The sequence below is a fragment of the Aquicoccus sp. SU-CL01552 genome, from assembly GCF_040365005.1.
In the GTDB taxonomy this organism is placed as follows: Bacteria; Pseudomonadota; Alphaproteobacteria; order Rhodobacterales; family Rhodobacteraceae; genus Antarcticimicrobium.
Genome location: NZ_BAABWV010000007.1, coordinates 1 through 111,197 on the forward strand (window position 1 = coordinate 1; position 111,197 = coordinate 111,197).

The following is a 111,197-nucleotide window of genomic DNA, read 5'->3' on the forward strand; positions in this document are numbered from 1 at the left end:
CTTCCACACCAGTTCCTTAGGTTTTTTGCCGGTTTTCGTTAATGTTATCCTCTATGGGGAATACAACTAGATTGGGATTCTCTAGTTGACTCCTCCCACCTAAAGTTGATTTGATTTCGGGATGAAAGAACGTTTGCTGCCTTCCATCCCGATACAAGATTTCTCCGTCTTTGCTGATGAAAGCGGCATCAGCAACGATCGCCACATGTTGGTTGGCGCTACAGTCGTTCGGAGACGCTTCGTTGAATCATTGTATCGAGCAATCCATAAGTTCCGGCTAGACAACGGGATGTTTGCGGAACTTAAGTGGAGCAAGGTGTCAAACCAAAAACTCGACGAGTACAAAGCTTTGGTTGATCTATATTTCGGCTTTTCCGAAAGAAGTGCTTTATCGTTTCACGCTACAACGTTCGACAACCATATGTGGGACCACACCAGATTCAATGATGGAGACCCCGACCTCGGGATTTCCAAGCTCTATTACCAGATGCTGTTGCATCAAGTTATCGGTCGATATGGAGATCTGGCATCTCTCTACATTTGCCTGGATCGCAGACTCAGTACTACCCCCCTTGAAAAGCTTCATAGGATTTTGAACGCCGGCGCGGCAAAAGAATACAAGCTTGACTTCGGACCAGTCAGAGTATTGACGGCAAAGGATTCGAAGAAAGATGACATATTACAAATTAATGATGTGATACTTGGTGCAGTTGCTTCGTATAAGAATAAGAGGCATCTCGAGACCGGAGCGCGACGAGCAAAGGTACTACTTTCGGAGTATGTACTAAGAAAGTCCAGGCTCCGTAGCTATGATCAAGATAGCCCGAAGAAAAATTCAAACTTCCAGATATGGAACAGAAAACCGAGAAGGTAAGCGGAGCCCCATACATCTAGGACTGTCTAGCAGTCTACGCGCTATGGCGTTCTCCTGACATCATCAGGATTTTCGACGCATGATGACTCCTCCCCCTCACTCTACACATAAGATTCTCTTGACACAATGGGTTATTATGTGCTGACCACGTGATTCCGAATTTTTTTGACAGTAGAAACGTTAGTCACTCACCCTTCACTAAGCTACACCGGCCATCCGGCCCGCAGCAGGGCTTCGCGGATCCTCTCCGGGGCCTCGGGGCGGCCGGCGTTGATCGCCATCTTCTGCCAGAACCAGTGCAGGTATCCGGCGTAGTCGGGCGCCATGTCCGGGGCCGCGCGCAGGGCCTCCTCTGCCCCCACCCGGGCGGCATCAGCAGCGATGTGGTGAAAATCGGAGCGGGCGAACAGCACGGCGGGCTTGCCGAAAAAGAACCCGTTGAAGGCGGCGCTGGAGTTCTCGGTGACGACGAGATCGCAGCCCTTCAGCCAGCGCTCCATCCCGCCCATGGTGACGCCCAGGCGGGGGTTATCGCGCTGCAACCGGTCGAGCGCGGCGCGTTCGTCGTCCGAATAGCGCTCCTTCGGGTGCAACCCCGCCATGACCGGGCCGGGGATGTGGGCGAGGGTCGCGCGCAGCATGTCGAGCGGTGAACAGCTTTGAAACGACCGATGCTGGAGCAGGCGACCTTGCAGCGGCACGTAAGTAAACCCCTCGCGCGCGGCGTGGTCCGGGGCCTCGCCGAACAGGCGCCGCTGCCAGAAGCGATAGAAACGATCGGCCTCCTTGCGCGGCACCGCATCGGCGGGAAAACCGGTTTTGGCAACGCGCCAGTCCCAGCGGCGGGCGGAGGGCTCGATCGCCCAGAACGGGTAGTGATAGACGCGGCGCAGGGTCAGCGCGCGGTCATGGGTCGGCTCGGCCATGTGGAACAGCGCATATTCCGCCCGCGTGGCCGAGGCGGCACGGTCCTCGGGTGAATCCGGGCGATAGGCTATGTCGAATCCGGCGTCGCGCAGCACCCCGGCGACCAGCGCAAGGAAATTGTGCTGCCCGGCCTCGGCGCTCTGGCGCAGGCCGTCCTCGAGATAGAAGGTGACGCGGTGATCGCTCATGGCGGCACGCTAGTCAGGGGGCGCCGGCAGGGCAAGCGGGACGCGCCGCCCTTGTCTGTTCGCATCGCCCCGTCCATATAGGCAGGCAATGAGCAGGAGACGCAGATGAGCGAGAATTCCTTTCCCGGCTGGCACGGCACCACCATCATCGGCGTCCGCAAGGGCGGACAGGTGGTGATCGCGGGCGATGGGCAGGTGTCGTTGGGCGACACGGTGATCAAGGGCACCGCGCGCAAGGTGCGCCGACTGTCGCCGGGCGGTTATGACGTGGTGGCCGGGTTCGCCGGATCGACGGCGGATGCCTTTACCCTGCTGGAGCGGCTGGAGGCCAAGCTGGAGGCGACCCCGGGCCAGTTGCAGCGCGCGGCGGTGGAGCTGGCCAAGGACTGGCGCACCGACAAGTACCTGCAAAAGCTCGAGGCAATGCTGATCGTCAGCGACGGGCGCGAGATCTACGTGATCACCGGCGCCGGTGACGTGCTGGAGCCGGAACATGACGTCGCCGCGATCGGCTCGGGCGGGAACTATGCGCTCGCCGCCGCGCGGGGAATGATGGACACAGATCTGACCGCCGAGGAGGTCGCCCGCAAGGCGATGGCGATCGCGTCGGACATCTGCGTTTACACCAATGGCAACGTGACGGTGGAGAGCATCGGGGGTTAGCCCGCATGCCATCGCAACCGATCCGCATTTGACCAGTGACACCCGAAGGACAGACATGACCGACCTCACCCCCCGCGAAATCGTTTCCGAGCTGGACCGGTTCATCATCGGACAGGCCGACGCCAAGCGCGCCGTGGCCGTGGCGCTGCGCAACCGTTGGCGGCGCAAGCAGTTGGCCGACGATCTGCGCGACGAGGTCTACCCAAAGAACATCCTGATGATCGGGCCCACCGGCGTCGGCAAGACCGAGATCTCGCGCCGGTTGGCACGGCTGGCCCGCGCCCCCTTCATCAAGGTCGAGGCGACCAAGTTCACCGAGGTCGGCTATGTCGGGCGCGACGTGGAACAGATCGTCCGCGACCTTGTCGACAGCGCCATCGCGCAGACCCGCGACCGGATGCGCGAAGAGGTCAAGGCCAAGGCGCATCATGCGGCCGAGGAGCGGGTGATCGACGCCATCGCCGGCGAGAGCGCGCGCGAGGGCACGCGCGAGATGTTCCGCAAGAAGCTCAAGGCCGGGGAACTGGACGATACCGAGATCGAGCTGGACCTGGCCGATACCTCGAACCCGATGCCGATGTTCGACATTCCCGGCCAGCCGGGCGGCCAGATGGGCATGATGAACCTGGGCGACCTGTTCGGAAAGGCCTTTGGCGGGCGCACCGTGCGCAAGAAGACCACGGTGGCCGAAAGCTATGATCTGCTGATCGGGGAAGAGGCCGACAAGCTGCTGGACGACGAGGCGGTGACGCGGGCCGCGTTGGAATCGGTGGAGGAGAACGGCATCGTCTTCCTCGACGAGATCGACAAGGTCTGCGCGCGCCAGGACGTGCGCGGCGGCGACGTGAGCCGCGAGGGCGTACAGCGCGACCTGCTGCCGCTGATCGAGGGCACCACGGTCAGCACCAAGCACGGGCCGGTCAAGACCGACCATATCCTGTTCATCGCCTCGGGCGCCTTTCACATCGCCAAGCCGTCGGACCTGTTGCCGGAACTGCAGGGCCGGCTGCCGATCCGGGTGGAGTTGCGGGCGCTGACCGAGAGCGACTTCGTGCGCATCCTGACCGAGACCGACAACGCGCTGACCCGGCAGTACACCGCGCTGATGGGCACCGAGGAGGTGGTGGTCGACTTTACCGAGGACGGCATCGCGGCGCTGGCCAAGATCGCGGCCGAGGTGAACCAGTCGGTCGAGAATATCGGCGCCCGGCGGCTGTACACGGTGATGGAGAGGGTGTTCGAGGAGCTGTCCTTTACCGCGCCCGACCGCGCCGGCGACCGGGTGACGGTGAATGCCGATTTCGTCGAAGAGAACCTGGGCGAACTGACCCGCTCGGCGGATATGAGTCGCTACGTTCTCTAGACCCCGCGTCATCGCCCGCTATCCTGATTTCGGAACAGGTTGAGACGAGTACGAGGATTCGCGGTGCAACGAAGACAGATGATCATGTTGATGGCGGCGACCGGGGTTTCGGCCTGTGCCGACCGCTTTCACGCCCCGCTTGTGCCGCAAGCGTCCGACGTCGGGACATTGTTGCCCGTGTTCACCGCCACCAACCGGATTCCCGAGCCGGGCGGGTGGTTCACCACCGGGCGGTCCGAGCAGATGAGCTACATGAACCTGGGGGTGTCGATCCCGCCGACCCATCAGGAGGGGCGGATCCGCAACGGATATGATCATCCGAACCCGCAGACCGATTTCACCATCGCCAGCCGGACCGACATGGACGGGCGGCAGGCGTTTCGCGCAGCGTTGGCACGGGCTCTTCGAGCCCGACCGCCCGACCAGCGCGAGATCGTTCTCTATGTCCACGGCTACAACAACAGCTTTTTCGACGGGGTGTTCCGGACCGCGCAGATCGTGCACGATTTCAACGTGCCGGCAGTGCCGGTGCATTTCTCGTGGCCGAGTGCGACGCATCCTCTGGGCTATACCTATGACCGCGACAGCGTTCTGGTATCGCGCGACGCGCTGGAGCAGCTGTTGCACGATCTGCGCGCGGCCGGACCCCGGCGCATCGTGGTGATCGCGCATTCGCTCGGGTCAATGCTGGTGATGGAAACGCTGCGCCAGATCGAGATCGGCACCCCCGGCTGGACCCGGCGGGCGCTGGGCGGCGTGGTCCTGATCTCGCCCGACCTGGACGTGGAGCTGTTCCGCATGCAGGCGGTGCGGTTCCGCGATCTGCCAAGGCCGTTTGCCATCATCACCTCGAAAAATGACCGGGCGCTGGCGCTGTCGGCGCGGATCAACGGGGCCACGGCGCGGCTGGGAAACCTGACCGACCCGGAGGCGTTGGGGGATTTTCCGGTGATGATCGTGGATGTTTCGGAGTTCAGCAAACGCGGCGTCAACCATTTCACCTTCGGCACCTCGCCGGCGCTGATCTCTCTGATCAACAACAGCGACACGATGAAGGATGCCTTCCAGACGGATCGCTCGGGGCGGTCGGGGCTGTTGCCGGGCACGGTTCTGACGGTGCGCAACGCGACGCAGATGATCCTGTCGCCCGACCTGCTTTTGACCAAGATGTAGCAGCTCAGCGCGGTTTGCGCAGATAGACGTAATAGGCCCCCTCACCGCCATGGCTGAGATGCGCCGGGGTGATCTGCAGCACCGCCTGCGCCAGTGGCGGCATCGACAGCCAATGCGGCACCTGGTGCCGCAACACGCCGCGCGGGGTGGGGATCGGGCCGGGATCGGCGCTGCGCTTGCCCTTGCCGGTGATCACCAGCACCAGCCGGCGCCCTGTGCCCTGCGACGACAGGATGAACTGGATCAGCGCCGGATGCGCGCGATCCAGCCGCATCCCGTGCAGGTCAAGCCGCGCCTCGGGCTTGAGCTTGCCGCGCTTCATACGGGTAAAGGCCTTGCGGTCCATCCGCACCGGGGCGGTGGACAGGTGTTCGACCATCGACGGTTTCAGATCATGGCGGGCGGCGGTGGACCTGGCCCCCTGGCCAAGGCGAAACGGCGGGATTTCGGGGGGCATTTCGGCGGACTCGGGCCGTTTCCCCGGATTTGACTTCGCCATCGGTTGCGGCGGGACGGCCTCGGGCCGGGCGGGATGCAACCGCTCGGCCTGGTTGGCGACCCTGTGCCAGAGCTCAAGCTCGTCCTTGCTGAGTTTGCGCCGCGCCATCACATCCCGTCCGGTAACAAGGCATAGGCCCGCTGGATCGGCAAAAGCACGATCATGCGGCCGGGGTCACGCAGCCGTCCGGCGGCCTGCCCGGCGGCCGCGCCGGTGCCGAAAAAGATATCGGCCCGTTGCGCACCCTTGATCGCCGACCCGGTGTCCTGGGCGATCATCAGCCGCCGCATCTTTCCCGCGCCGTCCTTTTCCAGCCAGACCGGCGCCCCCAGCGGCACGAAGGCCGGATCGACGGCGATGCTGCGCAACGGGGTCACCGGGCGGTTCATCGCGCCAAGCGGGCCGAGGTGATCGCCGACATGCCCGACCTCGCGAAAGAACACGTAGGACGGGTTGTGAAACAGGAGCTCCTGCCCGGCCTCGGGGTTGCGGCGCACCCAGTTCTTGATCACCTGCGCGCTGACCTGGTGTGCGTTGTAGACGCCGCGCCGCACCAGCTCGACCCCGATGGAGTTGTAATTGTGGCCATTCGAGCCGCCATAGCCCAGGCGCAGCGTTCGCCCGTCCGGAAGCCGGATCCGCCCCGAGCCCTGGATCTGCAGAAAGAACAGTTCGACCGGATCGTCGACCCAGGCGATCTCGAGCCCGCGGTTTTCCAGCACCCCGGTGGTCAACAGCTCGCGCCGGGACAGCCAGACGGAGGCGCGCCGCGCCTCGGGCGGCATCCTGTAAACCGGGTAGCGAAACCTCGCGCTGGGCTGGAGGGCGCCGTCAAGCTCGGGTTCGAAATACCCGGTGAACAACGGCTTTGACCCGTCGCGGATCATCACCGGGCGAAAAAAAAGCTCAAAAAAGGCGCGGGCGCTTTGCGGTGTCTGTTGCTGGGCCAGCGCGCAAAGGTTGCGCCAGTCGGGATCGTCCATGTCCGGGCAGGTTTCGAGAAACACCTCGAGCGCGGCGGCATGGTTGTCCTTTTCCCAGCCATCGAGACGGCCGAAATCCAGGATCTCGTAGGCGGGTTCCGCCCCGGCGCCGGGAACGGAGGCCATCAGGACGGCCCCCGCCACAACAGCTGAGCGGAGCGCGGCAATCATCCGTCCGTGGCGACGAGCCGCCAGTTGGGATCGGCAGCGCCCATTTCGCGGCCAAAGGTCCAGCTGTCTTTCTGGCGCTTGATCTCGGTCGGGCTGCCTTCGACGATATCACCGCCGCGGTCGCGCACGACCGAGGTCAGCTCGCCGACGAAACGCATGGTGATCTCGGCGAAATTGGTGTCCTTGTCAAAGTGCACATCGGTGATCGCGGTTTCGCGCACGCCGATGAACTCGGCCTCGATCTTGAGGCCCTGGTCCTCGCGCGCGGCAACGCCGGCGACGAAGGTTTCGAACACGTCCTCTGCCAGGAACGGCTGGATCTCGTCGAGATTGCCCAGCTCATAGCCCATCAGGATCATCTCGTAGGCGCCGCGTGCGCCTTGGACGAACTCCGACACCGAGAACCCCGGTTCCACGCGTTTCATTTCCGTCAGCGCCTGGGCTGCCGGGCTGTCCTCGGCCACGTGATCGGTGATGTCGCGGTCGGGGCCGCCCTCGATCACCTCGAGATCGGGCCGTGACCGACGGTCAACCGGCGTGGGAGCCTTGGGCTTTTCAAAGCCTTCGCGCGTTCCCAGAACGTTTTTCAGGCGCAGGATCAGAAAGATCGCGATGCCGGCCAGTACCAGAAGCTGGATCAAAGGTGAGTTCATTTGGTCCTCGTGTCAGGCGTCGGGCTTTGTAAGGCTGCCCAATGGCCCCTATGTAGGTGAGGGGCAGGGGTTAGTCCACTGTTCCGCACATGCGAAAGGAGCCGCGCGATGTATCTGTTTCTGGCCTTTCTGGCCGTGCCCTTGATCGAAATCGCCCTTTTCATCCAGGTGGGCGGTCTGATCGGGCTGTGGCCGACCCTTGCGGTGGTGATCCTGACCGCCGTTCTGGGAACCTGGCTGGTGCGCACACAAGGCCGTGTCGCAATGGGGCAGTTGCAGCGGGCGTTTTCCGAGCTTGACGATCCGACCGAGCCGCTGGCCCATGGCGCGATGATCCTGGTCTCGGGCGTGCTGTTGCTGACACCGGGATTCTTTACCGACGCGATGGGCTTTGCCCTGTTGATGCCGCCGGTGCGCTCGGCCGTGTTCCGCTATCTGCGTGGCCGCGTCACGATGACCCGGTTCGAGATGGGAAGCTCTGCCGGGTTCCGTCCTGGCGGACCCGGCGACGTCGTCGACGGGGAGTTCACCGAGGTCGATCCGGACCGGGCGCGCCGCCCCGGACAGCGCCCGTCGGGCTGGGTCGAGGGCCCCGACCGGCATTGAGCAATGCCGGGTGAGGTGATAAGCAGCCCCGAACGCGAGTTTTGGGAGATATCCGATGGCCGAAAAGCCCGAGAACGACAGCGCGCCAGCGCAACAGGCGCCGCAGGTCCAGATGAAGGTTCTGGGCCAATTCGTGCGCGACCTGTCCTTTGAGAACGTCATGGCGCAAAAGGGTGCCTCGGGCGAGGTGCAGCCCGATATCAGCGTGCAGGTGAACCTGGACGCGAAGAAGCGCAAGCCCGACAACCAGTACGAAGTGATGATCAAGCTGAACATCGAGTCCAAGGCCAAGGGCATGGACGATGTTCTGTTCCTGATGGAAATCGAGTATGTCGGCATCTTCCACGTCGCCGGAGTGCCGGACGATCAACTGCATCCCTTCCTGCTGATCGAATGCCCGCGGATGCTGTTCCCCTTCCTGCGGCGGATCGTCAGCGACGTGACCCGCGACGGCGGCTACCCACCGCTGAACCTGGACAACATCGACTTTGTCGCGCTTTACCGCAGCGAATTGGCGCGCCGCCAGGCCGCGCAGGGCGAGGCACCGGCCAACGCCTGAACATCGACGACCACGGAATGACCAAGGCCGCGATCCCCCGATCGCGGCCTTTCGCGTTTACGCTGTCTCTCGTGGTGCGCTACGGGTGGATCACCCCCGTCGCCAAAGCGCGTTTTCGCCCAGTTTCTCGACAAAGGCGGCATGGGCCGCCTGTTCCTCGGCGCTGATCCGGCCGGGAAGGGGGGTGGGGCGGGGTTTCGGGCGCCAGTTGTCCTGGGCGGCATCGACACCCCGCTGGTCCTGGTCGGCCTGCAGGCCGAAATCCGGCTGCCGGCCACCGATCAGTTCGAGATAGACCTCGGCCAGGATCTCGGAGTCGAGCAACGCGCCGTGCAGCGTCCGGGACGAGTTGTCGATGGAAAAGCGCCGGCACAGCGCATCCAGCGAGACCTGCGCGCCGGGAAACTTCTTGCGCGCGATGGCAAGCGTGTCGATCGCCTGTTCCCAGGGCAGCTGCGGCAGCCCCATCCACTGCAATTCCGCGTTGAGGAACTTCATGTCGAAGCTGGCGTTGTGGATGACCATCTTGGCATCGCCCACGAAATCGAGAAACGCCTGCCCGATCTCCTTGAACACCGGCTTGTCACTCAGGAAATCAATGCTCAGCCCGTGTACCTTGAAGGCCTCTTCGGGCATGTCGCGCTCGGGGTTGATGTACTGGTGATAGGTGTTGCCGGTGGCCATGTGATTATAGAGCTCGACCGCGCCGATCTCGACGATGCGATCGCCGGTTTTCGGGTCTAACCCGGTGGTTTCGGTGTCGAGTACGATTTCACGCATTCTGCATCCTTGCCCTGATGTCTGCCACGATCTCTTGCACCTGTTCGCGCGCGTGGTCCATCGTGTCGGTGACGATCACATAGTCGGCGCGCGCGTGTTTGTCTGCGTCTGGCATCTGTTTGCTGCGGATATGGTGAAAATGCTCGGATGTCATGGTGCCGCGTTCCATCACCCGCGCCTCCTGCACCTCGGGCGGGGCAGAGACGGTGGCAACGGCGTCAAACTGGGTCTCTCCTCCGCCTTCGAACAAGAGCGGGATGTCAAAGACCAGGATATCGGCGGTGGCCCGTGCGCGGAACTCTGCGCGATCCTCGGCCACGAGGGGGTGCACGATCTGTTCGATCCGTCCAAGCGCCGAAGGGTCGGCGACGATGATGCGTTTGAGCGCCTCGCGGCAGACCGCGCCGTCAATGACCGCCTCGGGAAAGGCGCTGCGCATTGGCTCGACCGCCGCGCCGCCGGGGGCGTAAAGGCGATGCACGGCGGCATCCGCATCCCAGACCGCGCAACCCGCTTCGGCAAAAAGCTTGGCGGTGGTGCTCTTGCCCATGCCGATCGACCCGGTCAGGCCCAGAGCAAAGCTCATGCCAGAACCGCCGCGCGGGTGGCTTCGTCAACCTCGGGGCGCTGGCCGAACCAGCGCTCGAACCCCGGCACCGCCTGGTAGATCAACATGCCGAGACCATCGACAGCGGTTGCACCGACCTCTTCCGCGACCTGAAGAAGGCGCGTTTTCAGGGGGTTATAAACAAGATCCGTGACCACCGTCTGCGGTCCGATCCCGTCCAGCGGCACCCTGAGATCGGGCTTGCCGAGCATCCCGAGAGAGGTCGTGTTCACCACCAGTGCGGCATCCTCGATGATGTTGCCGGCCTGAACCCAGTCGACCACGCGCAAGCGTTGACCGAAATCCTGTTTGAGCTTTTCCGCCCGCACCCGGGTGCGATTGGTCAACAGGATCTCCGGGACACCGGCGTCGAGCAGCGCCGAGATCACCGCCCGCGCCGCGCCGCCGGCCCCCAGAACCGCCGCGGGTCCGGCCTCGGGGATCCAGTCCGGCGCGCCACGGCGCAGGTTCTCCATGAAGCCATAGCCATCGGTGTTGTCGGCGTGTATGCCACCATCGGGCCGGAAGATCAGCGTATTCGCAGCCCCGATCAGCGTTGCCCGGTCGGTGACCTGATCGGCGATGCCAAGCACCTTTTCCTTGTGCGGAATGGTGACATTGATGCCGACGAAACCCATTTTCGGCATCGTTCGCAGCACCTGTTCGAGATCGTCGGAGCGAACCTCCATCGGGATGTAATGCCCGGCGATCCCGTAGGTCTGGAGCCAATGGCGGTGCAGTTGCGGCGATCTGGAATGCGCGATCGGGCTTCCGATCACCCCCGCCAGCGGAATTTTCGTATCTGTCATGAGTCTATCGCCCCCCGAAGCATCAGGAAATTGAGCAATTCCAACAATGGCATACCCAAAACGGTAAAGTAATCCCCGTCAATGGCAGTGAACAGGCGCACCCCCTCTTCCTCGAGCTTGTAGGCCCCGACGGAGTGGCGGATGCTGTCCCAGTTCCGTGCGACGTAGTCCTGTAGATAGCTATCGCTGACGTCGCGCATGGTCAGGCGGACCTGGCCGACATGGCGCCATTCCGGTCGCCCGTCACGGCAGATCACCGCCGCCGACAGGAGCTTGTGACGTTTGCCACGCATCTGGCGCAGTTGGTCAAGCGCGGCCTCGGGCGTTTCCGGCTTGGACAGCAGCGCGCCCTCGAAATCGAGTACCTGGTCACAGCCGATGACCAGCGCGCCAGGATGCTTTTCGCTGAGCTTGCGGGCCTTCAATTCGGCCAGCGCATCAGCGATGTCGCGCGGCGGGGCGCCCTCGGCGATCAGGGCCGCCTTGACCGCGTCCTCATCGACACGGGGCGGCATCGCCTCGACCTGCAACCCGGCATTGCGCAAGAGCGTCGCGCGGATCTCGGAGCCGGAAGCCAGGATGATCGGGACAGACATGTGGAAAACTCCGGTATCTTGGTGCGGACGAACCGTTATGGTTTCTAGGAAATCTGGCACAAGGTGCAAGACCCCCGGGTTTCAGGCCATCTTCACCCGATTCCCGCAGGATTCCTCCCGGCTGGATAAGGATAACCGCTGCCCTTGGGAGAAGACTGGTTATCCGGTTTTCTCCCGAAGTTATCCCCAATAGGCGTTTCGGGTTTTGACGTTTCAAGTCATTGAAAGTAAGCGAAAATATTTTCTCCGCATGAGTTGGCTCGGAAAACCGTCCCAAGCTGTCCCCAAGGTGGATAACTGGCGGGACAAGGCAATAATCCACCGATTTGAGGCACACTACCTCATCATCATCCTTTCTTCTTTTCTTTCTTATTATTAGGAAACAGGGGCCCACGAGAGGAACGAGATGTCCGACCTGCTGATCACGCTGTACCCCTGGACCAAGTCGATCCATATCATGGCCGTGTTGTCCTGGATGGCCGGGCTGTTCTACCTGCCCCGATTGTTCGTCTATCACATAGAAAAGGCCGAAACGGTTGCCGACGCACCGGCGATCTTCCTTGTGATGGAGGAAAAGCTGTTTCGCTACATCATGCATCCGGCGATGATCGCCACCTGGATCATGGGGCTGATGCTGGTGGCAACACCGGGGATCGTCGACTGGAGCTGGATCTGGCCTTGGACCAAGGGCGCCGCCGTGATCGCCATGACTTGGTTCCATTACTGGCTGGATTGGCGCCGCAAGGACTTTCTCGCCGGGCAAAACCGTCTGACCGGCCGCCAGTTCCGCATGATGAACGAGGTTCCGACGCTCTTGATGGTGGTGATCGTGATCTCGGTCGTGGTCAAGTTCTGATCCGGATTTGACTCGGCCAGACCGCTTGACTATGTAGGCCGTCAACGCGCCCGTCCGGGCGATGTGCCTTCCTGTCTATTTGAAAAGTGCCCCGTGACCGTTCGGGGACCAAGGGCCGTATCATCATGACCGTCGAATCCCTCACCCTGTCTGATCTCAAGGCGAAGAGCCCCAAGGACCTTTTGTCCATGGCCGAGGAACTTGAGATCGAGAACGCCTCGACCATGCGCAAGGGCGAGATGATGTTCCAGATCCTGCGCGAACGCGCGGACGAGGGATGGGAGATTTTCGGAGACGGCGTACTCGAGGTGCTGCAGGACGGGTTCGGGTTCCTGCGCTCGCCCGAGGCGAACTATCTTCCGGGTCCGGACGACATCTACGTGTCTCCCGACATGATCCGGCAATACAGCCTGCGTACCGGGGATACCGTTGACGGGCAGATGAAGGCGCCGCTGGACAACGAGCGGTACTTTGCGCTGACCAATGTCACCACGATCAACTTTGAAAACCCCGAAAAGGCCCGCCACAAGATCGCCTTTGACAACCTCACGCCGCTTTATCCCGACGAGCGTCTGAAGATGGAGGTCGAAGACCCCACCATCAAGGACAAGTCGGCGCGGGTGATCGACCTGGTGGCCCCGATCGGCAAGGGGCAGCGGTCGCTGATCGTGGCACCGCCGCGGACCGGTAAGACGGTGATCCTGCAGAACATTGCCAACTCGATCGAAAAGAACCACCCGGAATGCTATCTGATCGTGCTGCTGATCGACGAACGGCCCGAAGAGGTCACCGACATGCAACGCTCGGTCAAGGGCGAGGTCGTCTCCTCGACCTTTGACGAACCGGCGACGCGCCACGTTGCGGTGTCGGAGATGGTGATCGAAAAGGCCAAGCGCCTGGTCGAGCATAAACGAGATGTTGTTATTCTTCTCGACTCGATCACAAGACTTGGTAGGGCATTCAACACCGTGGTGCCCTCCTCGGGCAAGGTTTTGACTGGTGGTGTGGATGCCAACGCGCTGCAACGCCCAAAACGGTTCTTTGGTGCGGCCCGGAATATCGAAGAGGGCGGATCGCTCACCATCATCGCGACCGCGCTGATCGACACTGGCAGCCGGATGGACGAGGTGATTTTCGAGGAGTTCAAGGGCACCGGCAACTCCGAGCTCGTGCTCGATCGCAAGATTGCCGACAAGCGGGTGTTCCCGGCCATCGACATCCTCAAGTCGGGCACCCGGAAAGAGGATCTCCTGATCGACAAGGGCGATCTGCAGAAAACCTTTGTCCTGCGGCGTATCCTCAACCCGATGGGGACGACCGACGCCATCGAGTTCCTGCTGTCGAAGCTCAAGCAGACCAAGACCAATTCCGAGTTCTTCGACTCCATGAACACCTGAGCGCGGATTTTCCGCGCGGAGACGCGCCATGGATACGATTTTCGCACTGGCAACCGCGCGCGGCAAATCCGGCGTGGCGGTGATCCGCATTTCCGGCCCGTTGGCACATGCCGCGGCCGGGAAGCTTGGAGGTTGTACCCTGTCGGCACGGGGCATGACCCTGCGGACATTGCGTGACGATGCCGGCGAGGTGTTGGACGAGGGGCTGATCCTGAGTTTTGCCGCACCGTCCAGTTTCACCGGCGAGGATGTGGCGGAACTGCAGGTGCACGGTAGCGTGGCCGGGGTTGCGGGGATCCTGTCCGCGCTTGGTCGGATCGAGGGTTTGCGCCTTGCCGAACCGGGCGAGTTCACCCGCCGCGCACTGGAAAACGGCAAGCTGGACCTCGCGCAGGTCGAGGGGCTCGCCGATCTGATCGACGCAGAAACCGAAGCACAACGCAAACAGGCGCAAACCCTGTTCGCCGGGGCGCTAGGCCGATTGGCCGAAGCCTGGCGCGCGGATTTGATCCGCGCCGCGGCGCTGATCGAGGCGGTGATTGATTTCGCTGACGAAGAGGTGCCCACCGACGTGACGCCAGAGGTGACCGCGCTGCTCGACAAGGTCGAAGAGGACCTCAAGGCGCAAACCGCCGGGGTGCGCATGGCCGAACGGATCCGAGAAGGCTTCGAAGTGGCGATCATCGGTGCGCCGAACGCGGGAAAATCCACGCTTCTCAACGCATTGGCGGGACGAGAAGCGGCGATCACATCGGAACATGCCGGCACGACGCGGGACGTGATCGAGGTTCGGATGGACTTGGCCGGGCTGCCGGTGACCTTGCTGGATACCGCCGGTTTGCGCGAAACGCAGGATGCGGTCGAGGGCATGGGAATCGCCTTGGCCCGGAAGCGGGCTGAGGCGGCCGATCTTCGAGTGTTCCTGGCGGAGGACGCGGAAGATCTGGAGGTTCCCTTTCAGTCGGGCGATATCCGGGTGCGTCCAAAGGCGGATCAGAGGGCCGACACGTCGCGCGCGGTGTCCGGCCTGACCGGAGAGGGGTTGGATTGGTTGGTTTCCGAAATCGGGGATACCCTGTCACAAAGGTCTGCAAGCGCGGGGATGGCGACACGGGCGCGGCACAAGGCGGCGATGGAGCGGGCACTGAAATCGCTTTTCGCGGCAAGGTCGGTTCTGGCAAATGGACCAGATATGTATGATATCGCTGCGGAAGAGCTGCGCCACGCGATTCGGGCCCTTGAATCTCTGGTCGGGCGGATCGACGTGGAAAACCTGCTGGACGAGATCTTCGCCAGTTTCTGTCTGGGTAAGTGAGGAGTGTTTCACGTGAAACATTCGCGATTCGATGTGATTGTCGTCGGCGGCGGCCACGCAGGGGCCGAGGCGGCCCATGCGGCTGCGCGGCTGGGCGCGCAGGTGGCGCTGGTCACGCTGACCCGAGATGGAATCGGCGTCATGTCATGCAACCCGGCGATCGGGGGGCTGGGGAAAGGCCACCTTGTCCGCGAGATCGACGCGCTGGACGGGGTCATGGGCCGTGTCGCGGATCGGGCAGGTATCCAGTTTCGCCTGTTGAACCGCCGCAAGGGGCCGGCGGTGCAGGGGCCGCGGGCGCAGGCAGACCGGGCCATCTATCGTTCGGCGATGCTGGCCGAGACCGAGGCGCGTTCAGGCCTGACGATCATAGAGGGCGAAGCCACCGATTTCCTGATGGACGGGGATCGCGTTCGCGGGATCGTTCTGGCCGATGGGGCCGAGATCCCGGCCAAAGCGGTGGTCTTGACCTCGGGAACCTTCTTGCGCGGCGTGATTCACATTGGCGATGTTTCGCGCCCGGGCGGGCGCATGGGGGACAAGCCGTCGATCAAACTGGCAGAGAAAATCGATTCCTTCGGCTTGCCGCTGGGGCGGTTGAAAACCGGCACGCCGCCGCGACTGGATGGGCAGACCATTGCTTGGGATGGGCTGGACATGCAGCCGGGGGATGACGATCCGGTTCTGTTTTCCTTTCTCTCGCGCGGGGTCGAGGCGCCGCAGATTTCTTGCGGGATTACCCATACCAACCCGCGAACCCATGAGATCATCGAAAAGAACCTGTCCCGCTCGGCAATGTACGGCGGTCATATCGAGGGGGTCGGGCCACGCTATTGCCCGTCGATCGAGGACAAGATCGTGCGGTTTGGCGAAAAGGACTCGCACCAGATCTTTCTCGAACCCGAGGGGGTAAGGGATCACACGGTCTATCCCAACGGGATTTCGACCTCTCTTCCCGAAGATGTGCAAGAGGCTTACGTGCGCTCCATTGTCGGGTTGGAAAACGCGGTAATCCTGCAACCGGGGTATGCGATCGAGTATGACTATGTGGATCCGCGTGCGCTGACACAACATCTGGGGGTACGGGACGTGCCGGGCCTGTACCTTGCCGGGCAGATCAATGGAACCACGGGTTATGAAGAGGCGGCGGCGCAGGGGCTGGTCGCGGGGCTGAACGCGGCGTCTGACGCGTTGGGGAAACCCGCTGTCAGTTTTCACCGCTCGGAAAGCTATATCGGCGTGATGATCGACGACCTGACCACCCGTGGTGTCACCGAACCCTATCGCATGTTTACCTCGCGCGCCGAATTTCGTCTGTCGCTACGGGCCGACAACGCGGATCAGCGCTTGACGCCGATGGGGCTGAAGATTGGATGCGTCGGAGATGAACGGGCGGCGATTTTCGGGGACAAGATGGAGCGGTTGGAGGGTGCGCGTGCAAAACTGACCGATCGCCTCTACACGCCGAAAGAGGTGGCGGCCGCCGGTATTCGGGTCAACCAGGACGGATCGCGGCGGACGGCGATGGCCGTTCTGGCCTTTCCGGATGTGACATTCGATGACGTGGTTGGTCTGGACGCGGATCTGGAGGGCGTGGATGACGAGTCCCGTCGTCAGATGGAGCGTGAGGCGCTTTACGTCAATTACATTGAGCGTCAGAAAAAGGATATCGAGGCGCTTCGGCGGGATGAAACGCGGGAGATTCCGCAAGGATTCGATTACGATACCATCGAGGGGCTGTCGAATGAATTGAAGATGAAACTCTCGGGTGCGCGTCCTGGGAATCTGGCTCAAGCGGCGCGGGTGGACGGGATGACACCGGCGGCGCTGGCGCTGTTGCTGGCGCGGTTGCGGCGCGGAGACGAGGCACGCCGGGCATGAGGGGGCAGGGGACGCTTCCGCCGGAGCTTAATGTTTCACGTGAAACATCCGAGCGCCTGAACCTCTTTGCGGCTTTGCTCGAGAAATGGAATCCGCGTATCAACCTCGTGTCGCGCAACAGTATGGCCGACCTCTGGACGCGGCATATTGTTGATTCGGTTCAGGTTTTCCGCTGTGTCACACCCACGGGGCATTGGGTGGATCTTGGTAGCGGTGGCGGGTTTCCGGGCTTGATCGTCGGAATTCTTGCCTCCGACGCGGCCCCCGACCTTCGCGTGACATTGATCGAAAGCGACCAGCGCAAGGCGGCCTTTCTGCGCACAGCCGCGCGGGAAACGGGGGCAAGATGCAAGGTTATTTCCGAGAGAATCGAGGCGGTTGATCCGCAACAGGCGGATATTCTTTCGGCACGCGCGCTCGCCGATCTGGATAGATTGCTGGCGTTTTCTGAGCGGCATTTGAAGCCGACCGGCGTTGCGCTGTTTCCCAAAGGCGTCACCTGGAGAAAAGAAGTCGAAGCCGTGCGGCAAAAATGGAAATTCCGCGCCGAGGAGATTACCAGTATCACTGACCCCGAAGCGGTAATCTTGAAAATCGAAGGAGTGTCGCGTGGCTGACCTGTCCCGCCCGCAAGGACCGAGAATCATCGCCGTCACCAATCAAAAGGGCGGGGTGGGAAAGACCACGACCGCGATCAACCTGGCCGCCGCCCTGGTGGAATGCGGCAAGCGGGTACTGGTGGTGGATATCGATCCGCAGGGCAATGCCTCGACCGGGTTGGGAATCGAATCGGCTGACCGGGACATGACGACTTATGAATTGTTGGTCGAGGACGTTCCCCTTGGCGATGTGATCCGGCCGACCGGGATCGAAGGGTTGTCAATCGTGCCGGCGACCGTCGACCTGAGTTCGGCCGATATCGAATTGATGGCTAACGAGAAAAGAAGCTTTCTATTGCACGACGCGTTGCGGCAGCCGGCCATGGATGTGTTCGAGTTCGATTACGTGTTGATCGACTGCCCGCCATCGTTGAACCTGTTGACGGTCAACGCCATGGTGGCATCGCATTCGGTTCTGGTTCCGCTGCAAAGCGAGTTTTTCGCCCTCGAGGGGTTGTCGCAGCTGATGTTGACGATCCGAGAGGTGCGGCAGACCGCGAATCCGGACTTGAGGATCGAAGGGGTCGTGTTGACGATGTATGATCGGCGCAACAACCTGTCGCAGCAGGTCGAGAAGGACGCGCGCGACTACCTTGGTGACCTGGTTTTCAAGACGATGATCCCGCGCAACGTGCGGGTAAGCGAGGCCCCATCCTATGCCATGCCCGTGCTCAGCTATGATTCAGGCTCGCTAGGGGCGATTGCCTATCGGGCGCTAGCGCGGGAACTGATTGGAAAACACGAGAGGATCGCCGCCTGAGCGGCGCGGAGGGAAAACCGTGGCAGAGAAAAAGAACAAACCTCGCGGGTTGGGTCGTGGATTGTCGGCGCTGATGGCGGATGTTTCGACGGATCCCGCCCCGACGGCGGAGCAATCGCTGCGGCGCGCCGATACTCAGGTCCCGATCGAACAGGTCAAGCCGAACCCGAATCAGCCGCGGCGCACCTTTGATGCCGAGGATCTGGCGGATCTGGCGGCATCGGTGCGGGAAAAGGGCATTCTTCAACCCCTGATCGTGCGTCCGGCTGTAGGTGGCGGGTACGAGATCGTCGCCGGGGAACGTCGGTGGCGCGCGGCGCAAACGGCGCAATTGCACGAAGTGCCGGTCCTGATTCGCGATCTCGACGACACCGAGGTGCTGGAGATCGCGATCATCGAGAATATCCAGCGCGCCGATCTCAACGCGATGGAAGAGGCCTCGGGCTATCGGCAGTTGATGGATCGCTTTGGCCATACCCAGGAAAAGCTTGCCGAAGCGTTGGGAAAAAGCCGGAGCCATATCGCCAACCTGTTGCGGCTGCTGACGCTGCCCGAGGATGTGCAGGACCTGGTGAAGGATGGCGCCCTGTCGGCAGGGCATGCCCGGGCGCTGATCACCTCGGAAAACCCCTCGGCTCTTGCCAAGTCCGTGGTGCGGGACGGGCTTTCGGTGCGGGCGACCGAGGCGCTGGCCAAGAAACAGAACGGGGGCGAGGGCGATACCGAGGTGCCGAAGCCTGCGCCCAAACGGGCGATGGAAAAAGACGCCGACACCAAGGCGTTGGAGGGGGATCTTTCGGCGGTTCTCGGCATGAAGGTGGCAATCGACCACAAGCCGGGGGGCGAGGCGGGGATTGTCACTATCCGCTACGAGACGCTGGATCAACTCGACGATCTGTGCGGTCGCCTCAGCCGTTAGGTCGGGTCCAGATAAAGAGTAGCACGCAGCCGAGCACGATGGCTTGAATCGCCAGGATCAGAGGCGAGACGCCGGCGACCAGTGAAATCGCGAAAACGGCGACAATCGAAAGGGTTGCCAGCCGTTTCGCGCGCGGGCGGATGGCACCCGATCGTGTCCAATCCTCGATCATCGGGCCGAAATGCCGGTGCGAGACGATCCAGTTGTGCAAGCGGGGCGAGGAGTTCGCGAAGAGGAAAGTCGCGAGCAGCAGGAACGGCACGGTCGGGAGCAGCGGAAGAAAGGCACCGATGACGCCAAGGCCGACGCAGATCGTGCCCAGTCCTGCCCAGAGAAACCGCATGTGTCAGCCCGCCAGCAACTCGCGAATGATCGCGTTCAAAATCGGGCGCCCTTGATCGGTCACGGTCAGCCGGTCGCCCGACAGCGTGATCATGCCCAAGTCTTGTAGATAGGTGATCTGGCCTGCGGGCAAAGGGTGGCCGGCAATTTTTTCAAACCGGTCAATATCCAGCCCTTCGGTGAGGCGTATCCCCATCATCAGGTATTCACTGGCCTGATCTTGTGGGCTTAGAGCGGTTCTGACCGATTCAGCGCGGTCACGTTCCACCGCCTCAATCCATGCGGTGGGATTTCGGGGCGTTTCCGTGGCAAATCGTACGTTCCCTTGCGTGATGCGCCCATGTGCGCCGGGACCGATCCCGAGGTAGTCGCCGTATCGCCAGTAAATCAGGTTATGCCGCGATTCCGATCCGGGGCGGGCGTGGTTGGAGACCTCGTAGGCCGGAAGCCCGTGCCGCGCGCAGATATCCTGCGTGGCAAAATACATTTCCGCCGAGAGGTCGTCATCGGGCAGCCCGCGCAGTTTGCCGGCCTTGTAGCGATCGCCAAAGGCGGTGCCGGGTTCGATGGTGAGCTGGTAGAGCGAGAGGTGATCGACCGCCATCTCCAGCGCCTCGGCCAGCTCATCGCGCCAAGCCTGCAGGGTTTGCCCTTGGCGCGCATAGATCAGGTCAAAGCTCACCCGGTTGAAACAGCGCCGGGCGATGTCAAAGGCGGTGCGGGCCTCATCCACGGTATGGATGCGGCCGAGGCGCCGCAGGTCGTCGTCGTTGAGCGCCTGCACCCCGAGCGAGACGCGGTTGACCCCGGCATCGCGATAGCCGGCAAAGCGGCCGGCCTCGACCGAACCGGGGTTGGCCTCAAGCGTGATCTCGATGTCATTGGCAAAGGGCCAGTGGGCGCGGGCGGCCTCGATCACCGCCGCGACGGTCTCGGGTGCCATCAGGCTGGGGGTGCCGCCGCCAAAGAAGATTGAGTTCAGCACCCGGCCCGAGGTGCCCTGAGCAACCCGCGAGATTTCGCGAACATAGGCTCTAACCCAGGCGGATTGGTCTATTTCACGTGAAACATGGCTGTTGAAATCGCAATAGGGGCACTTGGCCTGGCAGAAGGGCCAATGCACGTAGAGGCCAAAGCCCCCGTTGCGCCAATCCTCATTCAAAACAGCCGGCAACGAACTTCTCGACCGCGCGGGCGCGGTGGCTGATCGTGTTCTTTTCCCAGCGGTCCATTTCACCAAAGGTGATGTCATATCCCTCCGGTACGAAGATTGGGTCATAGCCGTGGCCTTGCGCCCCACGCATCGGCCAGATGACTCGGCCGGGCATCACCCCTTCGAACACCTCGTCATGCCCGTCGGGCCAGGCCAGCACCAGCGTGCAGCGGAATTGCGCGGTTCGGGGGTGGGGGGCGTTTCTGGCCTCGAGCTCTTCATGGGTGCGGGTCATCGCCATGACGAAATCGCGGCCCTTGGGCGTTTCGGCCCAGTCGGCGGTATAAACCCCCGGTGCGCCGTCCAGCGCGTCGATGGTGATGCCGGAATCGTCGGACAGCGCCGGCAGGCCGGTGGCCCGCGCTGCCGCGTGGGCCTTGATCCGGGCATTGCCGACGAAGGTATCCTCGGTTTCCTCGGGTTCCGGCAGGTTCATTTCACCGGCGCCGACCACCGTTACGCCAAAGGGCGAGAGGAGATGGGTCATCTCCTCCAGCTTGCCGTTGTTGTGGGTTGCGACCAACAGCCGGTCGCCGGTGAACTTCCGGGTCATGCGCAGGCGGCCTTTTGTGCGGCGACCAGTTCACCCACGCCTTTTTCCGCCAGATCGAGCAGTTCGTTCATCTGTGCGCGGGTATAGGTGGAGCCTTCGGCCGACATCTGAACTTCGATGAGCCGGCCCGAGCCGGTCATGATGAAGTTGCCGTCAACGCCGGCCTCGGAATCCTCGGGGTAGTCCAGGTCCAGCACCGGCTGACCGGCATAGATGCCGCAGCTGACCGCCGCGACCGGGTCGATCAGCGGGTCGCTCAGCACATCGCCTGCTTTCATCAGCTTGTTCACCGCCAGCCGCAGGGCCACCCAGCCGCCGGTGATCGAGGCACAGCGGGTGCCGCCATCGGCCTGGATTACGTCGCAATCGACGGTGATCTGGCGTTCGCCCAGTGCGACCCGGTCGACGCCGGCGCGCAGGCTGCGACCGATCAGGCGCTGGATTTCCACGGTGCGCCCACCTTGCTTGCCGGCTGCGGCCTCGCGTCGCATGCGGGTGTTGGTGGCGCGCGGCAGCATGCCGTATTCGGCGGTGACCCAGCCGAGGCCGGAGCCCTTGATAAATGGCGGGACGCGGTCCTCGATGGTGGCGGTGCACAACACGTGGGTGTCGCCCATGCGGATCATGCAGGATCCTTCGGCGTGTTTCGTCACGCCCGTTTCGATTGAAACCGCGCGCAGGTCACTTAAATCTCGTCCAGAGGGTCGCATGTGAAATCCTTTGTTTTTCGGCGTGGGGATACCGCCGGGCGGGGCATCTGCGCAACCCCGATTGACCTTGCGCCCCTGTGGTCTTTAATGGCGCACCGCCAAGGGTGACGCGAATGAACGATGCAAGAAACATTCTGGACGAGCTGAACGACCGGTCGCGCGAGGTGTTTCGGCGCGTCGTGGAATCCTATCTCGACAGCGGCGATCCCGTCGGCAGCCGGACCCTGACCCGATCGCTGAGCGAAAAGGTCAGCGCCGCCACGATCCGCAACGTGATGCAGGATCTGGAGTTTCTGGGCCTGCTCGACAGCCCGCATGTCAGCGCCGGGCGGGTTCCGACCCAGATGGGTCTGCGCATGTTCGTCGACGGGTTTCTCGAGGTGAGCGATCCCGAGGTGGCCGACCGCGAAAAGATCGAGGCAACGGTCTCGGGCAGCAATTCGGCGGATGTCGGCGGGCTGCTCGACCGGGTCGGGGCCGCGTTGTCAGGGGTGACGCACGGGGCGTCGCTGGTCCTTGCGCCCAAGCAGGAGGCCGAGATCCGGCATATCGAGTTCGTGTCGCTGGCCCAGGACCGGGCGCTGGTGGTGCTGGTCTTTGCCGATGGTCACGTCGAGAACCGCCTGTTCAAGCCACCGCCAGGGCAGACCCCGAGTTCGATGCGCGAGGCGACGAATTTCCTCAACACGCTGATCGAGGGGCGCACGCTGCGCGATGCGCGGACGGTGATCCGAACCGAGATCGCGGCGCGGCGCCAGCAGATCGACAGCCTTGCGCGCGAGATGGTCGAGAGCGGGCTGGCGGTCTGGGACGAGGGCGAGGGCGATTCGGCCCGCCTGATCGTGCGCGGCCGCTCCAACCTGCTGGACGAGGACGGGTTCGGTGAAGAGCTGGACCGTATCCGGACCCTGTTCGATGACCTGGAGCGCAAGCGCGACATCGAGCAGTTCCTGGATCTGGCCGAGGACGGCGAGGGGGTGCGGATTTTTATCGGCTCCGAAAACAAACTTTTCTCACTTTCGGGTTCCTCTTTGGTGGTCTCTCCCTATATGAACGCGGACCGAAAGATCATCGGCGCGGTGGGTGTCATCGGCCCGACGCGCTTGAACTACGGACGTATCGTGCCGATCGTGGATTACACGGCACAGCTGGTCGGGAAACTGATTTCGGACCGGAGCTAGAGGTGGAACATGGCAGAGCCCAAGAACGACGATTTTCTGGATGACATCGAGGCCGCCGAGGCCGAGGAACTGGCCGAGGAACTGGCCGAGATCGAATCCGAGGCCGCCGAGCTCGATGCGCTGCGCGCCGAGCGGGATGCGCTGAAGGACAAGTTCATGCGCGCGCTGGCGGATGCCGAGAATTCGCGCAAGCGCGCCGACAAGCAACGCCGAGAGGCCGAGCAATATGGCGGCTCGAAACTGGCGCGCGACATCTTGCCGGTCTATGACAACATGAAGCGCGCACTCGAGGCCGCGACGGAAGAGCACAGAGATGTCGCCTCGGCCCTGATCGAGGGGATCGAGCTGACCCTGCGCGAGTTGCTCAACGTGCTTGCAAAGCACGGGATCGAGCCGGTGTCACCGCAGGTCGGCGACAGGTTCGATCCGCAGGTGCACCAGGCGATGTTCGAGGCCCCGGTGCCGGGCACCAAGGCAGGAGACATCATCCAGGTCGCCGCCGAGGGGTTCATGCTGCACGACCGGCTGCTGCGTCCGGCGCAGGTCGGGGTGTCATCGACCCCCGCATCCTGACGAGTGGCGAGAGCTGAAACGCGCCCCCGCGGCGCGCGTGCCTCCGGCGGGAGTATTTGCCAAAGAGAAGAAGGGGCGGTCAGCTTTTGGCCGCCTCTTTCAGTTTGTAGAGCAGGTCGAGCGCGTCGCGCGGGCTGAGCTCGTCGGGGTGGATGTTCTCGAGCATCTCGACCACGGGCGAGGTCGTCGGGGCGGGTGACGGCGGCGGCGTCGGCGTGGCCGCGAAGAGTGGCAGGTCGTCGATCAGCGCCTTTTGCGTGGCGCCGCCCTCGCGTTCGCCCTGTTCCAGCGCATCCAGCACCACCCGGGCGCGGGCCACCACCGAGGCCGGCAGGCCGGCCAGCTGGGCCACCTGCACGCCGTAGGAGCGATCGGCGGCGCCCTTGCGCACCTCGTGCAGGAAGATCACCTCGCCCTCCCATTCGCGGACGGCAACGGTGGCGTTCTCGACATGCTCGAGCTTGCCGGCGAGCGCGGTCAACTCGTGGTAATGGGTGGCGAACAGGGCGCGGGCGCGGTTGACGTCGTGCAGGTGCTCCAGCGTGGCCCAGGCGATGGAGAGCCCGTCATAGGTGGCGGTGCCGCGGCCGATCTCGTCGAGGATGACCAGCGCGCGGTCGTCGGCCTGGTTCAGGATCGCGGCGGTCTCGACCATTTCCACCATGAAGGTGGAGCGGCCGCGCGCGAGGTCGTCGGAGGCGCCGACGCGGCTGAAGATCTGGCTGACCATGCCGATGCGGGCGTGGTCCGCCGGGACATAGCTGCCGATCTGGGCCAGAAGTGCAATCAGTGCATTCTGCCGCAGGAAGGTCGATTTACCGGCCATGTTGGGGCCCGTGAGCAGCCAGACCGCCGCGCCGTCGCCGGCGGTCAGGTCACAGTCGTTGGCCACGAAGGGGGCGCCGCCCTGTTGCCGCAGCGCCTGTTCCACCACCGGATGCCGCCCGCCGGCAATGTCGAAGGCGCGGCTGGCGTCGACCTGGGGGCGGCACCAGTCCTCGGCGCGCGCCAGATCGGCCAGCGCGGTGGCGAGATCCAGTTCGGCCAGCCCCCGCGCGGCGGCATTGAGGCGGGGCGCGTTCTCCAGGATCGTCTCTGAAAGCGCTTGATAGAGCCGCTTTTCAATCTCGAGCGCCCGTCCACCGGCGTTCAGGATGCGGGTTTCGATCTCGGAGAGGTCGACGGTGGTAAAGCGGATCTGGTTGGCGGTGGTCTGACGGTGGATAAAGGTTTCGTTGAGCGGCGCGGCCTGCATCCTGGCCGCATGGGTGGCGGTGGTCTCGATGAAATAGCCCAGCACGTTGTTGTGCTTGATCTTCAGCGAGGCGATGCCGGTATGTTCGGCGTATTTCTTTTGCAGCGCCGCGATGACGGAGCGGCCCTCGTCGCGCAGGGTGCGCGCCTCATCGAGGTCGGGGTCGTAGCCGGGCGCGATGAACCCGCCGTCGCGCGCCAGCAGCGGCGGATCGGCGACCAGCGCGGCCTCGAGCAAGGCGGCGAGGTCGTCGAATCCGGTCAAGGCCGCCACCGCCTCGGCCAGGTGCGCGGGCAGGTCGCGCCCGGCGCAGGCCTCGGCCAGTGCGCTGGACTGGATGAGGGCGCCGCGGATCGCGGCCAAGTCGCGCGGGCCGCCGCGCTCCAGCGCCAGGCGCGAAAGGGCGCGATCCATGTCCGGGGTCTTGCGCAGGGTGTCGCGCAGAAGGTCGGAAAACCCGCTGTCCTCGGCACAGTAGCTGATGGCGTCCTGGCGGGCGTGGATCACCGCGAGATCCCGCGACGGGCTGGACAGTCGCTGTTCCAGAAGGCGGGCACCGCCCGGTGTGACGGTGCGGTCCATCACCGCCAGCAACGAACCGGCCCGGCCACCCGACAGCGCGCGGGTCAACTCCAGGTTGCGACGGGTGGCGGCGTCGATCTGGACGATCCGGTCCTGTGCCTCGCGCTGGGGCGGTTGCATCAGGGGCAGTTTGCCCTTTTGGGTGATGTCGAGGTAGTCGATCAGCGCCCCCATGGCCGAGACCTCGGCGCGGGAGAAACTGCCGAAGGCATCGAGCGCCGAGATCCGGAACAGTTCCAGGATCCGCTTTTCGGCGGCGGTGCTGTCGAAACTGGCGCGGGCCAGCGGGGTCAGGGCGATCCCCAGATCAGAGACTAACCCGTGCTTTTCGTTCTCGATCGTGTCGGGCACCACCAGTTCAGCCGGGGCCAACCGCGCCAATTCGGGCGACAGCCGCACCGGGGCGATCGGCATCACGTGGAAATCGCCGGTCGAGATATCGGCCCAGGCCAGCGCGGCCTGGTCGCGGATTTGCGTGTAAGCGGCGAGATAGTTGTGCCGCCGCGCCTCCAGGAGCGAATCCTCGGTCAGGGTGCCGGGGGTGACAAGGCGTACCACGTCGCGCCGCACCACCGATTTGGAGCCGCGTTTCTTGGCCTCGGCCGGGCTTTCCATCTGTTCGCAGACGGCGACGCGGAACCCCTTGCGGATCAGCGTCAGCAGGTAGTTCTCGGCGGCATGGACCGGCACGCCACACATCGGGATATCGGCGCCGGCATGTTTGCCGCGCTTGGTCAGGGCGATATCAAGCGCCTCGGAGGCGGCGACCGCGTCGTCGAAGAACATCTCGTAGAAATCGCCCATGCGATAGAACAGCAGCGCGTCGGCGTGCTGTTGCTTGATCTCGAGATATTGCGCCATCATCGGCGTGACGGTGGTGGTCAAGCCGGTGTCTCCCCATCCTGCGAACCGGTCGCGACCTTACAAATGACCCGGTGCCGGCGAAAGGCGAAAACGCAATGGCGTTGAGGTGCCTTGGCCCCTAGGCTATGAGGTCGGCGCCCAGCGGAGGAGTGACGCAGCCATGGCGAAGACGAAAATCACCGACGAAGAGGCGCTCGCCTTTCACCTGGAGCCCACGCCGGGCAAGTTCGAGGTGCGCGCGACGGTGCCGATGACCACGCAGCGCGACCTGTCGCTGGCCTATTCGCCCGGTGTCGCGGTGCCCTGCGAGGCGATCGCGGCAAACCCCGAGACCGCCTATGATTACACCAACAAGGGCAACCTCGTCGCGGTGATCTCGAACGGCACCGCGGTGCTGGGGCTGGGCAACCTGGGCGCGCTGGGCTCCAAGCCGGTGATGGAGGGCAAGGCGGTTCTGTTCAAGCGGTTCGCGGATGTGAACGCGGTCGATATCGAGCTGGATACCGAGGACCCCGACGAGATCATCCAGGCGGTCAAACTGATGGGGCCGACCTTTGGCGGCATCAACCTCGAGGATATCAAGGCGCCGGAATGTTTCATCATCGAGCAGCGGCTCAAGGAAGAGATGGACATCCCGGTGTTTCACGACGACCAGCACGGCACGGCGGTGATCTGTGCCGCCGGTCTGATCAACGCGCTGCACCTCTCGGACAAGAAGATCGAGGACGTGAAGATCGTGCTGAACGGCGCCGGCGCCGCTGGCATTGCCTGTATCGAGCTGCTGAAACGCATGGGCGCGCGGCATGACAACTGCATCGTCTGCGATACCAAGGGGGTGATCTTCCAAGGTCGGACCGAGGGGATGAACCAGTGGAAATCGGCCCATGCGGTCAAGACCGAGCTGCGCAGCCTCGAGGACGCGATGAAGGGGGCCGACGTGTTCCTCGGCGTTTCGGCCAAGGGCGCGGTGACGCAGGAGATGGTCGCTTCCATGGCCGACAACCCGGTGATCTTTGCCATGGCCAACCCCGATCCGGAGATCACCCCGGAAGAGGCGCACGAGGTGCGGATGGACGCCATCGTCGCGACGGGGCGCAGCGATTATCCCAACCAGGTCAACAACGTGCTGGGCTTTCCCTATCTGTTCCGGGGGGCGCTGGACATTCATGCGCGTGCGATCAACGACGAGATGAAGATCGCCTGTGCCCACGCGCTGGCCAAGATCGCGCGCGAGGATGTGCCGGACGAGGTGGCGCTGGCCTATGGCAAGGCGCTGAGCTTTGGTCGCGATTACATCATTCCCACGCCGTTCGATCCGCGGCTGATTCACCGGATTCCCACCGCCGTGGCGCGTGCCGGCATGGACACCGGGGCGGCGCGGCGTCCGATCATCGACATGGACGCCTATGAACTGACGTTGAAAAGCCGGATGGACCCGACCGCGAGCATCCTGCGCGGGCTGAACGCCCGGGCGCGGGCGGCGCAGGCGCGGATGATCTTTGCCGAGGGCGACGATCCGCGCGTTTTGCGGGCCGCGGTCACCTACCAGCGGTCGGGGTTCGGCAAGGCGCTGGTGGTCGGGCGCCCGGGCGACGTGAAGGCCAAGCTCGAGGCGGCGGGGCTGGAGGACGCGGTGCGCGAGATCGAGGTGGTGAACGCCGCCAACACCACGCATTTGGACAGTTACAAGGCGTTTTTGTACAAGCGGCTTCAGCGCAGGGGCTTTGACCAGAAGGACGTGCACCGGCTGGCCGCGCGCGACCGCCACGTGTTCTCGGCGCTGATGCTGGCGCATGGGCATGGCGATGCGCTGGTCTCCGGGGCGACGCGGAAATCGGCCCATGTGCTGGACCAGATCAACCACGTCTTTGACGCCGACGCGGAACATGGCGCGGCGGGGATCACCGCGCTGTTGCACAAGGGGCGGATCGTGCTGATCGGCGACACGCTGGTGCACGAATGGCCCGAGACCGAGGACCTGGCCAATATCGCCGAGCGGGGTGCCTCGGTGGCGCGCGGGCTGGGGTTGGAGCCTCGGGTGGCCTTCGTCTCGTTCTCGACCTTTGGTTACCCGGTGTCGGAGCGGGCGGAAAAGATGCACCTGGCCTGCGATGCGCTGGACGCGCGCGGGGTGGATTTCGAGTACGAGGGCGAGATGGCGGTCGACGTGGCGCTGAACGCCAAGGCGCAGATGTCCTATCCGTTCTCGCGCCTGACCGGTCCGGCGAACATGCTGGTGGTGCCGGCGCGGCATTCGGCCAGCATCTCGGTCAAGCTGATGCAGGAGATGGGCGAGGCGACGGTGATCGGGCCGATCCTGACCGGCGTGAACAAGCCGATCCAGATCTGTTCGACGGTCTCCACCGCCAACGACATCCTGAACATGGCGGTTCTGGCGGCCTGCGGGATCGGCTGACCCCATGGCGATCTGGAACCTCGGCTCGATCAACGCCGACATGGTCTATGCGGTGCCGCACCTGCCCGGGCCGGGAGAGACGCTGGCCGCCACCGGGCTGCAGCGGTTCTTGGGCGGCAAGGGCGCCAACATGTCCGTCGCGGCGGCGCGCGCGGCGGCCCATGTGCGCCATCTCGGCGCGGTGGGCGCCGACGGGGCCTGGGCGGTGGAGCGGTTGATGGAATACGGCGTGGACACGCGCCATATCCAGCAGGCCGCGGACCCCACCGGTCATGCCATCGTGACGGTCGACCCGGATGGCGAAAACCAGATCGTGATCTTTCCCGGTGCCAACCGCGCGATTCCCGAGGTGGCGGTTCAGGCCGCGCTCTCCGAGGCGGCGGCGGGTGACAGCCTGTTGATCCAGAACGAGACCAACGCGCAATTGCTGGCGGCGCGGATCGGGCGCGATCTGGGGCTGCGGGTGTGTTATGCCGCCGCCCCCTTCGATGCCGAGGCCGTGCGCGCGGTGCTGCCGTACCTCGATTTTCTGGTGCTCAACGCGGTCGAGGCCGAGCAGCTGGAACGGGCGACGGGCATGGGCCCCGGGGCCCTGCCGGTGCGCGACGTGATCGTGACGCTAGGGGCCGGGGGCGCGCGGTATTTCGACACTAAATCAGGGGAAAGCCGGGATTTCCCAGCGGTTCCGGTGATGCCGGTGGATACCACCGGTGCCGGCGATACCTTTACCGGTTATGTTCTGGCCGGGCTCGACCGGGGGCTGCCGATGGCGCAGGCGATTGCGCAAGCGATGCGCGCCGCCGCGATCATGGTGACACGCCACGGCACGGCGGACGTGATCCCCGATCTGAAGGACGTGCAGGCGGCGCGGCCCGGTTAAATACCGGCAAAGGGCGCGGCATCGCCCCAAAGCGCCCGCACCCGCGCATCGCGGCCGCAGCCCTCGCGGTAAAGCTTGTAGGCGACCGATTGTTTGCGTGGGCCATAGCGCGTGAGGATCAGCTTGGACCCCTTGTAATAATCCTGGTGATAGGCCTCGGCCTCGTAAAACCGTTTGGCGGGCAGGATGGGCGTGACGACCTGTTGCCCAAGATCCGCCTGCGCCTGGCTGATCGCGGCCTGCGCCAGCGCCTTTTCCCCCGTGTCAGAGACGAAAATCGCGGTGCGGTAGCTGTCGCCACGATCACAGAACTGGCCGCCCGCATCGGTGGGATCGACCGAGCGCAGGAACAGCGACAACAGGGTTTCGCGGCTGATCCGGGACGGGTCGAAGGTGATCTTCACCGCCTCGTAATGGCCGGTGCCGCCACGGCTGACCTGTTTGTACGTGGGGTTTTCGAGGGTGCCGCCGGTATAGCCAGAGACCGCCTCCTGCACGCCATCGAGCTTTTCGAAATCGGCCTCGACGCACCAGAAGCAACCGCCGGCGACAACCAGCGTTTCGCGCGGGCCGGCATGGGCGTGGGTGGAATGGATCAGGCTTGCCAGCACGATGAGGCCGGCAAGCAGGACGGGCTTGAGCGTTTTGAACCGTGACATGGCAACTCTCCTCGAACTTGCAATGGCTGGGTGTGAGAGTGCCGCGCGCGTCCGGCCCGGGCAATCGGCTGTCATCGAATGTCACGCGCAGGTGAGCAGGAGTGACCATGCGCGCGTGGTTTGTTTCGTCGCCTCGTGGTCGGTGCGAGAAACCGGTTCCCAAGGTTTCGGGCGCGCTCTAGCCTTTGCCAAAAGGAGAGCGCGATGACCGACAAGATCACCACCCACCAGGCGCAGGAGGATGCGCGCAACGAAGAGATCCTGATCTATCTGAACGGCAGGATCGTGCCCAAGGCCGAGGCATTGGTGAGTGTTTATGACAGCGGCTTCATGCTTGGCGACGGGGTGTGGGAGGGGCTGCGCCTGTACAACGGGACATGGGCCTTTCTCGACATGCATCTGGACCGGTTGTTCGAGGCCGCCAAGGCGATCGACCTGGAGATCGGGATGGATCGGGACGGGGTCAAAAGCGCCTTGTTAGAGACGCAAACGGCCAATGGTATGGTCACCGATGCCCATGCGCGGCTGATGGTGACGCGGGGGGTCAAGACCCGCCCGTTCCAGCATCCGGCGCTGTCGCAGCAGGGGCCGACCGTGACCATCATCATGGAGCATTCACGGCCCAGCCTGCCGCGACCGATCCGGCTGGCCACGGTGCCGCATATCCGCGGGCTGCCGATGACGCAGGATCCCAAGCTGAATTCGCATTCCAAGCTGAACTGCATCCTGGCCTGCATCGCGGCGGAAAAGGCGGGGGCCGACGAGGCGTTGATGCTGGATGTGAACGGCTTTGTGAACACTACCAACGCCTGCAACTTCTTCATCGTCCGCAAGGGCGAGGTTTGGACCAGCACCGGGGATTACTGCATGAACGGGATCACGCGGCAAAAGGTGATCGACGTCTGCCGCGCCGATGGCATCCCGGTGTTTGAGCGCAACTATTCGCTGGTCGACACCTATGGCGCGGATGAGGCGTTCCTGACCGGCACCTTCGGCGCGCAGACCCCGGTGGGTGAGGTTGACGGGCGCCGGATCGGTGCGGGCGATATGGGGCCGATGACGACCCGTATTCGCGGCCTCTATAAGGCGCTGGTCGAGCGGGAGTGCGCGTGATGCGGATTGCCATGTGGTCGGGGCCGCGCAACCTGTCGACGGCGATGATGTATGCCTTTGCGGCGCGGGGCGATTGCGCCGTGGTGGATGAGCCGTTCTATGCCGCCTACCTTGAAAAGACCGGGCTGGCCCACCCGATGCGCGATGACATCCTGGCGGCGCAATCACGGGATCCGGGGGCGGTGGTAGAGGAAATATGTGGCTCTATCCCGGGGGGGTTTCCGAATTTCTATCAGAAACACATGACACAGCACATGATCGAAGGGGTGCCGCGCGACTGGATGCGCGGGGTGCAGAACGTGTTCCTGATCCGCCATCCGGCGCGGGTGATCGCGAGCTATGCCGCCAAGCGCGAGAACCCGGTGTTGGACGATATCGGGTTCCGGCAACAGGCGGAGTTGTTCGATCTGGTCCGGGGCTGGGGCCAGCGCCCGGTGGTGATCGACAGCCATGACATCCGCGCCGATCCGCGCGCGGCGCTGGAGGGGCTCTGTGACGCGATCGGGCTGGAGTTCACCGCGCGCATGCTGACCTGGCCCAGCGGCGGGCATCCCGACGACGGTGTTTGGGCGCCGCATTGGTACGGGGCGGTGTGGCAATCCACCGGGTTCGCCGCGCCCGAGGGGCCGTTGCCGCAGGTGCCGACGGATTTGCAGCCGGTGCTGGAGACGGCGATGCCGTATTATGAGCGGATGATGGCGGAGAAGTTGTAGCAGGGGCGCCGGAAACGCAAACGGCCCGCCAGAGGGGCGGGCCGTGTATAGAAAATCGCTCGGGTCAGAGCCTATTTTCCGGCGTTGCGCCGATCGCGCATGGCCAACAGGCGCAGGCGCAGCGCGTTGAGCTTGATGAAGCCGGCGGCGTCTTTCTGATCGTAGGCGCCGGCGTCCTCTTCGAAGGTCACGTGCTCTTCGGAATAGAGCGACTGATCCGACCAGCGGCCGACGGTTGTGGCAAGCCCCTTGTACAGGCGCACGCGGACGGTGCCGGTGACGTGCTGCTGGCTCTTGTCGATGGCGGCCTGCAGCATCTCGCGCTCGGGGCTGTACCAGAAGCCGTTGTAGATCAGCTCGGCGTATTGCGGCATCAGCTGGTCCTTCAGGTGCATCGCGCCGCGGTCCATGGTGATCGATTCGATGCCGCGGTGCGCCTCGAGCAGGATGGTGCCGCCGGGGGTTTCATAGATGCCACGGGACTTCATGCCGACGAAGCGGCCCTCGACGAGGTCGAGACGGCCGATGCCGTGCTTGCGGCCATATTCGTTGAGCTGGGTCAGGATGGTGGCCGGGCTCATCGCCTCGCCGTTGATGCTGACCGCGTCGCCCTTTTCAAAGCCGATCTCGATATACTCGGCCTCGTTCGGGGCATCCTCGGGGTGCACGGTGCGCTGATAGACGTAATCGGGCGCCTGTTGCGCCGGATCCTCGAGCACCTTGCCCTCCGACGAGGTGTGCAGCAGGTTGGCGTCGACCGAGAAGGGGGCCTCGCCGCGCTTGTCCTTGGCGATCGGGATCTGGTGCGCCTCGGCGAATTCCAGCAGGCGGGTGCGGCTGGTCAGATCCCATTCGCGCCAGGGTGCGATCACCTTGATGTCGGGGTTCAGCGCATAGGCGGCCAGTTCGAAGCGGACCTGGTCGTTGCCCTTGCCGGTGGCGCCGTGGGCGACCGCGTCGGCGCCGGTCTGTTCGGCGATCTCGATCAGGCGCTTGGAGATCAGCGGGCGCGCGATCGAGGTGCCCAGCAGGTAGAGCCCCTCGTAAACCGCGTTGGCGCGGAACATCGGAAAGACGAAATCGCGGACGAATTCCTCGCGCACGTCCTCAATGAAGATGTTCTCGGGCTTGATGCCCAGCATCTCGGCCTTCTTGCGCGCCGGTTCCAGCTCCTCTCCCTGGCCGAGGTCGGCGGTAAAGGTCACCACCTCGCAGCCATATTCGGTTTGGAGCCATTTCAGGATGATCGAGGTGTCGAGGCCACCGGAATAGGCCAGGACGACTTTCTTGGGCGCGGACATGCGGATTTCCTTCTGCGTAGACCGCGACGGGGGTTAGCGGGTTTTCGACGCAGGGGCAAGGTGGCAGCGTCTGCGGGCTTGCATCCGAGGGCCAGTTTGGCCACAGAACCCTATGACCGATCTTGATGATGCCTTTCATAGCGGCGCCCGCGATGCCACCCGCGCGATGCGCGCGGTGTTTCCCGCCACCCCGTTGCAGCGCAACGCGCACCTCTCGGACAAGTACCAGGCTGACATCTGGCTCAAACGCGAGGATCTGAGCCCGGTGCGATCCTACAAGCTGCGCGGCGCGTTCAACGCCATGCGCAAGCAGGCGGGGCAGGACCTGTTCGTTTGCGCCAGTGCCGGCAACCACGCGCAGGGTGTCGCCTATATGTGCAAGCACATGGGCGTGAAGGGGGTGATCTTCATGCCGGTGACGACGCCGGCGCAGAAGATCCAGAAGACCCGGATCTTTGGCGGCGACCAGGTGCAGATCCACCTTGTGGGTGATTATTTCGACGACACCCTGGCGGCGGCGCAGGACTGGTGTGCGCGCGAGGGTGGGCATTTCCTGTCGCCGTTCGACGACATGGACGTGATCGAGGGGCAGGCCTCGATCGGGGTCGAGATCGAGGAACAGCTGGGCCGGATGCCCGATCACGTGATCCTGCCGGTGGGCGGCGGCGGCATGTCGTCCGGCGTGTCGACCTGGTTCGGCGACCGCACCCATTGCGTTTTCGTCGAGCCCTCTGGCGGGGCCTGCCTGCGCGCGGCGCTGGGCGCGCGGCACCCGGTGACGCTGGACCATGTCGATACCTTCGTCGACGGGGCCGCAGTGGGGCGGATCGGGGAAAAGACCTTTGATCTGCTGCGTGATACCCGGCTGTCCGACGTGATGGTGCTGGGCGAGGACCGGATCTGTACCACCATCATCGAGATGCTGAACCTGGAGGGGATCGTGTTGGAGCCCGCCGGGGCGATGTCGATCGAGGCGGTGGGCGATATCGCCAGTTTCGTGCGCGGCCGCACGGTGGTCTGCGTCACATCGGGCGGCAACTTCGATTTCGAGCGGCTGCCCGAGGTCAAGGAACGGGCGCAGCGTTTCGCCGGCGTGAAAAAATACTTCATCCTGCGCCTGCCGCAGCGGCCCGGCGCGCTGAAGGATTTCCTCGAAATCCTCGGCCCCGAGGACGACATCAGCCGGTTCGAGTACATGAAGAAATCGGCCCGCAACTTCGGCTCGGTCCTGATCGGGATCGAGACTCAGCGACCCGAGAACTTTGCGCATCTGTTCGCGCGGTTGGATGCGGCGGGCTATACCTATACCGACATCACCACCGACGAGACGCTGGCGCAGTTCGTGATCTGAGCGGTCCGGCCCTGCCGGCCGCAGTCACGCGGCGAGGTGTTCGCGCATCCCGTCGAGGAAACAGACCTTGGACCGGTCATAGGCATCAGTGATGGCGGCCAGGTCCACGTCGTCGGGTTTGCCCTGAGCCGCCAGCCGCTCTCCGTCCTGGCACAGGTCGGAGAAGGTGGAGAACCCCAGATTGAGCGCGCTGCCCTTGAGGAAATGAAGATCCTGTTCCAACTGGTCGCGGGGGCTGCCGGCGCGCAGCCGGTCGATCACCTCCTCCACCTCGTCGAGGAACAGCTCGACCACCTCCTTGAAGTCCTCGGCGCCGACTTCGTCGCGCAATTCGTTCACGCGTGACCATAAGATCATGATGAACCCCCATTCCTGAACCCCGACCCGGTGGCAAGGGTAGGGGCGGGGCGTAAACAGCGGGTTAAGCCGCGTTGGTCGATCCGGTTTCACCCCCTGTTAAGGGCTTGCGCCGATAGTCTTGTCACCCGGTGGGTCACGAGAGGGTTCGGTGAGCAAGGTGATGCCTCAGACAATGGCGGTAGCGCGTGAGATTCCCCCGGCCACGGGCGCGATCCGGCGCGTGCTGGTGGTGGATGACAGCCGGTTGCAGCGCCACATCCTGATGTCGTCGCTGACCAAGTCCGGATTCGAGGTGGTTGAGGCCGACAGCGGTGAGGCGGCGATGGAGATCTGCCGCGCGGCGCCGCCCGACCTGGTCCTGAGCGACTGGATGATGCCGGGGATGAGCGGGCTGGAGTTCTGCCGCGCGTTCCGCATGTTGCCGACCGATGGCTATGGCTATTTCATCCTGTTGACCTCGAAGAGCGACAAGCATGACATCGCCAAGGGGCTGGACGCCGGGGCCGATGATTTCCTGATCAAACCGGTGAATGGGGATGAGCTGCGGGCGCGGATTTCGGCCGGCGCCCGCATTCTGGACATGCAGCGCGAGCTGTCCAGGAAGAACCGCGTCATCTCGGAGACGCTGGACAAGCTGCGCAAGGCACATGACGCGATCGACCGCGACCTGATCCAGGCGCGCCGGATCCAGCAATCCCTGGTGCCGGAGCTGACGCGTGATTTCGGCGCATCGCGGGTGAGCCTCTTGCTCAAACCCTGCGGCCATATCGGCGGCGACCTGGTGGGCATGTTCTCGCCGGGGGGCACGCGGATCGGGTTTTATGCCATCGACGTATCGGGCCACGGCATCACCTCGGCGATGGTGACCGCGAAACTGGGCGGCTACCTGTCGAGCAGCTATTTCGACCAGAACGTCGGGTTGGAAAAGCGCCACGAAAGCTTTTACGCCCTGCGCCCGCCGGCCGAGGTGGCGCGGATTCTGAACGACCGCCTTATCGCGGATACCGGCGTGGATGAGTATTTCACCATGGTGTATGGCACCGCCGATCTGCGCAGCGGTCATGTGCAGATGGTGCAGGCCGGGCATCCCCATCCGCTGTTGCTGCGCCGCGACGGTAGTGCCGAGTTCCTGGGCGCGGGCGGTGTGCCGGTCGGGTTGCTGCCGGACCAGACCTATGGCCAGTTCGAAACCGTGATGGCGCCCGGTGACCGGTTGCTGTTCTACTCGGACGGGTTCACCGAATTCCGGCTGGCGGGCGGGGGCCTGCTGGAGAGCGAGGGGTTCCTCGACTTGGTGCGGGCCTGCGACACCGGGCAGGAGGGTCAGGACCTGTTGGAGGATCTGTTTCGGCGGCTGTCGGAGCGGATGGCGCCGGGGCAGAGCATGGAGGACGATATCTCTGCCACCCTGTTCGAGTTCAACGTGGCATAGGCCGCGCGGTTACAGGGTGCCCCGGGCCAGCTGGTCGGCGAAATGCCGGTCGCCGGCATTGCCGAGACGATGCGCGGCCTCGTCCGGGCGCAGCCAGAGGGCGCTGTGCCCCGGTTCGGTTGGCGGACCCATCGGGCGGACCGGCCGGGCGATGTAGATCAGGCAGATCTTTTCGGCCCAGAGATCGTATTCCGGCATATAGGCAAAGCGGCGAAAAGCGCCGACCCGGCGCGGTGCCGCGATCCGCCAGCCGGTTTCCTCGCGAACTTCGCGGTACAGCGCGGCCAGTGGCGATTCGCCCGGGTCGATGCCGCCGCCGGGCAGTTGCAAATCGGGGCCCGGATCGTCCTGCAGCGTGAGCAGGAGATGCCCGTCCAGCGGCAGCAGCGCATAGGCCCCGGCCCGGCGCCGATAGCTTTGCCGGGGGTCGGGTGAGGCTCCGAACCGTCTGATCATGCCGCCGCCCCCTTTCATCGCGATGCGTTCCGACTATATATTGCGCCTGATATGCCAACCCGTGGCGCATAAGGAAACCCCATGACCATCGGATCGAAACTCGCGTGGGACGATACCGTCCTGCCCTTTCAGCTTGATGTTTCGGACATGCGCGGGCGCGTTGCTCGGCTGGACGGCGTGTTGGAGGGCATTCTGAAACAGCATGATTACCCACCCCAGGTCGAGGCTCTGGTGGCCGAGATGGCGCTCTTGACCGCGCTGATCGGCCAGACCGTCAAGCTGCGTTGGAAGCTGTCGTTGCAGGTGCAGTCCAAGGGCGCGGTGCGGATGATCGCCACCGATTACCATGCCCCCACCAAGGACGGAGAGCCGGCCCGGATCCGGGCCTATGCCAGTTATGACGCGGACCGGCTGACCGGGGCTGACCCCTTTGCCCAGGTCGGCGAGGGATACTTCGCGATCCTGATCGACCAAGGCAAGGGCACCGCGCCCTACCAGGGGATCACGCCGCTGGCCGGCGAGTCGCTGCGGCGCAGCGCCGAGGCCTATTTCGCCCAGTCCGAGCAGTTGCCGACCCGGTTCAAGCTGAACTTCGGCAAGTCGACGGAAAAGGGTGGGGTCGAGCATTGGCGCGCCGGCGGGGTGATGTTGCAGCACATGCCCAAGGCCTCGCCCTTCGTGGCAGAGGGGGAGGGCGGCGGCGAGATCCTGCGCCCGGCCGACCTGATGGACGGGGAAGCGGGCGAGAACTGGAACCGGGTGAACATCCTGCTCGATTCGGTCGAGGAGATGGAACTTGTCGGTCCGGTCGTCACGCCGACCGACCTGTTGGTGCGCCTGTTCCACGAGGAACAACCGCGCGTGTTCGATGCACAGGCGGTGCGGTTCGGCTGCACCTGTTCCGAGGACCGGGTGCGCCAGAGCCTGTCGATCTATTCGGCCAAGGACATCAGCCGGATGACCACGGACGAGGGCCTTGTCACCGCCGATTGCCAGTTCTGCGGCGCCCATTACGAGCTGGACCCGAACAGCGTCGGTTTCGAGGCGGGGCAGGGCGACGATGGGTGACCCGGTCGCACGGTTGCAGTCCGCGCTGGACCGGCCCGGCGCGGATTCCTCGGATTTCGACCTGAACCCTGATTTCAGGTTGCCCGAGGAACGTCGGCTGCGCCCCGCCGGGGTGTTGGTGACGGTCACGCTCGCCACCGGCGCGCCACGGCTGATCCTGACCAAGCGGTCCTCGGCGCTGAAGCACCATCCCGGCCAGATCGCCTTTCCCGGCGGCAAGCAGGAGGAGACGGACGCGAACGTGACCGCCGCCGCCCTGCGCGAGGCCGAGGAAGAGATCGGCCTGCCGCGCGACATGCCGACGGTTCTGGGCACCCTTCCCGAGCACGAGACGGTGACCGGGTTCAAGGTGACGCCGGTGCTGGCGGTGCTGGAGCGCGCGTTCGACCCGGTGGCGGAACCCGGCGAGGTCGAAGAGGTGTTCTCGGTGCCGCTGGAGCATGTGCTGAACCCGGAGAACTACCTGATCGAGTCGCGTATTTGGCGGGGGATGCGGCGGCATTACTTCACGGTGCCCTTCGGCCCCTATTACATCTGGGGCGCGACCGCGCGGATGCTGCGCGGGCTGGCGGTACGGATGGAGGCATGACCCGGATCACCGAGGACTGGCTGACCGACCCGGCGACCCAGGCGGTTTGCGCCGCGCTGGAACTGGGCGGAGCGCAGGCGTTGTTCGTCGGTGGCTGTGTGCGCAACGCACTGATGGGCGTGCCGGTGCGCGATATCGACCTGTCGACCGACGCGGTGCCCGAGCGGGTGATCGCCCTGGCCGAGGCGGCGGGGATCAAGGCGGTGCCCACCGGGATCGACCACGGCACCGTGACGCTGGTCAAGGACGGCATTCCGCACGAGGTGACCACCTTTCGCAAGGACATTGAAACCGACGGGCGGCGGGCAGTGGTGGCCTATTCCACCCGGGTCGAGGAGGACGCGGCGCGGCGCGATTTCACCATGAACGCGCTTTACGCCCGATCCGATGGCACCGTGCTCGATCCGCTGGGCGGGTTGCCGGACCTGCGGGCGCGACGGGTGCGTTTCATCGGCAAGGCGGGCGACCGCATCCGCGAGGATTACCTGCGCAGCCTGCGCTATTTCCGCTTTCACGCCTGGTATGGCTGTGACGACCTGGGGTTCGATCCCGAGGCGCTGGCGGCGATTGCCGACAATCTCGACGGCTTGTCCCGGCTGTCGCGCGAACGGGTGGGGGGCGAGTTGCTGCGCCTGCTCGCGGCGCCCGACCCGGCGCCGGCAGTGGCGGCGATGCGCTCCACCGGGGCGCTGGGGCAGGTGCTGCCCGGGGCCGACGATCGTGCATTGGCGCCGCTGGTGCACCTGGAGGGCCAGACCGGCACGGCGCCGGACGGGGTGCGGCGGCTGGCGGCGCTGGGCGGGGTCGAGGCGGCAAAGACGCTGCGGCTGAGCCGGACTCAGGCGCGGGTGCTGGACCGGATGCGCGAGGCGGCGGCGGGTGTCATGACCCCGGCCGAGCTGGGCTATCGGCTGAAGGAAGCGGCGGCGCGCGATGCGCTGCTGTTGCGCTGTGCCTGGTCGGATCAGCCCTGGCCCGAGGGCGCGGAGGGGGACATCGCCAGGGGCGCGGCGGCGCAATTCCCGGTGACCGCGCGCGACCTGATGCCGGAATATAACGGCGCGGCGCTGGGCAAACGGCTGGCAGAGCTTGAAAACCGCTGGATCGCCTCCGGGTTTGCCGGTGACAAGGCGGCGTTGCTTTCGGGTGACAGCGCCGCCGGCTAAAGACATGTCAAATGCATGTAATGGGTGACAAATCCATCGTTTTTGGATAGCCAGCGCATCGAAACCTTGTTGGAGGATGCGCATGTATCACGGGATCTGGAACAGCTGACGCTGAACGACCGGGCCTCGTGTGGGTGGTGTTCAGCGCTGCCCTTATTGCATTTTCATCCTTTTCGCTCTGCCGGAGTGTTCCGACATGTTTCGTTTCTTTGAATCGCTGATCGACCCCTATTGCGACCATCCGCAAGAGGATCGCCCGCCAACCCGGCTGTGGCCGTTTCTGCGCGCCTATGCGCGCCCCTTTCGCCGCGTGTTCCTCTGGGCGGCGCTGCTCTCGGTATTGGTGGCCGGGATCGAGATCTGGCTGATCTATTACATGGGGCGGGTGGTCGACCTGCTGGGCGGCAGCCCGGCGCAGGTCTGGGCCGAGCACGGGCTGGAACTGGTGCTGGTGGCGCTGTTCATCCTCGTGCTGCGGCCGCTGATCCAGCTTCTCGATGTGCTGGTGCTGAACAACGCGATCCTGCCGAATTTCGGCACGTTGATCCGCTGGCGTGCGCACAAGCACGTGCTGCGCCAATCGGTGGGCTGGTTCGAGAACGATTTTGCCGGGCGGATCGCCAACCGGATCATGCAGACCCCGCCGGCGGCGGGCGAGGTGATCTTCCAGGTGTTCGACGCGATCTCCTTCTCCATCGCCTATATCATCGGTGCGGGTCTCTTGCTGATGACGGCCGATGCGCGGCTATTGCTGCCGCTTCTCGGTTGGCTGGTCCTCTACGGGCTGCTGATCCGGTGGACGATAAAGCGGGTGGAGCCGGCCTCCAAGGCAGCCTCGGACGCGCGGTCGGCGATCACCGGGCGGGTGGTCGACAGCTATTCCAACATCCATTCGGTCAAGATGTTCGCCCATCACGGCCGGGAACTCGATTACGCGAAAGAGGCGATCGAGGAGTCGCGCCGCACGTTCCAGGTGGAGATGCGGATCTTTACCATCATGGACGCGGTGCTGGTCATGCTGAACGGGCTGTTGATCGTCGGCGTGGTCGGCTGGGCGATCTGGCTGTGGATGGCGGGTGAGGCCAGCGTGGGCGTGGTGGCGGCGGCGACCGCGCTGACGCTGCGGCTGAACGCGATGACCGGCTGGATCATGTGGGCGCTGACCACCTTCTTTCGCCAACTGGGCGTGGTGGCCGAGGGGATGGAGACCATCGCCCAGCCCATCGACCTGGTGGATGCGCCGGACGCGAAACCGCTGGAGCTGGGCGCCGGCGGGATCGAGCTGCGCGGGGTGTCGCATCACTACGGGCGGGAATCCGGCGGGCTGGACCGGATCGACCTGGAGATTGCGCCGGGCGAAAAGCTGGGGCTGATCGGGCGCTCGGGCGCGGGAAAATCGACCCTGGTCAAGCTGTTGTTGCGGTTCTACGACAGTGAGACCGGGCAGATCCTGATCGACGGACAGGACATCCGTGCCGTCACCCAGGACAGCCTGCGCCGCCAGATCGGCATGGTCCAGCAGGACAGCACGCTGTTGCATCGCTCGGTGCGCGACAACATCCTGTACGGCCGCCCTGATGCCAGCGAGACGCAGATGATCGCCGCCGCCAAGCAGGCCGAGGCGCATGACTTCATCCTCGACCTTTCCGATCCGCAGGGGCGCCGCGGCTATGACGCGCATGTGGGCGAACGCGGCGTGAAACTGTCGGGCGGACAGCGGCAGCGGGTGACACTGGCGCGGGTGATCCTCAAGGATGCGCCGATCCTGCTTTTGGACGAGGCGACATCGGCGCTCGATTCCGAGGTCGAGGCGGCGATCCAGACCACGCTGTACGGCATGATGCAGGGCAAGACCGTCATTGCCATCGCGCACCGGCTGTCTACCATTGCGCAGATGGATCGTATTCTGGTGATGGATCAGGGCCGCATCGTGGAACAGGGCCGACATGAGGATCTGCTGGCGGCGGGCGGGCTTTACGCCCGGTTCTGGGCGCGGCAATCGGGCGGATTCCTGAACCCGGAGGCGGCGGAATGAGGATGGGCCACTGGATCGACCCGTTCCGCCCGGTCGAGGGGCCGCCGCCACAAACGCTGATGGCGTTTATCCTGTGGTGTCTCAGCGGCGCCTGGCCGGTGCTGATCTTTGCCACCACCGTCTCCTGCGCCGCCGGCGCGCTGGAGGCGGGCACCGCCTTTATCCTCGGGATGGTGGTCGATACCGCCGTCGGCAGCGGGCCGGACAACCTGTTTTCCCCCGCCAACCTGCTCAAGCTGGGCGCGGCGGTCGGGTTTTTCCTTGTGGTGCGGCCGGTCCTGTTCGGGTTGTCCTCGGCCGCCAACTCGATCGCCGTCGGGCCGAACGTCAACCCGATGGTGCTGGCGCGGTTGCATCGCTGGACCCTGGGCCAATCGGTGCAGTTCTTTGACGATGATTTCGCCGGTCGCATCGCGCAGAAACAGATGCAGGCGGCGAATGCCGTGACCAACGTGGCGGTGGAATCGATCAACGTGGTGGCCTTTGCGCTGGCCTCGATCGTCGGGTCTCTGGTGCTGATGACCTCGATCAGCTGGCATGTGACGCTGGTGTTCCTGGTCTGGTTCGCGGCCTATCTTCTGACCATCCGCTGGTTCCTGCCCCGGGTGCGCGAACGCGCCGCCGGCCGGGCCGGGGCGCGGGCGGTGGTCTCGGGGCAGATCGTCGATACCATCACCAACATCAAGACGGTCAAGCTGTTTGCCCATGCCGATCACGAGGATCGCGCGGCGCTGGGCGCGTTGCAGGGTTTTCGCGACCGGGCGCTGGGGTTCGGTCGGCTGGCGGCCCTGTTCCGGTTCTGCCTGATGTGCCTGGCCGGGCTTTTGCCGGTGTTGCTGATCGGCGCGACGCTGCTGTTGTGGCGGCAGGGGCTGGCGAGCGAGGGCAACATCGTTGCCGCCGGGGCGGTCGCGATCCGGCTGTCGCAGATGACCGGCTGGGTCAGTTTCGCGCTGATGGGGATCTATTCCGATATCGGCGAGGTCGAGGACGGGATGCAGACGCTGACCCCGCGCGTTCGGTTGCTGGATGCCCCGGATGCGCAACCGTTGCAGGTGCCGCAGGGCGAGATCGTCTTTGACCAAGTGACGTTCGCCTACGGGCGTGAAGTTGGTGGCGTATCGGAGATCGACCTGACCATTCGCGCCGGTGAGAAACTGGGCATCGTCGGCGCCTCGGGGGCGGGGAAATCGACGCTGGTTTCGCTGTTGTTAAGGCTCTACCAACCGGAATCGGGCCAGATCCGCATCGACGGGCAGCCGGTGGAGGATGTCACCCAGGAAAGCCTGCGCCGCCAGATCGGCATGGTCACGCAGGAAACCGCGATGTTCAACCGCTCGGCGATGGACAACATCCGCTATGGCAGCCCCGGGGCCAGCGACGACGCGGTGATGCGCGCCGCCGAACAGGCCGAGGCGCATGAGTTCACCCTTTCGTTGCAGGATCACATGGGCCGCAAGGGGTACGAGGCGTTTCTCGGCGAGCGTGGCGTCAAGCTCTCGGGCGGGCAGCGGCAGCGGATTGCGCTGGCGCGCGCGATCCTCAAGGATGCGCCGATCCTGGTGCTGGACGAGGCGACCTCGGCGCTGGATTCCGAGGTCGAGGCGGCGATCCAGACCGCGCTGGGCCGGGTGATGGAGGGCAAGACGGTGTTGGCCATCGCGCACCGGTTGTCGACGCTGTCGGAAATGGACCGGATCCTCGTGCTCGACCAGGGGCGCATCGTGGAAAGCGGCACCCATGACGCGCTGCTGGCCTCTGGCGGGCTGTACGCGCAGTTCTGGGCGCGGCAGTCGGGCGGGTTTCTGCAGACAGACGCGGCGGAATAGGCTTTTTCCGCATCCCTTGCGCAGGTATCACGCAGAAATGGCTGAACAGTTCATCATCGAGAGATTGGGGCACCAGGGCGACGGGATCGCGCCGGGGCCGACCTTTGTACCGCGCACCCTGCCGGGAGAGACCGCCGAGGGGGTGCGCGCCGGCGATCGCCTGGGCGAGGTGCGAATCGTGACACCCTCGGCCGACCGGGTAAAGGCGCCCTGTCGCCATTACCAGGGCTGCGGCGGCTGTGCCCTGCAGCACGCCAGCGACGATTTCGTCGCCGCGTGGAAGGTGGAGGTGGTGCGCAGCGCGCTGGCCGCTCAGGGAGTCGAGGCGGTGTTTCGTACAATCCGCACCTCGCCACCGCGATCCCGGCGGCGGGCCACATTCGCCGCGCGGCGGACCAAGAAGGGGGCGCTGGTCGGCTTTCACGGCCGTGCCTCGGAGACCATCGTCGAGATCCCCGACTGCCAGTTGCTCGATCCGGCGCTTTTGGCGGCGCTGCCGGTGGCCGAGGCTCTGGCCGTCACTGGCGGCAGCCGCAAGGGCGTGCTGTCGGTCACCGCCACCCTGTCCGAGGTCGGGCTCGACCTGGCGGTGAGCGGGGGCAAGCCGCTGGACGGGCCGCTGCAACTGGCGCTGGCGCAATTGACCGAGCGGAGCGGATTGGCGCGTCTGGCCTGGGACGGCGAGGTGATCGCCATGCGCGCCCCTCCGGTGCAGCGGTTCGGCGCCGCGTCGGTGGTGCCGCCGCCGGGGGCCTTTCTCCAGGCCACGCGGGCGGGCGAGGCAGCGCTGTTGGAGGCGGTGCGCGAGGCGGTGGGCGATGCGCGGCGCATCGTCGACCTGTTTGCCGGTTGCGGCACCTTCTCGCTGCCGCTGGCAGAGCGGGCCGAGGTGCACGCGGTCGAGGGCGACCGGGCGATGACCGCCGCCCTGGATGCCGGTTGGCGCAAGGCGCAGGGGTTGAAGGCCGTGACCACCGAGGCGCGCGATCTGTTCCGCCGTCCCCTGATGCCCGATGAACTGGCGCCGTTCACCGCCCCGTTCGAGGCCGCCGTCCTGGACCCGCCCCGCGCCGGTGCCGAGGCGCAGGTGGCAGAGCTGGCCAAGGCGCGGCTGCCGGTGGTGGCCTATGTGTCCTGCAACCCGGTCACGTTTGCGCGCGACGCGGCGCGGCTGGTTGCGGCCGGCTATCGCCGGAATTGGGTGCAGGTGGTCGACCAGTTCCGCTGGTCGGCGCATGTGGAGCTTGCGGCGGCGTTCACGCTGGCGGATACGACAGGCAACTAGGCAGGAGACAGGGATGTTTTTCAGGACCCGACTCGAACGCTTTCTCGAGAACCCGCGTTTCGGGCAGTTCATCACCGGGGTGATCGTGGTCAACGCGGTGCTTTTGGGGATGGAAACCTCGAACAACCTGATGATGCGGGCCGGGCCGGTGATTGAGGCGCTGGACAAGCTGTGCCTGGCGATTTTCGTCGTCGAGATCGCGATGAAGATGGCGGCGCAGAACTGGCGGTTCTTCACCTTTGGCTGGAACCTGTTCGATTTCTTCATCGTCGGCATCTCGCTGGTGCCGGGGGCGCAGGGGCTGTCGGTTCTGCGGGCGCTGAGGATCCTGCGGGTGTTGCGGGTGATCTCGGTGGCGCCGCGGCTGCGGCGCGTGGTCGAGGGGTTCATCACCGCATTGCCGGGCATGGGCAGCGTGTTCTTCCTGATGGCGATCATCTTTTACATCGGGTCGGTGATCGCCACCAAGCTGTTCGGGCCGGAGTTCCCGGACTGGTTCGGCACGCTGGGGCTGAGTGCCTATTCGCTGTTCCAGATCATGACGCTGGAGAGCTGGTCGATGGGGATCGTGCGGCCGGTGATGGAGGTGCATCCCCATGCCTGGGTCTTTTTCGTACCCTTCATCATGGTCACGACCTTTGCGGTGGTGAACCTCCTGGTGGGTCTGATCGTGAACTCGATGCAGGACGCGCACCAGCAAGAGGCCGGCGACCGCACCGACGCCTATCGCGACGAGGTGATGGCGCGGCTCGCGGCGATTGATGAGAAACTGGCCGATCTCTCGGGGTCATCCGACAAAAAGTGATTATGAAAAATCGCCCTCAAAGGGTAGTTTCGGGACATACAGGCAGAGACCGCAAGATGAAGAGACGTACATTTACAATCGGGGCCGCCGCATCCCTTGCCGTGGCCGGCTGTTCGAGCAGCAAGTTCCTGTCCTATCGCGGGCCCGAGGTGACCTCGGTCGTGGTGAACAAGGGCGCGCGCAGCATGTACCTGCTGCACCACACCGAGATTCTCGAAGCGTACAAGGTGGACCTGGGGTTTGCGCCCGAGGGCCACAAGGAAGTCGAGGGCGACGGCAAGACGCCCGAGGGGCCCTATCTGATCAACCGGCGCAACCCGAACAGCGAGTTCCACCTCTCGCTGGGGATCTCCTATCCGAACGCGCAGGACGTGGCCCGGGCCCGGGCGATGGGCAAATCGCCGGGCGGCGACATCTTCATTCACGGTGAGCCGGTGGCCTTTCGGCCCAAGGGGGCGGACTGGACCGCTGGCTGCATCGCGGTCAAGAACCGCGAGATCGAGCTCATTTACGCCATGGTCCGCGACGGCACGCCGATCACGCTCAGGGCGTGACCGGGCGGGCCGGTCAGCCGCCCATGATCAGCGTCCACCAGATCTTGCCGTTGGGTTCCTGGAACCAGGCAAACCCCATGTCGGTCGCGCGTTTCTCAAGGATCACGGCGCGCGTTCCCGGCTCTTCCATCCAGGCGGCGAGGGTTTCAAGCTCGGTCTCGTAGGTTTCCGAGATGTTTTCGCCCAGCATGTCGCGGTCGTATCCGGCGCGCTGCACCCGGTCGAGCGGCGAGGAGCCGTCGGAGCCGAAGTGCCAGGGGCGGTTCTGCACCGACATGTCGCGCGAATGCGTCGCCGAGGCGGCCGTCAGGCGCGCGTCCAGCTTGACCGGCGCGGCGCCGGCCGCCGTGCGCAACGCGTTGACGGAATCGAGCATCCGGTACTGCACCTTGGAGGTGTCGCCCTGACGGATGCGGTAGACCTTGGTCGAAAGGCCGCTGGCGCTGGCCCCTGTGCTTTGCGTGTCATAGCCCGAGTCACAGGCTGCAAGGACCAGGAATCCGGCAAGCAAAAGCGAGAAAAAACGCACGGTCGTCCACCCTGACAATTGTTGTTTCCCTAGCGCTTACCGCGCCGCCGTGGCCAGCGCAAACGGAGAAGGCGACCGATCAGGTGAATTTGAACGGTTTGATTTGCGACTGCGGCATTCACGCCATATCATGCCCGCCATTGGGGACAAATGAACAAGGGTTGATCTGTTATGTCGAAATCCTCATTCCTGACGCCCAGCCGAAGGGCGTTCCTGGCCGGAAGCGCGGCCCTGATCGGCACGCCGGCCCTGGCCACCACCGAAGAGGCGGCGGAATACGATCCGCTGCGCCCGCCGCCGGAGCCGGAACCGCCGGTACGCCGCAATATCTCGAGCTTTCGGTCGCTGAGCTGGAAGCCGTATTTCAGCAGCCTGCGCAACGGGGCGATCCTTGTCGACACGAGGTCGCGGGCGCTGCACTACTGGTCCGAGGACCATACGACCTACAAGCTGTATCCGTCGAGCGTGCCGCTTACCGACGAAATGACCCGCCGCGGGCGCACCAGCGTGATCCGCAAGGTGGTGGGGCCCAGCTGGGCACCGACCCCCTCGATGAAAAAGCGGAATCCCGAGTGGCCGGACTTTATCCCGCCGGGCCCGGACAATCCGCTTGGAACGCACGCATTGTATCTAAGTTGGAAATATTATCGCATCCACGGGACCCATGACACGCGCAAGATCGGGCGGCGGTCGTCCAACGGCTGCATCGGGCTGTACAACGAACATATTTCCGAACTGTTCGGCTTTGCGAAGGTGGGCACGCAAGTGTTGCTTATTTGACGACATAACGACGCTGCAAGCGCGAAAATCTCAAACAAGAGTTTGCATTCCGGGCGGTTAGCTGCTTAAAAAAATCCACGAGGTAAGACTTAGGTGCGCAAGCTCGCATTGGAGGTTTGCGCAAAATCTGGAGGTTAACATGAAGAAACTCGTTCTCGCTGCTGCCCTGGCCGCCGCCGCTTCGTCCGCTTCTGCCGGCACCCTGGCTGAGCCGATCGTTGAAGCACCTGTCATCGTCGAAGAAGCAAGCAGCTCTTCGTCGGGCATCCTGCTGCCGCTTCTGCTGCTGGTGCTCGTTGGCGCGGCTGTCGCAAGCAGCTAAGTCATAGCAATACGAATTCAAAGAAGGCGGTGGGGTTTCCCGCCGCCTTTTTTGTTGCGCAGGGCACGGTGGATGCGAACCGCCGGCGTCAGACCACCCAGCCTGACAGATTCTCGTCGATGACCGCGCAGAGCGCCTCGACGTGGGCGTCGTCGTCGTTGAGGCAGGGGATGTAGGTGAAGGCTTCGCCGCCGGCCTCTTCAAAGCTGTCCTTGATCTCTTCGTTGATCTCTTCCAGCGTCTCGATGCAATCCGCCGAGAACGCGGGCGCGATCACCGCGATGTTCTTTTTCCCCTGTTTCGCCAGCTCTGCCACGTGCTCGACGGTATAGGGTTTCAGCCAGTCCTCGGGGCCGAATTTCGACTGGAAGGTGGTGACAAGGTCGCTGTCGGCCCAGCCCAGCCGTTCCTTCAGCAGGCGCGTCGTTTTCTGGCACTGACAATGATAGGGGTCGCCCTGCATCAGGTAGCGCAGCGGCATGCCGTGGTAGGAGCAGACCAGGATGTCGGGTTTCCGCGCCATCCCGCCATAGGCCCGCTCGACCGACCGGGCCAGCGCGTCGATATAGCGGGGGTGGTCGAAATAGGCGGGCACCGTGCGGCTTGCGGGTTGCCAGGTCTCGTCCATCAGGGCGCGAAAGAACTGGTCGTTGGCGGTGGCCGAGGTGGCGCCGGCGTATTGCGGATAAAGCGGAAAAAACAGGATGCGCTGGCAGCCCGCCGCCACCATCTCGCGCACCTTGGACTGGGTCGAGGGGTTGCCGTAGCGCATGCAGAAATCGACCATCACCCCGTCGCCGTGCCGGGTCTTGAGCGCGGCGGCGATCTTGGCGGTCTGCGCCTTGGTGATCGTCATCAGCGGGCTTTCGTTCAGGGCTTCGTTCCAGATCGATTTATAGGCCGCGCCGCTGGAAAACGGCCGCTTGGTCAGGATGATGAGTTGCAGCAGCGGCTGCCATTTCCACGCGGGGTAGTCGATGACCCGCTTGTCCGAGAGAAATTCGCCTAGGTAGCGGCGCATCGGCCAGTAGGAATAATGATCCGGCGTGCCGAGGTTGGCCAGCAGGACGCCGGTTTTCGGCGCGGGGATCTGCGGGTGATCGGCGGGGCGGGCGGCGTCGGTCATGGGGCGATCCTGATTGCGGCGGTCAAGGGCTCAGATAACGGGAAACGGTCTTTCGTCAATCCGGGAGCGGGTTTTCGATGGTGTTGAGGGCATCGGCCAGCCGCGCCTGCGCCGATCCGGGGCGCAGCGGCTTTGGCTGGCTGTCCGAGGGCGCCCAGCCGGTCAGGCCGACCAGTTCGAAGGTGGCGCGCAACCGCCCCTGCGGCGTGCTGAAATGCTGGGCATACAGCGCGCCGGCACGGGCAAAGACGGCGCGCCGGGTGGGGCGGCGCAGCCGGCCGGTCAGCACGTTGGTCTCGGCCATGCCGCGCAGGTCGTGCATCAGTTGGGTCAGGTCGCGGTACTCGGCGGTGAGCGCCATGCTGTCGGCCACCGGCAGCGCCAGGCCGGCGCGTTGCAGCAGTGCGCCGAGGTCGCGGATCTCGCCCATCGGGGCGATCCGGGGCGACAGCCCGCCGGTGATCTCGGTTTCGGCCTGGCCGATCACCGCGCGCAGCTCGTTCAGGGTTTCACCACCGAGCAGGAAGACAAGCAGGAACCCGTCCTCCTTCAACGCCCGGCGGCACTGGATCAGCTGGCCGACCGGATCGTTGGCCATGTGCAGGCACATGGCGTGGATCACCAGGTCATGCGCGCCCGGGGCAAGGTCGAGTGTGTCGTCGTCGGCCACCATGCGTGCACCGGGAAAGGCGGGCTGCCACAGGGCCGGAAACGGGGTAACGATGGCAGGTGCCGTAAAGGTTCTCTTAACCAACGAGAGGCGATCCTGAGCTTCGTCCAGCGCGGCGCGGTGCAGGAACAGGCTGGCGTCGCTGGCGCGGGCGCGGCGGGCGGACAGGGTGGATCTGTCGAACAGGGGGGGCGCGGATGTCATGGGTCCAAACTAGGCTGTTGCGCGCGGGGATTCAAACCGCAGTCGCACTGATCTATCCGCCCCGGTGCCTTGGCTGCGGCGCCCAGGTCGAGAGCGATTTCGGCTTGTGTAGTGTCTGTTGGCGTGAAACCCCATTCATCGGCGGCACGGTGTGCGAGGGGTACGGCATTCCGCTGCTGGGGGCGGTGGATGGCCATCGAATCGAATGTGACGACTGCATGCAGACCCCGCGGCCCTGGCGCCAAGGGCGGGCGGCGATGCTTTATGCCGACCGGGCGCGGCAGCTTGTCCTGGCACTGAAACACGGGGACCGGCCCGATATCGCCCGCCCGGCGGGGGCCTGGCTGGCGCGGGCGGCACGGCCGATGATCGAGGCGCGAACCCTGATCGCGCCGGTGCCGCTGCATCGGACCCGGCTGTTGCGGCGACGCTGTAACCAGGCGGCGCTGCTGGCGGTGGCCTTGGCGCGGGAGGTCGGGGCGGATCATTGCCCCGATCTGCTGATTCGCACCCGCCGGACCCGCAAGCTCGAGGATGTGACCGCCGAGGAGCGGCTGGAGATCCTGAGCGGGGCGATCGCGGCGCATCCGAAACGGCGGCACCGGATGGCCGGGCGCCCGGTGCTTCTGGTCGATGACGTGATGACCTCGGGGGCGACGTTGGCGGCCTGCGCGGGGGCCTGTCACGACGCCGGAGCGGGGGCGGTCGATGTCGTGGTACTGGCGCGCGTTGCAAAGGATGACTAAATCCACCACAAGTGACGCCTATAGAGGATCAAATATGAAACCGGTCGAGATCTATACTTCTCCCATGTGCGGCTTTTGCCACGCGGCCAAACGCCTTCTGAACCAGAAGGGCGTGAGCTATTCCGAGATTGATGTCTGGGCCAGCCCGGACCGCAAGCCGGAGATGATTCAGCGCGCGGGCGGCCGTCGCACCGTTCCGCAGATCTTCATCGGGGAAACTCATGTGGGCGGCTGCGACGAGCTTTACGCGCTGGAGCAGGGCGGCAAGCTCGATCCGCTGCTGGCGGCGTCATGAGGACCGCGCTGGCGCAGATGACCTCGGGCGACGATCCGGGCGACAACCTGCGCCAGGTCCAGTGGATGCTGGCCGAGGCGGCGGCGGAGGGGGCAGAATTCGTCCTGACGCCGGAGGTGACCAACTGCCTGTCCGCCAGCCGCACGCACCAGAACGAGGTGCTGCGTCCCGAATCCGAGGACCCGACGCTCGCCGCGCTGCGCCAGCAGGCCGAGGAGTTGAACATCTGGCTGTTGATCGGGTCGCTGGCGCTGAAAACCGACGATCCCGACGGGCGGTTTGCCAACCGGTCGTTCCTGATCGGGCCGGATGGCGGCATCCGCGCGCGCTATGACAAGATCCACATGTTCGACGTGCAGGTCACGCCGGAAGAGACCTATCGCGAATCCGACGGGTTCCGGCCCGGTGATCGCGCGGTTCTGGCCCAGACCCCGTTCGGCGCGGTGGGAATGACGGTGTGCTATGACGTCCGCTTTCCGCACCTGCACCAGGCGCTGGCCCGCGCCGGCGCCGAGATCCTGACCGTTCCGGCGGCCTTTTCGCCGGTGACCGGTGCGGCGCATTGGGAGGCGCTGTTGCGCGCCCGTGCCATCGAGACCGGCTGTTTCGTGCTGGCCCCGGCCCAGACCGGAACCCATCCGACAACCCGGGGCAAGACCCGGCGCACCCATGGGCACAGCATGGCGATCTCGCCCTGGGGCGAGGTCCTGGTCGATGGCGGGACCGAGGCGGGCATTCACGTCTTTGACATGGACCGGACGCTGGTGGAGGATGCCCGTGCCAAGGTGCCCTCGCTGAGCCATATCCGGGACTTTCACGGTCCGTAACCGCAGAGCCGAATGACCGAAGACAGCAACACTCCCCTGGCGGTGGCCCTGTTCAGCGAGTTGCTGACCGCCGACCAGCTCTTGCGCAACCGGCTCAGCCGGGTGTTGCCCAAGGGGATGGAGATTTCGCATTTCTCGGTGCTCAACCACCTCATCTTCGTGCAGGACGAACGCAGCCCGGCGCAATTGGCCGATACTTTTCACGTGACCCGCGGGGCGATGACCAACACGCTGACCAAGCTGGAATGGGCGGGCTACGTGCACATCCGCCCCGATTGGGACGATGCGCGGCGCAAGATGGTGGCGATCAGCCCGGCGGGAAAGCAGGCGCGCGACCAAGCTGTCGCGGCGATTGCCCCGATGATCAACCAGGTGGTGGGCGAATTAGGCGGGGACAAGGTGCGCGCCGTGCTGCCGGTGTTGCGCGAATTGCGAGTCAAACTGGAGCAGGGCGAATAGCGGGGCGTCAGCCCCGTTTCACGCTTGCCGTGACATAGTTCACGCTGAGGTCGCGGTCCGAGATGCTCCAGCTCCAGCCGATCGGGTTGAACACGAATCCCTTGCGGTCCACCGGCTCCACGCCCGAGTTCTTCAGCAGCTCGAATAGTTCGTCCGGGGTGATGAATTTGGACCACTCATGGGTGCCGCGCGGAAGCCAGCGCATCACCACCTCGGCCCCGAGGATGGCGACGGCGAAGGATTTCGGATTGCGGTTGATGGTCGAGCAGATGTGAAGACCACCGGGTTTCAGCAGTTGCCGGCAGGCGGTGAGATAGGACAGCGGGTCGGCCACATGTTCGACCACCTCCATGTTCAACACCACGTCGAACTGTTCCCCGGCCGCGGCCAGCGCCTCGGCGGTGGTGTGGCGATAGTCGATCTTCAGCCCGGATTGCTCGGCGTGGATGCGCGCGACGGGCAGGTTGCCCTCGGCCGCGTCGGCGCCCACCACCGTCGCGCCCAGTCGCGCCATCGGTTCCGACAGCAGCCCGCCGCCACAGCCGATATCGAGGATCCGAAGCCCCTCAAAGGGATGCTGCGCCGAGATGTCGCGGCCGAATTCACCGGCGATCTGGCCGGTGATATAGTCCAGCCGGCAGGGGTTGAGCATGTGAAGGGGCTTGAACTTGCCCGCCGGATCCCACCATTCAGCGGCCATCGCCTCGAATTTCGCGATTTCAGACGGGTCCACCGTGGTTTGAGACGCTTGCATTCCGATCACCATTCGATCTTTTATTCTCAGAGGTTATATAGGGCTGTAATGGACAAATTCCCGGATCAAAAGCGCGCAGTTCAGTATCTTTATCCGCCGTTCGAGCCGTTCGATCAGCGGATGGTGGATGTCGGGCAGGGCCACAGCATCTATGTCGAGCAAAGCGGCAACCCGCGGGGCATTCCCGTCGTGGTGCTGCACGGCGGGCCGGGGGGCGGATGCAGCCCGGCGATGCGGCGGTATTTCGATCCGGCGGTCTACCGCGTGGTGATGTTCGATCAGCGCGGCTGCGGGCGGTCGCGGCCGCATGCCTCGGTCACCGACAACACCACCTGGCACCTGGTGGCGGATATCGAGCGGATCCGGGTGCTGCTGGGGATCGAGGCGTGGATCGTCTTTGGCGGCAGCTGGGGGGCGACGTTGGCGCTGATCTATGCCGAGACCCATCCCGAGCGGGTGACGCAGCTGGTGTTGCGCGGCGTGTTCCTGATGACGCAGGGCGAGCTGGACTGGTTCTATGGTGGCGGCGCCGGGCGATTCTGGCCCGAGACCTGGGCGCGCTTCGTGGCCCCTGTTCCCGAGAACGAGCGTGGCGACATGATCGCGGCGTACAATCGGAGGCTGTTTTCGGGCGATCTGGCGGAAGAGACCAGGTTCGCCCGCGCCTGGTCGGCCTGGGAAAACGCGCTGGCCTCGATCCATTCCAATGGCCGCTCGGGCGAAAGCCCCGGCCATTACGCGCGTGCCTTTGCCCGGCTGGAAAACCATTACTTCGTCAATGCCGGGTTCCTGGAGTTCGACGGCCAGATCCTGGCCAATGTCGGGCGCATCTCTCATATCCCCGGAACCATCGTTCAGGGCCGCTATGACATGATCTGTCCGCCAAGCGCGGCCTGGAAGCTGAACGAGCTGTGGCCGATGGCGGAGTTGAAGATGGTGCGCAATGCGGGGCATGCTCTGTCCGAGCCCGGAATCAGTTCCGAACTGGTGCGGGTGATGGATCGGATCTCGGAGTCGATGACATGACACGTCTGGACCGACGCGCGCTGTTCACCTCGGGTGCGGCGGCTGCCCTTCTGGCGGCGACCGGCGTGTCGCTGGAGGCCGCGCCGCGACCGGGCGGACGGCTGCGCCTTGCGGTGCCGCGCGACGGCAGCCTGGAGCAGGTGGCGCGCGGTGCGGTTTTTGACGGGCTGACCGAGATCGGCCCGGACGGGGTGCTGCGCCCAGAACTGGCCGAGATCTGGCACGGCGGCGCCGATGCGCGCGACTGGCGATTCGAGCTGCGCGGCGATGTCGCCTTTCACGACGGGCGGGCGCTGGGCGCGGCGGATGCCGTGGCCTCGGTGCAGGCCTGGGATGTGCCGGGCGTGGTGCGGGTCGAGGTCACCGGGCCGAAATCGCTGCGCATCGAACTGGCCGAGGGCAATCCGCACCTGCCCTATCACTTGGCGGCGCCGGGCCGGATCGTCGGCCCCGGGGGCGAGATTGACGTGCCGCTTGACCGGGTGGTGGGCACCGGCGCCTATCGCGTGGAACAGGCGCAGGCGGGCCGGCATTTCCGCGCCGCCCGCGTGGACGGGCATTACAAGGCCGGCCGCGCCGGCTGGGCCGACAGCATCGAGGTGCTGGTGATTCCCGACGAATCCGTGCGCGCCGAGGCGCTGCGCGACGGGTTTGTCGACGTGGCGGCGCTTCCGGCGCCCGCGGGGCTGCTGGGGCGGGGCGAGTTCCGCTATCACCCCTCGGTCGAGGAGATCGCGCTGGCCGCCCATCGCGGCGTCGGTGTTCCCCGGGTGATCGGCCGCCAGGCGCCGCTTGACGATGGCCGCATCGCCGAGCGGTGGTGGATCGGGTGACGGTCGCCGCGTGCTGAAATCCGGCCGGATCGCCGGGAATCCGCGCAGCCTGAAAGAGAAGGGTTGAAGACTCGGGGGATGCGGCGTATATGCCCCTCAACAGCGGCGCGTCAGGCTCTGGCCTGGGGCACCACCGGAATCTTGTGACGGGCCGCGCGCCCGTTTTTTTGTGCTTGGACGATATGAACAACGAGTTGATAGCAAAGGCCGCGATTGACCGGCGCCTGGCCGAGATCATCACCCCCGCGATCGAGGATCTGGGGTTCGAACTGGTGCGCGTGCGGTTAATGTCCGGCAAGTCCACCACGCTGCAGGTGATGGCCGATCGGCCCAACGGCGGCATCGAGGTGGACGAATGTGCCGAGATATCGAACGCGATCAGCGCGGTTCTGGATGTCGAGGATCCGATCCTCGACGCCTATGCGCTGGAGGTGTCCAGCCCCGGCATCGACCGGCCGCTGACGCGGCTGAAGGATTTCGAGGCCTTCGAGGGTTATGAGGCCAAGCTGGAAACCACCGAGCTGATCGACGGCCGCCGCCGCTTCAAGGGCGTGCTGGCCGGGGTCGAAGGCAACGAGGTTCTGGTCAACATCGACCAGAATGGCGAAGCGGTGACGATCGGGCTGGATTTCGATTGGCTGAGCGACGCCAAGCTGGTCCTGACCGACGAGCTGATCAAGGAAATGCTGCGTCAGCGCAAGGCCGCCGGCGACCTGGACGAAGACAAATTCGACGAAATCGAGACCGAAGGGTCCGTTGAGGAGGACATGTGATGGCAATCACTTCCGCAAACCAGCTTGAGCTTTTGCAGACCGCCGAAGCGGTGGCCCGTGAAAAGATGATCGACCCGGTCCTGGTGATCGAGGCGATGGAAGAGAGCCTCTCGCGCGCGGCCAAGAGCCGTTATGGCGCCGAGATGGACATTCGCGTCTCGATCGACCGCAAGACCGGCCGTGCCACCTTTACCCGCGTTCGCACCGTGGTCGAAGACGAAGAGCTGGAAAACTACCAGGCGGAAATGACCGTCGAGCAGGCCAAGCAGTACATGGCCGACCCCGCGGTCGGTGACGAGTTCGTCGAAGAGGTGCCGCCGGTCGAGATGGGGCGGATCGCCGCCCAGTCGGCCAAGCAGGTGATCCTGCAGAAGGTGCGCGAAGCCGAGCGGGACCGCCAGTACGAGGAATTCAAGGACCGCGCCGGCACCATCATCAACGGTGTCGTCAAGCGCGAGGAATACGGCAACGTCATCGTCGACGTGGGTGCCGGCGAGGGCATCCTGCGCCGCAACGAGAAGATCGGCCGCGAAAGCTATCGCCCGAACGACCGCATCCGCTGTTTCATCAAGGACGTGCGCCGCGAACCGCGCGGGCCGCAGATCTTCCTGTCGCGCACCGCGCCGGAGTTCATGGCCGAGCTGTTCAAGATGGAAGTGCCGGAGATCTACGACAACATCATCGAGATCAAGGCCGTGGCCCGCGATCCGGGCAGCCGCGCCAAGATCGCCGTGATCTCCTATGACAACTCGATCGACCCGGTCGGCGCATGCGTCGGGATGCGCGGCAGCCGCGTTCAGGCCGTGGTGAACGAGCTTCAGGGTGAAAAGATCGACATCATCCCGTGGTCCGAGGACATGCCGACCTTCCTAGTCAACGCGCTGCAGCCGGCCGAGGTGTCGAAGGTGGTGCTGGACGAGGAAGCCGGCAAGATCGAGGTCGTGGTTCCCGAGGAGCAGCTGAGCCTGGCCATCGGCCGGCGCGGCCAGAACGTGCGGCTGGCGTCGCAGCTCACCGGGCTGGACATCGACATCATGACCGAGGAAGAGGAAAGCGCGCGCCGCCAGAAGGAATTCGAGCAGCGCACCGGCCTCTTCATGGAAACGCTGGACCTGGACGAGTTCTTTGCCCAGTTGCTGGTCTCGGAAGGGTTCACCAACCTCGAAGAGGTGGCCTATGTCGAGCAGGACGAGCTGCTGGTGATCGACGGGGTCGACGAGGGCACCGCCGAGGAGCTTCAGGCCCGGGCGCGCGATTACCTCGAGGCACAGGCCAAGGCGGCACTGGAAAACGCCCGTGCCTTGGGTGTCGAGGACAGCCTGGTTGAATTCGACGGCCTGACACCCCAGATGATCGAGGCGCTTGCCAAGGACGACGTCAAGACGCTGGAAGATTTCGCAACCTGCGCGGACTGGGAGCTGGCCGGTGGCTGGACCACCGTCGATGGCGAGCGGATCAAGGATGACGGCATTCTCGAACCTTTCGACGTGTCGCTGGAAGAGGCTCAGAACCTGGTCATGACAGCACGTATCCAGCTTGGCTGGGTTGATCCCGAGGAGCTTGCGGCAGAGGACGCCGAAGCCGAGGTGGGTGACGACGAAATCGAAGCAAGCACGGAGGCCGGGGCCTGATCCCAGGCCCCGTGGGGTTCGACATGAGTCGCGGTGGCGCCTCGAAAGACCGGCAGGACGGTCCCGAACGGAAATGCATCGCCACCGGCGAGGTGCAGCCGAAGTACGGGTTGATCCGTTTCGTGGCCGGGCCCGACGATGTGATCGTGCCCGATATCCTGGGCAAGCTGCCGGGTCGTGGCGTCTATGTAGCGGCCGATCGGGACGCCCTGCAACGGGCGGCGGACAAGAACCTGTTCGCCCGTGGACTGAAGCACAAGGTCAGGGTGCCACCGGACCTGACCGATGCCGTGGAACGGCAACTGGCCCGCCGGGTGGTCGACCTGATCAGCCTGGCGCGCAAGTCCGGCGCGGCGGTGGCGGGCTATGAAAAGGTGAAAGCCTGGCTCGACAGAGAAGATGCCGAGGTCCTGATCCAGGCGATTGACGGATCAGGACGCGGGAAATCGAAGCTCAGCACGCCGCACTTCGGCCGATACATCGGCTGGCTGACGGCGGATGAGCTGGGAATGGCCTTTGGTCGTGAAACTGTGATACATGCAGCGCTGGCCTCTGGTGGACTCGGCAAACGTGTTGTAGAGGAAGCGCAACGCTTGCGTGGAATGCGCGAAACGGACGGCGGCACCGGCCGCCGGGAAGGAAAATAAGCTTTATGAGCGATAATGACGGCAAAAAGACTTTGGGTTTGCGTAGCGGGTCCCGTCCGGGGAACGTGAAGCAGAGTTTCAGCCACGGCCGGACCAAGAACGTCGTGGTGGAAACCAAGCGCAAGCGCGTCGTCGTGCCCAAACCGGGCCCGGCCAAAGCGGCTGGTGGCGGATCTGCCAAGGCCGGCAATCCGTCGCGTCGCCCCGCAGGCATTTCCGATGCCGAGATGGAACGCCGGCTGAAGGCGCTTCAGGCAGCCAAGGCGCGCGAGGTCGACGAGGCCCGTGAGCGCGCGGAAGCGGAGCGTAAGCGCGCCGAGGATCGTGAGCGCCGTCGGGCCGAAGCCGAGGCCAAGGAGCGCGAACAGCGCGAGGCCGAGGAACGCGCCCGCCAGAAAGCCGAGGACGAGGCTCGCAAGAAGCAGGAGGCCGAAGAGGCCGCCAAGAAGGCCGCCGCCGCGCCGGCAGAACCGGCGGCAGCGCCGGGACCGGCCCGTGGCAAGCCCGCGCCGCAACAGACCCCGCGCAAGACCGATCGCGAGCAGCCCAGCCGCACCCCGCGCAAGGGCCGCGACGATGGCGGTCGCCGGTCCGGCAAGCTGACGCTGAACCAGGCGCTTTCGGGCGGTGAGGGCGGTCGGCAGCGGTCGATGGCCGCGATGAAGCGCAAGCAGGAGCGCGCCCGGCAAAAGGCCATGGGTGGCGCCGTCGAGCGTGAAAAGGTCGTCCGCGACGTGCAACTGCCCGAGACCATCGTGGTCAGCGAGCTGGCCAACCGCATGGCCGAGCGTGTCGCCGACGTGGTCAAATCGCTGATGAACATGGGCATGATGGTCACGCAGAACCAGACCATCGACGCCGATACCGCCGAGCTGATCATCGAGGAATTCGGGCACAAGGTCGTGCGCGTTTCCGATGCCGATGTCGAGGACGTGATCAAGGAGGTCGAGGACAACCCCGAGGATCTCAAGTCGCGTCCGCCGGTCATCACGATCATGGGCCACGTCGACCACGGCAAGACATCGCTTCTCGACGCGATCCGCGATACCAGCGTGACCAGCGGCGAGGCCGGCGGGATTACCCAGCACATCGGCGCCTACCAGGTGAAGACCAAGGACGGCGCAAAGCTGACCTTCCTCGACACGCCGGGCCACGCGGCCTTTACCTCGATGCGTTCCCGCGGGGCGCAGGTGACGGATATCGTCATCCTGGTGGTGGCGGCCGATGATTCGGTCATGCCGCAGACCATCGAGGCGATCCACCACTCGAAAGCGGCCGGTGTGCCGATGATCGTGGCGATCAACAAGATCGACAAGCCCGCCGCCGATCCCGACAAGGTGCGCGCCGAGCTGCTGCAGCACGAGGTGATCGTCGAGAAGATGTCCGGCGAAGTGCAGGACGTCGAGGTTTCGGCCGTGACCGGCCAGGGCCTGGACGAGCTTCTGGAAGCGGTCGCGCTGCAAGCCGAGATTCTCGAGCTGAAGGCGAACCCGGATCGCGCCGCCCAGGGTGCGGTGATCGAGGCTCAGCTTGACGTGGGCCGTGGCCCCGTCGCCACGGTTCTGGTTCAGCAGGGCACGCTGCATCAGGGCGACATCTTTGTCGTCGGCGAACAGTACGGCAAGGTCCGTGCGATGGAGAACGACCGCAGCGAACGGGTCAAGGATGCCGGCCCGTCGGTTCCGGTCGAGGTTCTGGGCCTGCACGGCACGCCCGAGGCCGGCGACGTTTTGAACGTGGTCGAAACCGAGGCGCAGGCCCGCGAGATCGCCGAGTACCGCCACGAACAGGCCAAGGAAAAGCGTGCTGCGGCTGGTGCGGCGACCACTCTTGAACAGCTCATGCAGAAGGCCAAGGATGACGAGAACGTCGCCGAGCTGCCGGTTCTGGTGAAGGCCGACGTGCAGGGTTCTGCCGAGGCGATCGTCCAGGCGCTGGAAAAGGTCGGCAACGATGAGGTGCGCGTGCGCGTGCTGCACTCGGGTGTCGGTGCCATCACCGAGACCGATATCGGCCTGGCCGAAGCCTCGGGCGCGCCCGTGATCGGCTTCAACGTCCGCGCCAATGCTCCGGCCCGCAACGCGGCCAACCAGAAGGGCGTCGAGATCCGCTACTACTCGGTGATCTATGACTTGGTGGATGACGTGAAGGCGGCGGCCTCCGGCCTGCTGTCGGCCGAGGTGCGCGAGAAGTTCATCGGCTATGCCGAGATCAAGGAAGTGTTCAAGGTCACCGGTGTCGGCAAGGTTGCCGGTTGTCTGGTCACCGAGGGTGTCGCCCGCCGCAGTGCAGGTGTGCGTCTGCTGCGCGACAACGTGGTGATCCACGAGGGCACGCTGAAGACGCTGAAGCGCTTCAAGGACGAGGTGGCCGAGGTTCAGTCCGGGCAGGAATGCGGGATGGCCTTCGAGAACTACGACGATATCCGCCCCGCCGACGTGATCGAGATTTTCGAGCGCGAGGAAGTGACCCGCACGCTGGAGTGATTCGGGTTGCGGACCGGATCAGGAAAAAGAAAGGGGACCGCACGTCAGCGCGGTCCCCTTTTTCGTGACTGGAAGCGTATGCCGATTAGGCGGCGGTCTTGACTGGCTTGCCTTGGTAAACCTTCTGGCCAACTCGAACTGCGATCCGGCCACCCGGCAATGACCGAACGAAAACACCTTGTACCGAAACACAGCTTCCTACTGTGATGGTCCGAAGCATGTCAGTTCCTCCTCAAGCGATTGCGCTGCCCTCATGATACACCATAAATACCGAATGCACCTACTCACAAAACGATCATATATTGTGCAACAACCTGTCATAATCTACAAAATACATGCATTCAGGTCCCCCTGACGCAATTTTTGTCGTTGTGGTTGGGGGCCGCCCTGTTCGCACAGGCGCCTATAGCCAGTCGCGAAGAATCGGAATCAGAGGCAGATCCGCCGGTGGCATCGGGTAATCGCGCAGGTCGCGCGCCCGCACCCATTTGAGGGTTTGCCCCTCGCGCGCGCGCGGTTGGCCGTTCCATTTTCGGCAGGCGAACAGCGGCATCAGCAGGTGGAAATCCCCGTATCCGTGGCTGGCAAAGGTCAGCGGCGCCAGGCAGGAGGCCCATGTGTCGATGCCAAGTTCCTCCTCGAGTTCGCGAATCAGCGCCGCCTCGGGGGTTTCGCCGGGCTCGACCTTGCCGCCGGGAAACTCCCACAGGCCAGCCATCGACTTGCCCTTGGGCCGTTGCGCCAGCAGCACCCGACCGTCGACGTCGATCAGGGCAACGGCAGAGACCAGAAGTGTTTTCACGACCGGTAATCCGCGTTGATCTCGATATAGCCGTGGGTCAGATCACAGGTCCAGACGGTGGCCTGTCCCTTGCCCAAGCCGAGGTCGACCGCGATCACCAGCTCCTGCCTCTTCATGTAGGCCGCCGCATCGTCTTCCCGGTAGTCGGGAGAGACCCAGCCGTTTTCCGCCACCAGGATATCGCCGAACCGGATGGTCAGCAGGTCACGGTCGGCGGCGGCGCCGGATTTTCCAATAGCCATCACCACCCGGCCCCAGTTGGGATCCTCGCCGGCGATGGCGGTCTTGACCAGCGGCGAGTTCGCGATGGACAGGCCGTGAACCTTCGCATCGGCATCACTGGCGGCGCCCGTCACGCGGACCTCGACGAACTTGGTCGCCCCCTCGCCATCGCGAACGACCTGTTGCGCGAGATCCAGCATCACGCCGCGCAACGCGTTTTCGAACGCGGTGTTTCCGGTGGCGTCCACGCCCGCCGCGCCCGTTGCACAGAGCATCAGGCTGTCCGAGGTGGAGGTATCGCTGTCGACGGTGATGCAGTTGAACGTGGTATCGGTGTGTTTCGACAACAGTGCCTGAAGCGCGGCCTGCTCATAGGCGGCATCGGTGAAGATGTAGACCAGCATCGTTGCCATGTCCGGTGCAATCATGCCCGAGCCCTTGGCGATGCCGGCAATGTTCACCGGGGTGCCGTCGATCTCCAGCGTGGCGCAGGCGCCCTTGGCAAAGGTGTCGGTGGTCATGATCGCTCGCGCGGCGGGTTCGATGGCCTCGGCGCTGAGCGCCGCGTTCAGATCGTCCAGCTTGGCAAGGATTCGGTCATGCGGCAGCGGTTCTCCGATCACGCCGGTCGAGGCGGTAAAGACCCGCTCGGGTGCCACCCCGGTGGCCTTGGCCACGGCGGCGGTGATGGCAGAGACCGAGGCCTGACCGTAATGTCCTGTAAAGGCGTTGGAATTTCCGGAATTGACCAGGATCGCCGCCGGCCCGTCAGCGGCCCCGCCCAGCTTGGACTGGCAATCCAGAACCGGGGCCGAGCGGGTGGCCGAGCGGGTGAAGGCCCCGGCCACCGCGGTGCCCGGTTGCAGGACCGCCAACATGACGTCGTCACGCCCCTGATAGCGTACCCCGGCCGCCCCGGCGGCAAAACGTACGCCGCCGATCTGCGGCAAGGTCGGGAAGCCGGCGGGCGCGAGCGGTGAAACCTGGTCTATCTTGGCCAATGCTCAGTTCTCCAGAAGGTCCGGGTTTGCGATCACGCCGGGCTCCAGTCCCTCGATCTCGGGGCGCTCGACCGTGGCCGCGGCCACCAGCGAGTCAACGTGGTCCGCGACGGCCTTCTGGCGCAGCTCACCGGCCAGTTCCTCGCGCACGTCGTCGAATGCCGGCGGCTCCTTGAGGCGCGAGTCATTCAGCACGATCACATGCCAGCCGAACTGGGTCTGGACCGGGGCGGACACCTGGCCCGGTTCCAGCGCCATGACCGCTTCTTCGAAGGCGGGCACCATCATGCCCTTTTCGAACCAGCCCAGGTCGCCGCCGTTGGGGCCGGAGGGGCCGGTCGATTTCTCTTTGGCCAGCGCGGCGAAATCGGCGCCTCCGTCCAGTTCGGCCTTGATCGCCTTGGCCTCCTCCTCGGTTTCGACAAGGATATGGGCGGCATTGTACTCGCGCGCTTCGTAACCCTCGCCATAGGCGGCATCATAGGCGGCTTTGAGATCCGCGTCGCTGGCGGCCCCGGCCATGATCTTTTCGATCTCTTCGCCGGCCAGCAATTGGCGCCGTTCGTTCTCAAGCGACAGCGCGACCCGTTGCGGAACATCGTCGCCAAAGGCCTGTTGCAGCGCGCTTTGCTGGATCAGCTGTTCGACGATGGCGTCATAGAGGACCTCGGGCGGAAGCTGCTGGTACTGTTGCGGCAGCGTCGCGCGGGCAATGGCCACGTGGCCCAGCTTGATTTCCTGGCCGTTGACACGGGCGACAACCGTCTCGGCGGTGGGCTGTTCGGCATGGGCCGGGAGCGCCAACGCGGCGGCAAGCGCCAGTGCGGGCAGGAAAGTGAGACCTTTGGGCATTGATTCATCCTATCATTGAACCGCGACCGGGCGCGGCGTTGACACCGTTTCAACCGCCCCTTACATCGCCTTAAGGCCGATGTCAGGACCGTCTTTCCCCCCGTATCTATGGGTTGTGCGCAGGGCGGACAAGCCTGACAAAACCACGAAGAGTCAGAGCCGCTGGAGAAGACATGCTGGGTATCGGAACACTCGCCAAAAAGGTTTTCGGCACGCCGAATGACCGAAAGATCAAGGCGACACGCCCGCTGGTCGAGAAAATCAACGCACTGGAGCCCGAGTTCGAGGCCCTCAGCGACCAGGGGCTCAAGGATAAGACAGAGGAATTGCGCAAGCGCGCGCAGGAGGGCGAGAGCCTGGATGACCTGCTGCCCGAGGCCTTTGCCAACGTGCGCGAGGGCGCCCGGCGGGCGTTGGGCCTGCGCGCCTTTGACACCCAGTTGATGGGCGGAATCTTCCTGCACCAGGGCAATATCTCGGAGATGAAGACCGGCGAGGGCAAGACGCTGGTCGCCACCTTCCCTGCCTATCTCAACGCACTGGTGGGCAAGGGTGTGCATGTCGTCACGGTCAACGACTACCTGGCCAAGCGGGACTCCGAATGGATGGGCAAGGTCTATGAGGTCCTGGGCATGCGGGCCGACGTGATCTGGTCCGGCATGGGGGCGCAGGACAAGATCCGCGCCTATGAAGCCGACGTGACCTATGGCACCAACAACGAGTTCGGCTTTGACTATCTGCGCGACAACATGAAGTCGGAGCTCAAGGATCTGTTCCAGAAGCATCACTTCTACGCGATCGTGGACGAGGTCGACAGTATCCTGATCGACGAGGCGCGCACGCCGCTGATCATCTCGGGGCCCGCCGACGACCGGTCCGAATTGTACTCCACCATCGACGCGATCATCCCGCTGCTGTCGGACGAGCACTTCGAGCTGGATGAAAAGACCCGCGGCGTGACCTTTACCGAAGAGGGCAACGAGTTCCTGGAACAGCAGTTGCACGCTCGCGGTCTGCTGGAAGAGGGCCAGACCCTTTATGACCCGGAAAGCACCACCATCGTGCACCATGTCAACCAGGGCCTGCGCGCACACAAGGTGTTCCACAAGGACAAGGACTATATCGTGCGCGACGGCGACGTGGTCCTGATCGACGAGTTCACCGGCCGGATGATGGCGGGACGCCGCCTGTCCGAGGGGCTGCACCAGGCCATCGAGGCCAAGGAACACGTCGAGATCCAGCCCGAGAACGTGACGTTGGCCAGCGTGACCTTCCAGAACTTCTTCCGGCTGTACGACAAGCTTGCCGGGATGACCGGCACCGCCATCACCGAGGCCGAGGAATTCGCCGAGATCTATGGTCTTGGCGTGGTCGAGGTGCCCACCAACCGCCCGATCGCCCGGATCGACGAAGACGACCAAGTGTTCCGTACCACGGCCGAGAAATACAAGGCGATCATCGAAGCGATCGGCGAGGCCCACGAAAAAGGCCAGCCCGTTCTGGTCGGCACCACCTCGATCGAGAAATCCGAGGTGCTGTCGAAGATGCTCGAACAGGCCGGGATCAAGCACAATGTGCTGAACGCCCGCCAGCACGAGCGCGAGGCCGAGATCGTCGCCGACGCCGGTCGGCTGGGCGCGGTGACCATCGCCACCAACATGGCCGGACGCGGCACCGACATCCAGCTTGGCGGCAACATCGACATGAAGGTGATGGCCGCGCTGGAGCAGAACCCGGATGCCGACCCGGCCGAGCTGCGCGCCTCTGAAGAAGCCAAGCACGCCGCGGAAAAGCAAAAGGTGATCGAGGCCGGCGGGTTGTTCGTGATCGCCTCCGAGCGCCACGAAAGCCGCCGGATTGACAACCAGCTGCGCGGCCGTTCCGGCCGTCAGGGTGACCCGGGCCGCACGGTGTTCTATCTCAGCCTCGAAGATGACCTGATGCGCATCTTCGGCTCCGAGCGTCTGGACAAGGTGCTCAAGACGCTGGGCCTGAAAGAGGGCGAGGCCATCGTGCACCCCTGGGTCAACAAGTCGCTCGAACGGGCCCAGGCCAAGGTCGAGGGCCGCAACTTCGACATGCGCAAGAACATCCTCAAGTTCGACGACGTGATGAACGATCAGCGCAAGGTGATCTTTTCCCAGCGGCGCGAGATCATGGCCGCCGACGATCTGTCGGACATCGCGGGTGACATGCGCCACCAGGTGATCGACGACCTGATCGACGCCCACATGCCGCCGAAGACCTATGCCGACCAGTGGGACACCGAGGGGCTTTATGCCCAGGTGCTGGAAAAGCTGGGCCTCGACGTGCCGGTGATGGAATGGGCCGCCGAAGAGGGGGTCGACGACGAGGAGATCCGCGAACGCCTGATCAAGGCGAGCGACGAGATGATGGCGAAAAAGGCGGTCGACTTCGGCGCCGAGAACATGCGCCAGATCGAAAAGCAGGTCCTGTTGCAGACCATCGACACCAAGTGGCGCGAACATCTGGTGACGCTGGAACACCTGCGGTCGGTCATCGGGTTCCGGGGCTATGCCCAACGCGATCCGCTGAACGAATACAAGACCGAGAGCTTCCAGCTGTTCGAGGGGATGCTCGACGGGCTGCGTGAAACCGTGACCCAGCAGTTGGCCCACGTGCGTCCGCTGACCTCCGAGGAGCAGAACCAGATGCTGGCGCAGATGGCCGCGCAGGAGGCCCAGCTTCAGAAGCAGGCCGACGTCGCCGAGGCCGAGGTCACCGGCGAGGCCGCCGCCACCCCGGAGGGCGCCGCCCCCGGGTTCGTCGAGGATGACCCAAGCACCTGGGGCAATCCGGGCCGGAACGAGAAATGCCCCTGCGGCAGCGGCAAGAAATTCAAGCATTGTCACGGGCGCCTGAGCTGACCCGCGACACGAAGTTGCCAGAATGACTCCCACCCGCGGCCACATCATGGCCGCGTTTCAAGGGCACATCTGACGTGACCTGAATGGTGACGGAGGGTGTGATGTCCAGATTGCGTATGATTGGCCTGGCCGGCGGAACCGTGGCCTGTGCGCTGGGCATCGGCCACGTGATGCAGAGCACGCAGCCGGTCCCGGTCCCCGCGCCCGCCCCGGTCGCGGCCCAGGATACACCGGCCGCCCCGACGCCCGAGGGCGGACCCCAGCTGTCGCCGCGCCCCGGTGCCCTGCGCACCGCCGAGATCTCGCCACTGGACATCGAGAAGATCGCGCTGACCGCCGCGCCCGCAGTGCCGGACCCGGCGCCGGCTGCCGCGCTGCCGGCAACCCCGAAGGATCCCGAGGTGCCCAGCCTGGGCTGCGCCGTGACCGCCCTGGCAACGCCCGGCCCGATGGCGACGGTGGATCTCGCGGTTTCGGCGCCTTGCCTTGGAAATTCCCGGCTGGTGGTGCACCACAACGGCATGACCTTTACCGCCATCACCGATGAGGATGGCGCCCTTGACGTCACCGTGCCGGCACTGGCCGAGCGGGCGGTGTTCATTGCCGCCTTCGACAACGGAGAGGGCGCCGTCGCCACCACCCATGTGCCGGATATCGCGGATTTCGACCGGATCGTCCTGCAATGGCAGGGCAAGGCGGGGTTCCAGATCCACGCGCTCGAATTCGGGGCCAGCTATGGCGAGCCGGGCCACGTCTGGTCGGGGGCTGATCCGAAGGCGGCCGGCGATCGTACCACCGGAACCGTCGTGCGTTTGGGGACAGATGATGCCCTCTCGCCGCTTCTGGCCGAGGTTTATACCTTTCCGGCGGCCGCTGCCGACCGCAGCGGCGACATCGCCCTGAGCGTCGAGGCCGAGGTGAACGCCGACAATTGCGGACGCGACATTTCCGCCCAGTTGCTCGAGCGCAAGGGTACTGATCGCATGCAGACCCGCGCGCTTGACCTGACGGTGCCCGGATGCACCGCGGTTGGTGATTTTCTGGTGTTGAATAATCTGCTCGATGACCTGAAGATCGCTGCCAAGTAATTCGCGGTCAAATCAAGGTTTCACATGAGCTGGTTTCGTGCGGCGGCAATCGCCGCACTCATTCTTTTTTCGCATTGCCGTCCACTACTGGCCCAGGATGTCACGCTGACCTCGCCCGACGGCGCGGTCGAGATCTCCGGCACCCTGCTGGGGTTCGATGGCGAGTTTTATCGTGTCGATACCAAGTTCGGCGAACTCACGGTGGATGGTTCGGGCGTGTCCTGCGACGGGCCGGGATGCCCCAGCCTGACCGATTACGTGGCCGAGCTGTCGCTGTCGGGGTCATCGACCATGGCCGAGGTGCTGTTGCCGGCTTTGGTCGAGGGGTTTGCCCTGCGCAACGGATGGCGCGCGTCCCGCGAAACCCTGGACGGAACCCATTTCCGCTATGGCCTGCTGCGCCCGGAGAGCGGCAAGCCGATGGCCTATTTCACCTTTCGCGTCAGCACCACCGACGAGGGTTTTGCCGACCTGCTGGCCAACGAGGCCGATGTCGTCATGGCCATGCGCGAGATCCGCAAGGAGGAACGCCGTCGCGCCTTCGAGGCCGGTATGGGTGATATGACCGATGGCAACCGCAGCCGCGTTCTGGCGCTGGATGCGATGGTGCCGGTGGTGGCGCCGGGCAATCCGCTGCGCCGCATCTCGACGCCCGAGCTGGCCCGGATCTTTGCCGGCGAGATTGCCAACTGGTCAGAGCTGGGCGGGCCCGACGCGCCGATCGACCTGCATCTGCCCGCCGCCGGCTCGGGGTTGGCGCAGGCGGTGGAGGACCGTCTGTTGCGGCCGGCAAAGCTGGCGCTGACCGAGCAGGTTCAGCGCCACGCGCGCAGCAGTGACCTGGCCCGCGCGGTTAGTGCCGACCCCTTTGCCATCGGCATCGCCAGTTTTTCCGAAACCGGCGCGGCGCGGGCGCTGACGCTGACTGGAAGCTGCGGCTTTTCGCTTGCTGCCAGCCGGCGCACAATCAAGACCGAGGATTACCCGCTGACCGCACCGATGTTCCTCTATCTTCCGGCGCGGCGGCTGCCCAAGGTCGCGCGGGAATTCCTGCTCTACGTACAAAGCCCGGCGGCGCAGATCGTGATCCGGCGCGCGGGGTTCGTCGACCAGGCGCCCGAGCGCATCGGTGTCAACGTCCAGGGCGATCGGCTGGCCAACGCCATCGCGACCGCCGGGGAAGAGATCCCGCTGGACGAGTTGCAGCGTATGATCGGGACGCTGGGGCCGTTGGCGCGGCTGTCGACATCCTTCCGGTTCGAGACCGGATCGACCCGGCCCGACGCGCAATCGCGTGCCAATATCGCCCAGCTTGCCCGCGCCATCGAGATCGGAACCTATGATTCGAGCACGCTGCTGTTCGTCGGCTTCAGTGATGGACAGGGACCGGCGGCGGGGAACAAGCGGATTGCCACGCGTCGGGCCGAGGCGGTGCGCGACGCGGTGCGCCAAGCGCTGCAGACCCCGGACGAGCCGCGCGTCGACATGGCGGTGGAGGCCTTTGGCGAGGCCTTGCCGATGGCCTGCGACGACAGCGATTGGGGCCGCCAGGTGAACCGGCGGGTCGAGGTCTGGGTCAGATAGTCGAGAGATAGCCCTCGGCCCGAAAGCTGGTTTCGCGCGACTTGCCGACGATCAGGTGGTCGTGCAGGGTGATTCCCAGCGCGCCACAGGCCCTGTCGATCTGCTCGGTCATGCGGATGTCGGCGTCCGACGGGCTGGGATCGCCCGACGGGTGATTGTGCACCAGGATCAGGGCCGAGGCGTTCAGCTCCAGAGCCCGTTTGGCCACTTCGCGTGGGTAGACGGGAACATGATCGACGGTGCCGCGCCCCTGCTCCTCATCCGCGATCAGCGTGTTCTTGGTGTCCAGGTAAAGCACGCGGAACTGCTCGGTATCCCGGTGGGCCATCGTGGTCCGGCAATAGTCCAGAACCGCGTCCCAGCTTGAAATCACGTGGCGTTTCAGGACCCTGGCGCGCGCCATTCGGTGGGCGGCGGCCTCGACGATCTTCAGGTCGGCGATCACCGCCGGGCCGATCCCGCTGACCTTTCCCAACCGTTCTGGCGCGGCAGCCAGAACCCGGTTGAAATCACCGAACTGATCCAGCAGGGCGCGCGCCAGCGGCTTGACATCGCGGCGCGGGATCGACCGGAACAGCAGCAACTCCAACAACTCGTAATCGGGCATCGCGGTGGCGCCGCCGGTCATGAAGCGGTCGCGCAACCGTTGCCGGTGATCGCGGATATAGGAGGGCAGTCGCCCCGAGGGCAACGGCAGTTCCGGTGCCTCGTCCGGGGTGAAGAGGGCGCCGGAGGCGTCGTCGAAGGCGTGCCGATCAGTCATCGGAAAACCATGCCGGGGTCCGGTAAACGCCGGGTTAACGCCGCTCGCCATGGCTGTCATTCTCGCGAAAGCGGGAATCCTGCAACTCTCGCGCCTATCCAGGGAGGTCCCCGCTTTCGCGGGGATGACAGGGAGAGTGGTGATCAATGGGGACGGCTGGACAAGGAAAAAGGCGCCTCGAGAGGCGCCTTTTTGAAATGGTCGGGGCTTCGTCCGTTCGCGCCTGAAAGGCTCCACCGGAGCCTTTCCGAGGCGGCGCTCACCCCTTCATGCTGTCCCAGAAGGATTTGACCGAGGAGAAGAAAGTCTTGCTCTCGGGGTTGTTGTCCTCGCTCAACGCGTCGAACTCCTTCAGGATTTCCTTCTGGCGACTGGTCAGGTTCACCGGGGTTTCCACCGCCAGTTCGATGAACATGTCGCCATGCCCGCCGCCTCGGAGTGGTGGCATCCCCTTGCCGCGCAGGCGCATCTGCCGGCCCGACTGGCTGCCCGCCGGGATCTGGACCCGGCCGCGTCCGCCGTCGATGGTCGGAACCTCGATGGCGCCGCCCAGCGCCGCCGTCGACATGCTGACCGGAACCCGGCAATAGAGGTTGACCCCGTCGCGCTCGAACAGCTCATGCGGCGCGACCTCGACGAAGATATAGAGGTCGCCCTGCGGACCACCCCGCATCCCTGCCTCGCCCTCGCCGGCAAGGCGGATGCGGGTGCCGGTTTCCACGCCGGCGGGAATGTTCACGCTCAGCGCGCGGTCCTTCTCGACCCGGCCCGCGCCGCCGCAGGCCTTGCAGGGGTTCTTGATGATCTGGCCCATGCCCGAGCAGGTCGGACAGGTGCGCTCGACGGTAAAGAAGCCCTGTTGCGCGCGGACCTTGCCCATACCGGAGCAGGTCGGGCAGGTGGTGGGCTCGACCCCGCCCTCGGCACCGGTGCCTTCGCAGGCCGAACAGGCCACCGAGGTGGGCACGTTGATGGTCTTGTGAATGCCGGAGTAGGCCTCTTCCAGGGTCACCCGCAGGTTATAGCGCAGGTCGGAGCCGCGCGTCGCGCGCTGCCGGCCACGCTGGCCGCCCATGAAATCGCCGAAGAGATCGTCGAACACGTCGGAGAACGCGCTGGAAAAATCGCCACCGCCGCCACCGAAACCACCGGGGCGCTGTCCGCCGCCCATGCCACCCTCGAAGGCCGCATGGCCGAAGCGGTCATAGGCCGCCTTCTTCTCGGCGTCCTTCAGAACCTCATAGGCCTCGTTGGCCTCCTTGAACTGCGCCTCGGCCTCCGGGTTGTCGGAGTTGCGGTCGGGGTGCAGTTCCTTGGCCTTCTTGCGATAGGCTTTCTTGATCTCGTCGGCCGATGCGCCCTTGGACACGCCCAGAACGTCGTAATAATCACGCTTTGACATCGGTCATTTTCCTTTTGCCGGAACGAAAGCGGGCCGGTCCGGAGACCGGCCCGGCCCGCCTTGACCCGGTGTTACACCTCAGGAACGCTTGCTGTCGTCCAGGTCCTCGAACTCGGCGTCGACGATGTCATCCTCGGCCGGACCGGCATCTGCCGCGCTCGGCTCTTCGCCGGCCTCTTCCTGGCTGGCCTTGTAGATGGCTTCGCCCAGCTTCATCGCGGCCTCGGTCACGTTCTGCAGGCCCGACTTGATCTTGTCGGCGGTGATATCCTCCTTTTCCAGATCGTCCCTGAGCGCGGCAACGGCCAGTTCGATCGCCTCGACGGTCGTCGGGTCGACCTTGTCGCCATGCTCCTCGACCGATTTCTCGGTCGAATGGATCAGGCTTTCGGCCTGGTTCTTGGCTTCGATCAGTTCGCGGCGGGCCTTGTCGGCCTCGGCGTTCTCCTCGGCGTCCTTGACCATCTTGTCGATGTCGGCGTCCGAAAGGCCGCCCGATGCCTGGATGGTGATCTTCTGTTCCTTGCCGGTGCCCTTGTCCTTGGCGCTGACCGACACGATGCCGTTGGCGTCGATGTCGAAGGTCACCTCGATCTGCGGCATGCCGCGCGGTGCCGGCGGGATGTCCTCGAGGTTGAACTGGCCGAGCATCTTGTTGTCGGCAGCCATTTCCCGTTCACCTTGGAACACGCGAATGGTCACCGCGCCCTGGTTGTCCTCGGCGGTCGAGAAGACCTGGGATTTCTTGGTCGGGATCGTGGTGTTGCGGTCGATCAGGCGGGTGAACACGCCACCCAGCGTCTCGATCCCCAGGCTCAGCGGGGTCACGTCGAGCAGAACCACGTCCTTGACGTCGCCCTGCAGCACGCCGGCCTGAATGGCGGCGCCCATGGCCACGACCTCATCGGGGTTCACACCCTTGTGCGGCTCCTTACCAAAGAACTTGGTCACCTCTTCGAAGACCTTGGGCATCCGGGTCTGACCGCCGACCAGAACCACTTCGTCCACGTCCGAGGCCGACAGGCCGGCATCCTTCAACGCCGCCTGGCAGGGCTTGAGCGAGGCCTTGATCAGGTCGCCGACCAGGCTTTCCAGCTTGGCGCGGGTCAGTTTCATGACCATGTGCAGCGGCGAGCCATCCTTGCCCATCGAGATGAACGGCTGGTTGATCTCGGTCTGCGACGAGCTCGACAGCTCGATCTTGGCCTTTTCGGCGGCTTCCTTCAGCCGTTGCAGCGCCATCTTGTCCTTCGTCAGGTCGACGCCATGCTCTTTCTTGAACTGTTCGGCCAGGTAGGTGACGATCCGCATGTCGAAGTCTTCGCCGCCAAGGAAGGTGTCGCCGTTGGTCGACTTTACCTCGAACAGCCCGTCGTCGATCTCGAGGATGGTCACGTCGAAGGTACCACCGCCAAGGTCATAGACCGCGATGGTGTGGCTTTCTTCCTTGTCGAGGCCATAGGCCAGCGCGGCGGCGGTCGGTTCGTTGATGATCCGCAGCACCTCGAGCCCGGCGATCTTGCCGGCGTCCTTGGTGGCCTGACGCTGGGCGTCGTTGAAATAGGCCGGAACGGTGATGACGGCCTGCGTCACCTCTTCGCCGAGATAGCTTTCGGCGGTCTCTTTCATCTTGCCCAGGATAAAGGCCGAGATCTGCGACGGGGAATACTTGTCGCTCTTGGCTTCGACCCAAGCGTCGCCGTTGCCGCCATCAATGACGTTGAACGGCATGTTTTTCTTGTCCTTGGCCAGATCCGCGTCGTCGACCCGACGGCCGATCAGGCGCTTGACGCCAAAGATGGTGTTTTCGGGGTTGGTGACGGCCTGGCGTTTCGCCGGCTGGCCGACCAGCCGCTCGTCGTCGGTAAAGGCGACGATCGAGGGGGTCGTGCGTGCCCCTTCCGCGTTCTCGATAACCTTGGGTTGCGCGCCGTCCATGATGGCGACACAGCTGTTGGTGGTCCCCAGGTCGATCCCGATAACTTTGCTCATGCGTTTCGATCCCTTTTTATGTTCAAGGCGATTACCCGAGACCCGAACCCGTTATGGCGTCCCGGCCCCGATGATGTGGCACGGCGGTGGTCCACCGTGCGTCCCGGCGTATATAGGGAGCGGTAAATGCCCCTGCAACCGTCCTTGACGGCCGGCGGTCACGAATTTGTGAGTGTGTTTCGTGGCGATCCCGGGGGCCTGGCATGACAAGGGAGCGGTTTGATGACGCGGTTGACGATCCGCGATTTCGTGATCGAGAAGTCCTATCTTGACCCGCCGGCCCAGGCCGCGCTGATCGCGGCGTTGCGCCCGGTGCTCAAGGCGGCGCCGCCCTTTACCCCCGAAACTCCTACGGGACGCAAGATGTCGGTGCGGATGACCTCGGCCGGGCGGCTTGGCTGGATCTCGGACCGCAAGGGATATCGCTATGCGCCGCAGCACCCCGGCGGCGTCGACTGGCCGCCGATCCCGGATGAGATCCTCGAGATCTGGCGCCAGGTGACGGGGCTGGGGCGCGAGCCCGATTGCTGCCTGATCAACTATTACGGCGAGGGCGCGCGCATGGGCCTGCACCAGGACAAGGACGAAGCCGATTTCTCCTTTCCCGTGGTCTCGGTCAGCCTGGGCGACGACGGGCTTTTCCGTATCGGCAACCCCACCCGGGGCGGCCGGACCGAAACGGTCTGGCTGAACTCGGGCGACGTGGTGGTCATGGGCGGTCCGGCGCGGCTGACCTATCACGGGGTGGACCGGATCCGGTTCAAATCCTCGCGCCTGCTGCCAAGGGGCGGGCGGCTGAACCTGACGATGCGGGTGGTGACCTGAACCGGCCTAGCGCCGCGCGCTCCAACTCAGCGAGGCATGCCGACGGGTATAGAATTCGCCCATCAACCCGATCATCACCAGAACGATGCCCAGCCAGAGCGCGTAGTGCCAGTTGCTGTTCATCGGGTTGTAGTTGATGAAGACGAAACCGCGCGCCTGGTCGATGGTATGAAACAGCGGGTTCCAGACAAAGATCGGCAGCATGAAGCCCGGCAGCGTGTTGGCCAGGAACATCTTGCCCGAGGCGATCATGTTGGCGCGCCGATAGATGGTCGAGATCACGCTGACCGCGGTGGGGAACCAGGGCCGCACCGCGAGCAGGACCATTCCCACCGCGCAGCCGGTGAACCACGACAGCAGCAACATGCCAAAGGCCTGGATCGGCTGGTAGATGGTGATCGGCGTGATGACGACATGGTACATGAACAGGATCACGACCATCGTCAGCACCTGGATATAAAGCGATCCGACCGCTGCGGCGGTGATGGTGATCGCCGTATTCAACGGTGCGTGCTGCATCATAGGGTGGTTCGGCCCCTCGGATTGCACGAGCGCGCCCACCGCCTTGGTGTGGCACATGTAGAGGAAGATACCGGACATCACGTACAGCAGGAAATCCCCGCGCACCGCCGATTTCCGAAGCCCGAGCACCGAGAACATCACGTAGAACGCCAGAACGAAGACCACCACCTGCAACATGTTCTTGCCGATGGCGATGAAGGCGTTGTTGTGCGATGCCCGTACGTTGCGCACGACCGAGTGAAAGATCAATTCGAGGATCGTGACCGCGCCGGACAATTTCGACCGTTGAGTGCGAAGTTGAAACATTCAATCCTGCCCTTGTGACTCGGTTCCGTTATGTCACGGATGCCTTGCCGTTCAGTTGTATCCACAGCATAACTGACGCCATAATTAGCAGTAATACGGCGCAAAAATGGAGCCATTTTGTGGAATATGATGCCTTAATTCCCGTCATCCGCCAACTCGCGATCGAGGCGGGGACCAAAATCATGCAGATTTACAACGCTGACGACTTCCACGTGAAGGTCAAATCCGACGACAGCCCGGTGACCGAGGCGGACGAAGCGGCGGATGCGCTGATCTCGGCCGGGCTGCGCGCGGCCTTTCCCGACATGATGCTGGTGACCGAGGAACAGGCCGCCTCGCACGGGCTGACCGGAGAGACCTTCCTGATCGTGGACCCGCTGGACGGGACCAAGGAATTCATCAACCGCCGTGGCGACTTCACCGTCAACATCGCGCTGGTGGAAAACGGTGTGCCGACGCGCGGCGTGGTCTATGCGCCGGCCCGGGAGCGGATGTTCTTCACCCTGGCCGATGGCAGCTCGGTCGAGGAGACTGGCCCCTTCGATCCCGCAAAGATGGGCGCGGTCACGCCGATCCGGGTCGCCGAGTGCGACAACGACGCCCTGATGGTGGTGGCCTCGAAATCGCACCGCGACCAAGCCACCGACGATTACATCAACAAGTACAAGGTGAAGGACAGCAAGAGCGCGGGCTCGTCGCTGAAATTCTGCCTCGTCGCCACCGGTGAGGCCGACCTCTACCCGCGTGTCGGTCGCACCATGGAATGGGATACCGCCGCCGGTCACGCGGTGCTGCTGGGCGCGGGGGGCAAGGTGGTGCGGTTTGATGATCACACGCCGCTGACCTACGGCAAGGAAGGCTATGCCAACCCGTTCTTCATCGCCTACGCGCCGGGCGTCGACCTCAAGGAGGCATGATGCCGGTCCTGGTCGCGATCCCGGCGCGCTTCGCATCGTCCCGCTATCCGGGCAAGCCGCTGGTGGCGCTGAAAGGCGCCACCGGTGAGGCGAAAAGCCTGGTCCAGCGCAGCTGGGAGGCGGCCTGCGCCGTGCAGGGCGTCGACCGGGTGGTCGTGGCCACCGACGACGACCGCATTCGCGTCGCCGCCGAGGGGTTCGGCGCCGAGGTGGTGATGACCTCCGAGTCCTGTGCCAACGGCACCGAACGCTGCGCCGAGGTGCTCGACGCGCTGGGCGGGGAATACGACATCGTGGTCAACCTGCAGGGCGATGCGCCGCTGACCCCTGCCTGGTTCGTCGAGGAGCTGGTTGCCGGGCTGCGGGCCGATCCGATGGCCGAGGTGGCCACCCCGGTGCTGCGCTGTGACGGTCGGGCGCTGAACGGGTTTCTCGACGACCGCAAGGCGGGCCGCGTCGGCGGCACCACGGCGGTGTTCACCCAGGAGAACCATGCGCTCTATTTCTCCAAGGAGGTGATCCCCTACACCCCGGCCCGCTATCCCGATGACGCGGTGGAAACGCCGGTGTTCCACCACGTCGGCGTCTATGCCTATCGCCCCTCGGCGCTGGGCGCCTACCCGCGTTGGCCAGCCGGTCCCCTGGAACAGTTGGAGGGGCTGGAACAGCTCCGCTTCATCGAGCACGGCCACCGCATCCTCTGCGTCGAGGTCGAGGCGCGCGGGCGGCAGTTCTGGGAATTGAACAACCCCGAGGACGTCGCCCGGATCGAGGCCATGATGGCGGAGATGGGGGTGGCATGACCGCCGGGCTGACGGTCTCTGTCGTGATCGTCAGCCGCGACCGCGCGCCTGCGCTGCGTCGCTGTCTGCTCGGGGTGTCGCAGCTGCGCCACGTTCCGTACGAGGTGGTGGTGGTCGCCGATGCCGCCGGGCGCGCTGCGTTGCGCGAGATGCCGTTCGTGGCGCATGTGAAACAGGTCGCCTTCGACGCGGCCAACATCTCTGCCGCGCGCAATGCCGGGATTGCGGCGGCGGCGGGCGAGGTCATTGCCTTCATCGACGATGACGCGGTGCCCGAACCCACCTGGCTCAGCTATCTGGCGGCGGCCTTCGCCGATCCGGCGGTGGCGGCGGCGGGGGGATACGTGCGCGGGCGCAACGGCATCTCGTTCCAGTCGCGGGCGGCGATGGTCGATGGAGCGGGGCGGGAGGTCCCGCTGGATCTTGCCCCCGATGGCATCACCCTGCTGACCGCGCGCGCCGGTCGGGCGATCAAGACTGAGGGCACCAACATGGCCTTTCGCCGGTCGGTCCTGGCCGATCTTGGCGGATTCGATCCGCGCTATCGCTTCTTTCTCGACGAGACCGACCTGAACCTGCGCCTGGCCGAGCGGGGGGCGGTGACCGCTCTTGTGCCCTTGGCGCAGGTGCACCACGGCTTTGCCGAAAGCCCCCGGCGCCGCGCCGACCGGGTGCCGCGTGACCTGCACGAGATCGGCGCGAGCTGGGCGGTGTTCCTGGCCCGCCATTGCCCGCAGGCGCGGCGCGGTGCGGTCTGGGCCGAAATCCGGGCCGCCGAGCGTCGCCGCGCCCTGCGCCACATGGTGGCCGGGCGGCTGGAACCGCGCGACGTTACCCGCCTGCTGGCCGGGCTGCACGCCGGCTTCGACGACGGGCGGGTGCGGCAACCCCTGCCGCTGCCGACGCTGCCCGGACCTCGGGACCCGTTCCGCCCGGTGCCGGTGCGGACCGATGCGCGCGCGGTCCTGCTGGCGGGCCGTGTCTGGTCGCGGCGGCGGCTGCGCGCGGCGGCACGGGCAGAGCTGGCCGCCGGCAACAGTGCAACCCTGTTCCGGTTTTCGCCCTCTGCGCTTTATCATCGGGTCACCTTCACCAAGGACGGGATCTGGGAACATACAGGCGGACTCTTTGGAAAAAGCGACCGCAACCAGCCGGCCATTCGGTTCTGGTCCTTTGCCGACCGGGTCCGCGACGAGGTCGCGCGGGTGCGCCGAGTGCGGGGATTCGAGGCTGGAATGGGCATCAAACAGCCTTGATGCGAAAAAAACGGGCATTTGGTGGAAAATCAACCCAAAGGCCATGTTCCCGTCGGTCTCAATATGCCATCAATCGCGTGATTGGTTCGGCAAGAAGGCTTCGAGGAATTCATGCGCAAGAAGGTAACGAAGGCGATTTTTCCGGTCGCGGGTCTTGGAACGCGGTTTCTGCCGGCGACGAAATCGGTTCCCAAGGAGATCATGACGCTGGTGGACCGCCCGCTGGTGCAATACGCGATCGACGAGGCGCGGGAGGCGGGGATCAAGGAATTCATCTTCGTGACCTCGCGCGGCAAATCGGCACTGGAGGATTACTTCGACCACGCGCCGATGCTGGAACAGCAGCTCAAGAAAAAGGGAAAGGATGCGCTGCTGGCCGAGTTGAGGGCGAGCAACATGGATTCGGGCGAAATCGCCTACGTGCGCCAGCACAAGGCGCTGGGGCTGGGCCACGCGGTCTGGTGCGCGCGGCGGCTGATCGCCAACGAGCCCTTCGCGGTGATCCTGCCCGACGACGTGATCGCGGCCGAGAAACCCTGCCTGGGCCAGATGATCGAGGCCTACGAGGAAACCGGCGGCAACATGGTGGCCGCGATGGAGGTGCCGCCGGAGAAGGCGAGTGCCTATGGCGTGCTGGACGTGGCCGAGGACATGGGCCAGGTGGTGCGGGCGCGCGGCATGGTGGAAAAGCCCGAGCCGGGCACGGCGCCGTCGAACCTGGCGGTGATCGGGCGTTACGTTCTGGGGCCCTCGGTGCTGCGCAACCTGAACCGGATGCGCACCGGCACGGGCGGCGAGATCCAGCTGACCGACGCGATCGCCGAGGACTTGGCCAATGACGTGCCGGTCTATGGCTACCGGTTCCGCGGCCAACGCTTCGACTGCGGCTCCAAGGCGGGGTTCCTGCAGGCGACGGTGGCCTTCGCGCTGGCCCGCGACGACCTGCGCGAGGAGCTGTCGCGCTACCTCGCCGAGGTGGTCGAGATCGACCGCGCCGCACAATAAACTGGACAGGTGGACCCGCAAGGGTGTTGGGCCTTGGGCGCGCGCGCGTTAGGCTGACCCGAGGGATCACCTTTCGCCCGGAGCGCGCATCATTCCGATCAGCAGACCAGAGACCTCGTCGGCGCGGCTGCTCGACGTCACCCGGCTGATCCGCCGGGCGGGGCGGCAGCCGACCGGGATCGACCGGGTAGAGCGGGCCTATCTGGATCATCTGTCCCGCGATGCGGTGCCGCTGTTCGGGCTGGCCCGAAGTGCCTGGGGCTATATCCTGCTGGATGCGCAAGGGCTGGCGGGGATCGCCGCACGGCTGGACGGCGCGGTGCCCTGGGGGCGGCCGGATCTGCTGTCGCGCCTGGTGCGCCGGATGTCCCCGCAGTTGCGCCGGGCCGAGAGCGATCTGCGCAGGCTTGCCCTTGCCCGCTGCCGGCCGACCGGGCTGGCGCGGATGCTGGCACGGCACCTGCCGGCAGGCTTCGCCGCGCTCAACGTGGGTCATACCAACCTGAGCGCGCGCAGCCTGCGCGGGCTGCGCCGGGGCGGGGCGGCGCGCATCGCGGTTCTGATCCACGACGTGATCCCGTTGGAGTTCCCGCAGTACCAGCGGCCCGGCACGCCGGAAGTTTTCCGTGCCAAGCTGAAACGTGTCCGCGCCCACGCCGACCTGATCCTCTACAACTCCGAGGACACCCGCGTCCGGACCGAGGCGCGGATGCGCGACTGGGGGCCGGTGCCGGCGGGCGTGGTGGCGCATCTGGGCGTGGAACTGGCCGCGCCGGGCGCGCTGCCGGAGGGGATTGATCCGGATCGTCCGTATTTCGTGGTGCTGGGCACGATCGAGCCGCGCAAGGGGCATGATCTGCTGCTGGATGTCTGGGACGCGATGGGCGCGGAGGCGCCCGGGCTGGTCATTTGCGGCGCCCGGGGCTGGAACAACCGGGCGGTGTTCGACCGGCTGGACCGCCTTCCCCCCGGCGGGCCGGTGCGCGAGATGCCGGGGCTGGACGACGGGCAGATCGCTGCCCTTCTCAGCCAGTCGCGCGGGCTGTTGTTTCCCAGCCGGGCCGAGGGCTATGGGCTGCCGCCGATCGAGGCGGCGGCGCTTGGCGTGCCGGTGGCAAGCGCAGATTTACCCTCGGTCCGCGAAATCCTTGGGAACATTCCAGTTTACGTGAAAGAATCGGATCGGTATCAATGGCATGACGCCATCAAGACCCTCGCAGAGGGCCCGGGGCGTCCGCGTGAGGCAGCAAGTGATGCAGAATTCGTCCCGCCGAGTTGGGAGGAGCACTTCAACATCGTCTTAAGGTTAACCTGATAGGCGCTGGACCGGGTGATCTGCAAATGGGTGAAAAGGGCGAGATTTGGGCGTATGGCAGACATATCGCCTGCGGATGCAGCGGAAACGCTGGCTGATCCGCGCGGTCCGAAAGCGGCGTGAACTCTCGCCCGTCGCCAATCGCACGGCCGCGATCCGTCGCGACGATATCCTGTTGTTCTGCACCCAGCGCAACGAACGCAAACGGTTGCCCTATTTCCTCAAGTACTACCGTGATCTTGGCGTCAACCACTTCCTGATCGTCGACAACGACAGCACTGACGGATCGGCAGAATACCTGCGCGAACAGGAGGACGTGTCGCTCTGGCACACGGCCGCCGGGTACAAGCGGGCCCGCTTCGGGGTGGACTGGCTGAACTGGCTGCAACGAAAATACGGCCACCGCCACTGGTGCCTGACAGTCGATCCGGACGAGTTTCTGATCTACCCCTTCTGCGACACCCGGCCGTTGCGTGCGCTGACCGACTGGCTTGACGCCTCGTCGATCAAGTCGTTCTCGGCGATGCTGCTGGACATGTATCCCAAGGGGCGGCTCGATGCGCAGCCCTACAAGGAGGGGCAGGATCCGTTCGAGATCGCCCGCTGGTTCGACAGCGGCAATTACACCCTGAAAAAGAACAAACGCTATGGCAACCTGTGGATCCAGGGCGGGCCGCGCAGCCGGGTGTTCTTTCCCGACCGCCCGGCCAAGGCGCCGGCGCTGAACAAGATCCCGCTGGTCAAATGGGATCGCAAGTATGCCTACGTCAGCTCGACCCACATGCTGCTGCCGCGCGGGCTGAACCAGACCTATGACGAATGGGGCGGCGAAAAGGCCAGCGGCATGTTGCTGCACGCGAAATTCCTCGACACCTTCTCGGCCAAGGCGGCAGAAGAGCTTGATCGCAAACAGCATTACGCGGCCTCGGTCGAATACCGCGCCTATGCCGACAGCCTCAAGGATGACCCGGACCTCTGGTGCAAGTGGTCCGAGAAATACATCAACTGGCGCCAGCTCGAGATTCTGGGGCTGATGTCCAAGGGCAACTGGGCATGAGCGGCAGCGTCGGCATCGTGATGCTGGTGCACACCGCGCTGCATCGCGCCGAACAGGTGGCGCGGCACTGGCGCGCGGCCGGCTGCCCGGTGGTGATCCACGTCGATCAGAAGGTGGCGCGCCGCACCTACGAGCGGTTCTGCGCCGCGCTGTCCGAGGATTCCGGCATCCTGTTCAGCCCACGCCATCGCTGCGAATGGGGCACATGGGGGATCGTGGCGGCGACCCAGGCGGCGGCGGGCCTGATGCTGGAGCGGTTCGCGGGGGTGCGGCACGTCTACCTCGCCTCCGGGTCCTGCCTGCCGCTGCGCCCGGTGCCGGAACTGGTCGATTACCTCGCCGCCCGACCGCGCACCGATTTCATCGAGAGCGCGACCACCGCCGATGTCCCCTGGACGGTCGGCGGGCTGGACGTGGAGCGTTTCACCCTGCGCTTTCCCTTCTCGTGGAAACGGCAGCGGCGGCTGTTCGACGCCTATGTCGATTTCCAGCGCCGTACCGGGTACAAGCGGCGCATTCCCGCCGGGCTTGTCCCGCACATGGGCAGCCAGTGGTGGTGCCTGACCCGTCAGACCTTGTCGGCGATCCTCGAGGATCCTCAACGCAAGACATATGAACGGTATTTTCGCCGGGTCTGGATCCCCGACGAGAGCTATTTCCAGACCCTGGCGCGGAAGTATTCCACCAGTATCGAAAGCCGCTCTCTCACCCTGTCGAAGTTCGATTTCCAGGGCAAACCGCATATCTTCTACGACGATCACCTGCAGTTGCTGCGCCGGTCCGACTGTTTCGTCGCGCGCAAGATCTGGCCGCGCGCCGACCGCCTCTACAAGGCATTCCTGACCGATGCCGCCGGGGCGATGAAACGGACCGAACCGAACCCGGGCAAGATCGACCGCATCTTTGCCAAGGCGGTCGAGCGGCGTACGCGCGGGCGGTCAGGGCTCTACATGCAAAGCCGCTTTCCCAATCCGGGCTGGGAAAACGGGCTGACCGCCACCCCCTATTCGGTGTTCCAGGGCTTTGCCGAGCTGTTCGAGAACTTCGAGGCCTGGCTGGCCCGGACCACCGGCGCCCGGGTGCATGGCCATCTTTTCGCGCCGGACCGGGTCGAGTACGCTGGCGGGCAAGGGGTGATCAACGGCGCGCTCAGCGACAGCGCCGCGCAGCGCGATTACGAACCGGCCGCTTTTCTTACCAACCTGATCTGGAACACCCGGGGGGAACGGCAGTGTTTCCAGTTCGGCCCGCGCGACAATCAAAAGATCAACTGGACCATCACCCGGGATCCGAATGCGCAGATCTCGGTCATCACCGGCGCCTGGGCGGTGCCGCTGTTCCGCTCGAACCGCAATTTCGCCGACCTGCGCAAGGAGGCGGCGAAACTCCAGCGGATCGAGAACAAGCAGCTCGACATTCTGCGCGCGGCCCAGGCCAAGGCGCGGATCCGGATCTGGAACATGGCCGAGTTCGTCGAGGCCCCGATGGAGCCGCTTCAGACCATATTGGGCGAGCTTGGCTCGGCCGCGCCGCGCCACCTGAACGAGGCGCCCAAGATGGTCGACCTGACCGGCTTCGGGCAGTTCCTGCAGAATCTCAAGAACCAGGGGATGCACCCCTATCTGATGGGGGATTTCCCGGTGAATCACGACCCGGTCAACCAGGGCCAGCCGGCCCGCAAACCCTATCTGGTGCGGTGAGCAGGCATGGCTGATTTCGATTACTTCGTGGTCTTCGCCGAGATGCGCACCGGCTCCAACTTCCTGGAAACCAACCTCAATGCGCTGGATGGGGTGACCTGCCACGGCGAGGCGTTCAATCCCCATTTCATCGGCTATCCCAACCGCAGCGAAATGCTGGGCATCAGCCGCGAGGCGCGCGACGAGGATCCGCAGGCGCTGATCGCCGCCGTGCGCGACGATGCGGGCGGGATGGGTGGCTTCCGCTATTTCCACGATCACGACCCGCGCGTGCTGGATACGATGCTGGACGATCCGCGCTGTGCCAAGATCGTGCTCACCCGCAACCCGCTCGACAGCTATGTCTCGTGGAAGATCGCCCAGGCCACCGGCCAGTGGAAACTGACCGACGTGAAGCGGCGCAAGGCCGCCCAGGCACGTTTCGACGCCGAAGAATTCGCTGCGCATGTCGAGGCGCTGCAGGGGTTCCAGCGCCTGCTGCTGCATCGGCTCCAGTCCAGCGGGCAGACCGCCTTTTACATCGCCTACGAGGATCTGCACGACCTGTCGGTGATGAACGGGTTGGCCCAGTGGCTGGGGGTGGCGGCGCGTCTCGATCAGATCGACCAGAGCCTCAAGCCGCAGAACCCGATCCCGATGACCGAAAAGGTCTCGAACCCCCAAGAGATGACGGCGGCACTGGCCGGGCTGGATCGGTTCAACCTGACCCGCACCCCCAATTTCGAACCGCGCCGGGGTCCGGCGGTGCCGACCTATCTTGCCGCGGTCGAGACTCCGCTGCTCTATATGCCGGTGCGTGGCGGCCCGGAAGAGGCGGTGATCCAATGGCTTGCCACGCTCGACGGCATCGACCCCGAGGCGCTGCCACGCAAGATGACGCAAAAGGACCTGCGCCAGTGGAAGCGCCGCCATCCCGGCCACCGCAGCTTTACCGTGCTGCGCCATCCGGTGGCCCGGGCGCATCACGTGTTCTGCACCCGCATCCTCGACGACGGGCCGGGCAGTTTCCGCCAGATCCGCGACACGCTGCGCCGCAAGTTCAAGCTGCCGATCCCGAAGTCCGCCCCCGGGGATGGCTACGACGCCGAGGCGCATCGCGCCGCCTTTCTCGGGTTTCTCGATTTCATCAAGATGAACCTTGCCGGGCAGACCGCGATCCGCGTCGACGGGGCCTGGGGCACCCAGGCCCAGACCCTGTCGGGCTTTGCCGATTTCGCCCTGCCTGACCTGGTGCTGCGCGAGGATGAGATGGCGACACTTTTGCCCGAGATGGCCCGCCGGGTCGGCCACGCCGCGCCACCCGCGCCCCTAGGGGACGATACCGCCGGGCCGGTTGCCTTGGCAGAGATCTATGACGCCGCGCTGGAAGAGCGCGTCGCCGACATCTACCAGCGTGATTACATGATGTTCGGGTTCGGAGCCTGGCGCGCGGATTGACGCACGCCAGAGCGGCGGATCAGGCCGCGACCGGCTGCGCCTCGGTCAGCATGGTGTAGAGCGTGGCCGCGTCCGGATTGGCCCGCAGCTTGGCACAAAGCGCGGCATCGCGCAGGGTGCGCGACACCAGCGCCAGCGCCTTCAGGTGTTCGACCCCGCTGTCTTCCGGGGCAAACAGGGAAAAGGCGATGTCGATCGGCTGACGGTCCACCGCGCCGAAGTCGATGGGTTTTTCCAGCATCAGAAAGATGCCCACCACATCGTCCAGCCCCGGCATCCGCGCATGGGGCAGGGCAACGCCATGGCCCACACCGGTTGGGCCAAGGCTTTCGCGTTCGAGCAGCGCCTCGACGGTGTCCTGGGAGTCGAGGCCATAGGCACTCTGCGCCACGTCTCCGATCTCCTGGAACAGGCGTTTCTTGCTGGACGCGGCGGAAAATACCTTTACCGCCTCGGGCTTGAGGATGCTCGCTAGTGCCATCAGTGACTGCTCCGCTCCAGCGCCACGCGGCGCCTCTCGCTGTTATCCGTCCATCTGCGGGTCGATCCAGCCGATATTGCCGTCTTCACGGCGATACACGACATTGACCCCCTTTTTCTTCTCGTTGCGGAAAACCAGCACCGGTGCGCCCGCCAGCTCCATCTGCATCACGGCCTCGCCAACGCTGAGAGAGGGGATCTGGGTCTCCATCTCGGCAACGATGATCGGCTGCAGGGTTTCGGGCTCGGAATCGTCGGCCTGTTCTTCCGCGGCGAGGATATACGAGGACGCACCGAAGAGTTCAACCGGTTCCGACCGGTCGCGATAATGGTCCTTCAGCCGACGCTTGTACCGCCGCAACTGCTTCTCCATCTTGTCGCGGCAGGCATCGAAGGCGGCATAGATTTCATTCGCACGCGCCTTGGCCGTGGCGTTCAACCCGGTCGACAGGTGCACCGTGGCCTCGCAGACGTATTCATGCGCGTTGCGGGAAAAGATGACGTTGGCATCGGTCGGACGCTCGGCGTATTTCTTGACCGCCTCGTTCAGTTCCGACTTGACGTGGGTCTGAAGGGCCGTGCCGATGTCGATCTGTTTGCCGCTGATCTGATAGCGCATGTGCTCTCCTTTTCATTTTCTCACCCGGCCTGTTCCGGTCGTCCGGCCTGTGTCATCGGCGGGTGGTGGGGAATGGCACCGCCGCGGAAAGTGCACGGTCAGGCCCTGTCAGAAAGGCCGGATCGGAAACTGCATCGAACTGCATGCGTGCCATGCCCCATTTGAGGCGAGTTGCGGGGCAAGAGTCAACGGATCGCGTCACAGATAAGCGGAAAATCGGGTCGCATCCTCTGCCCATATCGGCTGTCAGGAGATCCGAAAACTCTCGCCCAGGTAGACGCGGCGTACGTTTTCGTTTTCCACCACCTCGCCCGGCGTGCCCGACATCAGCACCTGGCCATCATGCAGGATATAGGCGCGATCGACGATCTCCAGCGTCTCGCGCACGTTGTGATCGGTGATCAGCACCCCGATTCCGCGTTTCTTGAGGTCGGCGACAAGGTGTCGGATGTCGCCCACGCTGATCGGATCGACCCCGGCAAAGGGTTCGTCGAGCAGCAGGTACTTGGGATCGGCCGCCAGGCAGCGGGCAATCTCGACGCGGCGACGCTCGCCGCCCGACAGCGCCAGTGCCGGTGCCCGGCGCAGGTGTTCGATCGAGAAATCCGACAGCAACTCTTCCAACCGCTCCCGCCGCGAATGCGGGTCCCGTTCGGAGATCTCCAGCACCGCGAGGATGTTGTCCTCGACACTCAAGCCGCGAAAGATCGACATTTCCTGCGGCAGATAGCCGATCCCCATCTTGGCTCGCCGGTACATCGGCAGGTTCGTCACCACCTGCCCGTCCAGCGTGACACTCCCCGCCTCGGGAAAGACCAGCCCGGCGATGGCATAGAAACTGGTGGTCTTGCCCGATCCGTTCGGCCCCAGCAGCGCCACCACTTCGCCCCGGTCCAGGGTCATCGACACGTCGCGAATCACCACCCGCTTTCGGTACGACTTGCGCACCCGTTCCACGCGCAGGCCCAGGTTGCCCTCGGTTACGGTCAGCTCCGGTGTTGTCATCAGTCTTCGCCGTCCGCTTTCTGGCCCGGGTTCAGGATCGTCTTGACCCGCCCGGCCATCTCGGCGGTGCCCGTGGTCAGGTTGACCACCATGCGGTTCGAACTCAGTACGCTCGGCCCCTGGGTCAGAAGAACGCTGCCCGTCATCACGATCACGCCGCTGTCGATGCTGTACTCGGCGCGGTCGGATTCGGCAGCGTCCGGACCGTTGACCAGCACGACGCCGCCGGTCGCCTCCAGCCGGGCGATGCGGCTGGCCTCGTTGTCATAGATCACGAACATGCGGTCGGCGGTCATCCGCATCGCGCCCTGGATCACCAGCACCTCGCCGGTGAACTCGGCCGATCCATCGGCCTGGTTCACGTTCAGGCTGTCGGCAGTCACCTCGACCGGCTGGTTGGGGTCGGTCGGGGCCGTGCCAAAGGCCACGCGGGTGTCCTGCGCCAGAACCGGACCGGTTCCGAGGCAAACGAGAAGCCAGAGGAAAAAGGCTCGAAAATAAGGCAAACTCTATTCCTCCGGCGTTTTGCCGGGATCGTATACCAGCTTCACGCCATTTTTGAACAGCATATGCATTGGTTCTCCCGGGTTTTTCGCACCGATCTCCATCCGGCCGGCGGTTAGCGTACCCACCGGCCCGGTTGCGCGCACCTCTCCCGGGGTGCTTGCATGGAAATCGCCGATGGTGGCGTCCAGCCGGTCGGTCAACACGACATAGCCGGTGCTGGTGGCAATCTCCACCGCGCCGGAAAAGCTGGCCGTGTCGGTGACGGCGTCGATCGTGCCGGTCTGCGACCGCAGCGCGATCTGCCCGCCCCGGGCCAGTTTCAGGCGTGCGTTCAGGTCTTCGGCCTCGGCGAGCCCGCCGCCAACCGCCGCGCGGGCAAGCCGCGCCTCGACGGTGATCTCGTCGCCGTCATCGGTGGTGCTGGAATAGAACGGTGCGGTCACTTGCTGTCCGCGTACGCGTTCCTCCACCTCGTGTTGGGCAAAGGGCAGGGTCGCGGTGGGATCGACGCTGCGCGACAGCAGGAACAGCGTCGACAACAGCGCGACCGCCGCCAGCGGCAGGATGACCTTCAGATAGGCGACAAAACGCGAATGGCTGTCCATCCTGCGCACCGGATCAACCCAGCCCCGCCCGCAGGCAGTCGTGGATGTGCAACAGGCCCTGCACGACCGGCGGCCCGTCGGGATCGACCACGAACAGGCAGGTGATCTTGCGCGCGTTCATCAGGCCCAGCGCCTCTTCGGCCAGTGCGTCGGGGCCGATGGTGGTGGGGTTCGCCGTCATCACCTCGGCGGCCCGAAGCGACAACAACCCGTCCATGTGGCGCCGCAGGTCGCCGTCGGTGATGATGCCGGTTAGGGCGCCGCCCTCCCCGGTCACGCCGGCCACGCCAAAGCCCTTGTGGCTGATCTCGAGCAGCGTGTCGCTCATCGGGGCGCCGGCGGGAACGGTGGGCAGCGCGTCGCCGGTGTGCATCAGGTCGCGCACCTTGCTCAGCCGTGCACCCAGCTTGCCGCCGGGGTGAAACTCGCGGAAATGCGCAGGGGTGAACTGGCGATGCTCCATCAGCGCCACCGCCAGCGCATCGCCCAAGGCCAGCGTCATCGTGGTCGAGGTGGTGGGCACCACGCCGGTGTTGCAGGCCTCTTCCACCTGCGGCAGCACCAGCGCCACGTCGGATTGCCGCAACAGGGTCGAGTCCGCCCGGCTCGCCACCCCGATCAGCGGGATCGAGAAGCGGCGGGTATAGGCCACGAGGTCGGCCAGTTCCGGCGTCTCGCCCGAGTTCGACAGCACCAGCGCCACATCGCCCCGTGCCATCATGCCCAGGTCGCCGTGGCTGGCCTCGGCCGGGTGGACGAATTGCGCCGGCGTGCCGGTGCTGGCCAGCGTTGCCGCGATCTTGCGCGCGATATGGCCCGATTTTCCCATGCCGCTGACAACCACGCGCCCGCTGGCCTTGAGCAGCGTCTCGACCGCGCTGTCGAAATCGCCGTTCAGCCCCCCGGCCAGTTGCCGCAGCCCCTCGGCCTCGGTCTCGATGACCCGGCGGGCGATATCCTGGAACCGGCTCATGAATGGGCGAAGATGTCGATCTCGGGCCAGCCTTCGAGGTCGAGTTTCGCCCGCGTCGGCAGGAAGTCGAAACAGGATTGCGCCAACTCGCTGCGCCCCTCTCGCGCCAGCCGCTTGTTCAGTTCCTCGCGCAGCCGGTGCAGGTACAGCACGTCCGAGGCCGCGTAATCGAGCTGTGCGCGGGTCAGCGTCTCGGCGCCCCAGTCGCTCATCTGTTGCTGCTTGGAGATATCCACCCCGATCAGTTCCGAGGTCAGGTTTTTCAGCCCGTGGCGGTCGGTATAGGTCCGCACCAGCCGGCTGGCGATCTTGGTGCAATAAACCGGCGCGGCCAGCGCGCCAAAGGCGTTGTACATCGCGGCGATGTCGAAACGGCCGAAATGGAACAGTTTCAGCACATCGGGGTCTTCCAGCATCCGGCACAGGTTCGGCGCCTGGGTCTGGCCCTTGGCCACCTGCACGATATGCGCCTCGCCGTCGCCGCCGGACATCTGGATCACGCACAGCCGGTCGCGATGCGGGTTCAGCCCCATCGTCTCGCAGTCGATGGCGACCACGGGGCCAAGGTCAAGCCCGTCGGGCAGGTCGTTCTGGTAAAGTTGGTTCGCCACGTCCGGGGTCCTCGCTGCTTTCCGCGTCGTTCGGCCAATGGGGCCGAGATAGGCGCTTTGGCCGGCAAACTCAACTGCGATGCCGGGCCCTTGCACCGCCGCCCGCGTCGCGCGATCCTGCCGCGATGCCCGCATCGTCGGGCCTGATCTCAGATGCGGAGCCCGCGCCCTGACCCCGACCGACATTTCTCCCCCCGCCGAGCTGATCGCGCGGCTGCGCCGGGGCGGCCACCTGGCCGCCGACCCGGCCCCCGTGCCGCTCGAGGGGGGGCGCATCAACCGGGTCTGGCGGCTGCGCGGCGTTTTGTACGATCTGGTCCTCAAACTCTACGATCCGGAGGGCGCGACCCCGCTGTTCGCCAACGATCCGCTGCGCGAGGCGGCCTGCCTGTCGGCCCTTGCCGACAGCGGGTTGGCGCCTGTGCCTTTGACCGGCGACGCGCAGGCGGAGCGGCCCTGGATCCTCTATCGCCACCTACCGGGGAAGGGTTGGACGGAAGGGGTCGAGGCGGTCGCGTGCGTCCTGGCCCGTGTGCATGATCATGCGCCGCTGGACGAGTTGCCCACCGCCCCGGACGGCAGCGCCGAGATCACGCGCCAAACCCTTGAGATCCTGTCGCTTTGCCGCTCGGCCGACGTGGAGGAGCTGCGCCGCTGCCAGCCGCGCGGCGATGTTGTCGCCTCCGGCCTGCGGCGGCTTGTGCATGGCGATCCGGTGCCCGGCAATATCGTTGTGCAGGGGGGCCGCGCCGCCCTGATCGACTGGCAATGCCCGGCGCTGGGCGATCCGGCGGGGGACCTGGCGATTTTCACCTCGCCGGCAATGCAGCGGATCTATCGCGGCACCCCCTTGAGCGCGGCGGAAAACGACGCGTTTCTAGGGGCTTACCCGGACCCGACCACGGTGGAACGCTTCCACGCGCTGCGGCCGTGGTATCACTGGCGCATGGCGGCCTATTGCCTGTACCAGGCCGAACGCGGGCGCGCGGACTACGCCGAAGGACTCACGTTGGAGCGCGCGGCGCTTCCGCGTCACGCCTCGGCGCGGAAATCGGTTCGCCCGATCGAGACATAGGCCGAAAAGCCCGCCCGCTTCGCATCCTGCGCCGAATAGATGTTGCGCAGATCGGCCAGTGCCGGGGTCGCCATCTTCTTTGCCAGCCGCTTCAGGTCCAGCGCGCGGAACTCGTTCCACTCGGTCAGGATCACCAGAGCGTCGGCGTTCTGCGCCGCCTTGTAGGCATCCTCGACCCAATGCACCCCGGGCAGCAGCTCCTCGCCCTCGCGCCGGCCTTGCGGGTCGACAACCCGCACGCGTGCGCCGGCGCCAATCAAAGCGGGGATGACCGTCAGGCTGGGGGCCTCGCGCATGTCGTCGGTGTTGGGCTTGAAGGTCACGCCCAGCACCGCCACGGTCTTGCCGGCAAGATGCCCGTCCATCATGTCGGTGATCTTCTCGATCATCCGGCGGCGGGTCTCGTCATTGACCTTGATGACCGTCTCGGTGATCTGCATCGGCACCGCGTGATCCTGTCCGATCCGGGCCAGCGCCTTGGTATCCTTGGGAAAACACGATCCGCCATAGCCGGGGCCGGCGTGCAGGAACTTGTTGCCGATGCGCCCGTCCAGGCCCATCCCCTTGCTCACCTGCTTGATGTCGGCGCCGACCCGTTCGCAAAGCGCGGCGATCTCGTTGATGAAGGTGATCTTGGTCGCCAGAAAGGCATTGGCGGCGTATTTGATCATCTCCGCGCTTTCCAGATCAGTGGTGATGATCGGAAACTCGCGCAGGTAAAGCGGGCGGTAGATCTCGGACATGAGGTCGGCGGCGCGGTCGTTCTGCACGCCGACGATCACGCGGTCGGGCTTCATGAAATCCTCGATCGCCGCGCCCTCGCGCAGGAATTCGGGGTTCGAGGCGACGTCGAACTCGGCGCTCGGGTTGGCCTTGGCGATGGTTCGTTTGACCTGCCGGTTGGTGCCCACCGGAACCGTGGATTTGGTCACCACCACCGCATACCCGGTCAGCGCCTGGGCAATCTCTTCGGCTGCCGCCATCACATAGGACAGGTCCGCATGGCCGTCGCCGCGCCGAGTGGGGGTGCCGACCGCGATGAACACCGCTTCGGCCCCGTCCACCGCCGCCGACAGATCGGTGCTGAAGGTCAGGCGCCCGGCTTCGACGTTCTTCTCGATAAGCGCGTCGAGTCCGGGTTCATAGATCGGAACCTCGCCGCGCTCCAGCATGGCGATCTTGTCGGGGTTCTTGTCGACGCAGACCACGTCGTGTCCGAAGTCCGAGAAACACACACCAGAGACCAGCCCGACATAGCCCGTCCCGATCATCGCAATTTTCATAAGCCCGTCCTCAAACGCGGTTTTCCTCAGGGATGGGCGATCCGGCGCGACCTGTCAACCAAGGCAGGTGCGGGTCGGTCACAGATCGCCGAGCGCCATCGCCGCATAAAGGGGCGGCATCAACGCCCGCCTCGCCCGGCCCAACGGAAACCGCCGCATCGGGCGCTGCATCGGTTCGGGATAGGGCAACTCGGGTGTGCGGCCTTGCGCCAGGTCGGCCAGCAGACGCCCGGAATAGCTGCCCATCGCCACGCCATTGCCGTGATAGGCCAGCCCGGCAAACATCCCCGTCGTCCCCGGAACCGGCCCGGCGAAGGGCACGAGGTTGGCGGCCATGCAGACCATGCCGGACCACATGTAAGGGCTTTCCACCGTGCGCCAGGCGGGGAACATCCGCTCGAAATCGCGCCGCGTGCGCGCACGTGCGGCGGCCTCGGCGCGCGGTGAGGACATCATCCCGCCACGCATGCCGAACAGGAAACGTCGATCCGGCATCAGCCGGAAATAATGCAGCAGGTTGCGAGTGTCATAGGCCATCTGGTCCGAGGTCCAGCCCTGCGCGGCAAGCTCGTCGTCGCTCAGGGGTCGGGTGACCAGAACCGTCGATTGCGCCGGCATGTAGCGGCCAGCCAGCCAGCCGGGGACATCCTCGCTCGAATAACCATTGGTGCAGATCAGCACCGTTTCGGCGGTCAGGCTGCCCTGCGGCAGGGCAATCCGGTGCCCGCCGGCGATCTTCTCGATCCGGCCGGCCGGGCTTTTCTGATACAGGTCCGCGCCCGCCTGCGCGGCGGCGCGCGCCAGCCCCAGCACGTATTTGCGGGGGTTGAGGCCGAATCCCACCGGAACCGTCAACGCGCCGTGGAACGGCCCGGCCATGCCCTGCGCCGCAAGATCCGCCGCTTCGGTCAGCACCGCCCCCGGTTTGTCCTGCGCCGCGCGGCGCAACCGGTCCATCGCGCGCCGGCTGTGGGCCATCTGGGTTTCGCCGCGCGAATGGGTGTCGGCGTCGATTCCCAGCCGTGCCAGCAGACCGGCCACCAGGTCGACCGCCGCGACCTCGGCGGCGCGAAAGACCTGCGCCTGCTCGGCGCCGTACCGGGCGGTCAGGCCGGAACCCTCCATGAACGATCCGCCCAGGCAGCAGAACCCGCCGTTGCGCCCCGAGGCGCCCCAGCCGGGATATTCCGCGTCCAGTACCGCGACCGAGACGCCCGCCTCGGCCAGGTGCAGCGCGGCGGACAACCCGGTAAAGCCGCCGCCGATCACCGCGACATCGGCGCGCAGATCGCCCCGCGCCTCGGGCCAGTCGGGGCGCGTTTCGGTTTCATCCCACCAGCAGCCGTCGCGCGGCGCATCGGAATAGGCGAAGGTGCTGAAAATCCGTCTCATTGCGCGCGCGCCGCGTCCTGTTCGTCCTTCTGCTGGCGCACGAGGGAGCGTTTGGAAATCAGCGAGGCCGCGATCACGCCCACCGCGACGATGCTGATCATCACCGTCGAGAGCGCGTTGATCTCGGGGCTGACGCCCAGCCGGATCGAGGAAAAGATCTTGATCGGCAGCGTGGTCGCCGAGGGCCCCGAGGTGAAGGAGGCGATCACCAGGTCGTCCAGCGACAGGGTAAAGGCCAGCAGCCAGCCCGAGATCACCGCCGGCGCGATGATCGGCAGGGTGACCAGTCGGAAGGCCTGCGCCGGCGAACAGCCAAGGTCGAGCGCGGCCTCTTCCAGCGACTTGTCAAAGGTCACCAACCGCGAGGACACCACGACCGAGACATAGCACATCGAGAACGTGGTATGCGCCAGCACGATGGTCAGCACCCCGCGATCCAGTCCGATGCCGATGAACAAGAGCAGCAGCGACAGGCCGGTGATCACCTCGGGCATCACCAGCGGTGCATAGATCATGCCGGAAAACAGCGTCCGGCCAAGAAACCGCCTGCCACGCACCAGCACATAGGCGGCCATGGTGCCCAGCACCGTGGCGATGGAGGAGGAGAACACCGCGACCTTGAGCGTGACCCAGGCGGCGTCGAGAAACGCCTCGTTTCCAAGCAGTTCGCCGTACCACTTGGTCGAGAACCCGGCCCAGACGGTGACCAGCTTGCTGGCGTTGAAGCTGAAGATCACGAGGATCACCATCGGGATGTAGAGAAACGCGAAGCCCAGCGTCAGCGAGACCGTGTTGAACCAGCTCAACCTGTTCATTGTTCGGCCTCCGCCTGTTTCTGCTGGTTGCGCTGGAACAGCACGATCGGGATCACGAGGATCAGCAGCAGAACGATCGCCACGGCGCTGGCCACCGGCCAGTCGCGGTTCGAGAAAAACTCCTCCCACAGCACCTTGCCGATCATCAACGTGCCCGATCCGCCCAGCAGCGAGGGGATCACGAATTCGCCCAGCGCCGGGATGAAGACCAGGAAACTGCCCGCCGCGATCCCGTTGCGGGACAGCGGCACGGTGATCAGCCAAAAGGCCGAGAGCCGCGAACAGCCCAGGTCCTCGGCCGCCTCGATCAGCGATTCATCGAGCCGGTCCAGCGCGGCATAAATTGGCAGGATCATGAACGGCAGGTAGGTATAGACGATGCCGATGTAGACGGCGGTATTGGTGTTGAGGATGACCAGCGGTTCGTCGATGAGGCCCAGCCACATCAGGAACTGGTTCAGGAACCCCTCCTGGCTGAGGATGCCCATCCAGGAATAGACCCGGATCAGGAAGCTGGTCCAGAACGGCAGGATGATCAGCATCATCAGGGTCGGTCGCCATTCGCCCGGCGCGCGGGCCATCGCGTAGGCGATGGGATAGCCCACCGCCAGGGTGATCACCGTCGAGATCAGCGCGATCTGCAAGCTGCTGAGATAGGCCTTCCAATAGAGGTCGTCCTGGGTCAGCCAGGTGAAATTCTCGAAATCCAACCCCGAGAAGAACGCCTTGACCCCCACCCACCCGGCGGAGAAGTCGAGGGTGGGTGTATAGGGCGGGATCGCCAGCGCGATGTCGGAGAGCGAGATCTTGAAGACGATGACAAAGGGCACCAGGAACAGCGCCAGAAGCCAGAAATAGGGAACCGCGATCAAAAGGAACCGGCGCATCACGTCACCCCGCCAGAAGAACGCCGCCGGTGACCGTCCAGGACAGCCAGACGGGATCTTCCCAGGTGAAACTGCGGCGCGAGATGCGGCGCGTGTTGGCCGTCTGCGCCTTGATCACCGTGCCCGAGGGCAGCTCGACGTGATAGGTCGAGATGTTGCCCAGGTACGCGATGTCCAGAACCTTGCCCTGCACCGCGTTCACCGCGCCCTCGGGGCGGTCGGCGGAAATCGTCACCTTTTCCGGTCGGATCGCCAGCGCGCAGCTCTGGCCCGAGTCGAACCGGGTCGAAGAGGTCGCCTGCAGCGGCGTCTCGCCTTCGGCCCAGTCGATGGTATAGGTGTCGTCGGCGACCGGGGTCGCGCGCCCCTCGATGATGTTCACGTCGCCGATGAAATCCGCGACATAGATGTTGGCGGGCGATTCATAGATCCGGTCCGGTGTCGCCACCTGGATCAGCTGGCCCTCGTCCATCACCGCCACGCGGCTGGCGACGGTCATCGCCTCTTCCTGGTCGTGGGTGACGATGACAAAGGTGGTGCCGGTCTTTTCCTGGATGTCCATCAGCTCGAACTGGGTGTCCTGGCGCAGCTTCTTGTCGAGTGCGCCCAGCGGTTCGTCGAGCAACAGCAGTTTCGGCGCCTTGGCCAGGCTGCGCGCAAGCGCCACGCGCTGACGCTGACCGCCCGAGATCTGGTGCGGCTTGCGGCGGGCGAATTTCTCCAGCCGGGTCAGTTTCAGCATCTCGGCGACGCGGGCCTCGACCTCGGGTTTCGGCCGGTGGTCGCGGCGCAGGCCAAAGGCGATGTTGTCCCAGACGCTCAGGTGCGGAAACAGCGCGTAGGACTGGAACATCATGTTCACCGCGCGCTTGTTCGGGGGCACCCCGACGATATCCTTGCCGGACAGTTCGATGCGGCCCTCGGTGGGGGATTCGAACCCGCCCAGCATCCGCATCATCGTGGTCTTGCCGCAGCCCGACGGACCCAGCAGGGCAAAGAACTCCCGCTCGTAGATATCCAGCGAAAGGTTGTCGATGGCGGTGAAGGTGCCGAACCGTTTCGTCACGTTCTGAAAGCGGATCAGCGGTTTTGCCTCTGGGTCATCCCAAGGCGCGAAAACAGTGGATTGCAAGGTGGCCCCCGTTTGTCTGAGCGTCGTCGGGGCGGGCCGCAACCGGCCCGCCCGCGTAATCGGGGCTCAGGTGCCCGACTTGATCTTGGTCCACAGGCGGGTGACGACCCGCTGCACCTTGGCCGGATAGGGCGTGGTGGTGAACAGGTTTTCCAGCGTCGCCGCATCCGGATAGATCGCCGGATCGCCGATCACGTCCTCGACCAGGAACTCCTGGCTCGCCTTGTTGCCGTTGGCGTAATAGACATAGTTCGACGCCGCCGCCATGTTCTGCGGATCCATGATGAAATTCAGGAACTTGTGCGCGGCATCCGGGTTCGGCGCATCGACCGGGATCGCCATCTGGTCGAACCACATCTGCGCGCCTTCCTTGGGTGCGTGATAGGCGATCTCGACGCCGTTTTCGGCCTCGGCGGCACGGTCGCGCGCCTGCAGCACATCGCCCGACCACCCCACGGCAACGCAAATGTCACCATTGGCCAGGGCGTTGATGTATTCCGAGCTGTGGAACTTCTGGATATAGGGGCGAACGGCCATGTACACGGCCTCTGCCTTGGCAATCACGTCGGGATCGTGGCTGTCGGGGTTCTCGCCGATGTATTTCAGCGCGGCCGGGATCATTTCCCCCGGCGCATCGAGGAAATGCACGCCGCAGTCGGCCAGTTTTTCCATGTTGGTGGGATCGAAGACCAGTGACCAGCTGTCGATCGGGGCATCTTCACCCAAGGCTTCCTTCACCTTGCCGAGGTTCACGCCGATGCCGGTGGTGCCCCACATGTAGTTGATCGAATAGGCGTTGTCGGGGTCGTATTGCGCGGTGCGCTTTTCGACCACGTCCCACATGTTGACGTGGTTCGGCAGTCTCGCCATGTCCAGTTTCTGGAACGCCCCCGCCGAGATCTGGCGCTGCAGGAACGAGCCCGAGGGCACCACCACGTCATAGCCCGATCCGCCGGCCAGCATCTTGGTTTCCAGAACCTCGTTGCTGTCGAACACGTCATAGATCAGGTCGATGCCGGTCTCTTCCTCGAACTTGGTCAGAAGGTCCTCGTCGATATAGTCCGACCAGTTGTAGACGCGGACTTCCTCGGCCTGCGCGACGGTGGCGCCCAGCGCCAGAACCGCAGTCAGGCTCAGCGATTTGATTGTCATATCTATCTCCCTGTGAAGGAACGGGTTGATCCCGCATTTCTCGATTTGATCAAGTTTTGCCTTCTGCGGCAACAGGGGATATGTTTCCACGCAGCCTCTTTCAGCGCAAGCGAAGTCAACAGCATCAGGAACACTTCTTTGAATTTGATCAAAAAAACGGCGCAGAAAGCTCCGAAATCCGCCGCCGACCCCCCGGTTCATGAGCAGGTTTACCAGAAATTGCGGGCCCAGATCCTGTTCGGAGAGATGGCTCCGGGCCAGCCGGTGACCATCCAGGGGCTGACCGATTCGCTGGGCGCCGGCATGACTCCGGTGCGCGAGGCGATCCGGCGGCTGATCTCGGACGGGGCGCTGGTGTTCCAGGGCAATCGACGGGTCAGCGTGCCGGTGCTGTCCCCCGCGGATGCCGAACAGCTGATTTTCGTCCGGAAATCAATCGAGTCGGAACTGGCCCGCCGCGCCGCGCGCCATGTCACCCCCGCCCTGATCGCCGAGTTGGAGGCGATCGACGCGGCGCTGGATTCGGCCATCGCGACCGGCGATGTGAGTGGATACCTGCAGTGTAACTACCAGTTCCACACGGTGCTTTACGCCCAGGCGCAGGCCGCCGTTATGGCGGATTTCGCCGACCGTCTGTGGCTGCGCTTCGGGCCCTCGCTGCGGGTCGTGTGCGGCCGCTTCGGCACCCAGAACCTGCCGGACCGGCACAAGGACATGCTGGATGCGCTGCGCGCCGGCGATCCCGAGGCGACGGCCGAAGCGATGGCGCAGGACGTGGAACAGGGCATGGACATGGTCGATGCGGTGCTGTCGGAACAGGCGGAGAAATCCTGATTCGACCGACTTCGATTGACACGAAAAAATTTGATCATATTCTGGGCGAAACCACCGGAATCCCCCCTTGTTCAGGAGTCGCCCGATGTCTGCCATCACCAATCACATGCCGACCGCCGAGCTTCAGGCGCTCGATGTTGCCCACCACATGCACCCGTTCACCACTGGTGACGAGTTGGCCGAGAAGGGCCCCCGGGTGATCACCCGCGCCGAGGGCGTCTTTCTCACCGACAGCGAGGGGGTCGAGATCCTCGATGGCATGGCTGGGCTGTGGTGCGTCAACATCGGCTATGGCCGCGACGAACTGGCCGATGTGGCCGCGCGCCAGATGCGCGAGTTGCCCTATTACAACACCTTCTTCCAGACCACCCATGTGCCGGCCATCGCGCTGGCCAACAAGATCGCCGAACTGGCGCCGGGTGACCTGAACCACGTGTTCTTCGCCTCCGGCGGGTCCGAGGCGAATGACACCAACATCCGCATGGTGCGTACCTATTGGGATGCCAAGGGCAAGCCGGGCAAGAAAACCATCATCAGCCGCCACAATGCCTATCACGGGACCTCGATGGGCAGCGCCTCGCTGGGCGGCATGTCGGGAATGCACGCGCAGGGCGGCCTGCCGATCCCCGACATCCACCACATCAACCAGCCCGACTGGTGGGCCGAGGGCGGCGAGATGAGCCCCGAGGACTTCGGCCTTGCCCGCGCGCAGGAGCTGGAGCAGGCGATCCTCGATCTGGGCGAGGACCGCGTCGCCGCCTTCATCGCCGAGCCGGTGCAGGGTGCCGGCGGCGTGATCGTGGCGCCCGACAGCTATTGGCCCGAGATCCAGCGCATCTGCGACAAGTACGAGATCCTGCTGATCGTCGACGAGGTGATCTGCGGTTTCGGTCGCACCGGCAACTGGTTCGGTTGCCAGACCCTGAACATCCGCCCCGACATCATCACCATCGCCAAGGGGCTCAGCTCGGGCTATCAGCCGATCGGCGCCTCGGTGGTCAGCGACGAGGTCGCCAAGACCATCGACGGGGTGGAGTTCAACCACGGCTATACCTATTCCGGGCACCCGGTCGCCTCGGCGGTCGCGCTGGAAAACCTGCGGATTCTGCAGGAAGAGGGGATCGTCGACCGCGTGCGCGCCGAAACCGCCCCCTACCTCGCCGAGAAATGGCACGAGCTTGCCGATCACCCGCTCGTGGGCGAGACCAAGATCGTCGGCATGATGGCCTCACTGGCGCTGACGCCCGACAAGGCAACGCGGGCCAAGTTCGCCTCTGATGCCGGCACGGTCGGCTACATCTGCCGCGAGCGGTGCTTTGCCAACAACCTGATCATGCGCCACGTGGGCGACCGGATGGTGATCTCTCCGCCGCTGGTCATCACCAAGGAAGAGATTGACACCCTGATCGCCCGCGCGCGGACGGCGCTGGACGAATGCCATGCGCAGCTTCTGGAACAGGGTCTGATGAAAGCGGCCTCCTGAGGCCAGGGCGCCCCGGTCTTGTCCGGGGCGCTGTCTTTGCGGGCGGGGAGGGGCCTAGAAATCCACCCCGCGCTGGGCCTTGATCCCGGCCTGGTAGGGGTGCTTCACCTCGGTCATCTCGGTGACCAGGTCGGCATAGGCACAAATCTCCTCCGGCGCGTCGCGCCCGGTCAGGATCACGCCGGTGCGGTCGGCCCGGGCCTTCAGCCCGGCCAGAACCTCCTCGGGGCTCAGGTAGCCATAGCGCAGGGCGATGTTGATCTCGTCCAGCACCACGAGGTCGAAATCGCCGCTCTCCATCATCTCGCGCGCGCGGGCAAAGGCGGCCTGCGCGGCGGCGATGTCACGGTCGCGGTCCTGGGTGTCCCAGGTGAACCCCTCGCCCATCGTGTGCCAGGTCACGTCGCCGAGGCGTTCAAAGAACTGCCGCTCGCCGGTGATCCAGTTGCCCTTGATGAACTGCACCACGCCCACGGTCTGCCGCCAGCCCAGCGCGCGCACCACCACGCCGAAGGCGCTGGAGGACTTGCCCTTGCCCTTGCCGGTATGCACCAGCACCAGCCCCCGGCCCGGATCGCTGGCCTCGGCGACCTTGGCGCGATGCTTGGCCTGAACTTGCTTCATTTTCTCTTTGTGGGCGTCGGTCTCGGTCATGGGCTGTCCTTCATGAATGAAGGGCGGATCATAGGCGGGTTGCGCCGCGCGTAAAGATCACGCTTTCGGATCGCTGACCGACCGGGCACGGGCGCGTTCCAGCCCCAGGTGATGTTCGCGCCAGATCACCAGGATATTGCCGGCGATCACCAGTGCCGCCCCCGACAGCATCACCAGCGTCGGCACATCGCCGAACCAGGCATAGCCGATCAGGATCGCGAACAGCATCGAGGCGTAGTCATAGGGTGCCAGCATCGAGGCGGGGCCGAAGCGATAGGAAGAGGTCAGCAGGATCTGCGCCACCCCCCCGACGATCCCCGCCAGCACCAGAAGCAGCGCCGTCTCGCCCGTCGGCAGCACCCAGCCGAACGGCAAGGTCAGCAGCGAAAGCACCGAGGCGGTGGCCGAGAAATAGAACACGATCGCCGAGGTGCGCTCGGTCTCGACCATGCGGCGGATATGGATCTGCACCAGCGCCCGCAGCATCGTCGAGGCGAGGATGAACAGCGCGCCCAGCGCCGCCGCGTCGCGCAGCCCGCCGCCACCGCCAAGGCGCGGCCAGACCATGATCATCACGCCGACCAGCCCGATCAGAACCGCGCTGATCCGGATCATCCGGATCCGCTCGCCCAGCATCACGGCCGCCAGGATCAGGGTAAAGATCGGCGTGGCATAGCCGATCGCGGTGACCTCGGGCAGCGGCAACAGGCCAAGCCCGGCAAAGGTCAGCCCCATCGCCGAGGTGCCGATGATCCCGCGCCAGAAATGCCCCATCGGCCGATGCGCGACCAACCCGCTGCGCAGCTCTCCCTTGGCGGCGATCCAGACCAGGATCACCGGGATCGCAAAGAACGAGCGAAAGAACACCGCCTCGCCCGCCGGCACATCCTCGGACGTCGCCTTGATCAGTGCCGACATCATCGAGAACAGGAAAATGGCGCTGAGCTTCAGCGTCACGGCAAGGCCGGGTCGATGCGATGTTAACGATATTGCCATCCGCGGACCCTGCGCCGAGCGGCGGAAAAGATCAACGGGTTGATTTCACCCGCCCCCGGGGCGCAGATAGGCAGAACCAAGCCGGAGCCACGCCCATGTATGACGACAACCACCTGATCACCCGCCTGCGTGCCGCCTCGCTGGGGCATGAGACGCGCAACTTCGCCACCTTCCCGGCCCGCGCCAGCATGACATTCGGCGAACTTTTCGCGGGCGCCGAGCGGAATGCCGCCGCACTGGCGGGCATGGGCGTGCAACCCGGCGACCGGGTGGCGGTGCAGGTCGACAAGAGCATCGAGGCGATCCAGCTTTATCTCGGTACGGTGATGGCCGGGGGCGTGTTCCTGCCGCTCAACACCGCCTATACCACGCCCGAGGTGGCCTATTTCCTCGGCGACGCCACCCCGCGCGTGGTGGTCTGCGATCCCGCCCGCGAAGACGAGATCGCCGAGGTCGCCGGTGCGGCCCGCGTCGTCACGCTCGACGCCAAGGGGCTGGGCACGCTGACCGACGCGGTGGTCGGGCGCGGCGGCTTCACGCCGGTGCCGCGCGGACCGGACGATCTGGCCGCCATTTTGTACACATCGGGCACCACCGGGCGCTCCAAGGGCGCGATGCTGAGCCACGCCAACCTGGCCAGCAACTCGGAGACCCTGCGCGATTACTGGCGCTTTACCGACAGCGACGTGCTGATCCACGCGCTGCCGATCTTTCACACCCACGGGTTGTTCGTCGCCACCAACGTCGCACTGCTGGCTGGCGCGCGGGTGGTCTTCCTCAAGGGGTTCGATGCCGACGCGATCCTAAAGGCGATGCCGCAGGCCACTGCGCTGATGGGGGTGCCGACGTTCTACACCCGTCTGCTGGCCGATCCGCGCCTCACCAAGGACCGCGCGGCCAACATGCGCCTGTTCATCTCCGGCTCGGCGCCGCTGCTGGTCGAAACCCATGAGCAGTGGGAGGCGCGCACCGGCCACCGCATCCTTGAACGCTATGGCATGACCGAAACCAACATGAGCACCTCGAACCCCTATGACGGCGAGCGCCGCGCCGGCACCGTCGGCTTTCCCCTGCCGGGGGTCGAGGCGCGGGTGATGCACGAAGGGAAGGAGGTGCCCGCGGGCGAGATCGGCGTGTTGGAGGTACGCGGGACGAACGTGTTCCAGGGCTATTGGCAGATGCCCGAGAAGACGGCGGAAGAGCTGCGCCCGGACGGCTGGTTCATCACCGGCGACATGGCGATGATCGACGCCGACGGCTATGTCACCATCGTCGGTCGTGAAAAGGACCTGGTCATCACCGGCGGCTTCAACGTCTATCCGAAAGAGGTCGAGAGCCTGATCGACGATCTGCCCGGCGTGCTGGAAAGCGCAGTGATCGGCGTGCCGCATCCCGATTTCGGCGAGGGTGTGGTCGCCGTCGTGGTTCCAGAGGGTGAGGGCACGACGCCCGAGGCCATCACCGCCGCGCTGGAGGGAAAACTGGCCCGGTTCAAGCAGCCGAAACGGATCTTCATGATCGAGGCGCTGCCGCGCAACACCATGGGCAAGGTGCAGAAAAAGGCGCTGCGCGATGCCTATGCCGGGCTTTTTTCCTGACGGTTTGCCCGGTGTCCGGCCGGGGAATTGAGTATTTGGAAAGAGAAGAAGCAGGGGAGGCGCCCGCCGCCTTCCCTGTCGGGATCCGGCCGGCTCAGATCAGCCAGAACAGCAGCGCGCTGAGCGTGACGAAGGCGCCCGAGGTCGCCACCAGCATGGCGATCGAGGCCGCCCCGCCGAGGCCGCGTTCCTGCGCCAGCACGGTATAGATGCCGAACATCGGCATCGCCGCCGAGAGGATGGCGGCGATCCGCATCTCATCGCTCAGTGCGGCGAGCCCGAGCAGCGGCAGCGCCAGCGCGGCCAGCGCGATCATCGCCGGGTGCAGCAGCAGCTTGGCGGCGGCGATCTGGCCGGCCAGCAACTTGTTGCCCTTCATCGGCAGCCCCACCAGCGAGCCGCCGATCACGATGAGCGACAGCGCGGCGGCCGAGGCGGCCAGCATTCCCATCAGGCGGTCCATTGGCGCGGGGAGCGTCAGCCCGGAGGCGGAGGCAGCCAACCCCAGCAACAGCCCGATCACCATCGGGCGCTTGAGCAGGTCCAGCAGCGCCCTGCCGACCAGCCGCAGCGGCGATCCGCCGCCGCGCCCTGCGGCGAGGTCCATCAGCACCAGGCCGAGCGGGATGATCAGGATGTTCTCGACCAGGAAATTCAGCGCCAGGATCACCCCGGCCAGGTCCGGCAGCACCAGCAGCAGCACCGGGTAGCCGACAAAGCCGGAATTGGGGCAGGACGCCCCCATCACCGCCAGCGCGCGGCGCGGCTTGTCCGGGGCTGTGACGCTGAACCACAGCCAGGCGGCGGCGATGGTCGCCAGCCCGCCGGTGGCCATCACCAGCAGGTAGCCCGGGTGCAGCACTTCGCCCAGGTCGCGCCCGGCCACCGCGTTGAACAGCAGCGCCGGAAGCGCCACGTTCAGCACGTATTTCCCCAGCACCGCCATGTCCTGCGGCTTGAACCAGCCCAGTCGCACCACCGCGTAGCCGATGGCGACGGCGGCGTAGATCGGAAAGGTGATGCCGAGGATGTCGTTCATGCGGCGGGCTCAGCCGATGCGGCCGCGCGTTTCGCCCACCGCGCCGCCGACCTGGCCGCGGTTCAGCAGGATATGATCGAGGATCACGCAGGCCATCATCGCTTCGCCCACCGGGACGGCGCGGATGCCGACGCAGGGGTCGTGGCGGCCCTTGGTGATGATCTCGGCCGCCTCGCCGGACTTGGTGATGGTCTGGCGGGTCTTGAGGATCGACGAGGTCGGCTTGACCGCGAAACGCACCACCACGTCCTGCCCGGTGGAGATGCCTCCGAGGATGCCGCCGGCATGGTTCGACGAAAACACCGGCTTGCCGTCGTTGCCCATGAAGATCTCGTCGGCGTTGTCCTCGCCGGTGAGCGTGGCCGCACCCATGCCCTCGCCGATCTCGACGCCCTTGACCGCGTTGATCGACATCATCGCGGCGGCCAGGTCGGTGTCGAGCTTGCCATAGACCGGCGCGCCGAGGCCCGCCGGCACGCCGCGCGCCACCACTTCGACCACGGCGCCGACCGAGTTGCCGGACTTGCGCAGCGCGTCCATGTAATCGGCCCAGTCCCCGGCGGCCTGCGCGTCGGGGCACCAGAACGGGTTTTCGCCGATCTGGTCCCAATCGAAGCGTTCGCGGTCGATCTCCTGCGGGCCGATCCGGGTCATGTAGCCGGTGATCTGCAAATCGGGCGCCAGTTTTGCCAGCGCCGCCCGCGCCAGCCCGCCGGCGGCGACCCGCGCCGCCGTTTCCCGCGCCGAGGAGCGGCCGCCACCGCGGTAATCGCGGATGCCGTATTTCTGCCAATAGGTGATGTCGGCGTGACCGGGGCGGAACTTCTCCATGATCTCGGAGTAATCCTTGGAGCGCTGGTCGGTGTTCTCGATCATCAGTTGCACCGGGGTGCCGGTGGTCTGGCCCTCGAACACCCCCGACAGGATTTTCACCGCGTCCGGTTCGCGCCGCTGGGTGGTGTAGCGGCTGGTGCCCGGTTTGCGCCGGTCGAGCCATTGCTGGATCATGCCCTCGTCCACCGGCACGCCGGGCGGGCAGCCGTCCACCGTGGCGCCCAGCGCGGGTCCGTGGCTTTCGCCCCAGGTGGTGACGCGGAAGAGATGACCGAAACTGTTGATGGACATGGGGCGGCACTCCTTTGCCCGGCGGTCTAGCCGGGCGGGGCGGGGCGCTCAAGGGGTTTTGCCTTGCGGGGGTCGGGCGCGCGCACTAGGTTGCGGGCTACCTCGGGGTGCCCGGACCGTTGCTGTCCAGGGCTGAGATGCGCAGGCGAACCCGTTGAACCTGAACCGGCTCATACCGGCGTAGGGAAGGCACATGGTTTTCCATCCCCCTTGCCCTGTCGCCGCAAAAGGAGGATGCCATGAAGTATCTAACGTTTGCAGCGGGATTGCTTTCGGCGACGGCGGCGCTTGCCGACACGCCCGAACTGACCGTTTATACCTATGACAGTTTCATCTCCGACTGGGGGCCCGGCCCGGCGGTCGAGGCGGCCTTCGAGGAGGTCTGCGGCTGTGATCTGAAATTCGTCGGTGCCGGGGATGGCGCGGCGCTGCTGGCCCGCATCCGGCTGGAAGGCGCGCGCAGCGAGGCCGATGTCGTGCTGGGGCTGGACACCAACCTGATCCAGGCGGCGCGCGACACCGGGTTGTTCGCCCCCCATGCGGTAACGGCAACCTATGACCTGCCGGTCGACTGGGCCGATGCGGATTTCGTGCCCTATGACTGGGGCTATTTCGCTTTTGTCCACGACAGGGGGCTGGAGGCGCCCGCCGATTTCCGCGCGCTGGCCGACAGCGACCTGAAGATCGTGATCCAGGATCCGCGCAGCTCGACCCCCGGGCTGGGCCTGCTGATGTGGGTCAAATCGGCTTATGGCGATGACGCCCCGGCGATCTGGGACGGCTTGGCGGACAATATCGTCACCGTGACCAAGGGCTGGTCCGAGGCCTATGGGCTGTTTTTGGAGGGCGAGGCCGACATGGTGCTCTCTTACACCACCTCGCCGGCCTATCACCTGATCGCGGAGGAGGACGGCAGCAAGACCGCCGCCCGGTTCGACGAGGGCCATTACATGCAGGTCGAGGTGGCCGGCAAGCTGGCCGCCAGCGATCAGCCCGAGCTGGCCGACAAGTTCCTGCAGTTCATGGTCTCGGACGCGGTGCAATCGGTGCTGCCCACCACCAACTGGATGTACCCGGCGGTGACGCCCGAGGCCGGGCTGCCGCAGGGGTTCGAGACCCTGATCGCACCCGACAAGGCGCTGCTTCTTGCGCCTGACGAGGCGGCGGCGCTGCGCGATCCGGCGCTGGCCGAATGGCTGACCGCGCTCAGCCGCTAAGCGCGGGGCCGGGGATCGGCGCGGCGCTTTGCGTGGCCGTGCTGATCCTGGGGGCGCTTGCCGCCGTGGCCCTGCGGGCCGAGGCCGGGACCGGCCTGGGCCCCGCCGATTGGCAGGCGGTGCGGTTCACCCTGCTGCAGGCGGCACTTTCGGCGGCGATCAGCGTGGCGCTGGCGGTGCCGGTGGCGCGCGCGCTGGCGCGGCGGCGGTTCGCCGGGCGCGGGGCGCTGATCACGCTGCTGGGCGCGCCCTTCATCCTGCCGGTGATCGTGGCGGTGCTGGGCCTGCTCACGGTGTTCGGCCGCGCCGGCTGGGTCAGCCAGGCGCTGGGCCTATTCGGGCTGGAGCCGCTGCGCATCTACGGGATGCACGGGGTGGTGCTGGCGCATGTGTTCTTCAACCTGCCGCTTGCGACCCGGCTGATCCTGCAGGGCTGGCAGGAGATTCCCAGCGAACGCTTTCGTCTGGCCGCCCATCTGGGCGCCGGGCCGGGGGCGATCTGGCGGCTCCTGGAGCGCCCGATGCTGGCGCGGACCGTGCTCGCCGCGCTGGCGGTGGTCTTTGCGATCTGCCTGACCTCTTTTGCGGTGGCGCTGACCTTGGGGGGCGGCCCGCGCGCGACCACGGTCGAACTGGCGATCTACCAGGCGTTTCGGTTCGATTTCGACCTAGGCCGCGCGGCGCTGCTGGCGTGCATCCAGATCGCGCTGACCGTGCTGGCGGCAGGCCTGGCCCTGCGCGCGGCGCCCGGCGGCGGCTTTGGTGCCGGGCTGGACCGGCCCCTGCGCCGCTGGGATGCGCAGAGCAGCCTGTTGCGGGCGCAGGATGGTGCGGCGATCACGCTCGCGGCGTTGTTCCTGCTGCTGCCGCTGGCGGCGATCGCGGTCAACGGGCTGGCCGGGGTCGCGTCCCTGCCGGGCAGCGTCTTTCGCGCCGCCGGGACCTCTGTCGCGATCGCGGCGGCCAGCACCGCGACCCTGCTGTTGCTGGCGGTGCCGATGGCGGCCAGCATCGCCATGGCCCGGCACGGCGGCTGGATCGAGCTGGCCGGGCTTCTGGGGCTTGCGGTCTCGCCGCTGGTGATCGGGACCGGGCTGTTCATCGTGGTGCATCCCTTTGCCGATCCCTTCGCGCTGGCCCTGCCGGTGACGGCGCTGGTCAACGCGATCTCGGCGCTGCCTTTCGCGTTGCGAATCCTGGTGCCGCGCGCCCGCGCGGTGATCGGCGATTTCGGGCGGCTGGGGGTCAGCCTGGACATGGGTGGCCTGCCGTTCCTGCGGCTGGTGCTGCTGCCCCGGATGCGGCCGCAGATCGGCTTTGCCGCCGGGCTTGCCGCCGCGCTCTCGATGGGGGATCTCGGGGTGATCGCGCTGTTTGCCGATCCGGAGGTGGCGACGCTGCCGCTGCAGATCTATCGCCTGATGGGTGCTTATCGGATGGAGGCGGCGGCGGGGGCCTCGCTGTTGCTGCTGGCGCTGTCGATGCTGGCGTTCTGGATGTTCGACCGCGGGGGGCGCTGGCATGCTGAAGGTTGAGGGGGCGGTGATCCGCAACGGGGCGTTCACCGTGACGGCGGACTTCGAGGTTGATCCGGGCGCGAAAGTCGCCGTCATCGGCCCGTCGGGCGCCGGCAAGACCACGCTGATCGAGGCGATCGCCGGATTCCGCTGGGTGGAACGGGGCCGCCTTCTCTGGGACGGGCGCGACATCACCGGCGCGGCACCGGGCGCGCGGCCCGTCGCCATGTTGTTCCAGGACGGCAACCTGTTTCCGCATCTCACCGTGGCGCAGAACGCGGGCCTTGGGTTGCGCCCCGATCTGCGGCTGAGCGCGGAGCAGAAAGAGCGCGTGACCACCGCGCTGGCCCGCGTCGGATTGGCCGGGATGGAGGATCGCAAGCCCGGCGCGCTGTCGGGCGGCCAGCAGAGCCGCGCCGCGCTGGCCCGGGTGCTGTTGCAGGACCGGCCCTTGCTGCTGCTCGACGAACCCTTTGCCGCGCTGGGCCCGGCGCTCAAGACCGAGATGCTGGACCTGGTCGCGGACCTGGCGGCGGAAACCGGCGCCACGCTGCTGATGATCAGCCACGATCCCGAAGACGCCCGCCGCATCACCGATCAGGCGATCCTGGTGGCCGAGGGGGTGGCGCATCCGCCGCAGCCGACCGCCGATTTGCTCGACACCCCGCCGCCGGCCTTGAAGGCGTACCTTGGGTGAGGCGCGCTCGGAAATCAGTCCAGTGGACTGGTTTCAGCGCCGAACGGGCGTAGCCCAGGGGGGGTAGGGGGCGCTGCCCCCTCGGCCTGCGGCCTCACCCCCGGAGTACTTGCAAAGAGAAGAAGCGGGGCGCGCCCTTGCCAAGCCGCGCGGCGCCGGTCCAGCATACCGCGACGCAGGAGAGGCCGATGCACCCCAACCCGATCTATCGCAATGCCGATGCCGCCCGGAACATCGGCTTCGCCCGTGACCGCGGCTTCGGCGTGCTGGCGGTGAGCGATCCGCAGGGCGGTGCGCCCATGCTGAGCCACGTGCCCTTCGTGCTGTCGGAGGACGCCGCCACCGCCGAGCTGCACCTGGTTCGGTCCAACCCCATCGCGCGGGCGATCGCCGCGCCGGTGCCGGCGCGGATCGCGGTCAGCGGGCCGGATGGCTATGTCTCGCCCGACTGGTACGGGATGGCGGACCAGGTACCGACCTGGAACTATGTCGCGGTGCATCTGACCGGGCAGCTGGAGCCATGCGCCGATTCAGAGTTGCGCGGCTTTCTCGACCGGCTCTCGGCGGAATTCGAGGCGCGGCTGGCACCCAAGCCGGACTGGCGGGCCGACAAGATGGAGGCGGAGGCGCTGGCGCGGCTGATGCGGATGATCGTGCCGGTGCGGCTGCGGATCGAGGCGATCGACGGTACCTGGAAACTGGCCCAGAACAAGCCGGAGGCGGCCCGCCTCGGGGCGGCCGAGGGGGTCGCCGGCGGCGGTGTCGGTTCCGAGGTGTCGACGCTGGCGCGACTCATGCGCGACCTGGCGGGCGAATGATGGACAGGCGCCGCGCGCGGTCTTAGGCTGCCTCCGAACACAGCGAACGGAGCGCCCGATGAAACTGATCATGTCCCCCGCCTCGCCCTTTGTCCGCAAGGTCAGGGTGCTGATCGGGGAAACCGGCCAGAGCGACGATGTCGAAGAGGTCGAGGTGGCCACCACGCCGGTGAACACGGCCGAGGCGGTCTGGGCGGCCAACCCGCTGGGCAAGATCCCGGCGCTGGTGCTGGAGGATGGCCGCGCGCTGCATGACAGCCGGGTGATCACCCGCTTTCTCGACGCCCGCGCGCGGGCCGGGCTGTATCCCGAGAACCGGCTCTGGGACGTGCTGACGCTGGAGGCCACCGCCGACGGCATTCTCGAGGCCGCCGTGCTGATGGTCTACGAGGGCCGCGTGCGCCCCGAGGCGCTGCATTACCCCCCCTGGATCGAGGCGCAGTGGACCAAGGCGATGACGGCGGTCAAGGCGGTGAACGATCGCTGGCTCGACCAGCTCGACGGGCCGCTCGACATGGCGCAGATCGCGGTGGGCTGCGCGCTGGGCTATCTCGATTTCCGCCACGGCGACCGCGACTGGCGCGGCGCGGCGCCGGACCTGGCCGACTGGTTCGCCGGGTTCGAACAACGCCCGACGATGGTGGCGACGCGCCCGGACAGCTGAGGCGGCGGGGTCCGCGCCGCGCTTGACGCAGATCATGGTCCGGCCGTTTGCGCCGGGTCAGGATCGCGAAAGGTAAGGAAGGGATGCCAATGACCGATACCGCGCACACCGACGCCATCGAACCGGTCGCCGTGGAAACGCTTCGCCGGAGCTGTGATCCGGCCGACCTCGGATTTGCCACCACGGCAGAGCTGGAGCCGCTTGAGGGGTTGATCGGGCAGGACCGCGCGATCGAGGCGATCGGGCTGGCCGCCGGGATGCGCGCGGCGGATTTCAACCTCTTCGTGCAGGGGCCGCCGGGCACCGGGCGGCGCGCCTCGGTCGATACCTACCTGGCAAAACATGCCGCCACCCTGCCCGAGCCCGACGACTGGGCCTATGTCAACAACTTCGACGCGCCGCATCGGCCGCGCGCGTTGCGGCTGCCGCCGGGAGTGGCGCGCAGGCTCAAGGACGAGATGGAGGACGTGGTCGACGACCTGGCGATCGACATCGCGGCGCTGTTCGAATCCGACGATTACCAGGCGGCCAGCCGGGCCATCAACGAGGAGTTTGGTGAGCAGCAGGAGCACGCCATGTCGGAGTTTGCCGACAAGGCCAAGGCCGAGAACATCGCGCTGATGCGTACGCCGATGGGCATCATGCTGACCGCGATCAAGGATGGCGAGGTGGTCAAGTCGGACCATTTCGAGACCCTGCCGGAGGCCGAGCAGAAGGAGATCGAGGAAAAGATCGGCCGGCTGCAGACCGAGCTGTCCGAGATCCTGCGCAACGCCCCAAAGCTCGACCGCGAACGCCGCCGCCGGATCGAGGCGCTGAACGCCGAGATGCTGGGCGAGGTGGTCTCGTCGCGCCTGCGCGAGGCACGCGACGCCTTTGCCGGGCTGGACCCGGTGCAGGAGTACCTGGCCACGGTCGAGCAGGACATGACCGGCAACGCCGAGATGTTCCTTGCGGTGATGCAGCAACCCGAACAGGCCGACGGGCCGTTTCCCGAATCGGTGCACAAGGCGCACAGCAACCCGGTGTTCCAGCGGTACATGGTCAACGTCATGGTCACCCGCGCGGAGGGCGAGGCACGCGGCGCCCCGCTGGAGACCGAGGATCTGCCGACCCTCGACCGGCTGACCGGGCGGATCGAACATGCACAGCAGATGGGCGCGCTGATCACCAGCTTCATGATGATCAAGCCCGGTGCGCTGCATCGCGCCAACGGCGGCTACCTGGTGCTGGACGCGCGCCGGCTGCTGACCGAACCGATGGCCTGGCCCGCGCTCAAGCAATGCCTGCAAAGCGAATCGATCACCATCACCTCGATGGGAGAGCGGCTCAGCCTGGTGTCCACCACCTCGCTGGAGCCGGATCCGATCCCGATGAACCTGCGGGTGGTGCTGATCGGCGACCGGATGCTCTACGCGGCGCTGATCACGCTCGACCCGGATTTCGCCGAACTGTTCAAGCTGCAGGCCGATTTCGAGGAGAGCATCGACCGCAGCCCCGAAAGCCAGGCGTTGTTCGCCCGCGTCCTCGGGGCGCGCGCGGCCAGTGACGGGCTGCGCCCGGTCTCGGCCGGCGGCGTGGCGCGGCTCATGGACGAGGCGGTGCGCCTGGCCGAGGATGCCGGCAAGCTGTCGCTGCACCTCGGCGCGCT

108 protein-coding genes and 1 riboswitch (1 of these 109 running past the window's edge) are annotated in these 111,197 nt (G+C 65.2%); of the genes, 63 read left to right on the forward strand and 45 right to left on the reverse strand.

Going from position 1 to position 111,197, the window contains the following annotated elements:
- Positions 1–121 precede the first annotated feature (121 nt).
- A complete protein-coding gene (locus ABWV23_RS09540; RefSeq protein WP_353347220.1) occupies positions 122–874 on the forward strand; it encodes a DUF3800 domain-containing protein in 753 nt (250 codons plus the stop codon).
- A 203-nt stretch (positions 875–1,077) separates the two neighbouring features.
- Here the strand turns inward: ABWV23_RS09540 and ABWV23_RS09545 are convergent, their stop codons facing one another.
- Positions 1,078–1,989, reverse strand: coding sequence for a hypothetical protein (locus ABWV23_RS09545; protein ID WP_353347221.1), 912 nt, complete (start codon positions 1,987–1,989; stop codon positions 1,078–1,080).
- A gap of 105 nt (positions 1,990–2,094) precedes the next feature.
- On the opposite strand from ABWV23_RS09545, the gene hslV reads away from it, so the two are divergent.
- The 3 genes from hslV (at position 2,095) to ABWV23_RS09560 (ending at position 5,188) form a co-directional block, all read left to right on the forward strand.
- The gene (gene hslV / locus ABWV23_RS09550) at positions 2,095–2,652 is read left to right on the forward strand and encodes an ATP-dependent protease subunit HslV (RefSeq protein ID WP_353347222.1); all 558 of its coding nucleotides are present in this window, start codon (positions 2,095–2,097) and stop codon (positions 2,650–2,652) included.
- A 55-nt stretch (positions 2,653–2,707) separates the two neighbouring features.
- Entirely contained in the window at positions 2,708–4,015 is a 1,308-nt protein-coding gene (gene hslU, locus ABWV23_RS09555) for an ATP-dependent protease ATPase subunit HslU (protein WP_353347223.1), read from the forward strand.
- A 78-nt stretch (positions 4,016–4,093) separates the two neighbouring features.
- Positions 4,094–5,188 carry an alpha/beta hydrolase gene (locus ABWV23_RS09560; protein ID WP_353347224.1) on the forward strand — a complete coding sequence of 365 codons (1,095 nt, stop codon included), beginning with the start codon at positions 4,094–4,096 and terminating at the stop codon, positions 5,186–5,188.
- A 4-nt stretch (positions 5,189–5,192) separates the two neighbouring features.
- Here ABWV23_RS09560 and ABWV23_RS09565 read toward each other — a convergent pair whose 3' ends face one another.
- Genes ABWV23_RS09565 through ABWV23_RS09575 form a run of 3 tightly spaced genes read right to left on the reverse strand, consistent with a single transcriptional unit; the run spans position 5,193 to position 7,494 of the window.
- On the reverse strand, positions 5,193–5,795 hold the full coding sequence (locus ABWV23_RS09565) for a Smr/MutS family protein (RefSeq protein ID WP_353347225.1): 603 nt from the start codon (positions 5,793–5,795) through the stop codon (positions 5,193–5,195).
- A complete protein-coding gene (gene mltA, locus ABWV23_RS09570; protein WP_353347226.1) occupies positions 5,795–6,841 on the reverse strand; it encodes a murein transglycosylase A in 1,047 nt (348 codons plus the stop codon). Before mltA ends, ABWV23_RS09565 begins: the two co-directional genes overlap by 1 nt.
- Complete coding sequence (locus ABWV23_RS09575) at positions 6,838–7,494, reverse strand: Tim44/TimA family putative adaptor protein (RefSeq protein ID WP_353347227.1); 657 nt, start codon at positions 7,492–7,494, stop codon at positions 6,838–6,840. The genes mltA and ABWV23_RS09575 overlap by 4 nt, the downstream gene beginning before the upstream one ends.
- A gap of 108 nt (positions 7,495–7,602) precedes the next feature.
- Between ABWV23_RS09575 and ABWV23_RS09580 the strand changes: the two genes are divergently transcribed.
- On the forward strand, positions 7,603–8,100 hold the full coding sequence (locus ABWV23_RS09580) for an FxsA family protein (RefSeq protein ID WP_353347228.1): 498 nt from the start codon (positions 7,603–7,605) through the stop codon (positions 8,098–8,100).
- Between the two features lie 55 nt (positions 8,101–8,155).
- On the forward strand, positions 8,156–8,659 hold the full coding sequence (gene secB, locus ABWV23_RS09585; RefSeq protein ID WP_353347229.1) for a protein-export chaperone SecB: 504 nt from the start codon (positions 8,156–8,158) through the stop codon (positions 8,657–8,659).
- A 90-nt stretch (positions 8,660–8,749) separates the two neighbouring features.
- On the opposite strand, the gene dnaQ is transcribed toward secB, so the two are convergent.
- The 4 genes from dnaQ to ABWV23_RS09605 are packed head-to-tail and all read right to left on the reverse strand — an operon-like array spanning position 8,750 to position 11,451.
- Positions 8,750–9,439 carry a DNA polymerase III subunit epsilon gene (dnaQ, locus tag ABWV23_RS09590; RefSeq protein WP_353347230.1) on the reverse strand — a complete coding sequence of 230 codons (690 nt, stop codon included), beginning with the start codon at positions 9,437–9,439 and terminating at the stop codon, positions 8,750–8,752.
- Positions 9,432–10,025, reverse strand: coding sequence for a dephospho-CoA kinase (gene coaE / locus ABWV23_RS09595; protein ID WP_353347231.1), 594 nt, complete (start codon positions 10,023–10,025; stop codon positions 9,432–9,434). Before coaE ends, dnaQ begins: the two co-directional genes overlap by 8 nt.
- On the reverse strand, positions 10,022–10,855 hold the full coding sequence (locus ABWV23_RS09600) for a shikimate dehydrogenase (RefSeq protein WP_353347232.1): 834 nt from the start codon (positions 10,853–10,855) through the stop codon (positions 10,022–10,024). The genes coaE and ABWV23_RS09600 overlap by 4 nt, the downstream gene beginning before the upstream one ends.
- On the reverse strand, positions 10,852–11,451 hold the full coding sequence (locus ABWV23_RS09605; protein WP_353347233.1) for a Maf family protein: 600 nt from the start codon (positions 11,449–11,451) through the stop codon (positions 10,852–10,854). Before ABWV23_RS09605 ends, ABWV23_RS09600 begins: the two co-directional genes overlap by 4 nt.
- A gap of 406 nt (positions 11,452–11,857) precedes the next feature.
- Here ABWV23_RS09605 and ABWV23_RS09610 point away from each other — a divergent pair, with 406 nt between their 5' ends.
- The 7 genes from ABWV23_RS09610 to ABWV23_RS09640 all read left to right on the forward strand — a co-directional run bounded on the left by ABWV23_RS09610 (position 11,858) and on the right by ABWV23_RS09640 (position 19,238).
- Entirely contained in the window at positions 11,858–12,307 is a 450-nt protein-coding gene (locus ABWV23_RS09610; RefSeq protein WP_353347234.1) for a CopD family protein, read from the forward strand.
- A gap of 125 nt (positions 12,308–12,432) precedes the next feature.
- On the forward strand, positions 12,433–13,704 hold the full coding sequence (rho, locus tag ABWV23_RS09615; RefSeq protein WP_353347235.1) for a transcription termination factor Rho: 1,272 nt from the start codon (positions 12,433–12,435) through the stop codon (positions 13,702–13,704).
- Between the two features lie 28 nt (positions 13,705–13,732).
- Entirely contained in the window at positions 13,733–15,019 is a 1,287-nt protein-coding gene (mnmE, locus tag ABWV23_RS09620; RefSeq protein ID WP_353347236.1) for a tRNA uridine-5-carboxymethylaminomethyl(34) synthesis GTPase MnmE, read from the forward strand.
- Between the two features lie 12 nt (positions 15,020–15,031).
- On the forward strand, positions 15,032–16,900 hold the full coding sequence (gene mnmG, locus ABWV23_RS09625; RefSeq protein ID WP_353347237.1) for a tRNA uridine-5-carboxymethylaminomethyl(34) synthesis enzyme MnmG: 1,869 nt from the start codon (positions 15,032–15,034) through the stop codon (positions 16,898–16,900).
- Entirely contained in the window at positions 16,897–17,517 is a 621-nt protein-coding gene (gene rsmG / locus ABWV23_RS09630) for a 16S rRNA (guanine(527)-N(7))-methyltransferase RsmG (RefSeq protein ID WP_353347238.1), read from the forward strand. The genes mnmG and rsmG overlap by 4 nt, the downstream gene beginning before the upstream one ends.
- Entirely contained in the window at positions 17,510–18,319 is an 810-nt protein-coding gene (locus ABWV23_RS09635; RefSeq protein WP_353347239.1) for a ParA family protein, read from the forward strand. Before rsmG ends, ABWV23_RS09635 begins: the two co-directional genes overlap by 8 nt.
- Positions 18,320–18,338: 19 nt before the next feature.
- Positions 18,339–19,238, forward strand: a complete 900-nt coding sequence (locus ABWV23_RS09640; RefSeq protein WP_353347240.1) for a ParB/RepB/Spo0J family partition protein — start codon at positions 18,339–18,341, stop codon at positions 19,236–19,238.
- On the opposite strand, the gene ABWV23_RS09645 is transcribed toward ABWV23_RS09640, so the two are convergent.
- From ABWV23_RS09645 to rph, 4 genes are read right to left on the reverse strand one after another with little or no spacing between them, the layout of a single operon-like run.
- Positions 19,228–19,581: a YbaN family protein gene (locus ABWV23_RS09645; RefSeq protein WP_353347241.1), complete on the reverse strand. Its 354-nt coding sequence runs from the start codon at positions 19,579–19,581 to the stop codon at positions 19,228–19,230. The genes ABWV23_RS09640 and ABWV23_RS09645 overlap by 11 nt on opposite strands.
- Before the next feature lie 3 nt (positions 19,582–19,584).
- Positions 19,585–20,742 (reverse strand): radical SAM family heme chaperone HemW, encoded by a 1,158-nt coding sequence (gene hemW, locus ABWV23_RS09650; RefSeq protein WP_353347242.1) that lies wholly within the window; start codon positions 20,740–20,742, stop codon positions 19,585–19,587.
- Complete coding sequence (gene rdgB, locus ABWV23_RS09655; protein WP_353347243.1) at positions 20,735–21,346, reverse strand: RdgB/HAM1 family non-canonical purine NTP pyrophosphatase; 612 nt, start codon at positions 21,344–21,346, stop codon at positions 20,735–20,737. The genes hemW and rdgB overlap by 8 nt, the downstream gene beginning before the upstream one ends.
- Complete coding sequence (rph, locus tag ABWV23_RS09660; protein WP_353347244.1) at positions 21,343–22,056, reverse strand: ribonuclease PH; 714 nt, start codon at positions 22,054–22,056, stop codon at positions 21,343–21,345. Before rph ends, rdgB begins: the two co-directional genes overlap by 4 nt.
- A 113-nt stretch (positions 22,057–22,169) precedes the next feature.
- On the opposite strand from rph, the gene hrcA reads away from it, so the two are divergent.
- Both hrcA and ABWV23_RS09670 read left to right on the forward strand, forming a co-directional pair.
- Positions 22,170–23,237 carry a heat-inducible transcriptional repressor HrcA gene (gene hrcA, locus ABWV23_RS09665; RefSeq protein WP_353347245.1) on the forward strand — a complete coding sequence of 356 codons (1,068 nt, stop codon included), beginning with the start codon at positions 22,170–22,172 and terminating at the stop codon, positions 23,235–23,237.
- A 9-nt stretch (positions 23,238–23,246) separates the two neighbouring features.
- The gene (locus ABWV23_RS09670) at positions 23,247–23,810 is read left to right on the forward strand and encodes a nucleotide exchange factor GrpE (RefSeq protein ID WP_353347246.1); all 564 of its coding nucleotides are present in this window, start codon (positions 23,247–23,249) and stop codon (positions 23,808–23,810) included.
- A 79-nt stretch (positions 23,811–23,889) separates the two neighbouring features.
- Here ABWV23_RS09670 and mutS read toward each other — a convergent pair whose 3' ends face one another.
- Positions 23,890–26,511, reverse strand: a complete 2,622-nt coding sequence (mutS, locus tag ABWV23_RS09675) for a DNA mismatch repair protein MutS (protein WP_353347414.1) — start codon at positions 26,509–26,511, stop codon at positions 23,890–23,892.
- A 160-nt stretch (positions 26,512–26,671) separates the two neighbouring features.
- Here mutS and ABWV23_RS09680 point away from each other — a divergent pair, with 160 nt between their 5' ends.
- Positions 26,672–28,927: an NADP-dependent malic enzyme gene (locus ABWV23_RS09680; protein ID WP_353347247.1), complete on the forward strand. Its 2,256-nt coding sequence runs from the start codon at positions 26,672–26,674 to the stop codon at positions 28,925–28,927.
- A 4-nt stretch (positions 28,928–28,931) separates the two neighbouring features.
- A complete protein-coding gene (locus ABWV23_RS09685; RefSeq protein ID WP_353347248.1) occupies positions 28,932–29,807 on the forward strand; it encodes a ribokinase in 876 nt (291 codons plus the stop codon).
- Here the strand turns inward: ABWV23_RS09685 and msrA are convergent.
- The gene (msrA, locus tag ABWV23_RS09690) at positions 29,804–30,466 is read right to left on the reverse strand and encodes a peptide-methionine (S)-S-oxide reductase MsrA (protein WP_353347249.1); all 663 of its coding nucleotides are present in this window, start codon (positions 30,464–30,466) and stop codon (positions 29,804–29,806) included. The two genes, ABWV23_RS09685 and msrA, sit on opposite strands and share 4 nt — an antisense overlap.
- A 204-nt stretch (positions 30,467–30,670) precedes the next feature.
- On the opposite strand from msrA, the gene ABWV23_RS09695 reads away from it, so the two are divergent.
- Both ABWV23_RS09695 and ABWV23_RS09700 read left to right on the forward strand, forming a co-directional pair.
- Complete coding sequence (locus ABWV23_RS09695) at positions 30,671–31,579, forward strand: D-amino acid aminotransferase (RefSeq protein ID WP_353347250.1); 909 nt, start codon at positions 30,671–30,673, stop codon at positions 31,577–31,579.
- Entirely contained in the window at positions 31,579–32,292 is a 714-nt protein-coding gene (locus tag ABWV23_RS09700) for a sulfotransferase-like domain-containing protein (protein ID WP_353347251.1), read from the forward strand. The genes ABWV23_RS09695 and ABWV23_RS09700 overlap by 1 nt, the downstream gene beginning before the upstream one ends.
- A 71-nt stretch (positions 32,293–32,363) precedes the next feature.
- Here the strand turns inward: ABWV23_RS09700 and ABWV23_RS09705 are convergent, their stop codons facing one another.
- Entirely contained in the window at positions 32,364–33,593 is a 1,230-nt protein-coding gene (locus tag ABWV23_RS09705) for an argininosuccinate synthase (protein WP_353347252.1), read from the reverse strand.
- A gap of 112 nt (positions 33,594–33,705) precedes the next feature.
- On the opposite strand from ABWV23_RS09705, the gene ilvA reads away from it, so the two are divergent.
- Entirely contained in the window at positions 33,706–34,944 is a 1,239-nt protein-coding gene (ilvA, locus tag ABWV23_RS09710; protein ID WP_353347253.1) for a threonine ammonia-lyase IlvA, read from the forward strand.
- 24 nt (positions 34,945–34,968) lie between these two features.
- Here the strand turns inward: ilvA and ABWV23_RS09715 are convergent, their stop codons facing one another.
- Positions 34,969–35,301: an Hpt domain-containing protein gene (locus tag ABWV23_RS09715; RefSeq protein WP_353347254.1), complete on the reverse strand. Its 333-nt coding sequence runs from the start codon at positions 35,299–35,301 to the stop codon at positions 34,969–34,971.
- A gap of 175 nt (positions 35,302–35,476) precedes the next feature.
- Here ABWV23_RS09715 and ABWV23_RS09720 point away from each other — a divergent pair, with 175 nt between their 5' ends.
- Positions 35,477–36,736, forward strand: a complete 1,260-nt coding sequence (locus ABWV23_RS09720; RefSeq protein WP_353347255.1) for a PP2C family protein-serine/threonine phosphatase — start codon at positions 35,477–35,479, stop codon at positions 36,734–36,736.
- 9 nt (positions 36,737–36,745) lie between these two features.
- On the opposite strand, the gene ABWV23_RS09725 is transcribed toward ABWV23_RS09720, so the two are convergent.
- On the reverse strand, positions 36,746–37,192 hold the full coding sequence (locus ABWV23_RS09725; protein ID WP_353347256.1) for an NUDIX domain-containing protein: 447 nt from the start codon (positions 37,190–37,192) through the stop codon (positions 36,746–36,748).
- Between the two features lie 81 nt (positions 37,193–37,273).
- Here ABWV23_RS09725 and hslO point away from each other — a divergent pair, with 81 nt between their 5' ends.
- The 8 genes from hslO to ABWV23_RS09765 all read left to right on the forward strand — a co-directional run bounded on the left by hslO (position 37,274) and on the right by ABWV23_RS09765 (position 46,523).
- Entirely contained in the window at positions 37,274–38,260 is a 987-nt protein-coding gene (gene hslO / locus ABWV23_RS09730; RefSeq protein WP_353347257.1) for an Hsp33 family molecular chaperone HslO, read from the forward strand.
- Positions 38,253–38,849: a CoA pyrophosphatase gene (locus ABWV23_RS09735; RefSeq protein WP_353347258.1), complete on the forward strand. Its 597-nt coding sequence runs from the start codon at positions 38,253–38,255 to the stop codon at positions 38,847–38,849. The genes hslO and ABWV23_RS09735 overlap by 8 nt, the downstream gene beginning before the upstream one ends.
- Positions 38,846–40,015, forward strand: a complete 1,170-nt coding sequence (locus ABWV23_RS09740; protein WP_353347259.1) for a CCA tRNA nucleotidyltransferase — start codon at positions 38,846–38,848, stop codon at positions 40,013–40,015. The genes ABWV23_RS09735 and ABWV23_RS09740 overlap by 4 nt, the downstream gene beginning before the upstream one ends.
- Positions 40,016–40,211: 196 nt before the next feature.
- Positions 40,212–42,050, forward strand: coding sequence for an ABC transporter ATP-binding protein (locus ABWV23_RS09745; RefSeq protein WP_353347260.1), 1,839 nt, complete (start codon positions 40,212–40,214; stop codon positions 42,048–42,050).
- The gene (locus tag ABWV23_RS09750; RefSeq protein ID WP_353347261.1) at positions 42,047–43,879 is read left to right on the forward strand and encodes an ABC transporter ATP-binding protein; all 1,833 of its coding nucleotides are present in this window, start codon (positions 42,047–42,049) and stop codon (positions 43,877–43,879) included. The genes ABWV23_RS09745 and ABWV23_RS09750 overlap by 4 nt, the downstream gene beginning before the upstream one ends.
- 37 nt (positions 43,880–43,916) lie before the next feature.
- The gene (locus ABWV23_RS09755) at positions 43,917–45,164 is read left to right on the forward strand and encodes a class I SAM-dependent RNA methyltransferase (protein WP_353347262.1); all 1,248 of its coding nucleotides are present in this window, start codon (positions 43,917–43,919) and stop codon (positions 45,162–45,164) included.
- 13 nt (positions 45,165–45,177) lie between these two features.
- The gene (locus ABWV23_RS09760) at positions 45,178–45,969 is read left to right on the forward strand and encodes an ion transporter (protein WP_353347263.1); all 792 of its coding nucleotides are present in this window, start codon (positions 45,178–45,180) and stop codon (positions 45,967–45,969) included.
- A 56-nt stretch (positions 45,970–46,025) separates the two neighbouring features.
- Positions 46,026–46,523, forward strand: coding sequence for a L,D-transpeptidase family protein (locus tag ABWV23_RS09765; protein WP_353347264.1), 498 nt, complete (start codon positions 46,026–46,028; stop codon positions 46,521–46,523).
- Between the two features lie 13 nt (positions 46,524–46,536).
- Here the strand turns inward: ABWV23_RS09765 and dalA are convergent, their stop codons facing one another.
- The gene (gene dalA, locus ABWV23_RS09770) at positions 46,537–47,052 is read right to left on the reverse strand and encodes a divisome-associated lipoprotein DalA (protein ID WP_353347265.1); all 516 of its coding nucleotides are present in this window, start codon (positions 47,050–47,052) and stop codon (positions 46,537–46,539) included.
- Positions 47,053–47,223: 171 nt separating this feature from the next.
- Between dalA and ABWV23_RS09775 the strand changes: the two genes are divergently transcribed.
- Positions 47,224–47,832 (forward strand): L,D-transpeptidase, encoded by a 609-nt coding sequence (locus tag ABWV23_RS09775; protein WP_353347266.1) that lies wholly within the window; start codon positions 47,224–47,226, stop codon positions 47,830–47,832.
- A gap of 139 nt (positions 47,833–47,971) precedes the next feature.
- Entirely contained in the window at positions 47,972–48,154 is a 183-nt protein-coding gene (locus ABWV23_RS09780; RefSeq protein WP_353347267.1) for a hypothetical protein, read from the forward strand.
- A gap of 88 nt (positions 48,155–48,242) precedes the next feature.
- Here ABWV23_RS09780 and hemH read toward each other — a convergent pair whose 3' ends face one another.
- A complete protein-coding gene (gene hemH, locus ABWV23_RS09785; protein ID WP_353347268.1) occupies positions 48,243–49,280 on the reverse strand; it encodes a ferrochelatase in 1,038 nt (345 codons plus the stop codon).
- Positions 49,281–49,335: 55 nt separating this feature from the next.
- Positions 49,336–50,154: a methyltransferase domain-containing protein gene (locus tag ABWV23_RS09790; RefSeq protein ID WP_353347269.1), complete on the reverse strand. Its 819-nt coding sequence runs from the start codon at positions 50,152–50,154 to the stop codon at positions 49,336–49,338.
- Between ABWV23_RS09790 and ABWV23_RS09795 the strand changes: the two genes are divergently transcribed.
- Genes ABWV23_RS09795 through ABWV23_RS09810 form a run of 4 tightly spaced genes read left to right on the forward strand, consistent with a single transcriptional unit; the run spans position 50,148 to position 52,481 of the window.
- Entirely contained in the window at positions 50,148–50,900 is a 753-nt protein-coding gene (locus ABWV23_RS09795; protein ID WP_353347270.1) for a double zinc ribbon domain-containing protein, read from the forward strand. The two genes, ABWV23_RS09790 and ABWV23_RS09795, sit on opposite strands and share 7 nt — an antisense overlap.
- Positions 50,901–50,934: 34 nt before the next feature.
- On the forward strand, positions 50,935–51,195 hold the full coding sequence (gene grxC / locus ABWV23_RS09800) for a glutaredoxin 3 (protein WP_353347271.1): 261 nt from the start codon (positions 50,935–50,937) through the stop codon (positions 51,193–51,195).
- The gene (locus tag ABWV23_RS09805) at positions 51,192–52,022 is read left to right on the forward strand and encodes a carbon-nitrogen hydrolase family protein (protein ID WP_353347272.1); all 831 of its coding nucleotides are present in this window, start codon (positions 51,192–51,194) and stop codon (positions 52,020–52,022) included. Before grxC ends, ABWV23_RS09805 begins: the two co-directional genes overlap by 4 nt.
- Before the next feature lie 12 nt (positions 52,023–52,034).
- Positions 52,035–52,481 carry a MarR family winged helix-turn-helix transcriptional regulator gene (locus ABWV23_RS09810; RefSeq protein WP_353347273.1) on the forward strand — a complete coding sequence of 149 codons (447 nt, stop codon included), beginning with the start codon at positions 52,035–52,037 and terminating at the stop codon, positions 52,479–52,481.
- 7 nt (positions 52,482–52,488) lie between these two features.
- Here ABWV23_RS09810 and ubiG read toward each other — a convergent pair whose 3' ends face one another.
- A complete protein-coding gene (gene ubiG, locus ABWV23_RS09815) occupies positions 52,489–53,235 on the reverse strand; it encodes a bifunctional 2-polyprenyl-6-hydroxyphenol methylase/3-demethylubiquinol 3-O-methyltransferase UbiG (protein WP_353347274.1) in 747 nt (248 codons plus the stop codon).
- 48 nt (positions 53,236–53,283) lie between these two features.
- Here ubiG and pip point away from each other — a divergent pair, with 48 nt between their 5' ends.
- The 6 genes from pip (at position 53,284) to infB (ending at position 60,631) form a co-directional block, all read left to right on the forward strand.
- Positions 53,284–54,261 carry a prolyl aminopeptidase gene (gene pip, locus ABWV23_RS09820; RefSeq protein ID WP_353347275.1) on the forward strand — a complete coding sequence of 326 codons (978 nt, stop codon included), beginning with the start codon at positions 53,284–53,286 and terminating at the stop codon, positions 54,259–54,261.
- A complete protein-coding gene (locus ABWV23_RS09825; protein WP_353347276.1) occupies positions 54,258–55,094 on the forward strand; it encodes an ABC transporter substrate-binding protein in 837 nt (278 codons plus the stop codon). Before pip ends, ABWV23_RS09825 begins: the two co-directional genes overlap by 4 nt.
- A 182-nt stretch (positions 55,095–55,276) precedes the next feature.
- Positions 55,277–55,867 (forward strand): ribosome maturation factor RimP, encoded by a 591-nt coding sequence (gene rimP / locus ABWV23_RS09830; protein ID WP_353347277.1) that lies wholly within the window; start codon positions 55,277–55,279, stop codon positions 55,865–55,867.
- The gene (nusA, locus tag ABWV23_RS09835; protein WP_353347278.1) at positions 55,867–57,498 is read left to right on the forward strand and encodes a transcription termination factor NusA; all 1,632 of its coding nucleotides are present in this window, start codon (positions 55,867–55,869) and stop codon (positions 57,496–57,498) included. The genes rimP and nusA overlap by 1 nt, the downstream gene beginning before the upstream one ends.
- 23 nt (positions 57,499–57,521) lie before the next feature.
- Positions 57,522–58,145, forward strand: coding sequence for an RNA-binding protein (locus ABWV23_RS09840; RefSeq protein WP_353347279.1), 624 nt, complete (start codon positions 57,522–57,524; stop codon positions 58,143–58,145).
- A gap of 5 nt (positions 58,146–58,150) precedes the next feature.
- Complete coding sequence (infB, locus tag ABWV23_RS09845) at positions 58,151–60,631, forward strand: translation initiation factor IF-2 (RefSeq protein WP_353347280.1); 2,481 nt, start codon at positions 58,151–58,153, stop codon at positions 60,629–60,631.
- A 403-nt stretch (positions 60,632–61,034) separates the two neighbouring features.
- On the opposite strand, the gene mutT is transcribed toward infB, so the two are convergent.
- From mutT to ABWV23_RS09860, 3 genes are read right to left on the reverse strand one after another with little or no spacing between them, the layout of a single operon-like run.
- Positions 61,035–61,433: an 8-oxo-dGTP diphosphatase MutT gene (mutT, locus tag ABWV23_RS09850; protein ID WP_353347281.1), complete on the reverse strand. Its 399-nt coding sequence runs from the start codon at positions 61,431–61,433 to the stop codon at positions 61,035–61,037.
- Positions 61,430–62,656, reverse strand: coding sequence for a bifunctional glutamate N-acetyltransferase/amino-acid acetyltransferase ArgJ (gene argJ / locus ABWV23_RS09855; RefSeq protein WP_353347282.1), 1,227 nt, complete (start codon positions 62,654–62,656; stop codon positions 61,430–61,432). The genes mutT and argJ overlap by 4 nt, the downstream gene beginning before the upstream one ends.
- A 3-nt stretch (positions 62,657–62,659) precedes the next feature.
- Positions 62,660–63,508, reverse strand: a complete 849-nt coding sequence (locus ABWV23_RS09860) for a peptidylprolyl isomerase (protein ID WP_353347283.1) — start codon at positions 63,506–63,508, stop codon at positions 62,660–62,662.
- 173 nt (positions 63,509–63,681) lie between these two features.
- Between ABWV23_RS09860 and secA the strand changes: the two genes are divergently transcribed.
- The 3 genes from secA (at position 63,682) to ABWV23_RS09875 (ending at position 69,068) form a co-directional block, all read left to right on the forward strand.
- Positions 63,682–66,396 carry a preprotein translocase subunit SecA gene (gene secA / locus ABWV23_RS09865; protein WP_353347284.1) on the forward strand — a complete coding sequence of 905 codons (2,715 nt, stop codon included), beginning with the start codon at positions 63,682–63,684 and terminating at the stop codon, positions 66,394–66,396.
- A gap of 101 nt (positions 66,397–66,497) precedes the next feature.
- Positions 66,498–67,484 carry a hypothetical protein gene (locus ABWV23_RS09870; RefSeq protein ID WP_353347285.1) on the forward strand — a complete coding sequence of 329 codons (987 nt, stop codon included), beginning with the start codon at positions 66,498–66,500 and terminating at the stop codon, positions 67,482–67,484.
- A gap of 24 nt (positions 67,485–67,508) precedes the next feature.
- Complete coding sequence (locus tag ABWV23_RS09875) at positions 67,509–69,068, forward strand: phosphate ABC transporter substrate-binding/OmpA family protein (protein ID WP_353347286.1); 1,560 nt, start codon at positions 67,509–67,511, stop codon at positions 69,066–69,068.
- Here the strand turns inward: ABWV23_RS09875 and radC are convergent.
- From radC to dnaK, 3 genes are all read right to left on the reverse strand, one after another.
- Entirely contained in the window at positions 69,061–69,831 is a 771-nt protein-coding gene (gene radC / locus ABWV23_RS09880) for a RadC family protein (RefSeq protein ID WP_353347287.1), read from the reverse strand. The two genes, ABWV23_RS09875 and radC, sit on opposite strands and share 8 nt — an antisense overlap.
- Before the next feature lie 259 nt (positions 69,832–70,090).
- Positions 70,091–71,233 (reverse strand): molecular chaperone DnaJ, encoded by a 1,143-nt coding sequence (gene dnaJ / locus ABWV23_RS09885; RefSeq protein WP_353347288.1) that lies wholly within the window; start codon positions 71,231–71,233, stop codon positions 70,091–70,093.
- Positions 71,234–71,311: 78 nt separating this feature from the next.
- A complete protein-coding gene (gene dnaK / locus ABWV23_RS09890) occupies positions 71,312–73,225 on the reverse strand; it encodes a molecular chaperone DnaK (RefSeq protein WP_353347289.1) in 1,914 nt (637 codons plus the stop codon).
- Positions 73,226–73,447: 222 nt separating this feature from the next.
- Between dnaK and ABWV23_RS09895 the strand changes: the two genes are divergently transcribed.
- Positions 73,448–74,050, forward strand: a complete 603-nt coding sequence (locus ABWV23_RS09895; RefSeq protein ID WP_353347290.1) for an alpha-ketoglutarate-dependent dioxygenase AlkB family protein — start codon at positions 73,448–73,450, stop codon at positions 74,048–74,050.
- A 6-nt stretch (positions 74,051–74,056) separates the two neighbouring features.
- Here ABWV23_RS09895 and ABWV23_RS09900 read toward each other — a convergent pair whose 3' ends face one another.
- On the reverse strand, positions 74,057–74,878 hold the full coding sequence (locus tag ABWV23_RS09900) for an ABC transporter permease (protein ID WP_353347291.1): 822 nt from the start codon (positions 74,876–74,878) through the stop codon (positions 74,057–74,059).
- Positions 74,879–74,997: 119 nt separating this feature from the next.
- On the opposite strand from ABWV23_RS09900, the gene cysQ reads away from it, so the two are divergent.
- The 8 genes from cysQ to ABWV23_RS09940 all read left to right on the forward strand — a co-directional run bounded on the left by cysQ (position 74,998) and on the right by ABWV23_RS09940 (position 84,368).
- Positions 74,998–75,795 carry a 3'(2'),5'-bisphosphate nucleotidase CysQ gene (gene cysQ / locus ABWV23_RS09905; RefSeq protein WP_353347292.1) on the forward strand — a complete coding sequence of 266 codons (798 nt, stop codon included), beginning with the start codon at positions 74,998–75,000 and terminating at the stop codon, positions 75,793–75,795.
- The gene (locus ABWV23_RS09910; RefSeq protein ID WP_353347293.1) at positions 75,795–76,598 is read left to right on the forward strand and encodes a 3-deoxy-manno-octulosonate cytidylyltransferase; all 804 of its coding nucleotides are present in this window, start codon (positions 75,795–75,797) and stop codon (positions 76,596–76,598) included. Before cysQ ends, ABWV23_RS09910 begins: the two co-directional genes overlap by 1 nt.
- Positions 76,595–77,854 carry a glycosyltransferase family 2 protein gene (locus ABWV23_RS09915; protein ID WP_353347294.1) on the forward strand — a complete coding sequence of 420 codons (1,260 nt, stop codon included), beginning with the start codon at positions 76,595–76,597 and terminating at the stop codon, positions 77,852–77,854. Before ABWV23_RS09910 ends, ABWV23_RS09915 begins: the two co-directional genes overlap by 4 nt.
- Before the next feature lie 111 nt (positions 77,855–77,965).
- Positions 77,966–78,859, forward strand: a complete 894-nt coding sequence (gene galU / locus ABWV23_RS09920) for a UTP--glucose-1-phosphate uridylyltransferase GalU (protein ID WP_353347295.1) — start codon at positions 77,966–77,968, stop codon at positions 78,857–78,859.
- A 226-nt stretch (positions 78,860–79,085) separates the two neighbouring features.
- Positions 79,086–80,174, forward strand: a complete 1,089-nt coding sequence (locus ABWV23_RS09925) for a glycosyltransferase family 4 protein (RefSeq protein WP_353347296.1) — start codon at positions 79,086–79,088, stop codon at positions 80,172–80,174.
- Positions 80,175–80,250: 76 nt separating this feature from the next.
- Positions 80,251–81,231 carry a glycosyltransferase family 2 protein gene (locus ABWV23_RS09930; RefSeq protein WP_353347297.1) on the forward strand — a complete coding sequence of 327 codons (981 nt, stop codon included), beginning with the start codon at positions 80,251–80,253 and terminating at the stop codon, positions 81,229–81,231.
- Positions 81,228–82,931, forward strand: a complete 1,704-nt coding sequence (locus ABWV23_RS09935) for a DUF5927 domain-containing protein (RefSeq protein WP_353347298.1) — start codon at positions 81,228–81,230, stop codon at positions 82,929–82,931. The genes ABWV23_RS09930 and ABWV23_RS09935 overlap by 4 nt, the downstream gene beginning before the upstream one ends.
- Positions 82,932–82,937: 6 nt before the next feature.
- Positions 82,938–84,368 (forward strand): nodulation protein NodH, encoded by a 1,431-nt coding sequence (locus tag ABWV23_RS09940; protein ID WP_353347299.1) that lies wholly within the window; start codon positions 82,938–82,940, stop codon positions 84,366–84,368.
- A 19-nt stretch (positions 84,369–84,387) separates the two neighbouring features.
- Here ABWV23_RS09940 and ABWV23_RS09945 read toward each other — a convergent pair whose 3' ends face one another.
- The 7 genes from ABWV23_RS09945 to ABWV23_RS09975 form a co-directional block, all read right to left on the reverse strand.
- Positions 84,388–84,849, reverse strand: coding sequence for a PTS sugar transporter subunit IIA (locus ABWV23_RS09945; RefSeq protein WP_353347300.1), 462 nt, complete (start codon positions 84,847–84,849; stop codon positions 84,388–84,390).
- Between the two features lie 42 nt (positions 84,850–84,891).
- The gene (hpf, locus tag ABWV23_RS09950; RefSeq protein WP_353347301.1) at positions 84,892–85,467 is read right to left on the reverse strand and encodes a ribosome hibernation-promoting factor, HPF/YfiA family; all 576 of its coding nucleotides are present in this window, start codon (positions 85,465–85,467) and stop codon (positions 84,892–84,894) included.
- Positions 85,468–85,713: 246 nt separating this feature from the next.
- A complete protein-coding gene (gene lptB / locus ABWV23_RS09955) occupies positions 85,714–86,472 on the reverse strand; it encodes an LPS export ABC transporter ATP-binding protein (RefSeq protein ID WP_353347302.1) in 759 nt (252 codons plus the stop codon).
- A complete protein-coding gene (locus tag ABWV23_RS09960; protein WP_353347303.1) occupies positions 86,472–86,978 on the reverse strand; it encodes an LptA/OstA family protein in 507 nt (168 codons plus the stop codon). The genes lptB and ABWV23_RS09960 overlap by 1 nt, the downstream gene beginning before the upstream one ends.
- A 3-nt stretch (positions 86,979–86,981) precedes the next feature.
- The gene (locus ABWV23_RS09965; RefSeq protein ID WP_353347304.1) at positions 86,982–87,584 is read right to left on the reverse strand and encodes a hypothetical protein; all 603 of its coding nucleotides are present in this window, start codon (positions 87,582–87,584) and stop codon (positions 86,982–86,984) included.
- 13 nt (positions 87,585–87,597) lie between these two features.
- Positions 87,598–88,557, reverse strand: a complete 960-nt coding sequence (locus ABWV23_RS09970; RefSeq protein WP_353347305.1) for a KpsF/GutQ family sugar-phosphate isomerase — start codon at positions 88,555–88,557, stop codon at positions 87,598–87,600.
- Positions 88,554–89,168 carry a ribonuclease D gene (locus ABWV23_RS09975; protein ID WP_353347306.1) on the reverse strand — a complete coding sequence of 205 codons (615 nt, stop codon included), beginning with the start codon at positions 89,166–89,168 and terminating at the stop codon, positions 88,554–88,556. Before ABWV23_RS09975 ends, ABWV23_RS09970 begins: the two co-directional genes overlap by 4 nt.
- 79 nt (positions 89,169–89,247) lie before the next feature.
- Between ABWV23_RS09975 and ABWV23_RS09980 the strand changes: the two genes are divergently transcribed.
- Positions 89,248–90,243 carry a phosphotransferase family protein gene (locus ABWV23_RS09980; RefSeq protein ID WP_353347307.1) on the forward strand — a complete coding sequence of 332 codons (996 nt, stop codon included), beginning with the start codon at positions 89,248–89,250 and terminating at the stop codon, positions 90,241–90,243.
- Here the strand turns inward: ABWV23_RS09980 and ABWV23_RS09985 are convergent.
- The 6 genes from ABWV23_RS09985 to ABWV23_RS10010 all read right to left on the reverse strand — a co-directional run bounded on the left by ABWV23_RS09985 (position 90,201) and on the right by ABWV23_RS10010 (position 96,904).
- The gene (locus ABWV23_RS09985) at positions 90,201–91,526 is read right to left on the reverse strand and encodes a UDP-glucose dehydrogenase family protein (RefSeq protein WP_353347308.1); all 1,326 of its coding nucleotides are present in this window, start codon (positions 91,524–91,526) and stop codon (positions 90,201–90,203) included. The genes ABWV23_RS09980 and ABWV23_RS09985 overlap by 43 nt on opposite strands.
- A gap of 78 nt (positions 91,527–91,604) precedes the next feature.
- Positions 91,605–92,918 carry an NAD(P)/FAD-dependent oxidoreductase gene (locus ABWV23_RS09990; protein ID WP_353347309.1) on the reverse strand — a complete coding sequence of 438 codons (1,314 nt, stop codon included), beginning with the start codon at positions 92,916–92,918 and terminating at the stop codon, positions 91,605–91,607.
- Complete coding sequence (locus ABWV23_RS09995) at positions 92,915–93,733, reverse strand: ABC transporter permease (protein ID WP_353347310.1); 819 nt, start codon at positions 93,731–93,733, stop codon at positions 92,915–92,917. The genes ABWV23_RS09990 and ABWV23_RS09995 overlap by 4 nt, the downstream gene beginning before the upstream one ends.
- Positions 93,730–94,620, reverse strand: a complete 891-nt coding sequence (locus ABWV23_RS10000) for an ABC transporter permease subunit (protein ID WP_353347311.1) — start codon at positions 94,618–94,620, stop codon at positions 93,730–93,732. The genes ABWV23_RS09995 and ABWV23_RS10000 overlap by 4 nt, the downstream gene beginning before the upstream one ends.
- Before the next feature lie 4 nt (positions 94,621–94,624).
- Positions 94,625–95,752 carry an ABC transporter ATP-binding protein gene (locus ABWV23_RS10005; RefSeq protein WP_353347312.1) on the reverse strand — a complete coding sequence of 376 codons (1,128 nt, stop codon included), beginning with the start codon at positions 95,750–95,752 and terminating at the stop codon, positions 94,625–94,627.
- A 66-nt stretch (positions 95,753–95,818) separates the two neighbouring features.
- Positions 95,819–96,904, reverse strand: a complete 1,086-nt coding sequence (locus tag ABWV23_RS10010) for a polyamine ABC transporter substrate-binding protein (protein ID WP_353347313.1) — start codon at positions 96,902–96,904, stop codon at positions 95,819–95,821.
- 138 nt (positions 96,905–97,042) lie between these two features.
- On the opposite strand from ABWV23_RS10010, the gene ABWV23_RS10015 reads away from it, so the two are divergent.
- Entirely contained in the window at positions 97,043–97,738 is a 696-nt protein-coding gene (locus tag ABWV23_RS10015) for a GntR family transcriptional regulator (RefSeq protein WP_353347314.1), read from the forward strand.
- A gap of 85 nt (positions 97,739–97,823) precedes the next feature.
- Complete coding sequence (locus ABWV23_RS10020; protein ID WP_353347315.1) at positions 97,824–99,221, forward strand: aspartate aminotransferase family protein; 1,398 nt, start codon at positions 97,824–97,826, stop codon at positions 99,219–99,221.
- Positions 99,222–99,275: 54 nt separating this feature from the next.
- Here the strand turns inward: ABWV23_RS10020 and cobO are convergent, their stop codons facing one another.
- Positions 99,276–99,875: a cob(I)yrinic acid a,c-diamide adenosyltransferase gene (gene cobO / locus ABWV23_RS10025; protein ID WP_353347316.1), complete on the reverse strand. Its 600-nt coding sequence runs from the start codon at positions 99,873–99,875 to the stop codon at positions 99,276–99,278.
- Between the two features lie 57 nt (positions 99,876–99,932).
- Entirely contained in the window at positions 99,933–100,871 is a 939-nt protein-coding gene (locus ABWV23_RS10030) for a DMT family transporter (protein ID WP_353347317.1), read from the reverse strand.
- A 95-nt stretch (positions 100,872–100,966) separates the two neighbouring features.
- Here ABWV23_RS10030 and ABWV23_RS10035 point away from each other — a divergent pair, with 95 nt between their 5' ends.
- Positions 100,967–102,469 carry a malonate--CoA ligase gene (locus tag ABWV23_RS10035; protein WP_353347318.1) on the forward strand — a complete coding sequence of 501 codons (1,503 nt, stop codon included), beginning with the start codon at positions 100,967–100,969 and terminating at the stop codon, positions 102,467–102,469.
- Between the two features lie 94 nt (positions 102,470–102,563).
- Here the strand turns inward: ABWV23_RS10035 and ABWV23_RS10040 are convergent, their stop codons facing one another.
- Positions 102,564–103,508 (reverse strand): AEC family transporter, encoded by a 945-nt coding sequence (locus ABWV23_RS10040; protein ID WP_353347319.1) that lies wholly within the window; start codon positions 103,506–103,508, stop codon positions 102,564–102,566.
- Positions 103,509–103,517: 9 nt separating this feature from the next.
- Positions 103,518–104,633 (reverse strand): chorismate synthase, encoded by a 1,116-nt coding sequence (gene aroC / locus ABWV23_RS10045; protein ID WP_353347320.1) that lies wholly within the window; start codon positions 104,631–104,633, stop codon positions 103,518–103,520.
- Positions 104,634–104,726: 93 nt separating this feature from the next.
- Positions 104,727–104,837: riboswitch (TPP riboswitch) on the forward strand.
- A 35-nt stretch (positions 104,838–104,872) separates the two neighbouring features.
- Here aroC and thiB point away from each other — a divergent pair.
- From thiB to ABWV23_RS10075, 6 genes are all read left to right on the forward strand, one after another.
- Positions 104,873–105,850 carry a thiamine ABC transporter substrate binding subunit gene (gene thiB / locus ABWV23_RS10050; protein ID WP_353347321.1) on the forward strand — a complete coding sequence of 326 codons (978 nt, stop codon included), beginning with the start codon at positions 104,873–104,875 and terminating at the stop codon, positions 105,848–105,850.
- A complete protein-coding gene (locus tag ABWV23_RS10055) occupies positions 105,826–107,385 on the forward strand; it encodes an ABC transporter permease family protein (protein WP_353347322.1) in 1,560 nt (519 codons plus the stop codon). The genes thiB and ABWV23_RS10055 overlap by 25 nt, the downstream gene beginning before the upstream one ends.
- Positions 107,372–108,064: a thiamine ABC transporter ATP-binding protein gene (locus ABWV23_RS10060; RefSeq protein WP_353347323.1), complete on the forward strand. Its 693-nt coding sequence runs from the start codon at positions 107,372–107,374 to the stop codon at positions 108,062–108,064. The genes ABWV23_RS10055 and ABWV23_RS10060 overlap by 14 nt, the downstream gene beginning before the upstream one ends.
- A 188-nt stretch (positions 108,065–108,252) precedes the next feature.
- Positions 108,253–108,882 (forward strand): FMN-binding negative transcriptional regulator, encoded by a 630-nt coding sequence (locus ABWV23_RS10065; RefSeq protein ID WP_353347324.1) that lies wholly within the window; start codon positions 108,253–108,255, stop codon positions 108,880–108,882.
- Between the two features lie 58 nt (positions 108,883–108,940).
- Positions 108,941–109,546 carry a glutathione S-transferase gene (locus tag ABWV23_RS10070; RefSeq protein WP_353347325.1) on the forward strand — a complete coding sequence of 202 codons (606 nt, stop codon included), beginning with the start codon at positions 108,941–108,943 and terminating at the stop codon, positions 109,544–109,546.
- Between the two features lie 89 nt (positions 109,547–109,635).
- On the forward strand, positions 109,636–111,197 hold the 5' portion of the coding sequence (locus ABWV23_RS10075; RefSeq protein WP_353347326.1) for a Lon protease family protein. 895 nt of this gene lie beyond the right edge of the window; the window shows 1,562 of its 2,457 coding nt (coding positions 1–1,562); it begins with the start codon at positions 109,636–109,638; its stop codon lies beyond the right edge, outside the window.

Excerpts from the sequence above, each read along its gene's own strand:
- ABWV23_RS10010 (WP_353347313.1), bottom strand. The coding sequence starts at position 96,904 with ATGACAATCAAATCGCTGAGCCTGACTGCGGTTCTGGCGCTGGGCGCC.
- ABWV23_RS09750 (WP_353347261.1), top strand. The coding sequence starts at position 42,047 with ATGAGGATGGGCCACTGGATCGACCCGTTCCGCCCGGTCGAGGGGCCG.
- dnaJ (WP_353347288.1), bottom strand. The coding sequence starts at position 71,233 with ATGTCAAAGCGTGATTATTACGACGTTCTGGGCGTGTCCAAGGGCGCA.
- ABWV23_RS09965 (WP_353347304.1), bottom strand. The coding sequence starts at position 87,584 with ATGGACAGCCATTCGCGTTTTGTCGCCTATCTGAAGGTCATCCTGCCG.
- ABWV23_RS09900 (WP_353347291.1), bottom strand. The coding sequence starts at position 74,878 with ATGTTTCAACTTCGCACTCAACGGTCGAAATTGTCCGGCGCGGTCACG.
- ABWV23_RS10030 (WP_353347317.1), bottom strand. The coding sequence starts at position 100,871 with ATGGCAATATCGTTAACATCGCATCGACCCGGCCTTGCCGTGACGCTG.
- ABWV23_RS09805 (WP_353347272.1), top strand. The coding sequence starts at position 51,192 with ATGAGGACCGCGCTGGCGCAGATGACCTCGGGCGACGATCCGGGCGAC.
- ABWV23_RS09740 (WP_353347259.1), top strand. The coding sequence starts at position 38,846 with ATGACCCGGATCACCGAGGACTGGCTGACCGACCCGGCGACCCAGGCG.
- ABWV23_RS09700 (WP_353347251.1), top strand. The coding sequence starts at position 31,579 with ATGCGGATTGCCATGTGGTCGGGGCCGCGCAACCTGTCGACGGCGATG.
- grxC (WP_353347271.1), top strand. The coding sequence starts at position 50,935 with ATGAAACCGGTCGAGATCTATACTTCTCCCATGTGCGGCTTTTGCCAC.
- ABWV23_RS09910 (WP_353347293.1), top strand. The coding sequence starts at position 75,795 with ATGCCGGTCCTGGTCGCGATCCCGGCGCGCTTCGCATCGTCCCGCTAT.
- ubiG (WP_353347274.1), bottom strand. The coding sequence starts at position 53,235 with ATGCAAGCGTCTCAAACCACGGTGGACCCGTCTGAAATCGCGAAATTC.
- ABWV23_RS09745 (WP_353347260.1), top strand. The coding sequence starts at position 40,212 with ATGTTTCGTTTCTTTGAATCGCTGATCGACCCCTATTGCGACCATCCG.
- coaE (WP_353347231.1), bottom strand. The coding sequence starts at position 10,025 with ATGAGCTTTGCTCTGGGCCTGACCGGGTCGATCGGCATGGGCAAGAGC.
- secA (WP_353347284.1), top strand. The coding sequence starts at position 63,682 with ATGCTGGGTATCGGAACACTCGCCAAAAAGGTTTTCGGCACGCCGAAT.
- ABWV23_RS09995 (WP_353347310.1), bottom strand. The coding sequence starts at position 93,733 with ATGAACAGGTTGAGCTGGTTCAACACGGTCTCGCTGACGCTGGGCTTC.
- ABWV23_RS10040 (WP_353347319.1), bottom strand. The coding sequence starts at position 103,508 with ATGAACGACATCCTCGGCATCACCTTTCCGATCTACGCCGCCGTCGCC.
- ABWV23_RS09565 (WP_353347225.1), bottom strand. The coding sequence starts at position 5,795 with ATGGCGCGGCGCAAACTCAGCAAGGACGAGCTTGAGCTCTGGCACAGG.
- ABWV23_RS09715 (WP_353347254.1), bottom strand. The coding sequence starts at position 35,301 with ATGATCTTATGGTCACGCGTGAACGAATTGCGCGACGAAGTCGGCGCC.
- ABWV23_RS10000 (WP_353347311.1), bottom strand. The coding sequence starts at position 94,620 with ATGCGCCGGTTCCTTTTGATCGCGGTTCCCTATTTCTGGCTTCTGGCG.
- thiB (WP_353347321.1), top strand. The coding sequence starts at position 104,873 with ATGAAGTATCTAACGTTTGCAGCGGGATTGCTTTCGGCGACGGCGGCG.
- msrA (WP_353347249.1), bottom strand. The coding sequence starts at position 30,466 with ATGTCACGGTTCAAAACGCTCAAGCCCGTCCTGCTTGCCGGCCTCATC.
- hrcA (WP_353347245.1), top strand. The coding sequence starts at position 22,170 with ATGAACGATGCAAGAAACATTCTGGACGAGCTGAACGACCGGTCGCGC.
- ABWV23_RS09780 (WP_353347267.1), top strand. The coding sequence starts at position 47,972 with ATGAAGAAACTCGTTCTCGCTGCTGCCCTGGCCGCCGCCGCTTCGTCC.
- nusA (WP_353347278.1), top strand. The coding sequence starts at position 55,867 with ATGGCAATCACTTCCGCAAACCAGCTTGAGCTTTTGCAGACCGCCGAA.
- ABWV23_RS09670 (WP_353347246.1), top strand. The coding sequence starts at position 23,247 with ATGGCAGAGCCCAAGAACGACGATTTTCTGGATGACATCGAGGCCGCC.
- ABWV23_RS09600 (WP_353347232.1), bottom strand. The coding sequence starts at position 10,855 with ATGACAGATACGAAAATTCCGCTGGCGGGGGTGATCGGAAGCCCGATC.
- rsmG (WP_353347238.1), top strand. The coding sequence starts at position 16,897 with ATGAGGGGGCAGGGGACGCTTCCGCCGGAGCTTAATGTTTCACGTGAA.
- ABWV23_RS09985 (WP_353347308.1), bottom strand. The coding sequence starts at position 91,526 with ATGAAAATTGCGATGATCGGGACGGGCTATGTCGGGCTGGTCTCTGGT.
- ABWV23_RS09540 (WP_353347220.1), top strand. The coding sequence starts at position 122 with ATGAAAGAACGTTTGCTGCCTTCCATCCCGATACAAGATTTCTCCGTC.
- pip (WP_353347275.1), top strand. The coding sequence starts at position 53,284 with ATGGACAAATTCCCGGATCAAAAGCGCGCAGTTCAGTATCTTTATCCG.
- ABWV23_RS09610 (WP_353347234.1), top strand. The coding sequence starts at position 11,858 with ATGTCCGACCTGCTGATCACGCTGTACCCCTGGACCAAGTCGATCCAT.
- ABWV23_RS09545 (WP_353347221.1), bottom strand. The coding sequence starts at position 1,989 with ATGAGCGATCACCGCGTCACCTTCTATCTCGAGGACGGCCTGCGCCAG.
- ABWV23_RS09870 (WP_353347285.1), top strand. The coding sequence starts at position 66,498 with ATGTCCAGATTGCGTATGATTGGCCTGGCCGGCGGAACCGTGGCCTGT.
- ABWV23_RS09970 (WP_353347305.1), bottom strand. The coding sequence starts at position 88,557 with ATGAGCCGGTTCCAGGATATCGCCCGCCGGGTCATCGAGACCGAGGCC.
- hemH (WP_353347268.1), bottom strand. The coding sequence starts at position 49,280 with ATGACCGACGCCGCCCGCCCCGCCGATCACCCGCAGATCCCCGCGCCG.
- ABWV23_RS10055 (WP_353347322.1), top strand. The coding sequence starts at position 105,826 with ATGGCTGACCGCGCTCAGCCGCTAAGCGCGGGGCCGGGGATCGGCGCG.
- dnaK (WP_353347289.1), bottom strand. The coding sequence starts at position 73,225 with ATGAGCAAAGTTATCGGGATCGACCTGGGGACCACCAACAGCTGTGTC.
- ABWV23_RS09915 (WP_353347294.1), top strand. The coding sequence starts at position 76,595 with ATGACCGCCGGGCTGACGGTCTCTGTCGTGATCGTCAGCCGCGACCGC.
- rph (WP_353347244.1), bottom strand. The coding sequence starts at position 22,056 with ATGCGACCCTCTGGACGAGATTTAAGTGACCTGCGCGCGGTTTCAATC.
- hslU (WP_353347223.1), top strand. The coding sequence starts at position 2,708 with ATGACCGACCTCACCCCCCGCGAAATCGTTTCCGAGCTGGACCGGTTC.
- ABWV23_RS10020 (WP_353347315.1), top strand. The coding sequence starts at position 97,824 with ATGTCTGCCATCACCAATCACATGCCGACCGCCGAGCTTCAGGCGCTC.
- galU (WP_353347295.1), top strand. The coding sequence starts at position 77,966 with ATGCGCAAGAAGGTAACGAAGGCGATTTTTCCGGTCGCGGGTCTTGGA.
- ABWV23_RS09810 (WP_353347273.1), top strand. The coding sequence starts at position 52,035 with ATGACCGAAGACAGCAACACTCCCCTGGCGGTGGCCCTGTTCAGCGAG.
- lptB (WP_353347302.1), bottom strand. The coding sequence starts at position 86,472 with ATGACAACACCGGAGCTGACCGTAACCGAGGGCAACCTGGGCCTGCGC.
- cobO (WP_353347316.1), bottom strand. The coding sequence starts at position 99,875 with ATGACCGAGACCGACGCCCACAAAGAGAAAATGAAGCAAGTTCAGGCC.
- ABWV23_RS09720 (WP_353347255.1), top strand. The coding sequence starts at position 35,477 with ATGGCGGTAGCGCGTGAGATTCCCCCGGCCACGGGCGCGATCCGGCGC.
- ABWV23_RS09645 (WP_353347241.1), bottom strand. The coding sequence starts at position 19,581 with ATGCGGTTTCTCTGGGCAGGACTGGGCACGATCTGCGTCGGCCTTGGC.
- ABWV23_RS09940 (WP_353347299.1), top strand. The coding sequence starts at position 82,938 with ATGGCTGATTTCGATTACTTCGTGGTCTTCGCCGAGATGCGCACCGGC.
- ABWV23_RS09945 (WP_353347300.1), bottom strand. The coding sequence starts at position 84,849 with ATGGCACTAGCGAGCATCCTCAAGCCCGAGGCGGTAAAGGTATTTTCC.
- ABWV23_RS09875 (WP_353347286.1), top strand. The coding sequence starts at position 67,509 with ATGAGCTGGTTTCGTGCGGCGGCAATCGCCGCACTCATTCTTTTTTCG.
- ABWV23_RS10070 (WP_353347325.1), top strand. The coding sequence starts at position 108,941 with ATGAAACTGATCATGTCCCCCGCCTCGCCCTTTGTCCGCAAGGTCAGG.
- ABWV23_RS09605 (WP_353347233.1), bottom strand. The coding sequence starts at position 11,451 with ATGTCTGTCCCGATCATCCTGGCTTCCGGCTCCGAGATCCGCGCGACG.
- ABWV23_RS09765 (WP_353347264.1), top strand. The coding sequence starts at position 46,026 with ATGAAGAGACGTACATTTACAATCGGGGCCGCCGCATCCCTTGCCGTG.
- secB (WP_353347229.1), top strand. The coding sequence starts at position 8,156 with ATGGCCGAAAAGCCCGAGAACGACAGCGCGCCAGCGCAACAGGCGCCG.
- ABWV23_RS09930 (WP_353347297.1), top strand. The coding sequence starts at position 80,251 with ATGCAGCGGAAACGCTGGCTGATCCGCGCGGTCCGAAAGCGGCGTGAA.
- ABWV23_RS09580 (WP_353347228.1), top strand. The coding sequence starts at position 7,603 with ATGTATCTGTTTCTGGCCTTTCTGGCCGTGCCCTTGATCGAAATCGCC.
- ABWV23_RS09980 (WP_353347307.1), top strand. The coding sequence starts at position 89,248 with ATGCCGGGCCCTTGCACCGCCGCCCGCGTCGCGCGATCCTGCCGCGAT.
- ABWV23_RS09695 (WP_353347250.1), top strand. The coding sequence starts at position 30,671 with ATGACCGACAAGATCACCACCCACCAGGCGCAGGAGGATGCGCGCAAC.
- ABWV23_RS10065 (WP_353347324.1), top strand. The coding sequence starts at position 108,253 with ATGCACCCCAACCCGATCTATCGCAATGCCGATGCCGCCCGGAACATC.
- ABWV23_RS10035 (WP_353347318.1), top strand. The coding sequence starts at position 100,967 with ATGTATGACGACAACCACCTGATCACCCGCCTGCGTGCCGCCTCGCTG.
- ABWV23_RS09840 (WP_353347279.1), top strand. The coding sequence starts at position 57,522 with ATGAGTCGCGGTGGCGCCTCGAAAGACCGGCAGGACGGTCCCGAACGG.
- ABWV23_RS10060 (WP_353347323.1), top strand. The coding sequence starts at position 107,372 with ATGCTGAAGGTTGAGGGGGCGGTGATCCGCAACGGGGCGTTCACCGTG.
- ABWV23_RS09895 (WP_353347290.1), top strand. The coding sequence starts at position 73,448 with ATGACGCGGTTGACGATCCGCGATTTCGTGATCGAGAAGTCCTATCTT.
- ABWV23_RS09680 (WP_353347247.1), top strand. The coding sequence starts at position 26,672 with ATGGCGAAGACGAAAATCACCGACGAAGAGGCGCTCGCCTTTCACCTG.
- hslO (WP_353347257.1), top strand. The coding sequence starts at position 37,274 with ATGACCATCGGATCGAAACTCGCGTGGGACGATACCGTCCTGCCCTTT.
- ABWV23_RS09860 (WP_353347283.1), bottom strand. The coding sequence starts at position 63,508 with ATGCCCAAAGGTCTCACTTTCCTGCCCGCACTGGCGCTTGCCGCCGCG.
- ABWV23_RS09755 (WP_353347262.1), top strand. The coding sequence starts at position 43,917 with ATGGCTGAACAGTTCATCATCGAGAGATTGGGGCACCAGGGCGACGGG.
- mltA (WP_353347226.1), bottom strand. The coding sequence starts at position 6,841 with ATGATTGCCGCGCTCCGCTCAGCTGTTGTGGCGGGGGCCGTCCTGATG.
- ABWV23_RS09560 (WP_353347224.1), top strand. The coding sequence starts at position 4,094 with ATGATCATGTTGATGGCGGCGACCGGGGTTTCGGCCTGTGCCGACCGC.
- rho (WP_353347235.1), top strand. The coding sequence starts at position 12,433 with ATGACCGTCGAATCCCTCACCCTGTCTGATCTCAAGGCGAAGAGCCCC.
- ABWV23_RS09735 (WP_353347258.1), top strand. The coding sequence starts at position 38,253 with ATGGGTGACCCGGTCGCACGGTTGCAGTCCGCGCTGGACCGGCCCGGC.
- ABWV23_RS09725 (WP_353347256.1), bottom strand. The coding sequence starts at position 37,192 with ATGATCAGACGGTTCGGAGCCTCACCCGACCCCCGGCAAAGCTATCGG.
- ABWV23_RS09795 (WP_353347270.1), top strand. The coding sequence starts at position 50,148 with ATGTCATGGGTCCAAACTAGGCTGTTGCGCGCGGGGATTCAAACCGCA.
- hslV (WP_353347222.1), top strand. The coding sequence starts at position 2,095 with ATGAGCGAGAATTCCTTTCCCGGCTGGCACGGCACCACCATCATCGGC.
- ABWV23_RS09775 (WP_353347266.1), top strand. The coding sequence starts at position 47,224 with ATGTCGAAATCCTCATTCCTGACGCCCAGCCGAAGGGCGTTCCTGGCC.
- ABWV23_RS09935 (WP_353347298.1), top strand. The coding sequence starts at position 81,228 with ATGAGCGGCAGCGTCGGCATCGTGATGCTGGTGCACACCGCGCTGCAT.
- mutS (WP_353347414.1), bottom strand. The coding sequence starts at position 26,511 with ATGATGGCGCAATATCTCGAGATCAAGCAACAGCACGCCGACGCGCTG.
- hpf (WP_353347301.1), bottom strand. The coding sequence starts at position 85,467 with ATGCGCTATCAGATCAGCGGCAAACAGATCGACATCGGCACGGCCCTT.
- aroC (WP_353347320.1), bottom strand. The coding sequence starts at position 104,633 with ATGTCCATCAACAGTTTCGGTCATCTCTTCCGCGTCACCACCTGGGGC.
- radC (WP_353347287.1), bottom strand. The coding sequence starts at position 69,831 with ATGACTGATCGGCACGCCTTCGACGACGCCTCCGGCGCCCTCTTCACC.
- rdgB (WP_353347243.1), bottom strand. The coding sequence starts at position 21,346 with ATGACCCGGAAGTTCACCGGCGACCGGCTGTTGGTCGCAACCCACAAC.
- ABWV23_RS09790 (WP_353347269.1), bottom strand. The coding sequence starts at position 50,154 with ATGACATCCGCGCCCCCCCTGTTCGACAGATCCACCCTGTCCGCCCGC.
- infB (WP_353347280.1), top strand. The coding sequence starts at position 58,151 with ATGAGCGATAATGACGGCAAAAAGACTTTGGGTTTGCGTAGCGGGTCC.
- ABWV23_RS09825 (WP_353347276.1), top strand. The coding sequence starts at position 54,258 with ATGACACGTCTGGACCGACGCGCGCTGTTCACCTCGGGTGCGGCGGCT.
- mnmE (WP_353347236.1), top strand. The coding sequence starts at position 13,733 with ATGGATACGATTTTCGCACTGGCAACCGCGCGCGGCAAATCCGGCGTG.
- ABWV23_RS09575 (WP_353347227.1), bottom strand. The coding sequence starts at position 7,494 with ATGAACTCACCTTTGATCCAGCTTCTGGTACTGGCCGGCATCGCGATC.
- ABWV23_RS09705 (WP_353347252.1), bottom strand. The coding sequence starts at position 33,593 with ATGTCCGCGCCCAAGAAAGTCGTCCTGGCCTATTCCGGTGGCCTCGAC.
- ABWV23_RS09990 (WP_353347309.1), bottom strand. The coding sequence starts at position 92,918 with ATGAGACGGATTTTCAGCACCTTCGCCTATTCCGATGCGCCGCGCGAC.
- ABWV23_RS09760 (WP_353347263.1), top strand. The coding sequence starts at position 45,178 with ATGTTTTTCAGGACCCGACTCGAACGCTTTCTCGAGAACCCGCGTTTC.
- ABWV23_RS09685 (WP_353347248.1), top strand. The coding sequence starts at position 28,932 with ATGGCGATCTGGAACCTCGGCTCGATCAACGCCGACATGGTCTATGCG.
- ilvA (WP_353347253.1), top strand. The coding sequence starts at position 33,706 with ATGACCGATCTTGATGATGCCTTTCATAGCGGCGCCCGCGATGCCACC.
- rimP (WP_353347277.1), top strand. The coding sequence starts at position 55,277 with ATGAACAACGAGTTGATAGCAAAGGCCGCGATTGACCGGCGCCTGGCC.
- dnaQ (WP_353347230.1), bottom strand. The coding sequence starts at position 9,439 with ATGCGTGAAATCGTACTCGACACCGAAACCACCGGGTTAGACCCGAAA.